The 114,623-nt window shown below is 57.8% G+C and carries 108 protein-coding genes, 1 tRNA gene and 3 pseudogenes (1 of these 112 running past the window's edge); 47 read left to right on the top strand and 65 right to left on the bottom strand.

Features of this window, described 5'->3' with window-relative positions; genetic code table 11:
- Window positions 1–91 precede the first annotated feature (91 nt).
- From GOW40_RS05930 to GOW40_RS05945, 4 genes are all read right to left on the bottom strand, one after another.
- Window positions 92–292 carry a helix-turn-helix transcriptional regulator gene (locus GOW40_RS05930; protein WP_371731819.1) on the bottom strand — a complete coding sequence of 67 codons (201 nt, stop codon included), beginning with the start codon at window positions 290–292 and terminating at the stop codon, window positions 92–94.
- Between the two features lie 169 nt (window positions 293–461).
- Window positions 462–1,397, bottom strand: a complete 936-nt coding sequence (locus GOW40_RS05935; protein ID WP_171132751.1) for a hypothetical protein — start codon at window positions 1,395–1,397, stop codon at window positions 462–464.
- Window positions 1,394–2,581, bottom strand: a complete 1,188-nt coding sequence (locus GOW40_RS05940; RefSeq protein ID WP_171136656.1) for a site-specific integrase — start codon at window positions 2,579–2,581, stop codon at window positions 1,394–1,396. Before GOW40_RS05940 ends, GOW40_RS05935 begins: the two co-directional genes overlap by 4 nt.
- A 203-nt stretch (window positions 2,582–2,784) precedes the next feature.
- Entirely contained in the window at window positions 2,785–3,402 is a 618-nt protein-coding gene (locus GOW40_RS05945; RefSeq protein WP_171101973.1) for a TetR/AcrR family transcriptional regulator, read from the bottom strand.
- A gap of 132 nt (window positions 3,403–3,534) precedes the next feature.
- Here GOW40_RS05945 and GOW40_RS05950 point away from each other — a divergent pair, with 132 nt between their 5' ends.
- The 5 genes from GOW40_RS05950 (at window position 3,535) to GOW40_RS05970 (ending at window position 8,379) form a co-directional block, all read left to right on the top strand.
- Window positions 3,535–4,464, top strand: a complete 930-nt coding sequence (locus GOW40_RS05950; protein ID WP_171101972.1) for an AEC family transporter — start codon at window positions 3,535–3,537, stop codon at window positions 4,462–4,464.
- 101 nt (window positions 4,465–4,565) lie between these two features.
- Window positions 4,566–5,399 (top strand): S-formylglutathione hydrolase, encoded by an 834-nt coding sequence (gene fghA / locus GOW40_RS05955; RefSeq protein WP_171132752.1) that lies wholly within the window; start codon window positions 4,566–4,568, stop codon window positions 5,397–5,399.
- A gap of 3 nt (window positions 5,400–5,402) precedes the next feature.
- Window positions 5,403–6,854 carry a Si-specific NAD(P)(+) transhydrogenase gene (gene sthA, locus GOW40_RS05960; RefSeq protein WP_171132753.1) on the top strand — a complete coding sequence of 484 codons (1,452 nt, stop codon included), beginning with the start codon at window positions 5,403–5,405 and terminating at the stop codon, window positions 6,852–6,854.
- Window positions 6,851–7,306 carry a YaiI/YqxD family protein gene (locus tag GOW40_RS05965; protein WP_171132754.1) on the top strand — a complete coding sequence of 152 codons (456 nt, stop codon included), beginning with the start codon at window positions 6,851–6,853 and terminating at the stop codon, window positions 7,304–7,306. The genes sthA and GOW40_RS05965 overlap by 4 nt, the downstream gene beginning before the upstream one ends.
- Before the next feature lie 164 nt (window positions 7,307–7,470).
- Window positions 7,471–8,379: an ornithine cyclodeaminase family protein gene (locus GOW40_RS05970; protein WP_171132905.1), complete on the top strand. Its 909-nt coding sequence runs from the start codon at window positions 7,471–7,473 to the stop codon at window positions 8,377–8,379.
- On the opposite strand, the gene GOW40_RS05975 is transcribed toward GOW40_RS05970, so the two are convergent.
- Window positions 8,380–9,621 carry an MFS transporter gene (locus GOW40_RS05975; RefSeq protein ID WP_171132755.1) on the bottom strand — a complete coding sequence of 414 codons (1,242 nt, stop codon included), beginning with the start codon at window positions 9,619–9,621 and terminating at the stop codon, window positions 8,380–8,382.
- Window positions 9,622–9,769: 148 nt separating this feature from the next.
- Here GOW40_RS05975 and zapE point away from each other — a divergent pair, with 148 nt between their 5' ends.
- Complete coding sequence (gene zapE / locus GOW40_RS05980) at window positions 9,770–10,828, top strand: cell division protein ZapE (protein WP_171132756.1); 1,059 nt, start codon at window positions 9,770–9,772, stop codon at window positions 10,826–10,828.
- Between the two features lie 33 nt (window positions 10,829–10,861).
- Here the strand turns inward: zapE and GOW40_RS05985 are convergent, their stop codons facing one another.
- From GOW40_RS05985 to GOW40_RS06000, 4 genes are read right to left on the bottom strand one after another with little or no spacing between them, the layout of a single operon-like run.
- The gene (locus GOW40_RS05985) at window positions 10,862–12,136 is read right to left on the bottom strand and encodes a folylpolyglutamate synthase/dihydrofolate synthase family protein (protein ID WP_171136657.1); all 1,275 of its coding nucleotides are present in this window, start codon (window positions 12,134–12,136) and stop codon (window positions 10,862–10,864) included.
- Window positions 12,133–13,065: an acetyl-CoA carboxylase, carboxyltransferase subunit beta gene (gene accD / locus GOW40_RS05990; RefSeq protein WP_171132758.1), complete on the bottom strand. Its 933-nt coding sequence runs from the start codon at window positions 13,063–13,065 to the stop codon at window positions 12,133–12,135. Before accD ends, GOW40_RS05985 begins: the two co-directional genes overlap by 4 nt.
- Window positions 13,066–13,123: 58 nt before the next feature.
- A complete protein-coding gene (locus GOW40_RS05995) occupies window positions 13,124–14,020 on the bottom strand; it encodes a CPBP family intramembrane glutamic endopeptidase (protein WP_171132759.1) in 897 nt (298 codons plus the stop codon).
- On the bottom strand, window positions 14,010–17,096 hold the full coding sequence (locus tag GOW40_RS06000; protein WP_171132760.1) for an ABC transporter transmembrane domain-containing protein: 3,087 nt from the start codon (window positions 17,094–17,096) through the stop codon (window positions 14,010–14,012). The genes GOW40_RS05995 and GOW40_RS06000 overlap by 11 nt, the downstream gene beginning before the upstream one ends.
- 222 nt (window positions 17,097–17,318) lie before the next feature.
- Here GOW40_RS06000 and GOW40_RS06005 point away from each other — a divergent pair, with 222 nt between their 5' ends.
- The 3 genes from GOW40_RS06005 (at window position 17,319) to GOW40_RS06015 (ending at window position 20,063) form a co-directional block, all read left to right on the top strand.
- On the top strand, window positions 17,319–18,080 hold the full coding sequence (locus GOW40_RS06005; protein ID WP_171132761.1) for a DUF6478 family protein: 762 nt from the start codon (window positions 17,319–17,321) through the stop codon (window positions 18,078–18,080).
- A 12-nt stretch (window positions 18,081–18,092) separates the two neighbouring features.
- Window positions 18,093–18,452: a hypothetical protein gene (locus tag GOW40_RS06010; protein WP_171132762.1), complete on the top strand. Its 360-nt coding sequence runs from the start codon at window positions 18,093–18,095 to the stop codon at window positions 18,450–18,452.
- Window positions 18,453–18,536: 84 nt separating this feature from the next.
- Complete coding sequence (locus GOW40_RS06015; protein ID WP_171136659.1) at window positions 18,537–20,063, top strand: MFS transporter; 1,527 nt, start codon at window positions 18,537–18,539, stop codon at window positions 20,061–20,063.
- Window positions 20,064–20,107: 44 nt separating this feature from the next.
- Here the strand turns inward: GOW40_RS06015 and GOW40_RS06020 are convergent, their stop codons facing one another.
- The 7 genes from GOW40_RS06020 to GOW40_RS06050 form a co-directional block, all read right to left on the bottom strand.
- Window positions 20,108–21,451, bottom strand: coding sequence for a S41 family peptidase (locus tag GOW40_RS06020; RefSeq protein WP_171101959.1), 1,344 nt, complete (start codon window positions 21,449–21,451; stop codon window positions 20,108–20,110).
- A gap of 6 nt (window positions 21,452–21,457) precedes the next feature.
- Window positions 21,458–22,591 (bottom strand): murein hydrolase activator EnvC, encoded by a 1,134-nt coding sequence (locus GOW40_RS06025; protein ID WP_171132764.1) that lies wholly within the window; start codon window positions 22,589–22,591, stop codon window positions 21,458–21,460.
- A complete protein-coding gene (gene gpmI / locus GOW40_RS06030; RefSeq protein WP_171132765.1) occupies window positions 22,588–24,105 on the bottom strand; it encodes a 2,3-bisphosphoglycerate-independent phosphoglycerate mutase in 1,518 nt (505 codons plus the stop codon). Before gpmI ends, GOW40_RS06025 begins: the two co-directional genes overlap by 4 nt.
- An 84-nt stretch (window positions 24,106–24,189) precedes the next feature.
- Window positions 24,190–25,866 (bottom strand): sulfatase-like hydrolase/transferase, encoded by a 1,677-nt coding sequence (locus GOW40_RS06035; protein WP_171132766.1) that lies wholly within the window; start codon window positions 25,864–25,866, stop codon window positions 24,190–24,192.
- 15 nt (window positions 25,867–25,881) lie between these two features.
- Window positions 25,882–26,112: a (Na+)-NQR maturation NqrM gene (gene nqrM, locus GOW40_RS06040; RefSeq protein ID WP_171101955.1), complete on the bottom strand. Its 231-nt coding sequence runs from the start codon at window positions 26,110–26,112 to the stop codon at window positions 25,882–25,884.
- Between the two features lie 15 nt (window positions 26,113–26,127).
- Window positions 26,128–27,153, bottom strand: a complete 1,026-nt coding sequence (locus tag GOW40_RS06045; protein ID WP_171132767.1) for an FAD:protein FMN transferase — start codon at window positions 27,151–27,153, stop codon at window positions 26,128–26,130.
- Window positions 27,154–27,218: 65 nt separating this feature from the next.
- Window positions 27,219–27,404, bottom strand: a complete 186-nt coding sequence (locus GOW40_RS06050; RefSeq protein WP_171101930.1) for a hypothetical protein — start codon at window positions 27,402–27,404, stop codon at window positions 27,219–27,221.
- Window positions 27,405–27,516: 112 nt separating this feature from the next.
- Between GOW40_RS06050 and GOW40_RS06055 the strand changes: the two genes are divergently transcribed.
- Complete coding sequence (locus GOW40_RS06055) at window positions 27,517–28,041, top strand: CBS domain-containing protein (RefSeq protein ID WP_171101953.1); 525 nt, start codon at window positions 27,517–27,519, stop codon at window positions 28,039–28,041.
- A 3-nt stretch (window positions 28,042–28,044) separates the two neighbouring features.
- Here the strand turns inward: GOW40_RS06055 and GOW40_RS06060 are convergent, their stop codons facing one another.
- The 3 genes from GOW40_RS06060 to GOW40_RS06070 form a co-directional block, all read right to left on the bottom strand.
- A complete protein-coding gene (locus GOW40_RS06060; RefSeq protein WP_171132768.1) occupies window positions 28,045–28,461 on the bottom strand; it encodes a hypothetical protein in 417 nt (138 codons plus the stop codon).
- 19 nt (window positions 28,462–28,480) lie between these two features.
- The gene (locus GOW40_RS06065) at window positions 28,481–28,984 is read right to left on the bottom strand and encodes a sugar transferase (protein WP_171132769.1); all 504 of its coding nucleotides are present in this window, start codon (window positions 28,982–28,984) and stop codon (window positions 28,481–28,483) included.
- A 181-nt stretch (window positions 28,985–29,165) separates the two neighbouring features.
- Entirely contained in the window at window positions 29,166–29,951 is a 786-nt protein-coding gene (locus GOW40_RS06070; RefSeq protein ID WP_254444330.1) for a metallophosphoesterase family protein, read from the bottom strand.
- A 112-nt stretch (window positions 29,952–30,063) separates the two neighbouring features.
- On the opposite strand from GOW40_RS06070, the gene GOW40_RS06075 reads away from it, so the two are divergent.
- Window positions 30,064–30,327, top strand: a complete 264-nt coding sequence (locus tag GOW40_RS06075; protein WP_171101949.1) for a hypothetical protein — start codon at window positions 30,064–30,066, stop codon at window positions 30,325–30,327.
- Window positions 30,328–30,333: 6 nt separating this feature from the next.
- Window positions 30,334–31,635, top strand: a complete 1,302-nt coding sequence (locus tag GOW40_RS06080) for a hypothetical protein (RefSeq protein ID WP_171132771.1) — start codon at window positions 30,334–30,336, stop codon at window positions 31,633–31,635.
- A gap of 8 nt (window positions 31,636–31,643) precedes the next feature.
- On the opposite strand, the gene GOW40_RS06085 is transcribed toward GOW40_RS06080, so the two are convergent.
- Complete coding sequence (locus tag GOW40_RS06085; RefSeq protein WP_171132772.1) at window positions 31,644–32,123, bottom strand: transcription termination/antitermination NusG family protein; 480 nt, start codon at window positions 32,121–32,123, stop codon at window positions 31,644–31,646.
- A gap of 23 nt (window positions 32,124–32,146) precedes the next feature.
- On the opposite strand from GOW40_RS06085, the gene GOW40_RS06090 reads away from it, so the two are divergent.
- From GOW40_RS06090 to GOW40_RS06125, 7 genes and pseudogenes are all read left to right on the top strand, one after another.
- Window positions 32,147–32,476 (top strand): hypothetical protein, encoded by a 330-nt coding sequence (locus tag GOW40_RS06090; protein WP_171132773.1) that lies wholly within the window; start codon window positions 32,147–32,149, stop codon window positions 32,474–32,476.
- 52 nt (window positions 32,477–32,528) lie between these two features.
- A pseudogene (locus GOW40_RS06100) lies at window positions 32,529–34,571 on the top strand (YjbH domain-containing protein).
- A complete protein-coding gene (locus tag GOW40_RS06105) occupies window positions 34,568–35,149 on the top strand; it encodes a YjbF family lipoprotein (protein ID WP_171132776.1) in 582 nt (193 codons plus the stop codon). Before GOW40_RS06100 ends, GOW40_RS06105 begins: the two are co-directional and overlap by 4 nt.
- A 22-nt stretch (window positions 35,150–35,171) precedes the next feature.
- Entirely contained in the window at window positions 35,172–36,524 is a 1,353-nt protein-coding gene (locus GOW40_RS06110) for a polysaccharide biosynthesis/export family protein (protein ID WP_174864543.1), read from the top strand.
- Window positions 36,525–36,597: 73 nt separating this feature from the next.
- The gene (locus GOW40_RS06115; protein WP_171132777.1) at window positions 36,598–37,611 is read left to right on the top strand and encodes a GDP-mannose 4,6-dehydratase; all 1,014 of its coding nucleotides are present in this window, start codon (window positions 36,598–36,600) and stop codon (window positions 37,609–37,611) included.
- Window positions 37,612–37,690: 79 nt separating this feature from the next.
- Complete coding sequence (locus tag GOW40_RS06120) at window positions 37,691–38,866, top strand: lipopolysaccharide biosynthesis protein (protein WP_171132778.1); 1,176 nt, start codon at window positions 37,691–37,693, stop codon at window positions 38,864–38,866.
- A 5-nt stretch (window positions 38,867–38,871) separates the two neighbouring features.
- Window positions 38,872–39,432, top strand: coding sequence for a hypothetical protein (locus GOW40_RS06125; protein WP_171132779.1), 561 nt, complete (start codon window positions 38,872–38,874; stop codon window positions 39,430–39,432).
- On the opposite strand, the gene nqrF is transcribed toward GOW40_RS06125, so the two are convergent.
- The 6 genes from nqrF to GOW40_RS06155 are packed head-to-tail and all read right to left on the bottom strand — an operon-like array spanning window position 39,407 to window position 45,266.
- Complete coding sequence (gene nqrF / locus GOW40_RS06130) at window positions 39,407–40,630, bottom strand: NADH:ubiquinone reductase (Na(+)-transporting) subunit F (protein ID WP_171101940.1); 1,224 nt, start codon at window positions 40,628–40,630, stop codon at window positions 39,407–39,409. The genes GOW40_RS06125 and nqrF overlap by 26 nt on opposite strands.
- A gap of 10 nt (window positions 40,631–40,640) precedes the next feature.
- Entirely contained in the window at window positions 40,641–41,249 is a 609-nt protein-coding gene (nqrE, locus tag GOW40_RS06135; protein ID WP_050603817.1) for an NADH:ubiquinone reductase (Na(+)-transporting) subunit E, read from the bottom strand.
- A complete protein-coding gene (locus tag GOW40_RS06140) occupies window positions 41,249–41,902 on the bottom strand; it encodes an NADH:ubiquinone reductase (Na(+)-transporting) subunit D (protein WP_170710614.1) in 654 nt (217 codons plus the stop codon). The genes nqrE and GOW40_RS06140 overlap by 1 nt, the downstream gene beginning before the upstream one ends.
- Window positions 41,902–42,717, bottom strand: coding sequence for a Na(+)-translocating NADH-quinone reductase subunit C (locus GOW40_RS06145; RefSeq protein ID WP_171132780.1), 816 nt, complete (start codon window positions 42,715–42,717; stop codon window positions 41,902–41,904). Before GOW40_RS06145 ends, GOW40_RS06140 begins: the two co-directional genes overlap by 1 nt.
- Window positions 42,710–43,918: an NADH:ubiquinone reductase (Na(+)-transporting) subunit B gene (locus tag GOW40_RS06150; protein WP_171101938.1), complete on the bottom strand. Its 1,209-nt coding sequence runs from the start codon at window positions 43,916–43,918 to the stop codon at window positions 42,710–42,712. The genes GOW40_RS06145 and GOW40_RS06150 overlap by 8 nt, the downstream gene beginning before the upstream one ends.
- A 4-nt stretch (window positions 43,919–43,922) precedes the next feature.
- The gene (locus GOW40_RS06155; protein WP_171132781.1) at window positions 43,923–45,266 is read right to left on the bottom strand and encodes a Na(+)-translocating NADH-quinone reductase subunit A; all 1,344 of its coding nucleotides are present in this window, start codon (window positions 45,264–45,266) and stop codon (window positions 43,923–43,925) included.
- A gap of 296 nt (window positions 45,267–45,562) precedes the next feature.
- Here GOW40_RS06155 and GOW40_RS06160 point away from each other — a divergent pair, with 296 nt between their 5' ends.
- A complete protein-coding gene (locus GOW40_RS06160; RefSeq protein WP_171132782.1) occupies window positions 45,563–46,678 on the top strand; it encodes a class I SAM-dependent RNA methyltransferase in 1,116 nt (371 codons plus the stop codon).
- Between the two features lie 55 nt (window positions 46,679–46,733).
- A tRNA-Pro gene (locus GOW40_RS06165) sits at window positions 46,734–46,810 on the top strand.
- Window positions 46,811–46,951: 141 nt separating this feature from the next.
- Here GOW40_RS06165 and GOW40_RS06170 read toward each other — a convergent pair.
- From GOW40_RS06170 to GOW40_RS06225, 12 genes are all read right to left on the bottom strand, one after another.
- Entirely contained in the window at window positions 46,952–47,962 is a 1,011-nt protein-coding gene (locus GOW40_RS06170; RefSeq protein WP_254444333.1) for a HupE/UreJ family protein, read from the bottom strand.
- A complete protein-coding gene (locus GOW40_RS06175) occupies window positions 47,959–48,804 on the bottom strand; it encodes a peptidyl-prolyl cis-trans isomerase (protein ID WP_171132783.1) in 846 nt (281 codons plus the stop codon). Before GOW40_RS06175 ends, GOW40_RS06170 begins: the two co-directional genes overlap by 4 nt.
- 346 nt (window positions 48,805–49,150) lie before the next feature.
- Window positions 49,151–50,566, bottom strand: a complete 1,416-nt coding sequence (locus GOW40_RS06180; protein WP_171132784.1) for a uracil-xanthine permease family protein — start codon at window positions 50,564–50,566, stop codon at window positions 49,151–49,153.
- 253 nt (window positions 50,567–50,819) lie between these two features.
- Complete coding sequence (gene ureG, locus GOW40_RS06185; RefSeq protein WP_171132785.1) at window positions 50,820–51,458, bottom strand: urease accessory protein UreG; 639 nt, start codon at window positions 51,456–51,458, stop codon at window positions 50,820–50,822.
- Complete coding sequence (locus GOW40_RS06190; protein WP_254444335.1) at window positions 51,455–52,126, bottom strand: urease accessory protein UreF; 672 nt, start codon at window positions 52,124–52,126, stop codon at window positions 51,455–51,457. Before GOW40_RS06190 ends, ureG begins: the two co-directional genes overlap by 4 nt.
- The gene (locus tag GOW40_RS06195; RefSeq protein ID WP_171132786.1) at window positions 52,092–52,544 is read right to left on the bottom strand and encodes an urease accessory protein UreE; all 453 of its coding nucleotides are present in this window, start codon (window positions 52,542–52,544) and stop codon (window positions 52,092–52,094) included. The genes GOW40_RS06190 and GOW40_RS06195 overlap by 35 nt, the downstream gene beginning before the upstream one ends.
- Window positions 52,545–52,572: 28 nt before the next feature.
- Window positions 52,573–52,797, bottom strand: a complete 225-nt coding sequence (locus tag GOW40_RS06200; protein WP_171132787.1) for a hypothetical protein — start codon at window positions 52,795–52,797, stop codon at window positions 52,573–52,575.
- Between the two features lie 130 nt (window positions 52,798–52,927).
- Complete coding sequence (gene ureC, locus GOW40_RS06205; protein ID WP_171132788.1) at window positions 52,928–54,688, bottom strand: urease subunit alpha; 1,761 nt, start codon at window positions 54,686–54,688, stop codon at window positions 52,928–52,930.
- Window positions 54,688–54,993, bottom strand: coding sequence for an urease subunit beta (locus GOW40_RS06210; RefSeq protein ID WP_171132789.1), 306 nt, complete (start codon window positions 54,991–54,993; stop codon window positions 54,688–54,690). The genes ureC and GOW40_RS06210 overlap by 1 nt, the downstream gene beginning before the upstream one ends.
- Complete coding sequence (locus tag GOW40_RS06215; RefSeq protein WP_171103090.1) at window positions 54,990–55,151, bottom strand: hypothetical protein; 162 nt, start codon at window positions 55,149–55,151, stop codon at window positions 54,990–54,992. Before GOW40_RS06215 ends, GOW40_RS06210 begins: the two co-directional genes overlap by 4 nt.
- Before the next feature lie 22 nt (window positions 55,152–55,173).
- On the bottom strand, window positions 55,174–55,476 hold the full coding sequence (locus GOW40_RS06220) for an urease subunit gamma (RefSeq protein ID WP_171103089.1): 303 nt from the start codon (window positions 55,474–55,476) through the stop codon (window positions 55,174–55,176).
- Between the two features lies 1 nt (window position 55,477).
- The gene (locus GOW40_RS06225; RefSeq protein WP_171132790.1) at window positions 55,478–56,251 is read right to left on the bottom strand and encodes an urease accessory protein UreD; all 774 of its coding nucleotides are present in this window, start codon (window positions 56,249–56,251) and stop codon (window positions 55,478–55,480) included.
- Window positions 56,252–56,815: 564 nt separating this feature from the next.
- Between GOW40_RS06225 and GOW40_RS06230 the strand changes: the two genes are divergently transcribed.
- Window positions 56,816–58,555, top strand: coding sequence for a type I secretion system permease/ATPase (locus tag GOW40_RS06230; RefSeq protein ID WP_371731820.1), 1,740 nt, complete (start codon window positions 56,816–56,818; stop codon window positions 58,553–58,555).
- The gene (locus tag GOW40_RS06235) at window positions 58,555–59,865 is read left to right on the top strand and encodes an HlyD family type I secretion periplasmic adaptor subunit (RefSeq protein WP_171132791.1); all 1,311 of its coding nucleotides are present in this window, start codon (window positions 58,555–58,557) and stop codon (window positions 59,863–59,865) included. The genes GOW40_RS06230 and GOW40_RS06235 overlap by 1 nt, the downstream gene beginning before the upstream one ends.
- A gap of 2 nt (window positions 59,866–59,867) precedes the next feature.
- Here the strand turns inward: GOW40_RS06235 and GOW40_RS06240 are convergent, their stop codons facing one another.
- Window positions 59,868–61,211 carry a hypothetical protein gene (locus GOW40_RS06240; protein ID WP_254444337.1) on the bottom strand — a complete coding sequence of 448 codons (1,344 nt, stop codon included), beginning with the start codon at window positions 61,209–61,211 and terminating at the stop codon, window positions 59,868–59,870.
- Window positions 61,208–61,912 (bottom strand): beta-propeller fold lactonase family protein, encoded by a 705-nt coding sequence (locus GOW40_RS22160; protein ID WP_254444339.1) that lies wholly within the window; start codon window positions 61,910–61,912, stop codon window positions 61,208–61,210. The genes GOW40_RS06240 and GOW40_RS22160 overlap by 4 nt, the downstream gene beginning before the upstream one ends.
- A gap of 224 nt (window positions 61,913–62,136) precedes the next feature.
- Here GOW40_RS22160 and GOW40_RS06245 point away from each other — a divergent pair, with 224 nt between their 5' ends.
- The 4 genes from GOW40_RS06245 (at window position 62,137) to GOW40_RS06255 (ending at window position 70,225) form a co-directional block, all read left to right on the top strand.
- Window positions 62,137–66,003: an adhesin gene (locus GOW40_RS06245; protein WP_171230903.1), complete on the top strand. Its 3,867-nt coding sequence runs from the start codon at window positions 62,137–62,139 to the stop codon at window positions 66,001–66,003.
- A 96-nt stretch (window positions 66,004–66,099) separates the two neighbouring features.
- Window positions 66,100–68,724, top strand: a complete 2,625-nt coding sequence (locus GOW40_RS06250) for a type I secretion system permease/ATPase (protein WP_256367840.1) — start codon at window positions 66,100–66,102, stop codon at window positions 68,722–68,724.
- Between the two features lie 51 nt (window positions 68,725–68,775).
- Entirely contained in the window at window positions 68,776–68,928 is a 153-nt protein-coding gene (locus tag GOW40_RS22165; RefSeq protein WP_254444341.1) for a hypothetical protein, read from the top strand.
- Window positions 68,912–70,225 carry an HlyD family type I secretion periplasmic adaptor subunit gene (locus GOW40_RS06255; RefSeq protein WP_171132793.1) on the top strand — a complete coding sequence of 438 codons (1,314 nt, stop codon included), beginning with the start codon at window positions 68,912–68,914 and terminating at the stop codon, window positions 70,223–70,225. Before GOW40_RS22165 ends, GOW40_RS06255 begins: the two co-directional genes overlap by 17 nt.
- Window positions 70,226–70,231: 6 nt before the next feature.
- Here the strand turns inward: GOW40_RS06255 and GOW40_RS06260 are convergent, their stop codons facing one another.
- From GOW40_RS06260 to GOW40_RS06270, 3 genes are all read right to left on the bottom strand, one after another.
- A complete protein-coding gene (locus GOW40_RS06260) occupies window positions 70,232–72,025 on the bottom strand; it encodes an ABC transporter ATP-binding protein (protein WP_171132794.1) in 1,794 nt (597 codons plus the stop codon).
- Window positions 72,026–72,206: 181 nt separating this feature from the next.
- On the bottom strand, window positions 72,207–72,908 hold the full coding sequence (locus tag GOW40_RS06265) for a response regulator transcription factor (RefSeq protein ID WP_171103077.1): 702 nt from the start codon (window positions 72,906–72,908) through the stop codon (window positions 72,207–72,209).
- On the bottom strand, window positions 72,908–74,773 hold the full coding sequence (locus GOW40_RS06270; protein WP_171132910.1) for a PAS-domain containing protein: 1,866 nt from the start codon (window positions 74,771–74,773) through the stop codon (window positions 72,908–72,910). Before GOW40_RS06270 ends, GOW40_RS06265 begins: the two co-directional genes overlap by 1 nt.
- 179 nt (window positions 74,774–74,952) lie before the next feature.
- On the opposite strand from GOW40_RS06270, the gene GOW40_RS06275 reads away from it, so the two are divergent.
- Genes GOW40_RS06275 through GOW40_RS06290 form a run of 4 tightly spaced genes read left to right on the top strand, consistent with a single transcriptional unit; the run spans window position 74,953 to window position 78,870 of the window.
- Window positions 74,953–76,077 carry an MlaE family lipid ABC transporter permease subunit gene (locus tag GOW40_RS06275; RefSeq protein WP_171132795.1) on the top strand — a complete coding sequence of 375 codons (1,125 nt, stop codon included), beginning with the start codon at window positions 74,953–74,955 and terminating at the stop codon, window positions 76,075–76,077.
- A gap of 1 nt (window position 76,078) precedes the next feature.
- Complete coding sequence (locus tag GOW40_RS06280) at window positions 76,079–76,894, top strand: ABC transporter ATP-binding protein (protein ID WP_171132796.1); 816 nt, start codon at window positions 76,079–76,081, stop codon at window positions 76,892–76,894.
- Between the two features lie 6 nt (window positions 76,895–76,900).
- On the top strand, window positions 76,901–78,217 hold the full coding sequence (locus GOW40_RS06285) for an MlaD family protein (protein WP_171103072.1): 1,317 nt from the start codon (window positions 76,901–76,903) through the stop codon (window positions 78,215–78,217).
- Window positions 78,214–78,870 carry an ABC-type transport auxiliary lipoprotein family protein gene (locus GOW40_RS06290; protein WP_171103071.1) on the top strand — a complete coding sequence of 219 codons (657 nt, stop codon included), beginning with the start codon at window positions 78,214–78,216 and terminating at the stop codon, window positions 78,868–78,870. The genes GOW40_RS06285 and GOW40_RS06290 overlap by 4 nt, the downstream gene beginning before the upstream one ends.
- Window positions 78,871–78,887: 17 nt before the next feature.
- On the opposite strand, the gene GOW40_RS06295 is transcribed toward GOW40_RS06290, so the two are convergent.
- Window positions 78,888–80,468: an FMN-binding glutamate synthase family protein gene (locus GOW40_RS06295; protein WP_171132797.1), complete on the bottom strand. Its 1,581-nt coding sequence runs from the start codon at window positions 80,466–80,468 to the stop codon at window positions 78,888–78,890.
- Between the two features lie 210 nt (window positions 80,469–80,678).
- On the opposite strand from GOW40_RS06295, the gene GOW40_RS06300 reads away from it, so the two are divergent.
- Both GOW40_RS06300 and crcB read left to right on the top strand, forming a co-directional pair.
- Window positions 80,679–81,074, top strand: a complete 396-nt coding sequence (locus GOW40_RS06300; protein WP_371731821.1) for a CrcB family protein — start codon at window positions 80,679–80,681, stop codon at window positions 81,072–81,074.
- Window positions 81,071–81,430 (top strand): fluoride efflux transporter CrcB, encoded by a 360-nt coding sequence (gene crcB, locus GOW40_RS06305; RefSeq protein ID WP_171132798.1) that lies wholly within the window; start codon window positions 81,071–81,073, stop codon window positions 81,428–81,430. Before GOW40_RS06300 ends, crcB begins: the two co-directional genes overlap by 4 nt.
- A 4-nt stretch (window positions 81,431–81,434) precedes the next feature.
- Here crcB and GOW40_RS06310 read toward each other — a convergent pair whose 3' ends face one another.
- Genes GOW40_RS06310 through GOW40_RS06325 form a run of 4 tightly spaced genes read right to left on the bottom strand, consistent with a single transcriptional unit; the run spans window position 81,435 to window position 85,321 of the window.
- A complete protein-coding gene (locus GOW40_RS06310) occupies window positions 81,435–81,761 on the bottom strand; it encodes a cytochrome o ubiquinol/quinol oxidase subunit IV (protein WP_254444342.1) in 327 nt (108 codons plus the stop codon).
- Window positions 81,754–82,386 (bottom strand): cytochrome c oxidase subunit 3, encoded by a 633-nt coding sequence (locus GOW40_RS06315; RefSeq protein ID WP_171132799.1) that lies wholly within the window; start codon window positions 82,384–82,386, stop codon window positions 81,754–81,756. Before GOW40_RS06315 ends, GOW40_RS06310 begins: the two co-directional genes overlap by 8 nt.
- Window positions 82,383–84,473, bottom strand: coding sequence for a cbb3-type cytochrome c oxidase subunit I (locus GOW40_RS06320; RefSeq protein ID WP_171132800.1), 2,091 nt, complete (start codon window positions 84,471–84,473; stop codon window positions 82,383–82,385). The genes GOW40_RS06315 and GOW40_RS06320 overlap by 4 nt, the downstream gene beginning before the upstream one ends.
- Window positions 84,470–85,321, bottom strand: coding sequence for a cytochrome ubiquinol oxidase subunit II (locus GOW40_RS06325; RefSeq protein ID WP_171132913.1), 852 nt, complete (start codon window positions 85,319–85,321; stop codon window positions 84,470–84,472). The genes GOW40_RS06320 and GOW40_RS06325 overlap by 4 nt, the downstream gene beginning before the upstream one ends.
- Between GOW40_RS06325 and GOW40_RS06330 the strand changes: the two genes are divergently transcribed.
- From GOW40_RS06330 to GOW40_RS06350, 5 genes are all read left to right on the top strand, one after another.
- On the top strand, window positions 85,320–85,625 hold the full coding sequence (locus GOW40_RS06330) for a hypothetical protein (RefSeq protein WP_171132749.1): 306 nt from the start codon (window positions 85,320–85,322) through the stop codon (window positions 85,623–85,625). The two genes, GOW40_RS06325 and GOW40_RS06330, sit on opposite strands and share 2 nt — an antisense overlap.
- On the top strand, window positions 85,549–86,781 hold the full coding sequence (locus GOW40_RS06335) for a lytic murein transglycosylase (protein ID WP_171132801.1): 1,233 nt from the start codon (window positions 85,549–85,551) through the stop codon (window positions 86,779–86,781). Before GOW40_RS06330 ends, GOW40_RS06335 begins: the two co-directional genes overlap by 77 nt.
- 575 nt (window positions 86,782–87,356) lie before the next feature.
- Window positions 87,357–88,250: a UTP--glucose-1-phosphate uridylyltransferase GalU gene (gene galU, locus GOW40_RS06340; protein ID WP_171132802.1), complete on the top strand. Its 894-nt coding sequence runs from the start codon at window positions 87,357–87,359 to the stop codon at window positions 88,248–88,250.
- Between the two features lie 72 nt (window positions 88,251–88,322).
- A complete protein-coding gene (locus GOW40_RS06345; protein WP_171132803.1) occupies window positions 88,323–89,759 on the top strand; it encodes a mannose-1-phosphate guanylyltransferase/mannose-6-phosphate isomerase in 1,437 nt (478 codons plus the stop codon).
- A 155-nt stretch (window positions 89,760–89,914) separates the two neighbouring features.
- Complete coding sequence (locus tag GOW40_RS06350) at window positions 89,915–90,991, top strand: DUF2793 domain-containing protein (protein ID WP_171132804.1); 1,077 nt, start codon at window positions 89,915–89,917, stop codon at window positions 90,989–90,991.
- 18 nt (window positions 90,992–91,009) lie between these two features.
- On the opposite strand, the gene GOW40_RS06355 is transcribed toward GOW40_RS06350, so the two are convergent.
- Window positions 91,010–91,987 (bottom strand): GDP-L-fucose synthase, encoded by a 978-nt coding sequence (locus tag GOW40_RS06355; protein WP_171132805.1) that lies wholly within the window; start codon window positions 91,985–91,987, stop codon window positions 91,010–91,012.
- 13 nt (window positions 91,988–92,000) lie between these two features.
- Window positions 92,001–93,125, bottom strand: coding sequence for a GDP-mannose 4,6-dehydratase (gmd, locus tag GOW40_RS06360; protein ID WP_171132806.1), 1,125 nt, complete (start codon window positions 93,123–93,125; stop codon window positions 92,001–92,003).
- Between the two features lie 160 nt (window positions 93,126–93,285).
- Between gmd and GOW40_RS06365 the strand changes: the two genes are divergently transcribed.
- Complete coding sequence (locus tag GOW40_RS06365; protein WP_171103050.1) at window positions 93,286–94,590, top strand: UDP-glucose/GDP-mannose dehydrogenase family protein; 1,305 nt, start codon at window positions 93,286–93,288, stop codon at window positions 94,588–94,590.
- A gap of 190 nt (window positions 94,591–94,780) precedes the next feature.
- Here the strand turns inward: GOW40_RS06365 and GOW40_RS06370 are convergent, their stop codons facing one another.
- From GOW40_RS06370 to GOW40_RS06385, 4 genes are all read right to left on the bottom strand, one after another.
- Window positions 94,781–95,059 carry an autotransporter domain-containing protein gene (locus GOW40_RS06370; RefSeq protein ID WP_171132807.1) on the bottom strand — a complete coding sequence of 93 codons (279 nt, stop codon included), beginning with the start codon at window positions 95,057–95,059 and terminating at the stop codon, window positions 94,781–94,783.
- 92 nt (window positions 95,060–95,151) lie between these two features.
- Complete coding sequence (locus GOW40_RS06375) at window positions 95,152–96,678, bottom strand: tripartite tricarboxylate transporter permease (protein WP_171132808.1); 1,527 nt, start codon at window positions 96,676–96,678, stop codon at window positions 95,152–95,154.
- Between the two features lie 32 nt (window positions 96,679–96,710).
- Window positions 96,711–97,238, bottom strand: a complete 528-nt coding sequence (locus GOW40_RS06380; RefSeq protein WP_171132809.1) for a tripartite tricarboxylate transporter TctB family protein — start codon at window positions 97,236–97,238, stop codon at window positions 96,711–96,713.
- Window positions 97,239–97,314: 76 nt separating this feature from the next.
- Entirely contained in the window at window positions 97,315–98,220 is a 906-nt protein-coding gene (locus GOW40_RS06385; RefSeq protein ID WP_217352258.1) for a tripartite tricarboxylate transporter substrate binding protein, read from the bottom strand.
- Window positions 98,221–98,560: 340 nt separating this feature from the next.
- Here GOW40_RS06385 and GOW40_RS06390 point away from each other — a divergent pair, with 340 nt between their 5' ends.
- The 5 genes from GOW40_RS06390 (at window position 98,561) to rraA (ending at window position 102,796) form a co-directional block, all read left to right on the top strand.
- Window positions 98,561–99,646 carry an isocitrate/isopropylmalate dehydrogenase family protein gene (locus tag GOW40_RS06390; protein ID WP_171132811.1) on the top strand — a complete coding sequence of 362 codons (1,086 nt, stop codon included), beginning with the start codon at window positions 98,561–98,563 and terminating at the stop codon, window positions 99,644–99,646.
- 84 nt (window positions 99,647–99,730) lie between these two features.
- Window positions 99,731–100,408 (top strand): aspartate/glutamate racemase family protein, encoded by a 678-nt coding sequence (locus GOW40_RS06395; RefSeq protein WP_171132812.1) that lies wholly within the window; start codon window positions 99,731–99,733, stop codon window positions 100,406–100,408.
- A gap of 1 nt (window position 100,409) precedes the next feature.
- Window positions 100,410–101,687, top strand: a complete 1,278-nt coding sequence (otnK, locus tag GOW40_RS06400) for a 3-oxo-tetronate kinase (protein WP_171132813.1) — start codon at window positions 100,410–100,412, stop codon at window positions 101,685–101,687.
- The gene (gene otnC / locus GOW40_RS06405) at window positions 101,684–102,319 is read left to right on the top strand and encodes a 3-oxo-tetronate 4-phosphate decarboxylase (RefSeq protein ID WP_171132814.1); all 636 of its coding nucleotides are present in this window, start codon (window positions 101,684–101,686) and stop codon (window positions 102,317–102,319) included. The genes otnK and otnC overlap by 4 nt, the downstream gene beginning before the upstream one ends.
- Window positions 102,320–102,322: 3 nt before the next feature.
- Complete coding sequence (rraA, locus tag GOW40_RS06410; RefSeq protein WP_171132815.1) at window positions 102,323–102,796, top strand: ribonuclease E activity regulator RraA; 474 nt, start codon at window positions 102,323–102,325, stop codon at window positions 102,794–102,796.
- Window positions 102,797–102,865: 69 nt separating this feature from the next.
- Here the strand turns inward: rraA and GOW40_RS06415 are convergent, their stop codons facing one another.
- Complete coding sequence (locus GOW40_RS06415; RefSeq protein ID WP_171230904.1) at window positions 102,866–103,027, bottom strand: hypothetical protein; 162 nt, start codon at window positions 103,025–103,027, stop codon at window positions 102,866–102,868.
- A 65-nt stretch (window positions 103,028–103,092) separates the two neighbouring features.
- Here GOW40_RS06415 and GOW40_RS06420 point away from each other — a divergent pair.
- Both GOW40_RS06420 and GOW40_RS06425 read left to right on the top strand, forming a co-directional pair.
- A pseudogene (locus tag GOW40_RS06420) lies at window positions 103,093–103,929 on the top strand (TRAP transporter substrate-binding protein); the annotation flags it as partial.
- Window positions 103,930–104,038: 109 nt separating this feature from the next.
- Window positions 104,039–104,191 carry an SDR family oxidoreductase gene (locus tag GOW40_RS06425; protein WP_171132817.1) on the top strand — a complete coding sequence of 51 codons (153 nt, stop codon included), beginning with the start codon at window positions 104,039–104,041 and terminating at the stop codon, window positions 104,189–104,191.
- Between the two features lie 76 nt (window positions 104,192–104,267).
- Here GOW40_RS06425 and GOW40_RS06430 read toward each other — a convergent pair whose 3' ends face one another.
- The 9 genes and pseudogenes from GOW40_RS06430 to GOW40_RS06470 all read right to left on the bottom strand — a co-directional run bounded on the left by GOW40_RS06430 (window position 104,268) and on the right by GOW40_RS06470 (window position 113,568).
- Complete coding sequence (locus tag GOW40_RS06430) at window positions 104,268–105,779, bottom strand: ABC-F family ATP-binding cassette domain-containing protein (protein WP_171230905.1); 1,512 nt, start codon at window positions 105,777–105,779, stop codon at window positions 104,268–104,270.
- Between the two features lie 275 nt (window positions 105,780–106,054).
- Window positions 106,055–106,476, bottom strand: a pseudogene (locus GOW40_RS06435) (DDE-type integrase/transposase/recombinase); the annotation flags it as partial.
- 267 nt (window positions 106,477–106,743) lie between these two features.
- Complete coding sequence (locus tag GOW40_RS06440; RefSeq protein WP_171230906.1) at window positions 106,744–107,712, bottom strand: LysR family transcriptional regulator; 969 nt, start codon at window positions 107,710–107,712, stop codon at window positions 106,744–106,746.
- A 124-nt stretch (window positions 107,713–107,836) separates the two neighbouring features.
- Window positions 107,837–109,111 carry an organoarsenical effux MFS transporter ArsJ gene (gene arsJ / locus GOW40_RS06445; protein WP_171132820.1) on the bottom strand — a complete coding sequence of 425 codons (1,275 nt, stop codon included), beginning with the start codon at window positions 109,109–109,111 and terminating at the stop codon, window positions 107,837–107,839.
- Entirely contained in the window at window positions 109,108–110,106 is a 999-nt protein-coding gene (locus tag GOW40_RS06450; RefSeq protein ID WP_171132821.1) for an ArsJ-associated glyceraldehyde-3-phosphate dehydrogenase, read from the bottom strand. Before GOW40_RS06450 ends, arsJ begins: the two co-directional genes overlap by 4 nt.
- Window positions 110,103–110,948: a helix-turn-helix domain-containing protein gene (locus tag GOW40_RS06455; protein WP_171136666.1), complete on the bottom strand. Its 846-nt coding sequence runs from the start codon at window positions 110,946–110,948 to the stop codon at window positions 110,103–110,105. Before GOW40_RS06455 ends, GOW40_RS06450 begins: the two co-directional genes overlap by 4 nt.
- 203 nt (window positions 110,949–111,151) lie before the next feature.
- A complete protein-coding gene (locus GOW40_RS06460; RefSeq protein WP_171132823.1) occupies window positions 111,152–112,225 on the bottom strand; it encodes a helix-turn-helix domain-containing protein in 1,074 nt (357 codons plus the stop codon).
- Between the two features lie 57 nt (window positions 112,226–112,282).
- Window positions 112,283–113,035 carry a hypothetical protein gene (locus GOW40_RS06465; protein WP_171132824.1) on the bottom strand — a complete coding sequence of 251 codons (753 nt, stop codon included), beginning with the start codon at window positions 113,033–113,035 and terminating at the stop codon, window positions 112,283–112,285.
- A complete protein-coding gene (locus GOW40_RS06470) occupies window positions 113,032–113,568 on the bottom strand; it encodes an RNA polymerase sigma factor (protein WP_171103022.1) in 537 nt (178 codons plus the stop codon). Before GOW40_RS06470 ends, GOW40_RS06465 begins: the two co-directional genes overlap by 4 nt.
- 97 nt (window positions 113,569–113,665) lie before the next feature.
- Between GOW40_RS06470 and GOW40_RS06475 the strand changes: the two genes are divergently transcribed.
- Entirely contained in the window at window positions 113,666–114,229 is a 564-nt protein-coding gene (locus GOW40_RS06475) for a YceI family protein (RefSeq protein WP_254444344.1), read from the top strand.
- Here the strand turns inward: GOW40_RS06475 and GOW40_RS06480 are convergent.
- Window positions 114,219–114,623, bottom strand: the 3' portion of a protein-coding gene (locus GOW40_RS06480) for a GntR family transcriptional regulator (RefSeq protein ID WP_171136667.1). The gene runs 279 nt beyond the window's last position; the window shows 405 of its 684 coding nt (coding positions 280–684); its start codon lies off the right edge, out of view; it ends in the stop codon at window positions 114,219–114,221. The genes GOW40_RS06475 and GOW40_RS06480 overlap by 11 nt on opposite strands.

The following is a 114,623-nucleotide window of genomic DNA, read 5'->3' on the forward strand; positions in this document are numbered from 1 at the left end:
GGGCATCCTGTGGCATCAACTGGACTTGCTAGGGTGGCAGTTGATGTCACTGGAAAAGCCCCATCTCCGCGCTTGGAGTTGGGGTTTTTCATCAGATGACCTCCGGACGGTTCTCTAGCCATCCACGAATCAAACTTTCAGGCCAACGCACAGCTTTGGTGGTTAGTCTAACGGGGCGAGGAAACTCTCCCCGGTTCATCATGTCGTAGATGGTGCTGCGGCTCAGGCCGGTGATTTCTTCAACTTCGGTGCGCCGGTAATGCTTTTCCAACATCTCGGTTACCTCCTGCATTAAGTGGAACATGCAGGAATGATCGGCTTTATCGAAATTAGGGAAAAGACTTCATGAAATCAATAATTTGGCGCCATATCGCGTAGGGGAACTCGTACCTTTGTAATCCAAATCACCAATTGCTTTTGTGCTTGGGCAATATTGTGCAGGGAATAGAGCAGTATTCGCGTCACGAATGATCCAAACTCGCTTTCCGGCCAGGTGCTGACAAACTTGGGTTGATTTGGCTGGCAGCCCACCAGTGTTTATCAAACTCTCTCATGCTCATATCTGGGAAAAGGCGGCCTTTTATTTCGCTTTTATTTGCCGGGTTTTCCTCAAATTCTACCAGAATTTGCTCGCTGGGTTGCATGTCTTCAATTGGGGTTTCTCGTTCCCCCTCGACACCTAGGTATTCTAAAGCTTCGTGACACTTTTCTTCACGAATCAATAAGGGAAAGCCATTGTATGGAGATAGCATATTCAAAATGCTGCCGGTTTCCCTGTCGGACCAAAAGAGAGGCGGAGCTTGTGCAGCACCTTTTTCAACAGTGACACCGGAAAGTCCCGCGATCCTGTTGCGAAGCTGTTCACGGACTGTATCCAATTCTTCTTTCAATGACTTAAATTGGCATGCCGACTCGAGCACACTTAAATCTAAGCAACCTGTAACGTAGTTTACCACCATCCCACGAGCTAACGAGGGCGCAAGCGCAGAAAGTTTGAGGAAATCCTTCTTGCACATCGCGCTTACAAGTTCGCCGTCCTCATACATTTTCAAAATATCCAAATGTATGGGGGCGGGTATTTCTTTATCTGTCGAGCGAACGAGTCGTACAGTTGGTCTTAAAAAAGCCGAAGAAATTTTTACTAGTTGGGCACGGTCATTAACTACAAATTCTAAGTCCAAGTTTGACGACAACGCAGCACCAGCAACGACCCAATTAGCTGCAACGGGTAACAAGTGGCCCCCTGGAAAAGCGAGTTCTCTTTCACTGTTATTTTCTATTTCGTCGAATTCCCTCCAGGAAGACACACCCAGAGTACTGAGAACCCGCCTGTTGATTTCGCTCCTCACCGCATTCCTAAAATATGCAAGGGAGTTAAATCCTTCTGGTGCAATCATCGACTAGTCCCCACAGTATCTGCCAATTTCGCTGTCACATAATTTGTCCACCGCTGTAAGAGAGTCCGACGCTGATCCAAATGATCGGTCCGCCTGTATGCGCGTTCAACAGTTCCGCCAACGACATGGCCCAAACACATTTCAGCAACTTCATGTGGTGTGTTTGTGGTCTCAGCGACCCAATCCCGGAAACTGGATCTGAACCCATGGGGTCGTGCCTCCATTTCCCGGCGTTCCATTAAACGGGACATTGTCGCGTCGGAGATGACACCCTTGCGGACACTTGGAAAAAGGAACCCGTCGCGTGATCGCTTCTTAGCTGCTTCAATGATGTCCAGCGCAGCATCCGACAGCGGAACTCGAAAGTCTTCTGTTGCATCCCTACGACCCTTAATGATTTCGGCGGGGATCGTCCAAACGTCACCGTTAAACTGATCCCGGTGCGCTTTACGTACTGGCCCAGAGCGAACCGCCGTCAATATCAACAGACGCAACGCGAGCTGTGTCGTCGTGCCGTCGTTAAGGCTGGCATAGAAACTTGGAACATCTAACCAAGGTAGTGCCGGGATGTTTTTGGGTTTATGGCGTTGCTTCCCCAATAGTGCCCGAGCTTTCATTGTGGCTTGCAGGTCCACATCCAATCCCAACGCAGCTGCGTGCTTCAGACAGATGCCAAGGCGTTCCATTGCTTTGTTAGCGGTTTCGGCTTTCTCGTGCCAAATCGGGGCCAGAGTGTCTCTTATATCGATCTGGTCAATATCGGCGACAGGAACCCTGCCCAGTTTTGGCAGGACGTGTAGCTCCAAGGGAGAATACCACCGCCCTGCCTTACCATCGCCCTTTAGCTCTGCCTTGCGGGATTCGAATGCATCAAGAGCAATGTCCTTCAGCAGGTTCATGTTCCGCTCTGCTTGCCTGCGCTCACGTTCTCGCTCCTTTATCGGGTCCAGGCTCTTGCGAACGACAGCCCGCCACTTCTCGGCTTCTTCGCGCGCCTCTTTCAATGATACGCTCGGATAGGCTCCGAGGCCCATTTCCCTACGGCGTCCTTGAACAGTGACCAACAGCACCCACTTGCCTTGTTTGATGTCCCGTTTATGCAGCCACAGCCCACAACCATCGCCGTATTTTCCGGCTAAGGCTGTCCTGATTTTTGCTCCACTGAGCTTGTTGTTCTGGCGCATGGCTAGACAAGTGCTCCTAGCAGTCCAACTTTCAGTCCCACTTCCATATGTTGTATATAATGGAGTATACAGGAACAACCAGGAACGAAAAACATCAACATTCATTGGTTTGAAGTAATTCTAGTGGACATGTCGGCATATACGAGAACACCTAAGAATGCCTGTTCAATGCCCTCCACCCGCACCAAAATTTTCGAAAAATATTAAACGCCGTAGCGCGACATGAACATATCGACCGCCTGCGTCGCGACGGCCTCGATTTCGTCCTGGGTGAAGGACACCTGAATGCCAAAGACCGACCGATTCCAAATCCGGACTTTGCAGAGCTCGGACAGCTGTTCAGCTGCCAAGTGGACATCGTCGATCTTCAACTCACCTTTGGCGACGGCCTTGTCCAAATAGGCTGCCATATGTTCCTGGCCGTTTTTTGGGCCAGCCTGGTAGAACGCTTTGCCAAGTTCGGGGAACCGGTCACGTTCGGCCACACAAATGCGAAAGACCTGCTGAGCAAATTCAGAAACCAGAAACCCGGTCAATTGCGTGGCAGCGATCATCAAGACTTCGCGCGCCGGTTTCGTTTCATCGATCATCGCGATCACCCTCTCAGCCATCCGGCTGCATTCGGTCTGGGCGACTTCGGAAAACAAAAGGCGTTTGTCTGGGAAATAGCTGTACAAGGTGGCCTTCGAGACCCCGGCGGCGCGGGCGATATCGTCTACGCTTGCGCCTTCGAACCCGTCTGCCATGAAAACCTCTCGCGCGCCGCGCAGCACCTGATCAAATTTGCGCCCGGTGCGTAGAATCGTGGCAGTTTGGGTCATGACACCTCCTTGAGTATCCGTCGAGAATATAAACCATTTAGTTTAGTATCAACGATTTTTGATAACCACGTGTCTCGTTTCAATGCGGTAAAGGCCCTTGCGGCACACGACAGCTGTGCTAGGGACACTTTCATGGTCGAGATTTTTTTGCGCACTCTGCCCTTCTTTGCGATCATCGGCCTGGGCTATTGGGCTGGGCGCACACGGTTTTTTCCGGCCGAGGCGACGGCCTATCTGACGAAGTTCGTTTTCTATTTCGCCCTGTCCGCCATGCTCTTCCGGTTTTCGGCTACGCTGCCCTTTGACGAAATATTCGATGTGAAACTGGTGATCGGGTACCTGGTTGGCACATTGGCGGTCTATAGCCTGGCAACGCTGGTGGCCTATTTGCGCGGGCTCGACATCCCTACCGGAGCGGTCGAGGCTCAATGCGCAGCCATTGGGAATGTGGGCTTTTTGGGCCTGCCGATGCTTGCGCTATTGTTCACCGAAGCCGCGATAGGCCCGGTCATGGTGGTTTTGACCGTGGATTTGGTGGTGTTTTCTTCGCTGATCGTCATCCTGATAAACGGAGGCCGGGACGGACGGCTGTCATGGCGCATGGTGCGGCAGATCGGGAAAGGGCTGCTGACAAACCCGATGATCCTGTCGATCTCGGCAGGTGTGGCATGGTCTGCACTAAAGTTCCCAGTTCCTGCACCTCTGACCGACTTTCTGACAATTCTGGGCGGAGCCGCTACCCCCGGTGCTTTGTTTGCCATTGGCGCGTCGTTGGCCGGGAAGTCCGCTGAACGCATCCAGGTTGCGGGTTGGCTGAGCTTTTGCAAGCTGGTGATCCACCCGCTTTGCGTCGCCATCATGTTGCTTTATGTGCTGCCAATTGCCCCGTTCTCGGCGGCTATAGCAATTTCTGCGGCCGCCCTGCCCGTGGCAGGTAACGTCTATATTCTGGCAGCGCATTATGGCATTGCGCCGCAACGGGCATCAGCTGCAATTTTGCTTTCAACAATGCTCAGCATTTTTACAGTCCCGGTCGTCATCGGCTGGATTAGCGCTCTCTGATCTTCACCAATGGTAAATTATGCGCGCTTTCTGCACCTGCACTTTACCTTGCGCTTGCAGGCCGTTAGCCATGTCCCAAACTCATTGCAAGGAAGAGCGTGATGGAAACCCTTTCGGAAAATGCATGCTTTGGTGGTGTACAAGGCGTCTATCGCCATGCGTCGTCAGCCTGCCAATGCGATATGACTTTCGGGCTATTCCTGCCCGCCGAAGCAAAAGACGGCCCTGTCCCGATTCTGTGGTATCTGTCTGGCCTGACCTGCACGCATGAAAACGCGATGACCAAAGCCGGGGCGCAGGCCTGGGCTGCGGAACAGGGGATCGCAATTGTCTTTCCCGACACGTCCCCACGTGGCGCGGGCGTCGCCGATCACGACGACTATGATCTGGGACAGGGTGCCGGGTTCTATGTGAACGCCACACAAGAACCCTGGGCCCCGCATTTTCAGATGTGGGACTACATCGCGACCGAGTTGCCCGAACTGTTGGTCGAAAACTTCGCCATAGACGCCGATCGCCAGGCCATCACCGGGCATTCGATGGGTGGGCACGGCGCCTTGACGCTGGCGACGAACTTGCCAGGTCGCTACCGTTCGGTCTCGGCTTTTGCACCGATCTGCAACCCGACCGGGGCCGATTGGGGCCGCAAGCAGTTGAGCGCGTATCTGGGGGATGACACAGCGGGCTGGAGCAAACATGACGCCTCGCTGTTGATGAAGGAAAAGGGGTTTGACGGGCCGGTGCTGATAGATACCGGTGCCGAAGACCAGTTCATGGATCTTTTGCGCCCGGAAACGTTGGCACTGGCCATTGTCGAACGTCGCCAGCAAGCCATTTACCGGCTTCAGCCGGGTTATGATCATTCCTATTTCTTTGTGTCCACCTTCATGGAAGACCACATCACCTTCCATGCCGAAGCGCTATACGGGGACTGAAGCATGAGCGATTTTGACTATGACCTGATTATCATTGGATCAGGCCCCTCTGGGCGTTCAGCAGCAATTCAGGCGGGGAAGCTACAACATCGGGTGCTGGTCATCGACCGCCATGACCGGTTGGGTGGCGTTTCCGTTCATACAGGAACAATACCGTCGAAAACCCTGCGGGAGACTGTTCTCAACCTGTCAGGCTGGCGCGAACGCAGCTTTTATGGGCGCTCGTACCGTGTGAAGGACCAGATCCGGGCAGAAGACCTTAAGGCACGGCTGCATATGACGTTGGATCATGAAGTCGATGTTTTGGAACACCAGTTCAACCGCAACCATGTGGACACGCTGAGCGGTCTGGCGAAATTCATCGGCCCGCACGAGGTTGAGGTTGCCACCGATTCCGGCGACACCACGCGCCTGACGGCGGCCAAGTTTCTGATTGCAACCGGCACCAAGACCTATCGCCCGAATTATGTGCCATTCAATGGCAAGACGGTTGTGGACGGGGATGATTTCCTAGAAATGGCGGAAATCCCACGCTCGCTGGTGGTGATTGGCGCAGGTGTGATCGGTGTGGAATATGCCACCATGTTCTCGGCGCTCGATGTACGCGTGACGCTGATCGAGCCGCGCGAGACCTTCCTTGATTTCATAGATACCCGATTGATCCACGAGTTCACCCATCAGATTCGCGAAAATGGCGTGGATCTGCGGCTGGGTTCGGCGGTCGAAAAGATCGAAGATGCAGGCAGCCATGTCGAGGTGACGTTGGAAAACGGGCGCCATGTGCGGGCCGAGATGCTGCTTTTTGCAGCCGGTCGCATGGGTGCCACTTCAGCGCTGAACCTGGAGGCTGTGGGGATCGAGACCGATCATCGCAACCGGATCAATGTCGACCGCAAGACCTATCAAACTTCGGTTCCGCATATCTATGCGACCGGGGACGTCATCGGTCATCCATCGCTGGCCTCGACCTCTTTGCAACAAGGCCGTGTGGCCGCTTGCCATGCGCTGGACACGCCAACCTTGCCGGAAAGCCCGTGGTACCCCTATGGCATCTATTCGGTACCCGAGATGTCGACCTGCGGCATGTCCGAAGAAGAGCTGCAGGAGCGTGGAATACCCTATGAGGTCGGCGTGGCACGGTTCCGTGAAACCTCACGCGGGCATATCATGGGGCTGGAACATGGCATGCTGAAGATGCTTTTCTCGCTCAAGACCCGCCGCGTCTTGGGGGTGCAGATCGTGGGCGAAGGGGCGACCGAGTTGATCCATATCGCCCAAGCAGTGCTGAACCTGAAAGGCACCGTCGACTATTTCGTGCAGAACACGTTCAACTATCCGACGCTGGCCGAGGCCTACAAGATCGCCGGTCTGGACGCCTTTAACCGGATGCCGATCCCGGACGAGTTCAAAGTGCGCAAGAAGCCCGCCGCAAAGAAAAAGGCCAAATCGGCGTGACAACACTTTATATCGACGGCGATGCCTGTCCGGTGAAAGCCGAGGCAGAGCGCGTGGCAACCCGCCACAAAGTGCCACTGGCCCTAGTTTCGAACGGAGGGCTGCGCCCGTCACCCAATCCGCTGGTGCAGGTTGTCATCGTGTCCGAGGGTGCCGACGAGGCGGATAAGTGGATCGCCGAGCGCTGCGGTGCGGGAGATGTGGTGGTGACATCCGACATTCCTCTGGCCGCCAAATGTGTCGAAGCCGGCGCACGGGTGTTGCGACCCAATGGCGAGGCCTTCACCGCCGCCAATATCGGCCAGCAATTGGCGATGCGTGATCTGATGGCCGATCTGCGTGCAGCCAACCCTCTGGGACAGGGAGGTGGTGGCAAACCCTTTGGCAAGGCGGACCGGTCGCGGTTCCTTGACGCTTTGGAGCGAGAGCTGCGAGCCGCCAAGCGAGGCTGACACTCCCGCCGGTCATCGACGCATCAAAGATGCGCCTTTTCCCGTTGGGCCCGGCAGCGCTGCGCGCTGCGGTCGGTGCTTGCATCCCAGGCTTAGGATTGGTTCAGTTCCGGGACCAATGGCATTCAGGCGCCAAGGCGCTGTCGGGCAGAAAGCGAGGCGAGATGAAGGTTCTGCAAATCCCGTTTGAAGAGGGACAAGCCAATCTGGATTGGCTGGAGCTGACACAGGCGTTGGCAGAGGGGCATACCCGCCCCAAGGCCGAGATTCAGGACAGCTTCCTCTATCGCGGCAAAGATACGCTGCTGTCTCGGGCGGCATGGATCGATGGGCTGGGGCTGGCCGTCAAATCCGCCACCGTGTTTCCAGGCAACGCCGAAAAGGGGCAGCCACCGATCAACGGGTCGGTCAGCCTGTTTGATGACAAGGACGGGCAATTCACGGCGCTTTTGGATTTCCACCTTGTGACCAAGTGGAAAACCGCCGGTGACAGCCTGTTGGGCGCGTTGCGGCTGGCCAACCCTGACAGCCAGTCGGTGCTGATTGTGGGTGCCGGGCCGGTTGCGGCCTCGCTATGTGAGGCGTTCTCGGCAGGTTTTCCGAAGGTGCAATTGTCCGTTTGGAACCGGACAACCGCCAAGGCCGAAGCGCTGGCGCACGAGATGGGGCATGTCGACGTGGCGTATGATCTGGCAGAGGCGGTACACCAAGCCGATATCGTCCTGACGGCCACTATGAGCACCGAACCCGTGATCAAAGGCGAATGGCTGCGCCCTGGGCAGCATTTGAACCTGATCGGCGCCTATCGTCCTGACATGCGCGAGGTCGACGACGCGGTGCTGAGGCGCTCGGCGATCTATGTGGACAGCTTTGAGTCGACCGTGGAGCATATTGGCGAGATCAAGACCCCAATTGCCGAGGGGGTGATCTCGCGCAGTGACCTGATCGCCGATTTCTACGGGCTGGATCAGTTCCACCCCGACCCTTCCACCGTGACGCTGTTCAAGAATGGCGGTGGGGCGCATCTGGACTTGATGACCAGCCACTATATCCAAAGCAAATTCGCCCCGTGATCACGCAGCGGCGGGGATCGACGGCCTGTTCTCGCGAATGGGAAGGTGGACAATGGCGCTGAACGCGCCGATGGCAACACCGATCCACCAGACCAGAGAATAGTCGCCGAACTGATCATACATGCGCCCGCCCAGCCAGACGCCCAAGAAGCTGCCGATCTGGTGGCTGAGGAAGATGATGCCATAAAGCGTACCCATATAGCGCACACCGTACAGATGCGCCACAAGGCCCGAGGTCAGCGGCACCGTGGCCAGCCAGAGCGAGCCCATCACCAGCGAAAACACGATGACCGACATGGGCGTGATCGGGAACAGGATGAACAAGGCGGCGGCAACGGTGCGGCCCGTGTAGACAGCGGCCAGCAGGTATTTCTTGGGGAAGTGATTGCCCGCCCAACCGGCCAATAGGGTGCCACCGATGTTGGCCAAACCAATCAACGATATCGCCACAGCGCCCAGAGCAGAGGTCGAGGTAATTCCCATAGAGTGCAGTACGCCGCCGGGTTGAATCGAGCCGCACATTTCGGTCACGAAGGCGGGGAAATGGGCGGTGATAAACCCCAATTGATAGCCACAGCTGAAAAAGCCAATGAAAATCAATGAATATGAGGGATCGCGGAAGGCGCGGACAAGGATTTGCCCCATGCTTTCTTGCAGTTCGGCCTTGTTGGCGGGCTGCGGCGCGCGCATCAGCGGCAGGGTCAGAACCAGCGCTAGAATGGCAACGGCAAAGACAATGAACACCTGCTGCCAAGGCATGAAGGTCAGCAACCACTCTGCTGTCGGCGCCCCGATGACCTGACCAAAACTGCCTGCGGCCGTGACAATGGCCAGCGACATTGAACGGTTCTCATCCGTTGCCGCCCGCCCGACCACCGCCAGCACAACCCCGAACCCGGTGCCTGCGATTCCGAAACCGACAAGCCAGGCGTACATCTGATGTTCAAACGGGGTGACAGACCACGCGGTCAGCACCATGCCCGCCGCATAGGTCAATGCCCCCAGCACAATGGCACGGCGGTCTCCGACTTTTTCGGCGATCGCTCCGAAAATCGGCTGTCCGATGCCCCAGGCCAGGTTCTGGATCGCAATCGCCATAGAGAATTCCGAACGTAGCCAGCCGAATTCTTCGGCGACCGGGATCTGAAACACACCAAACGAGGCCCGCACAGCAAAGCTGACGGTGATGATGATACAGCCGACGATCAGGATCGGGTTCAAGAGACGTACGGTGTGAGGCATGGTGTCCTGCGAATGAGTGGTTTGGCGAGCCTAAATGCTAGTTAGGCCGCGTCAAATCAGAATTTATGGGCGGTCAGATCAGAATTTCTGATGTCACGCGGAAAAGGCCGCTTTTCAAGGCTGGAACGGCGCGTTATGGCTCGGGTCCATGACCGATCTGATTTCGCTTTATGAAGCCCGTATCGCGGATGGCAGCCTGACGCGCGATGACGCGCAAGAGGCGGTTCTTCCGCATTTCGAGCGGATCAGGGCCGAGCTTGCGACCCCTGTTAAACGCGGTTTCTTCCGTAAAGCTCCTCCGCCCCCAAAGGGCCTGTACCTGTGGGGCGGTGTCGGGCGCGGCAAATCCATGTTGATGGACATGTTTGTTGAAACTCTGGGGGATATTCCTGCCCGCCGCGTGCATTTTCATGCCTTTATGCAAGAAATCCATTCAGGCCTGCACAAAGCCCGCGAAGACGGCGTTGAAGATGCGCTAGCCCCGGTGGCCGAGGCGGTCGTGAAGTCGGTTCGCCTGTTGGCATTTGACGAAATGCAGATCACCGATATCACCGATGCGATGATCGTCGGGCGACTGTTTGATCTGCTGCATTCGGGTGGGGTTGTGGTGGTCACCACATCGAACCGGCATCCTGATGATCTTTATAAGGATGGACTGAACCGTCAGCTGTTTTTGCCCTTTATCGCGCATATCAAAGAGCAATTGCAGGTCTGGGAGCTGGTCTCGCCCACCGACTATCGACAGAACCGCCTCGAAGGCTCGCCGGTGTATTTTTCCCCCATTGGCCCGGAGGCGCGCGACAAGATCAGGGCCGTCTGGGCCGATCTGTCCGGTGGACCGGCTGAACCGTTGGCGTTGCAGGTCAAAGGGCGCGAGGTTGTTCTGCCCGCATTTCGAAACGGGGTTGCGCGGGCCTCATTCTACGATCTGTGCGGTCGGATGCTGGGTCCGGGGGACTATCTGGCCATTGCTGAGGCCGTGAAGGTGCTGGTTCTGGAGGATATCCCGCGGCTGTCGCGCAACAATTTCAACGAGGCCAAACGGTTCGTTACGTTGATTGACGCGCTCTACGAGGCTCGGGTGCGGTTGATCTGTTCTGCGGCTGCGGAGCCAGAGATGCTCTATGTCGAAGGCGAAGGGACGTTTGAATTTGAGCGCACGGCCTCGCGGCTGCGGGAAATGCAGGATCAGAACTGGGGAACATAGGGGGCTCTGCACCTTCGCGCTGCTCGTATCCGCCTACCCGTTTTCGCGCAGGATATTGCCTGCCAGATAGAGCGAGCCGCAGATCAGCACGCGAGCTTGCGGATCGTTTTGCGTGATTGCGGTCAATGCTTCTGACACGGTTCCGGCGGTGGTTGCGGGCAGCTTGACTTTCTTGGCAGCCGCGGCGGTTTCATCCGCGCTGAGCGTTGCGGCCTCGCCCGGAATCGAGACGGCGGTAAGGCTTTGGGCCTGCGCGGCCAAAGGGCTGAGATAGCCGGTCACATCCTTGGTTTTCAGCATGCCGCAGATCATATGGGTCGGTTTTTTTGGCAGTTTCGCCAGCAGATCGGCCAATGCGCTGCCTGCGGCGGCGTTGTGGCCACCATCCAGCCACAGCTCGGCCTGCGGCGCCTGATCGACCAGTGGACCGGTTTTCAGGCGCTGCATGCGGGCAGGCCAATGAGATTTGGTCACTGCGGCCTCATAGGCGTCATCGCCCATGTTCAGGTGGCGCAACACAGCCAAAGCAGCACCCGCGTTCTGAAACTGATGCGCACCCAGAAGGTTGGGCAAGGGAAGATCGCGCAGCCCGGTTTCGTCCTGATAGATCAGACGTCCGTTTTCTTCGTGCACATGCCAGTGCTGGCCATGGACCAACAACGGCGCACCAAGGCGGGCGGCGGTGTATTCGATGACTTCAAGCGCTTCGTCTTCTTGCGGCCCCACGATACAGGGCACACCAGGCTTGATGATCCCGGCTTTTTCGGCAGCGATTTTGCCCAAAGTGTCACCAAGAAATTGCTCGTGATCAATTGAGACCGGAGTGATCACTGTCACCGCCGGCTGTTCGATCACATTGGTGGCGTCGAGACGCCCACCCAGTCCGACCTCTAGCAAGGTGTAATCCGCCTGGGTGCGGGCAAAAGCCAGCAAGGCGGCGCAGGTTGTGATTTCGAAATAGGTGATGTCCTGACCGCCATTTGCGGCATAGCATTCGTCCAGAACAGCCGTTAGCGCAGGTTCCGAGATCAGCTCTCCGGCCAGACGAATACGTTCGTGGAAACGTGCCAGATGAGGCGAGGTATAGGCATGAGTGCTGCGCCCTGCCCCTTCCAGCCCCGCGCGGATCATCGCCTGTGTTGATCCTTTGCCATTGGTTCCGGCAATATGGATCACCGGCGGCAGGTCAAGCTGCGGGTTGCCAAGCGCGGACAGAAGACGCCAGACGCGATCCAAGGTCAGGTCGATGATCTTGGGGTGCAAGGCCATCATCCGTTCGAGGATGACGTCAGATGTCTGTTGGGTCATGTCTGATCGGGCTCTGCCGCCTGTGGCTCGGGGGTGGTGTCTTCGGGTTTTGGCGCTGGCAGATCGCCCTTGATCGCAGGAGGCTGGTTCATCAGCATCCGGGTGATGGTGATCAGCTCTTCGCGCATCTCGGTGCGTTTGGTCACCCGGTCCAACATTCCGTGATCCAGCAGGTATTCGGCGCGTTGGAACCCTTCCGGCAGCTTCTCGCGTATGGTTTGTTCGATCACGCGCGGGCCTGCGAAACAGATCAGCGCGTTGGGTTCGGAAATATGAACATCGCCCAGCATGGCGTAAGACGCGGTTACACCGCCTGTGGTCGGGTGGGTCAGGACAACGATATAGGGCAGGTTTGCCTCTTTCAGCATCTCAACCGCAACAGTCGTACGCGGCATCTGCATCAGGCTCAGGATCCCCTCCTGCATACGCGCGCCACCTGCGGCGGAGAACAGGATCAACGGGCGCTTTAGCCTAACTGCCTCTTGTGCTGCAGCGATAATGGCATTGCCGACATACATGCCCATCGAGCCGCCCATGAACGAGAAATCCTGTGCGGCGGCCACAATCGGAGTGCGCCCGATCTCGCCAGTGGCGACCAGCATCGCTTCTTTCTCACCCGTTTTTTTCTGCGCAGCTTTCATACGGTCGGGGTATTTCTTTTGGTCCCGAAACTGCAGCGGATCGTCCTTGGGTGCGGGCACTTCGATTTCGGTGAAGATACCGCCATCGAACAGATGACCGAACCGGTCGCGTGGCGTGATAGCCATGTGGTGACCGCATTGGGTGCAGACATTCTGGTTCTCGGCCAATTCGCGATGGAACAACATCGTTCCGCATTCGCTGCACTTGTGCCAAAGGTTTTCGGGCACTTCGCGGCGCGAAAAGATCGAGTTGATCCGGGGGCGGACGTAGTTTGTGATCCAGTTCATGTCGGAACCTTGTTTTACGGTTTTGACGTCAAATAAGACCCTGGGGTCAGAAATGCAATCAACGCCTGATGGCAAGCCGGACGGTTAGCCAACTAACGATCATGATCGCGAAATCGACGTAAAGCCAGGGCCTGAGTCTTGCTGTATCAGCAGAGTCGAACGGCCAGTGGTACAGCGCCAAGCCACTGAGCATATCTGGCATCGAGGTGCCCAGGATGACCCAGCAGTTGTTGAAGAAATGCAAGGCTATCGCGGGCCCAAGTGTGCCGGCGCGTGCGGTTAGGTCCGCTGTGATCAGACCGAAGATCATGGCCCATACTGCGACGATCATCGCGTTTCCACCGGCCACGGAGGGCGTGTAATGGCCAAACCCGAACAGGACCGAAGGCACCAGCATCCAGATCCAGGGCGATCGGAACCGCGCCGCAAGGCTTTGCTGAAGATAGCCTCGAAACAGGATTTCTTCGGCACTGGTCTGGATCAGGATCGCTACCAGCCCCAGAGGCAGCAACAACACCCACTGACCAAAGGCCAGATTGGGCACCAAAGGTGCTCCGAACCCGTAGGGCGGCAGCAATAGCAGGATCACTTGCAGCGTCAGCAATGCCACAAGCACTTTTACGAATTGGCGCATTGCCCTTGAAGAAGGCCCGATGATCGACCGCAACGCTCGACGCTGCAACAGACGTGCGGCCAGAGCCACCCCCATGATAACGAACACAAAGCTCGCCAAAATCACGAGCACAGCGACAGGGAAAAGCCCGTTCAGAAAACCGTCAACCCAAGTCGGAGGGCCCTGATTTGCGACAACCGAAAACAAGGCGAAATTCGCCAGTATGGTAAAGGCACCCACCACCAACACGCCGACCACCAACCGCCATATTTGCGGATAGCGGCGCGCATCGGCGACCAATTCTTCATGAGCGACATAGGACTGAGGCCCTTCAACTCGCATTGTGTTGCTCGACTGTGTCTGGGTGTGGATGCAACAGAGCATTTGAATCTCGCAGCCGTTCTGCAACAGATGTCAAATGGCCTGCGACCCGTTCCAGCAACTGTACGGCAACAGTTGCGTCGCTTTCGATCACCGCGCGCAATTCCTCGGCTCCGATCCGCAGGAATACACATGGTTCGCTTGCGACAAGATCCAATTGTCGTGCATCGCCGGTTATGATTGCAAGATCTCCGATCAGCCGACCCGGTTCGATAACGGAAATCGCTTGCGGCGCACCGTCACGAGTGTCCATGTACAATGTCGCCTTGCCGGAAATACACAGATACGCGGCGTCCGGCGACTCTCCTCGCGCGAAAATCGTTTGGCCAGCGCTGGCCTCATACCATTGCGCCGAAAAGGCCAACAGTCGTTGGTTGCGACCGTCGAGTCGTGAAAACAGCTCGGTGGTGGATATGATCTTTAGCTTGCGGCTCAGATCATCGGACGGTCTGTCGTCGGACTCGGCCGACGTGCGAGACACACCGTCGATTCGACCATCTTTGATTTCGATAAACAGATCGTAAGCTTCGGGATGGGCAAAATGATCTTCCATAAAGATCATGATCGAATCCGGCAGCAATTCCCGCAGTTTCAAACGTGTCCGCAAACGGCTTTCGGAATCGTGACTGGCCAGCGCTTTGTCGAGGATCAAAATATCTGGGCGTTTGATACTGGCACGCGAAAAGGCCGCGCGTTCCTGGAATACGGTCGGCAGGTTGTTCCCACCAAGACCTGAGGGCAAATCAAAGATGATCGCTGCTGCCCGACGGCGCAATCCGGCTTCGTTCAATACCTCGGCCACGACGTCCTCGATTTCGTCTGCTCTGGCACCCGCGGTTAACGACACCCGCCCGTAAAGCGCGTTCTCCATCGCGGTCAGCCGCGGCAGATACACATCGGGAGAGACCGGAGTGAACATGTCTCCCAACGCTGCACGCAGCTGTTCCGCCTGGCTTTGGCGGATCGCAAGGATCTTGTCCTTGTATTCATCCGGAAAACTTGGGCCAACCTGTTCAGCGGTCAGCATGAACGGAACCGCAAGCAAAAGCGCCCGGTCTCTTTCACTGATCGCATCGGCGCCTTTCGAGATGCGTTCTTCCTCGATATCCAGCAAGCGATGGTACATATCCTTGGACAAGCCAAGACGCAGGAAGAGCGGGTGATCGGCACCATCACGTCCAAAGGTCTGGCGCAGCGTGTCCAGAACTGCTGTCGCGATCACCAAAGCATCATCGTCAAGGTCGTGATCCTTGAGCATCGACAGGAAACGGCCATCCTCAACAAGATTGTCAGCCGAAATTCGGCGCGACGGGGCCGAGAAGAGAAGGTTTCCGCCCAGGGGTACGGCCGGGTTGAACCGATCGGGATCAAACCGATAGACATATTCATCTAGGCCCTTTTCACGCAAACGATCTGCGACAACGTCCCTTAAATTGACGATTTCTTGGGCCAGAACCGGGTGCAGCTTGGGATCGAACTGCGACCGCAAAGTGCGGCGGAACATAAACTCGTCAATCCCCATCGCCTCGACCAGTTGGAACCACCAGTCGCGAATACCGTCAGTGTCGTCCAACCCCGCCAGTCCGGGGTCAATCCAATCGGTATCGAGCAGATCGGAAGAATTCCCCGACCGCACCGCTTCGATCTGTCGCTGCGATGGAACTGACAGTTCCTTCGAAGGATGCGGGTGGGTTCTGAGCGGCATCATCAAGTTGTCACCCAGCGTGCCGTCAAACAGATAAGGGCGGGAATAGGCATAGCCGATCCGCGCCGCGATGACTTTTTGGTGCATATCGTTCAGATCATGGCCTGCCATGATCACCTCTCCCTGCGCGGGCAAAACTTCTCGGGTCAGCAATTGCGCCAGGGCCGAGCGTTCCGAGGCATGGGTCGATTGGATCGCAACCCGCGCGCCTTGGGGAATCGTAAGGTCGATATCTTCAAGAATGGTCTTCCCGTCATCATCGCGCACGGTGACGTTCCGCAACTCGATATCGCCAGTCAGGCGTGGAATGGTTTCGGGCTCACCTTCAAAAAGCTCCTCGCGGATCATATTCGAAGGGGCAAACCGCTCGGTCACCACCTCCCAGCGCAGCGACATGTCCTGCACCTGGTTGTAGTAGGTCAGAAGGTCCTTCCAAGGACCGCTCAGATCTTTGTAAGCCCCTAGCGCCGCGACCAAAGCCCCGACCGTTACCTCACCCTTGATCGCCAGATAACCACCGACCGAATAGAACAGAAACGGCGTCATCTGAGTGATCAGATTGTTGAGGAACTTCATGAAGAACTTCTTGTTGTAGATCTTGAAGCGGATCTCGAACAAGGTGCCCAGCCTGTGGCTGAACTGCGCCAGACGGTAACGCCACCCGCCGTTGGTGCGCAGATCACTGATCCCCGCAGCGCTTTCGCCAATCTCGGAACTCAGATGGCGTACTTCCTGAATACGCTCTTTGTTCAAAAAGTTGATCTGGCGTTGCAATTTGGGGATCAACCAGGCCTGAAGCGGGATCAGCGCGATACTGGCCAGACCAAACCAGACGCTTTGCATGAACAGGAACGTCACAATGGTCATCATCTGACCGAACTGGAACACCGGCTGCGCAATGGCATCGCCCATCAGGCCGCCCATCGGCTCGGCCTCTGACGTAATCATCGAGACCAGCTCACCCTGGCTGGTCGATGCAAAATAGGATTTCGGGAAGCGCATGGACCGGCTGATCAGCGTATAGCGCAACCGCCGCAGCATCCGCTCGGCCAAGACGCCTTTCATCGTGTTGATACGCATCTTCATCAGGCCGCTGGCAATCACAGTGGCCAGGAAGGCAAAACACAGGATCAACAGGTACTGTACCTGCGAAACCGAATAGCCAAACAATGACACCTCGTTCGAGGGCGCGCCGATGGCGTCGTTGATGATTTGCTTGGGCAGTTCCAGCGAAGCGTAGAGAAACGGGAACGACAATACTGTCAGGACCAGCAGCACCAGCTGCTGTTTCTTGGAATATTTCCAGATGAACGAGAATAGGGTGGGTTCCATGCCCTGCCTTCTTATTGGAAAACGCTTGTATAGGAAATGATACACGCCGGACAGCGGAACTTAAGGCGCACCCCGCGCCTTTACAAGAACTGGAACAGACCCAGACCTCGATTTTCTCATGCCCCGCGAGAATTCAGGAAATTTTTACCACCTGACGCGCAGTCTCGGGCTACCCCTTTGCGTAAAAATAGCTAAACAGGGCTGAAAATTGGATCAGGCGCAATGGGAAAACTTCTGGATCGCTATCTTCACCGCAAAGCGCTGGCGCGCTGGACGCGTCTGGATCGCAATGCCGATCTGACACCCCTGCCCGACCTGCGGCGACAACGGGACGAAGCGCGCCAGATCAAAACTGCTGTTGAACGGCTGATCCGGAACGCAGACGGGCGGTTGGTTCAGCCCGAGATCGGATCGACGCGATTTTCCAAACCCTTGGGGTCGGATTGGTCATGGAGACCGGATCTTTGGCGATTGCCGCTGAATTCCCAGGGTATTGCTTCGGCCCCGCGCCGCGCACCAATCGATGGTCAGTCCACCCTGTTCCATGACTGTGAGCTGCGTGAGATCGCGCTGCGACAGATCCGGAACCGAAGTGACAAAGACCTTGCCCCGTTCAGCCTTGCAATCGAAGTTTTTGCCTTTGAAGGGTCGTTTCTGTCTCTTGCCGTTGAGTTGCCAGCCGAGGCCGCGAACCAGCTGACCCAACAGCATCTCATTCGATTGGACATGCTGACCGAAACCGAACGGCCTTGCTGTATCTTTGCCAGGCTCAATGTGCAGCACGGTCCCAATACCGACCATGTTCTGCGGGAACTTGATCTGTCCAAGACAGAAGCCTCAATCGACTTCGATCTGGCGCATCTGGATCTGAACGAACGGCGGATCGAAAAACTCTGGTTGGATATCATCCTGGAACACCCCGCCATGAATCGGGTGATCTTGCGCGATATGACCTTTTGCCGCCACCACCGAGCCGATTTGTAAGAGGGCCAAAGCATGACCCATCCCATTCTGACTCCAATCCGGCTGAATAACGGCGTTTGGGAAGGTCGTCTCACAAGCGATGCTCCCCCAGAAGTCGAAATTCTGTATTGCGGCAAAACCCTGACCGATTTCGAACTAACGCAAGACGGTGCCGAGTGGGTTTTGCAACTAACCGTGCCGACTGAAACGTTATCGGACGGGGTTCACACGATCCTTATCCAAAACGCGGCCACACATGAAAAGCTAGGCGACATCACCATCATCGCAGGCCAGCCCGCCGACGACAGCCTGCTGGCAGAGCTGTCCCTGCTGCGAGCCGAAGTGGATTTGCTGAAACGAGTGGTCCGCCGCCTGCACGTGTCCGGCAGCTGAATTACCGGCAAATCCGGGTTTTATATGTCTTATTGACACGTTTCCGTGCATCAATAGGACATCACGTTCAATCCGGGTGGACCTATGGAACGCAAAAGCATCGTAATGCTCATCGCCCTCATGGTGACGGGTTTTGGCATTGGCATCGACTTTACTGGCGCCTTGATGCTGGTTCCGGCGATTGAAAACAGTTTTGACTCGGACATCACGGGAACCCAGTGGGTTCTGAACATCTATGCCTTGTTCTTTGCCATGACGATGGTTGCCGGAGGACGGATGGGCGACATGTTCGGGCATCGGAAGATGATGATTATCGGACTGTCGATCTTTCTGTTCTCGTCGATCATGTGTTTTGTCGCGCCCGGTTTGGACTATCTGATTGTCGCGCGGGCCCTTCAGGGGATTGGTGCAGGCTGCGTTTGGCCTTGCACATTGGCGTTTGGGGCCACCAAAGTCTCGAAACCCGAACATCGGGCTCTGATCATGGGGATGATCCTGGCCGGGGTGACCACCGGGAACGTCTTTGGACCGATGATCAGTGGCGCGGCTGTCACCTTGGGCGAATGGCGGCTGTTCTTTCTGGCCAATGTTGTGTTTTCAGCGATCTCGATGGCCACCGCGATTTTCGTGATGGAAAAGGAAACCCAGCACAAACAAGGTGAGCGGATCGACTTTGCCGGAATGGCAATCCTGTCCTTCGCGGTCCTTCTGTTGCTCTATGGGCTCGACATCGGTGCAGATTGGGGGTGGACCTCGGTCCCATTGCTGCTGCTTTTCTTTGCCAGCGGCGTTCTCTTTTTCATGTTCCCAAGGATCGAAAAAAAGGTGCCCGAACCTCTACTTTTGCCGCAGCTGATGCAGAACCGGGAGTTTCTGATCACGCTGGGGCTGAACATGTTCAACGTGTCCGCGGCCTTCGTCGGCTTGCTGTATTTCCCGCAATACATGCAAAAGGTGCTGGGCTGGTCGACCTTTGAATCCGCTCTGGGATTGGCCCCTTTGACCGTGTTGCTGGCGGTCGGATCTGTGGTTTCGGGGACATTATACAACGATTTCGGTCCCAAACGGCTGTTGTTCTGGGGATATCTCAGCGCCACTTTGGGCTCGGCGAGTATTGTGTTGATGCCTGACGGCCTGGGCTATTTCCAAATCTTGCCGGGGATGGCTTTGATCGGCCTTGGGGCAACTCTGACCGTGGGTCCGTCAGGCACAGCGGCAGTATGTGCCGTTAAACCGGAACGCGCAGGCCTGGTTGGCGGGCTGAGTTTCATGACCCATCTGGTCTATGGCGCCATTTCCGTCGCCTGCGCCACAGCGGTCATGTATGTCAGCAGCTTGAACAGTCTTGGCAAGCAGCTCAAGGCATTTGGTATTGATCTGTCTCTTGCAGATCAAAAGGCGATCAATGGGGGCACTTTGACCACCGATACGGCCAAGGCGATCATGCAAAAACTCAGTTCTACTGAGGCCGAAAAAGTTCAGACCGCAATCGCTAACGCCTTTGACAGCGGAATGAACATGGCCTTTGTCTTCGCCACAGTCTCGGTGTCGTTCGGGCTTGTTCTGGCGCTGTTGCTGGATGAGAAGAAACTGCACAAGGTCGAAGGCTGACCGGCAGGGAAAAAGGGCCGCATCTGCTGCGGCCCTGATCTGGTTTACTGAGACGGCCCGTTTGGCCGGAAGGCGGACAAGCCTTTCAGGATATCGATGGCATAGGCCAGTTGATAATCCTCTTCGCGCAGCTCTGCCGTGGCTTCGGCCTTGGCGCGGTCCTCTTCGATTTGACGGATTTCGTCTTCGCTGAGACTGTCATTGTTCAGACTGCCGCGCAGATCGGCCTCTGACCGCGTGCGTGTGTTCGAGGCTTCCTCTTCTTCGGTTTCAGGTGCAGGACGCGGTTGTTCGACGATGATGTCCGGGCTGACACCCAGCGCCTGAATCGAGCGACCAGACGGCGTGTAGTAGCGCGACGTCGTCAGGCGCATCGCACCGTCACCCCGCAGCGGCATCACGGTCTGGACCGAGCCTTTGCCAAAGCTTTTTGTACCCACAACGATGGCCCGATTGTGGTCTTGCAGAGCACCGGCCACAATTTCCGACGCCGAGGCCGAACCGCCATTGATCAACACCACGATGGGTTTGCCATCTGCCAGATCGCCCAGCGTCGCGTTGAACCGCTCGCCTTCGGCGGGGTTGCGGCCACGGGTCGAGACGATCTCACCTTCGTCCAGGAACGCGTCCGACACTTTGATCGCCTGGGTCAACAAGCCGCCGGGGTTGTTGCGCAGATCCAGAACGATGCCGTTGATATTTTCGATACCACCGGCCTCTTCGATTTGCTTTTGCAACCCGGCTTCGAGGTTGGGATAGGTCTGGTCGTTGAATGTGGTCACCCGCAGCACAACGCTGGTGCCTTCGGTCCGGGCCCGCACAGCGGTCAGCTTGATGGTGTCGCGGATCAGCGTCACGTCAAACGGGTCTTGTTCGCCCTCGCGGACCACGGTGATCACAATCTCGGAGCCAACCGGGCCACGCATCAGATCAACGGCCTTGTCCAGCGTCAGGCCCAGAATGCTTTCGCCATCCACATGGGTGATGAAATCGCCCGCTTCGATCCCCGCCGCATCGGCTGGCGTATCGTCGATGGGCGACACAACTTTTACAAACCCCTCTTCCTGAGTGACCTCGATGCCAAGCCCGCCAAATTCGCCGCGGGTCTGCACCCGCATCTGTTCCGCGTCATCGGGCGAAAGATAGCTGGAATGCGGATCGAGCGACGTGAGCATCCCGTCAATCGCCGCTTCGATCAGGTCTTCGGTCTCGACCTCTTCCACATATTGCGCGCGAATGCGTTCGAAAATATCACCAAACAGATCCAGTTGCTCATAGACGCTGGCCTTGCTTTCGGCCTCTTGCGCCAACAGTGGGCCTGCGACCTGCGTTGTTGCGATCACACCTGCCACGGTTCCGGCCAATCCGGCCATCAGAAAATTCTTCATACTCGTTTATCCATCCTTGTTCGTCCGAAACCACGCTTCCGGATCCACGGGGCTGTTCTCTTGTCTTACCTCTATATAGAGCGTTTCTGAGCGATCAGTTCCAGTGCCTTCACCGCTTGTTGACATAATAGCGCCAATTTCAGGCGTTTCCCCCGGCATCAGTCCCACCGGAGTGCCCTCTGGAATGACCTGCCCGGGCTCGCCATAGACATCCTGCAAACCAGAAAAAACAAAGAGAAGACCGGGTTGCGGTTCGAGCATGATCAAGTTTCCCAGGTCGAGAAGCGGCCCGCGATAGCGGATCGTTGCAGCGGTGGGCGCTGTCACAAGCGCGCGGGGTCGTGTCCCCAGAACTAGACCGGGGCGGGTCACGCCAGCGGCATCCGTTTCACCGGCGCGGTGCAGAATCACCCCTTGGGCCGGCAGCTCAAGCCGCCCCTTGAGGTAAGAGATGTCGGCATTGCTGGCGATGATCTCACCATCCGAAATCTCGGACAGCCCGCTGGCGAAGCCGTCCAGCGTTTCGGTTGAAGAGATCAGGATCGCGGTACGCACTGGGTCTTCGACAAAGCGGCGCGGCAGGTCGGTGCGTTCGGCAATTGCCTCGCTCAGCTTGGTGCGGGCGTCCTGCACGCCGGTCAGACCCTCGGTCAGTGTCGCTTGCGCGTTTTCCTGCAACTTGCGCAGGGTCTGAACCTCTTGCAGATCAGCGGACAAGTCCTGCGCCCTTGCGTTCAACGCTGGGGTGACATCCGACAAGATCATACCCGTGCGCGCCGCGCCCAGGGGCCCCGACGGATGCAGCATCAGGATCGGTGGCGCTGTGGTCTCAATCGTTTGCAACACGCCTAGCAACTGCGCCACTTCGGCCTCACTGGCGCGCAGCTCGGCCACCAGTTGCGCCTCGCGCAGCGACGCCCCGCGCAACCCCTCGCGCATGGCCGCAAGACCGGCCTCATAGGCTTGCACAGTTTCCGTCAGCGCGCGAACACGGTCACGCGCCGTGTCGGCCTGAGACAAGGACACAGACGCCTTTTCCAACTGCTGCGCCGCCGCCAAAGCCGCATCCGCCGGGCTGGTTTGCGCCGACGCGGTCCCGGCGAGGACAGCACAGGCAACGACAAGCGTGACAAGCCTCATGACAAAAGGCTTTCTCCGGTCATTTCTGGCGGTTTGGGCAGTTCCATCAGATCCAGTAGCGTGGGCGCAAGATCAGACAACCGCCCCTGCCGCAATGTGGTGCCCTGAGGGCCGCCAACCAATGCCACCGGTACCGGGTTCAGCGTATGCGCTGTGTGCGGGCCGCCGGTTTCTGGATCAACCATTACCTCGCAATTGCCATGGTCTGCGGTAACAATCATCGCGCCGCCGACCTCTTCCAATGCGGCAACAACCTGCGCCAGCCCCTTATCCACCGCCTCACAGGCTTTTATCGCAGCCTGCAAATCACCCGTGTGACCGACCATATCTGGATTGGCATAGTTGGTGACGATCAGGTCATAGCCGCCCTTGATGGCTGCGACAAATTTCTCTGTCACCTCAGGAGCAGACATTTCCGGCTTTAGATCATAGGTTGCCACATTCGGCGATTTCGGCATGAAACGGTCCTCGCGCGGTTCGGGTGTTTCCTTGCCACCATTCAGGAAGAACGTGACATGGGGGTATTTCTCGGTCTCAGCCAGACGGAACTGGCGCAGGCCCTGCTTGGCCACCCATTCCCCCAAAGTGTTCACAATCGCGCGTTTTGGAAAAACGGTGGTCATATAGGCGTTATGACCATCCGAGTATTCGACCATGCCCAACAAAGCCGACAGGTTCGGGCGCGGGCCGGTGTCGAAATCGGCAAAACCCGGCTCGGCAATGGCTCGCAAAATCTCACGCGCCCGGTCGGCGCGGAAGTTCAGGCAAAAGAACCCATCGCCGTTTTTGACGCCGCCAAAGCCATCAAGGACGGTTGGAACGACAAATTCATCGGTTTCCGACTGGTCATAGGCCTGTTTGATCGCCGCCAAAGCTGTGGGCGCTGTACGCCCCTGCCCCTTGATCATCGCCTCATAGGCCTGAGACACCCGTTCCCAGCGATTGTCCCGATCCATCGCATAGTATCGCCCGCATACCGTCACAACACGAGCGCTTTCCGGCAGAAGCTTTTCCAGCTGGGCAATGAACCCATCAGCCGATTTAGGCGCCACATCCCGGCCGTCTGTCACCGCGTGCAGGGCCACGGGCACGCCAGCATCAGTAATGGCCTTTGCGGCAGCCACGATATGGGTCAGATGACCGTGCACCCCACCGTCCGAGACCAAACCCATCAGATGCGCCGTACCACCTGCGGCTTTCACCTTGGCAATGAAATCCTGCAAAGCCGCGTTGACAAAGAATGACCCGTCCTCGATTGCCAGATCGATCTGCCCCAGATCCATCGCCACCACACGACCCGCACCGATATTGGTGTGCCCAACTTCGGAATTGCCCATCTGACCGGTAGGCAGCCCAACATCCGGGCCATGGGTGATCAGCTGTGACGACGGCCCTTTTGCCATGATCGCGTCAAATGTAGGCGTTTTGGCCAGCGCCGGGGCGTTGGCTTGCGTGTCGTCAGACAATCCCCAACCATCGAGAATGCACAAGACTACGGGTTTGGGGGCGGTCATGAGGGTCTCCGTCTGCTGCTCTGCGCCGATCTTCTACCCTCTGGGTGACCAAGGGTGAACTGGCATTCAGGGTCTTGCCCTGATTTATTCTGTCTTGCCTCTGATTTCTTGGTACGGGCGCGCCTTTCGGTTGCGATATTTCACCGTCAGCTCAAGCGGCGTGTCGTTTTCATCATAGATACCGATCACCACACCTGTGCCACTGCTTTTGGTGCGCCGTTCCATAAGCTGCTCTGCAGATCTTGTTGTCCGCTGTGAAGGGCGGCGAGCCCAGGCGAACAGGTGATCATACATCTGTGCAATCACATCTGCATGCTCAGCACTATCGCCGAGATCGACCAGTTCATCGGGATCATTCTCAAGATCAAACAGCACGGGCCGATAGTCGCCTTCGCAATGGATCAGTTTCCAGCGTTTGTCGGCCACCATGAACATCACTGCATCGCGCACCGAAGCGTTCAGCATCGTCGCGATGGGCGAGGCCGAGTAGTCATATTCGCAGATCGCCACCTCACGCGGGGTTCCCTTGGCTTGCCCGCGCAAGATCGGCAGCAGAGAGTACCCTTCAAGAATATGGTCTGGAACCTGCGCACCGGCCACATCGACGAAGGTCGGCGCCAGATCGATGGATTCGACCAGCGCGTCACAGGTGGAGCCACGGGTTGCGTCCGCGTCCGGGGATGGGTCGTAAATGATCAGCGGAACTTTGGTGGATGTGTCGTGGAAAAAGGTCTTTTCGCCCATCCAGTGATCGCCCAAGAAATCCCCGTGATCCGAGGTCAGGACAATCATCGTGTCCTTCATCCGGCCGGTTTGCTCCATCCAGTCAAAAAGCCTGCCCATCTGGTCATCTGCCTGCTTGATCAGGCCCATATAGGCCGGAATCACCGCCTCTCGAACATCCTGACGCGAAAAGGTTTTGCCGATTTTCGTGTCCATGAAGGCGCGCAGAACGGGGTGGGCGTTCTCATGCTCGGCCTGTGACCGGACAACAGGCAACACGTGTTCTGGCCCATACATCGAGGCATAGGGTTCCGGCACGATATACGGCCAATGCGGTTTGATATAGCTCAGGTGACAGCACCACGGGCCGGACTGGCTTTCCATGAACTCCATGCCGCGGGTCGTGAGGTAGGGCGTTTCGCTGTCTTCCTCAGCGATATTGGCGGCCTCAGAGGAGTTCTTGAGAAACCAGCCCGACAGGACATTGCTGTCCTCATCCAGACCGGAATTCGCAAAATCGTGCCAGGGATTGTCACCCTCATAGCCTTTGTCGTTCAGATAGGCGTTGTAGATTTTGGCACCATTGGGGTCATAGAAACCATTGGGGCCTTCGGGGCGCATCCCGTCATCGCGCTCGAACACGTCAAACCCGCATTCCGCCACGCGCGCGCCGATCAGGCTGTCGGGCTCAAGCCCCAAACGTTCCATCCCCTCGGCATCCGCGACCATATGGGTCTTGCCCACCAGCCAACAGCCCATGCCCGCCTTGCGCAGGTGATCGCCCATCGTCATCTCGCCAACTTTCAGCGGAATGCCGTTCCAGGACGCCCCATGCGAATGCACATAGCGCCCGGTATAGGTGGACATGCGCGAGCTGCCGCAGATTGGCGATTGGATATAGGCGCGGGTAAAGCGCACGCCCATTGATGCCAGCCGGTCGATATTGGGGGTGTGAAGATGCGGGTGGCCGTTGCAACTGAGGTAGTCCCAGCGCAACTGATCGAACATGATGAAGAGAATATTCTTGGCTTTGCTCATGCCAAGAGGGTTATCCTAGCCTTCCATCCGTTGCAGCATCTTTTTGGCGCGCTTGCACTGCAACTGATCGCGCAGAGGGCTGTTCGGGTCGACGTCCTTCTGACACACAACGCATTTATCCGCGCCCGAGATTGCGTTCAGGCCACCGCAGCTGCCTTTGATGGTCTTGCCCATCAACATCACACCCAGCGCCATACCGACCATGACGATCAACAGCAGGAAGAAGGCGAGAATAAAGGTGCTCATAACGGCTCCTAGCGGTCAGTTGGTGTCCAGCACGTCTTTGAAAGCGCTGCTTTGGACGGTGATATAGGCATCTTCGCCATTTGTCACATCCCGCGAGATGAAAAACACGGCAAGTTTATGCTGCTCGGCCAGGTCCAGCCCCCGCTCCTGGCCCAGGGCCAACATGGTTGTCGCCCAGGCATCGGCCATCATCGCGTTTTCGGCCAGAACAGTGACCGAGGTCGTGTGATGGGTGATCGGACGCCCGGTGGTGGCGTCAATGATATGGGAATAGCGAATGCCATCCTGCACAAAGAAATTCTTGTAGTCGCCCGAGGTTGCCATGCCGAGATCATTCAAGGGCACAACCAGTTGGATCGCCTGTGTTCCGGTTTCCGGTTTCTCGACCCCGATACGCCAGCTTTCGCCCTTGTCGTTTTCGCCTTTGGCCACAAGGTCGCCGCCGATCTCAACCATATAATCCTCGATCCCCGCATCAGCCAACGTGGCCGCAACCGCATCGATCCCATAGCCCTTGGCGATGGCTGACAAGTTGATGCCGACGCCAGCAGCGGACTTGGCAAGTGTCCCGGCCTGACTGTCCAGGGTCAGCAGCCGATCTTGCCCGACCGCATCCAGCGCAGCTTGAATGTCGGCATCGCTGGGCACCGGGTCTTCGGGTTTGCGCGGGCCAAACCCCCAAAGCTCGATCAGTGGCCCCAAGGTAACATCAAAAGTGCCCCCGGATTTGCTGTGCACCTCATTCGCTGCAGCCAGCACAAGCGCGAATTCGTCCGAGACCTGCACAGGATCGGTGCTGCTTGAGGCCGAGAATGTCGAAACTTCGGAATTGGGATCCCAGTTCGACATCTTGCCATTGACCCGATCCAACGTGGCCTGCACATCAGCGGCCAATGCATCCTGATCCAGGTCTTCCCCGATTGCGACAATATTGAAGGTCGTCCCCATGGTTTCGCCAGACAGCCGAACAACGTCGGGTTCTTTGTCGAACCAGCAGCCGGTGACCAGAAAAACCCCAGCCAGTGCTGACAAGATACGCATGTTTGACCTCCTGCGGGACGTGGTGCCCGGCATATGCCAGCGGGCTTTGGCAGAGTCAAACGACCTCAGATCTTCATCGGCAGAAAGGCCAAGGCCATAAGGCCGATACCCGCCGGGACACCAAAGAGCCAAGCGCGCTTTTGCCAGCCTTCGGGCTGATGCTTCCACAGCATGCGAAAGTTGTGGCCGCAAATGACCACACCGATAAAGATCACAACAGCAAAGGTTGGGGTCAGATAGAGTTGGCTCACGTCTTCGCGTTTCCTTCTGATGCGCCACCTTGCAAGATTCTACCCTATACAGGGCCCATCTTCACGCTAAGGTAGAGGAACCCGCCATTTCCGGTAAAGGAGGAGACCGCCCATGGCCCCAAGCTCTTACCAGCCCCCGACACGCGGCGACAAGCCCGCTGCACCCACCCGCAGTCAGTCGGTTGAATCCAACCTGTCGCATTCCAATACGACAGTAGCCAAGTTGCTGGAAGGCAAAGGGGATGCGGTGTTTGCGGTACGGCCCAATGACACGATCCATTCGGTGGTGAACCTGCTGCGCGACAAACGTATCGGTGCTGTTGTTGTGACTGATCAGAACGGTGCGCTACAGGGCATCTTGTCCGAGCGTGACATCGTGCGTCGCATGGCCGATACGCCCGGTCAGACCCTGCCTCAGTCTGTCGAAGAACTGATGACCCGCGAGGTTCAGACCTGCGCGCCCGAAGACAGCCTGAATGCAGTTCTGAAAACCATGACCGAGGGACGCTTTCGCCATATGCCAGTGATGTCCGACGGACATCTGAAAGGCGTTATTACCATCGGAGATGTGGTGCAATTCCGTCTGAAAGAGCTGGAATACGAAGCGCTGCGGATGAAGCAAATGATTGTCGGCTAACGCTCAGACCGTATCGTAGTATTGACCATAGGTGCCATAGACCAGATCGGTTTTGGCACCTTTGGTCGCGCTGACACGCGACATTACCAACCCCGTCACCTGCAGGTTCACGCTTGAAAACTCACGCAGCGCGTTTTCGACCAGGGACCGGTTTGTGTCAGAGGCGGTAACGGTCAGCAGGATGGCGTCGGCAGATTGTCCGATGACGCGAGCGTCGGGCACCACCAGAACCGGTGGGCAATCGATGACGATATGATCATAGCGATGCCGCAGGTCTTCAAACAGCGCGTGGAATTCGGGCGATGAAAACAGATCAGCCGCGCTGTCGGCGCTGCGCTCGCCCATCAACACATCCAGGCCGGTTCGCGCATCGCGCTGGATCAGATCTTGCACAGGCACTCGATACGACAAGGCGGTCACCAATCCGCCTTTCGGATTCTCAGGGAAGTAATGCTGGAACGATAGGCGGCGGATATCCTGGCATGGTGCGGTTATAGTGTCGCGCATGCCCCACATAATCTGGGCGCGGACCGATCAGGCTCATCTCGCCTTTAATCACGTTGAGGACTTGCGGTAATTCATCCAACCGGCTGCGACGGATAAACCCCCCCAGCGCTGGAATGCGGTCCGCTTCCAGTGGATCAAACGGCCCGCGTGAAGCCCGCTGCCTGGGGCTCATCGATCGGAACTTGTACGCAAGAAACGGCCGACAGTGGCGCCCCATTCGGATTTGAACAAAAAATACCGGGCCAGAATTGAAAAACGGGTTCAGCAGCAGCAGCATGACCGAAGTAACGCAAAGCAAAGGCAATAACATCACCGAAAACCACAGGTCAAATCCGCGCTTTGCCACCAAGAATACAGGCGACGGCCCCGGCCGCAGCGGTCGATAGAAAGTAGCCTCTTGTCCGATACGCGTCGATGTGAGCTCGTAATCCAACATTCCTGTCCCCTTGCGTCCTTGTGCGCCGGAAAACAGCGCGAATCTTTGGGCAAGGGTCACGGGACATTGGTAAATTATTGGTTAACCTTAACAGTGGGTTACCCAAAAACATGCGATTTTTCTAATATTCGGAGAACGCGGACTCCTGCTATGATCGGAATTTTGTCACAAGCTCACGCGGTCAGCTGGTCGAAATGTAATGAACACCTTTGGACGAGATGTCTGCTGCTGTCAGGCGACCGGTAAAAACCGCGCCTGTGTCGATCGAAATCACCCCGTTTGACGCGTCGGGCTTATCAACGATTACATGGCCGCGCAGAACCCAGTGCCCGTCTTGCCGCACCGTTTTCGGAAACTCCGGGTGTCCCCAAAGACAGGTCTGGCGCTGTTGCCGGGTTACTGCGCGATTGGGATCAAGCGCGGCGTGGACAGCTGTGACATTGCCGCTTGTCCAGGTCAGAGGACGCGCCCGCAGCCAGTCCAGCAGCGCGTCGCCCATGGCTTCGCGCAACCGGGTTGCGGCACCTTCAGCATCTCGGCCGATGGCAGCCCCGTCCAGGTCTCCCAGGCCGAAGGATGCAATCGTCTGCAAGCCACCGTTCAGCATCCATAACTGCGCATTCCGTTTTGGCTCATCAACAAAACGCAGCAACATCTCTTCATGGTTCCCCAGCAAACACGTCACCGGACGATTGTCGTTCTGTTCAAGCTTATAGAGATGACGCAACACATGCGCGCTGTGGGGACCGCGATCAACGTAATCCCCCAGAAATACCAATGGGCAATCGGGGTCCACCCGGTCCAGCAACGACTGCAAAAGATCCATCCGACCATGGATATCACCAACCGCGATAAAGCGTTGATCCGGTGCAATTACGCCCGGCTCTGCTGCATTCGATGCAGGGCGCAAGATCAAGGTTTTGAGCCATCCGGGTATCATGGAACAGACCCCTATCTTGTCAGCCATTCAGGAGCAATCGGCAAAGATCGCAGCGCCTTAACACAAGGTTATTTTGCCGCGCGGGCAACGACGCGGGCTCTGCCCCTATGGTGGCGCGGTCTAACCACAGGAGTTTCCCATGCCATCAACTGCTTACAAGACCGCTGCAGGATGGATCGCATCCAACCGTCACACCGCGACCGCTGACGAAGACATATTGCTGAGCAATGTGGGCGGTGACACAATCCATTTTGAGATCACAACCGACGATGCTGTGCCCGCGCTTGACGTCTCGCAAGGCCATCCGGTTCAACCGGGCCGGTCGCAGGCCATGCAGATCAAATCGGGCGAGCGCCTGTGGATCGCGGGCAATGACGTCCCTGTAACGCTTTTGGTCGGGTGACATATGGTGACAGGATCACGGTTTCAAAGCGGACGGTTCGCGTTCAGCGGGCGCACCGCGCCGCTGCGTGACCCGTTTGCCGCGTATGGCGTCAACGGGATGGTGCCGGATGTCGTCGCGGATTTCTCATCCTCGGCCTATCGGGGTACCGGTGGGCCAGTTTCCTTTCACGATGCCTTTGACTTTGCGCGCGGCTCAACAGCGACCTATGTGAATTCCTCGGGCCTTTTAAGCCAGGCCGTACCCGGTGAACCTCGGTTTGACCATCGCCTGACGGGCGGAACCTGGCAGAGCGCCGGTCTTTTGTTGGAATCCGAGGCGCGCACAAATCTGCTGCTACACGCCTCGGGCTTTGATGCGCCGGTCTGGTCGCGATCACGCGCCTCGGTCACGCCCAATGATGCCCTAGCCCCTGATGGCACCGGCACTGCATCCCGGCTGACCAGTACAGCGGATACCTTTGATGGAGCCGTGCAGCAATCGGTTGCTTATCTGGATGGGGATGTCCTGACCTTTTCGGTCTACGCCAAAGCCGGTGACCGCGAATTCATCTTTCTGCGCGAACGCACGCATGGTTTTGCCAAAGACAGCTATTTCAACCTGAGCGCAGGGGTCACCGGAACGGTAAACTCGGTGCACACGGCCGCGATGGAGGCGCTTGGCAATGGTTGGTATCGCTGTGCCATCACGGTGCAGGCCACGCGCTCGGCGATTTCGGCGTTCGAAATCTACAACTCCGAGGAGGATCTGAACACATCCTCTGCACAGCCCGGATTTACCTATATCTGGGGTGCCCAGCTGGAACACGGCGGGGCACCGTCATCCTTTATCCCAACGCAGGCAAGTGCACAGACACGTGCGGCTGAAAGCATAACCCTGAAATCGGCGTCTCTACCCGATAGCGGCGTGTCACAAGCGGTGTCGATTGCGTTGGAAGGGGCGCTTGATCGGGCCGCGGTTCCGGGTCGCGCTGTGTTGCTCGACTGGTCTGATGGGCTCACCGAGGGGCTGGAATACGACGTGGCGGCAGACGGTCGGAAAGAGGTTTTGCATTTGGCTGGCGGCACCGGAACCACCGTAAGTTCCGCCCCCGGCAGTGTGGGTTTTTCCCACCACGAACCGTTTGTATTCGCGTCGCGCCACACCTCTTCAGAGGTCGCTCTGGCCGACGGGTCTTCAGCTGCGGTGAGTGGCATCCCGGTGCTTGGGTCGCAAGATCTGATCCTTGGGCCCGGGATGATGGGTCATGTGGAAAGGCTTCGTCTTTGGGCCAGCGACATCGGAAATATGGGTCTGCAAACCCTCTGAACGATGGATCAGGCGGGTTCCGGCCGCGAAACTCGCTCGACCACGTCTCGCGAAACCGTTGCGCGTACAGCGCGGCCCAGTATCTGGATCAGCACTTGCAATCTCTGGTGCTGATCCAGCTTTTCGATCCGGGACAGTTCCCCCGAAAACGGGCCCGAGAAAATCCGCACCGTGTCACCCGGAGCCAGCCCCTGATCGGGTTGCAAGACACCCTCTGCATCACAGCGTGCCCTTAACGCTGTCATGAAATCGGGAGGAATGGGCGCAGGGTTCAACCGTGCATCGGTTATCAGCCGATTGACGCCGCGCGTGTTGTTGATCACCTGCCAGCGCGCTGACTGCGGCGTAAAGCTGACAAAGAGGTAGCCTGGGAAAAGCGGTTGCGTCTTGGTTCTGAGCTTGCGACCGACCCGCGCCGTTTCCCAGCGTGTGGGGCAAAAAGTCTTGAACCCCTGTCGTGTCAGGTTGGCGCGCAGGACCGTTCTCACGCAGGCGTCTCAGCTGGGGTTGGATGCCACCGCACCCTACGCTTTACGTGCGCCGTAGTGTTATCGAACGCTTTGGCGCATATGACAGCGCGTACCGGATTGCCGGGGATTATGACGCGATGTTGCGCTGGATCGGGGCCGGCGAGATCAAACTGGGTTACGTGCCACGGGTCTTGGTCAAGATGCGCCATGGCGGTGTCAGTACCCATCTGGGCGCTGGACTGCTGACAAAGGCGCGCGAAGACTATCGTGCGTTGCGCGCCAACCAGGCTGGGGGCGCTGGCACATTGTTGGCAAAGAACCTGCGTAAACTGGGGCAATTTGCGCCGCTTCTTCGGAACCCGGGCCATTAGACGCAGCCGTCTTTTTGTCGGTCTTTTGGCATTGGTTGCACCGACCCTGACCATGGCAGAACCTCAGATCCAGACCACCTATAACACCTATGGTTATCCGGGGCTGGTCGAGCTTCCCTCGGCCCACAGCCGCCCGGACGCGGAACTGGCGCTGAACTTCAGCCATTTCAGAAACACCACGCGCACGACGTTGACTTTTCAGGTCACCCCGCGCCTGTCGGGAAGCCTGCGCTATTCGGCGCTGCGCGATGTGCGCGGCAATACACCAGGCGCCGCTGTGCAGGATGAGATCTTCGATCGCAGTTTCTCAATCCATTAAAGGTTTCTGGACGAGTCCAGCCGCCGCCCGGCCATGGCCATCGGGCTGAACGATTTTCTGGGCACCGGGATCTACCAGTCGGAATATATCGTAGCCTCAAAGACCATGCGCCCCAACCTGCGCCTGACAGGTGGCATTGGCTGGGGTCGACTCGCGGGGGTAGGGTCTTTTCAGAACCCGCTGTCTTATATCTTTGGCAGCCGGATGGACAACCGACCCGGCCGTGAAGGCGATGAGGGTGGCACGTTGCAATCGCAAAACTGGTTTCGCGGTCCGGCCGCCCTGTTTGGCGGGATCGAATGGCAGGTCGGCGACCGGTGGAAGCTGCAGGCCGAGTTCTCGCCCGATGCCTACCCGCAGGAGGACGGCACGGCGTTTGACCGCAAATCCTCGTTCAATTTTGCCGCGCAGTATCGCATTCGTCCCGACATTCATCTGTCGCTGACCTATCTCTATGGCTCGGAAGTCGGCGTGAACCTGAGTTTTGCGTTGAACCCCAAAGACCCACCCGCCGCAGGGCTGCGCGGTAATGCACCGCCACCAGTCTTGGTGCGCGGGGTCAACCAAATGCCCTCAGGCACCCCTGCCGACAGTCGGCGTCGTTTGGCAGCGGCGTTGCAGCAAGAAGGGCTGCGGCTGCAAAGCCTTGAAACGCAGGGCGACATCGCGGCGGTCGGCGTACAGGGCACCTCGCGCACCCGGACGGGGCAGGACATCGGGCGCACCGCCCGGGCGATGAGCCGCACCCTGCCTGCCCATATCGAACAGTTCGAAATTGCACTGGTTGTCAAGGGCCTGACCCCGACCAAGGTCACAATCCAACGGCGGGATATGGAACAGCTGGAACATGAGCTGGACAACAGCTGGTCCAGCTATGCGCGCGCGCGCATCGAAGAGCAGGATCAGGCCATTGCCGGACCGCGCGCTGCCTACCCGGTGTGGGACAACCGCATCTCACCCTATATCCAACCGGCCCTCTTCGATCCTGACGAGCCGGTGCGGGCAGATTTCGGCGTTCAGGCCTCGACCCGGGTCGAACCGGCCCGTGGCGTGATCCTGCGCGGCATCCTGCGCCAGCCCTTGCTGGGCAATCTGGACGATTCTGACAGGCCTTCGGATTCGACCCTACCGCGCGTGCGCAGCGATGGGGCGCTCTATGATGCCGAAGGCAGCCCCGCGATCACCGAGCTTACGGGTGCCTATTATTATCAGCCAGCTGGCGATCTGTTCGGTCGGATCACGGGCGGTTATCTGGAGCCGATGTTCGGCGGCCTTTCCGCAGAGTTGCTGTGGTTTCCGCTGAAGTCGCGGTTTGCGGTGGGGGCCGAGTTGAACTATGTGCGCCAGCGCGATTTCAACCAGTTGTTCGGCTTTCAGGATTACAGTGTCGCCACCGGTCATCTGTCGGGCTATTGGCAGATGCAGAACGGGTTTCACACGCAGATCGACGCGGGCCGATATCTTGCCGGTGATTGGGGCGCCACCTTCACCCTGCATCGCGAGTTCAAGAACGGCTGGCGCATCGGGGCCTTTGCCACGCTTACCAATGTCTCGGCCGAGGATTTTGGCGAAGGGTCGTTTGACAAGGGCATCATTGTAACGATCCCGATTGATTGGCTTTCGGGTTCCCCCACCCGCGATGACTTCACCACCGTGCTGCGCCCCGTCCAACGCGATGGCGGCGCGCGTCTGGATGTGGCCGGGCGGCTTTACGACACTGTACGCGGGGTGCGTGGGCATGACCTTCAGGTCAATTGGGGGCGGTTCTGGCGGTGATCCGTCTGATCGGTTTGCTGGCCTTGATGGGGTGCGCGGCGCAACCTGTAGACCCGCGGGATGTGCTCAGCCGCACGCAACTGGACGCGCTTGGACGTCCCACCTTGCTTGCTGAACTGCCCGAGTTGAAAGTTGCAGCAACACTTGAGCCATCCGCGCAGAATACGGGCGTGCGCACCTGGTCGTCGGGCGATCAGGCCTCGCTGTCGTTCCAGAGCGGGCTTCTGGTGGCCAGCCGTGGATTGGGGCGCGACCTGATGACAGCAGATATATCCGGGACACTGTCGATGCTGCGGGGTGACCAAACTGGATATTACCTGAAGCTGCACAGCTATCTGGACGGTGAATTTCAGACGGAATTTCAAAGCTTTCAGTGCCAGCGCACCGGCAATACCCCAGAACGCATCACCATCTTCGACCGCACCCATGACACGGTTCGTATCGAAGAAACCTGCATCACGCCCGGCCTGACCGTAACCAACCTCTATTGGCTGGGCCCTGACGGGTTCATCTGGAAATCCCGCCAATGGGTCAGCGCCAGTGCCGGGTACCTATGGGCTGAACATCTGGTCCGCTGAAACGACAGTTCAGGAGAATGACATGACGCCGATCCTCCGTTTTCTTTCGCTTGTTTTGCTGGTGCTGCCGCTTACGGCTTGTGGGATCACCTATACCAGCCCGCGCGTGTCGAACCAGTTGGACAGCGTTGCGGTGCGAGAGGTGGATTTGACAGCTCAGACGGTCCTGTTGGCCAATCGGTCTACCCCCTACACGCCGCGTAGGCTGCCCGCTTCCTTCTATGACACGGCCGGAACAGGCGCGCCGGTGCAGCGTCTGGCCACGCTGCCGGACCGCCCTGAAGTGCCGCACTTAACCCCTCAAGCGCTGGAACTGCGCGCGCCACCTCCCGTCAAGCCGCCACCCTATCGTCTGGGCGTGGGCGACGAACTTGCCCTGGTCCGCGCCGGTCCAAGCACGTTGGGCGCGCAATCGGCGCCGCAGCGTGAGACCTATACAATCCGAGCGGACGGCACCATTTCGGTACCTGATATTGGCGCTGTTCGAGTGTCGGGCCTCAGCCTGCAAGATGCCGAGGCCGCCCTGTTTGACGCTTTCGTCGACCGCCAGATCGACCCGTCTTTTGCACTTGAACAGACCGGCTATAATTCCAAACGCGTGGCCATTGGCGGGTTGGTCGCCGCACCTCAGAATATCGCGGTCAAACCCGTGCCCCTGACCCTCAGCCAGGCGATTGCCGCCGCCGGGGGGCTCAGCACGCGGGATCGCGACTATGGCACCATTCGGATCTATCGCACGGGCGACCTCTATCAGATCCCGCTCAAGGACTATTTCGCGCGGCCTGATCTGCAACGGTTGAACCTGCTGAATGGTGACGCGGTCTATGTGGATACCAGCTATGATCTGGACCGCGCGCTTGGGTTCTACCGAGATCAGGTCGATGTGATCAGCCTCAACCGTCAGGCCCGCGCTGATGCGCTGGCCAAGCTGGACTTGGCGGTGGGGCTACAACGCGACGAACTGATCGAATCTCGCAGCAATTTCACCGCCCGCACCGAATTGGGGGCCGAAGCCCGCGATTATGTCTATCTGGGTGGCGAGTTCCGCAGCAACGCCCGTATGCCCCTGCCCTATGGGCAGCACCTGAATCTGGCGGATGCGCTGTTCGGGCAAGGCGGGTTCAGCACGCGCACCGCTGATGCGTCCCATATCTATGTGCTGCGCGCCTCCCCCAACCCGGCCGAGTTCGGTGCGGTGACCGCGTGGCATCTGGATGCGCGCAACCCTGCGGCCCTGTCGGTGGCCTCGCGCATGCAATTGCGCCCCAATGATATCGTGTTCATTCAGGAACAACCGATCACCACATGGGGCCGCGCGCTGGATCAATTCCTGCCCTCTTTGGTCAATGCGGGGTTGGACGCAGCGGGTGGCTGACAAAATCTCCTTGACCTTCGCAGGTGGAAAGGGTCCCTGATGGCGCGACGTCAAGACTATGATTGAGGGTGATATGAAGCGGGTTCTGGTCACAGGTACAGCTGGGTTTATCGGGTTCCATCTGGCGCGGCTTTTGCTGGCCGAGGGGTTCCGTGTACACGGCTATGACGGGATGACCGACTATTACGACGTGGCCCTGAAACATCGCCGCCATCAGATGTTGCTGCAAAACCCGGGCTTTGCCGCGACCGAAGGCATGTTGGAAGATTATGACACCCTGGTCCGTGTCGCCGATGCGTTTCAGCCGGATGTGATCGTTCACCTCGCCGCGCAAGCCGGTGTGCGATACAGCCTGGAGGAACCGCGCAGCTATATCCAATCCAATGTCGTGGGTACGTTCAACGTGATGGAGATCGCGCGGCAGCACAAGGTCGAGCATTTGCTGATGGCCTCGACCTCATCCGTTTACGGCGCCAATACCGAAATGCCCTTCACCGAGGTGGAAAAAGCCGACACCCAACTGACGATCTATTCCGCGACCAAAAAGGCCAATGAATCGATGGGCCATTCCTATGCCCATCTGTGGGATCTGCCGACCACCATGTTCCGCTTTTTCACGGTCTATGGCACCTGGGGGCGACCTGATCTGGCGCTTTATAAATTCGTCGATGCCATTCTGGATGGCCGCCCGATCGACATTTACAATCACGGCGACATGTATCGCGACTTTACCAATGTCGAAGACCTTGTGCGCGGGATCCGTTTGCTGATCGACACGCCTCCGGTCCGGCCCTCCAGCCCTGACGAGATCATCGAGGGCGATAGCCTGTCGCCCGTCGCGCCCTATCGGGTGGTGAATATCGGCAATGGTGAGAAGATACGCCTGCTGGATTTCATCGAAGCCATCGAAGAGGCGCTGGGTCAGAAGGCGATCCGTAATTACATGCCGATGCAGATGGGCGATGTTCCGGCCACCTGGGCAGATGCGGATCTGTTGCAGCGCCTGACCGGGTATCGCCCACAGACCGACTTCAAAGACGGGATAGCCCGTTTCGTCGAATGGTTCCGGGATTACCACGGCAAATGACGCCGGGGCCGCTCTGACCTCACGGTCCGAGGCGATTTGGGTCGGGCTCGGCCAGCTGTTTCTGCTGGTCGGAGGGCTGGTGCTGTTGCGGTTACAGACCGAGATGCTGGAACCGCAGACCTATGCGCAGCTTGCGCTGGCGATGACACTGTTCAGCTTTGGGCAGGTCTGCATCTACGGCGCGCTCAACCATGGGATTTTGCGATTTTTTGCGCTTGCCCCGCGCTTTGGCGGGTACGGCGCCTATCGCCGATATATCACCAGCCAGTTGATCCGGGTTTCGCTGCTATGGACCGGAGCGGTTCTGGCATTGGCTGCGTTTATGCAGAGTTTGGGACAGACAGGAACCACTATGTTGATCATGATAGTCCTACCCTATTCGGTGCTCAATGGCGGCCTCAGCGCACTGATAGCCTATGGCAATGCGTCCCGTGCGCGTCGGGCCGTTGCGCTGCATCAGGGGCTGGATACCGGGCTCAAGATCACGGTGCTTGTGCTACTGACCGTGCCATTCACAGCGTCAGTGCCTCTGATTTTTGCAGCCTATGCGACCGCGAGTCTTCTAACGCTTGGCTCTCTGATCCTCTGGTTGAAACCATGGCGGTTGGATGCGCCGTCAGCGCCGGGTCAGATCGCACCCGTGTTTCGACAGTTTTCCGGGCCCATCTACCTGCTGGCCCCGTTCACCTGGGGGCTCTTGGTGGCGGATCGCTGGGCCTTGCAGAGCTTTGCTGATCCCGCTGCATTGGCGCTCTATGCCGTTGCTGCGCAAATGACGCTTGGCCCCGCCCGCGTCGGCATGTCAGCCGTTCTGCGGTTTCTGGCCCCGCGCCTGTTCGACCAGATGGAATCCGACAAGTCCGCGGCGTTGCGCGATGTGCACAAGCTGACCCGGCTTGCCTTACTGCTGACGCTGTTGGGATGGGCAGCAACGATGATTTTGCAAACCCCAATATCGCACCTGCTGCTGGCCCCCGCCTATTGGGACGCCTCGACCCTGCTGCCCTGGCTGGTTCTGGTCGCTGGCCTGACGGCAAGCGCCGAGTTGGTGGTGCTGCGCCTGTTCGGGACGCTTGACAGCGCAGCCCTAATGCGGCCCCGGATCCCGACGGCTGTCTTGGGCATCACGCTGGTGTTCTGGGGCGCTTGGCAATTCGGGGTTACTGGCGTGATCGCAGCCCAGATCACACAATCCGGCATCTATCTTGTCTGGGCCATGGCCCGCGCCGGGTTTTGGAGCGCACAGCCCGCGTGATCACCATGCCCCTATACCAACTGCCGCTGATCGCCTTGTTGGCGGTCTTCACACTGCGCAACGGCCTGAAACGTCGATTGGTTTCGGCGGCCATGTTGGGGACGTTGCTGGCCTATGCCAGCTATCTTCTGGCCATCGATGTGACGGGGCAGATCGAACAGGTACGGGTGTTCACCACCCTGCCACCCGAATTTGTCACCGCAAACTGTGCCATACTGGCCGCGTTCGCGACGGCCTTTCTAACGGGTGGTGCTGTGATCAATGCAATCGCGCAAAAGGCCCCCGCAATGCCTGCCCCAGCAAGGGGCGTTCTGGTCCCGCTGTTCACCGGTTTGGCACTGGTGATGATCTCGGCGGATGGCTGGTGGCTTTTTGCACCCTATCCCCAGAACAAGGGACAGTTTCAACTCGTTCCGCTGGGCGGAGCCAGCGCCATGTGCGCGCCCACAGTTGCGACCCACCGGCTGCGATCAAAGAGGTTCTGGGTATCGACGCCACCCAAAACTGAAAACCGGCGCTCAGGGCGCCGGTTTCTTTGTCTTAGCCGCCGAAATCATCCAGCATGATGTCTTCGCGGTCCACGCCCAGTTCCAGCAGCATGTTGATGACCGACTGGTTCATGATCGGCGGGCCACACATGTAATATTCGCAATCTTCGGGAGCGGGGTGGTTCTTGAGGTATTCTTCGAACAACACGTTATGGATAAAGCCGGTATAGCCTTTCCAGTCATCCTCGGGCTGAGCATCGGACAAGGCCACATGCCATTCGAAATTGTCGAACTCTTTCGCCAGAGTGTCGAAATCTTCGACAAAGAACATCTCTTTCTTGGACCGCGCACCGTACCAGAAGCTGATCTTGCGGTTTCGGTTTTCAAGCCGTTTGAGTTGATCAAAGATGTGGCTGCGCATGGGTGCCATACCGGCACCGCCACCGATGAACACCATCTCTTTCTCGGTCTCGCGGGCGAAAAACTCACCAAACGGACCCGAGATCGTAACCTTGTCACCCGGTTTCAGGTTGAAGATATAGGATGACATCTGACCCGGAGGGATGCCTTCGGCCCCCGGAGGTGGAGAGGCCACGCGGACGTTCAGCATGATCATGCCTTTTTCGTCCGGGTAGTTTGCCATGGAATAGGCGCGCTCAATCGGTTCGCTCACGACCGATTCATATTGCCACAGATTGAAGCGATCCCAATCTTCGCGATATTCTTCCTCGACGTCGAAATCGGTGTATTTCAGCGCATGCGCGGGGGCTTCGATCTGGATATAGCCACCGGCGCGGAAATTCACATCCTCGCCCTCGGGCAGATCCAGCGTCAGAGCCTTGATGAAGGTCGCGACGTTCTCGTTCGAACGCACTGTGCATTCCCACTTCTTGACGCCAAAGACCTCTTCCGGGACTTCGATATCCATATCCTGCTTGACCGCCACCTGACAGGACAGTCGGTCACCGCAGGCGGCTTCACGCTTGGTGATGTGGCTTTCCTCGGTCGGCAGGATCGAGCCGCCACCGGAATGCACCCGCACCCGGCATTGTGCGCAGGTCCCGCCACCACCGCAAGCGGACGGCACGAACAGTTTTTCGGCCGCCAGGGTTTGCAACAGCTTGCCACCGGCGGGAACAGAGACCGTTTTCTCACCATTGATGGTGATGTTGACATTCCCGGTCGACACCAGCCGCGACCGTGCCGCCATGATGATGGCGACAAGGCCCAGAACGATGACGGTGAAAAGGGCTACACCTAAGCCAAAGGTTTCCATTCCGCCCTCCTTACAGTTTCACGCCCGAGAAGGACATGAAGGCCATCGCCATCAGCCCAGCGGTGATGAAAGTGATACCCAAGCCTTGCAGACCGTCTGGAATGTCCGAATATTTCAGCTTTTCGCGCACACCTGCCATTGCAGTGATCGCCAGCGCCCAGCCAAAGCCCGACGACAGACCATAGGTCGCCGCCTCGGCAAAGTTATAGTCGCGTTCCACCATGAACAGCGAGCCACCCAGAATGGCGCAGTTTACCGTGATCAGTGGCAGGAAAATCCCCAGCGCGTTGTAAAGCGGCGGGAAGTATTTATCCAAGACCATCTCAAGGATCTGCACCATTGCCGCGATCACACCGATATACGAGATCAGACCAAGGAAGGTCAGGTCCACATCCGGGAAGCCCGCCCAGGCCAGCGCGCCCGGTTTCAGCAGATAGTTCAGCAGCAGGTTATTGGCAGGCACGGTGATGGCCTGCACGACCATGACCGAAATGCCCAGACCCAGCGCGGTGGAAATCTTTTTGGATACGGCGATGAAAGTACACATCCCCAGAAAGAAGCTGAGCGCTAGGTTTTCGACAAAGATGGCCTTTACGGCCAGTGAAATCAGACCTTCCATCAGTGGGCCTCTACCTGCTGGATTTTGTATTCACGTTCTTCGACCTGGTTTGGCTTCCATGTGCGGAAGGCCCAGATGATAAGACCGATGATAAAGAACGCCGAAGGTGGCAGCAGCAGCATGCCGTTGGGCACATACCAGCCGCCATTGTTCACGGTTTGCAGGATGGTGACGCCAAACAGCGACCCCGCGCCGAACAGTTCACGGATGAACCCGACCAGCAGCAGGATCAGGCCATAACCCATCCCGTTGCCCATGCCGTCGATGAAAGACGCGACCGGAGGGTTCTTCATCGCAAACGCCTCGGCCCGGCCCATCACGATACAGTTGGTGATGATCAGGCCCACAAAGACCGACAGGGTTTTCGAGATCTCGAAGGCATAAGCCTTGAGGATCTGATCCACCAGGATCACCAGCGAGGCGATGATCACCATCTGCACGATGATCCGGATTGAGCCGGGGATCTGGTTGCGCAGGCATGAGATGAAGAAGGACGAGAACGAGGTCACGAAGATCACCGCCAGCGCCATCACCATCGACACTTGCAGCGACGAGGTCACCGCCAGCGCCGAGCAGATGCCCAGGACCTGCAAGGTGATCGGGTTGTTGTCGACAAGCGGGTCGACCAGCATCTCTTTCTTGGTCTGGGACATCAGATCTCTCCTGCTTGCAGCTTGGCCAGGAACGGAGCATAGCCCGCGTCACCCATCCAGAATTTCACCAGGTTGTCGACACCGACCGAGGTCAGGGTCGCCCCGGCCAGCGCGTCGATGTAAAAGTCGGGGCCTGCGGCAGGCTGCGATTTCGCCACGGTGATCTGAAGATCACCCGCGTCGTCGCGCAGCTTTTTGCCGTTCCACAGCGCTTTCCAGCGCGGGTTGTCCACCTCGGCTCCAAGACCGGGGGTTTCGCCGTGCTGATAGAATTGCAGCCCAAAGATATCGTTGCCGTTGTTTTCCAGCGCAATAAAGCCATAGAGCGTGGACCACAGCCCATAACCATGCAGCGGCAGGATCACCTTATCCAGCCCGCCCGCATCGTCGCGCAGCAGATAGATCACGCGGTATTTGGCCTTGCGGCCGATACCGGCCGGATCATCCTCCAGCGCGACGCTGAGGTCAGGATCGCTGGCGGCAGCGATGTCGTCAAACGTGGCCGGGTCGAACTGATCGTCGACGAAGCTGCCGGTGGCCAGATCCAGCACATGCGGTTCGAACGCAGCGAAAGCCTCGGTCACGTCGATGCCGGGCTCGTAGATGCCAGCCACCTGCAACACATTGACCTGCTTGTCCTTCAGGGCGTTGGCCTCTTGCACCGGGCGCAGGCTGACGGCGGCGGCAGATACGACCATCGAAGCCACAAGGCAGACGGCCACAGCGATGACGATCGTTTTGCCAACGGAATCCGGCGAGGCCGCCAGAAACTTGGCAAAGGCGCCTTTGGGTTCTTGAGGTTGCGGATCAGACATGGCGACGCGCCCTCCGTTTGATATTGGCCTGAACAACAAAATAGTCGATCAGCGGTGCAAATACGTTCCCGAACAGAATTGCCAGCATCATGCCTTCGGGGAAAGCCGGATTGATCACCCGGATCATCACAACCATGACACCGATCAGCGCGCCATAAATATAGCGGCCCAGATTGGTGTGGCTGGCCGAGACCGGCTCGGTCACCATAAAGGCCAGACCAAAGGCATAGCCGCCAATCACGATGTGCCAGTACCACGGCATGGCAAACATCGGGTTTGTGTCGGACCCGATCAGGTTCAGCAGCAGGGTAAAGCCGATTGTTCCACCCAAACAGCCCAGGATCAGGCGATAATTCGCAATCCGCGTGGTCAGCAAGAAGGCCAGGCCGATCATGCAAGCCAACGTCGATGTCTCACCAAAGCTGCCCTGAATGGTGCCAAAGAAGGCGTTCCACCAGGTGATGCCATCCGCGGCCAGCGCCTGATAGCCTTGCGAGGCCGACACTGACAGGGCGGTCGCGCCCGAGAAGCCATCCACCGGTGTCCAGACGGTGTCGCCCGACATGCTGGCAGGATAGGCGAAATACAAGAAAGCCCGCCCAACAAGTGCCGGGTTGAGGAAGTTCTTGCCGGTACCACCAAACACTTCTTTGCCAATGACCACACCAAAGATGATCCCCAGCGCCACCTGCCATAGCGGGGCCGAAGCGGGCATAATGAGGGTGTAAAGCATCGAAGTAACAAGAAAGCCCTCGTTCACTTCGTGCCCACGCACGGTGGCAAAGATGACCTCGAATATGCCGCCCGCGACCAAAGTGACGATGTAAATCGGCAGGAAATACATCATCCCGTGCATCACGTTGGCAAAGATGCTGTCGGGGTTCAGTGAAATGCCGAATGCTTGCAGGATGGCGATCCGCCAGCCGGTGGCCGCGTCCGCGCCCAGCATGGCAATGGCCGAGTTCGCCTGATAGCCGGTATTGTACATCCCCCACAAAATACATGGGATCGTCGCGATCACGACATAGGTCATGATGCGTTTCATATCGATATACGACCGCGCATGTGGCGCAACGGTGGTGACGGTTTTCGGCGTGTAGATAAAGCTTTCGACCATCTCGTAGATGGGGAAATACTTCTCGTACTTGCCGCCCTTGGTAAAGTTCGGCTCGATCCGATCAAAGAAGCTGCGCAAACCCATCGGCTCAGCCCTCCTTTTCAATCTTGTTCAGACAGTCGCGCAGCGCCAGCCCGTATTCATATTTCGCCGGGCAGGCAAAGCCTACAAGGCCCAGATCTTCTTCATCCAGCTCCAGCGCACCCAGCGCCTGCGCCGTATCGGTGTCCATCACCAGGAGCGCGCGCAGCAGCTGGGTCGGCAGGTAATCCTGCGGCATCAGCTCTTCGAACACGCCAGTCGGAACCATGGCGCGCCGTCCACCGTTCAAATTCGATGTCAAAGCATAGAGCTTTTTCGAAAACGCCGAGCCCAGCACCGGCTGGAATGAGAACTTTGACGGCATCGGACGGATCCAGCCCATCGGGATCTGGTCATGATCCTCACGGATGATGGTTACCTGTCGGGCAAACCGACCCAAAAAGGCTGTTGGCCCCTCAGCATGCTGGCCTGACAGGATCGAGCCCGAGATGATCCGGGCGGTGCCGTCGATATTGACCTCATCGCGGGTCAGATCGTCGGTCGAAGCTCCCATAACAGTTCGGATCAGGCGCGGCTGGCGCGCACCGGGCCCGGACAGGGCGATCACGATATTGGGGTCCAGATGGCCCGTCAGCATCAGCCGACCGATGGCGATGACATCCTGGTATCCTATCGTCCAGACCTGCTTGTCACCGATCAGGGGTTCGAGAAAATGAATATGCGTTCCGGCCAGGCCCGAAGGGTGTGGGCCAGAGAATGCCGCAAGCTCTACCCCGGCCACGTCAGCGCCCGGCACGGTATCTCCATCCTTGTGGCAGACATAGGTCACGCCTTCGGTCAGCTTGGCAACCGCCGCAAGACCCGCCGCAAAGGCTTCTGTCACCTCGGAGATGATCAAGCCCGCATCCGGTGCCAGCGGGTCGCTGTCCATGGCGGTAACAAAGATCGCTGCAGGCGCAGTTCCCGGTTGCGGCATTTTGGAATAGGGGCGCGTACGAAACGACGTCCACAGACCCGCCGCGCAGAGTTTGGTTGTCACGCCTTTGGCCGTATCGGCATCACCGACGTCCGAAAAATCTATGCCGGTGTCATTGGCGTCAGACACTTCGATGACCACGCTTTGCAACACACGTCGCGCACCGCGGTTGATGGCAACCACCTTGCCACCAAGCGGGGCCACCATCATAGCCTCAGGAACGTCCTTATGACAAAAGAGCGGCGCGCCCCGCTGCACGATGTCACCTTCCTGCACCAGCATCTTGGGCTTCAGACCGATATAGTCCCCCCCCAGAACCGCAACACGGCTGTATTCCGGCCCCGGTTGGATCTTTTGGTCCGGGGCGCCTTCGACCGGCAGGTCCAGCCCCTTTTTCAGATTGAAAGTTTGCATCTTGCTACGGTCTTCCAAGCCTTTTCTCTGCGCCAGCTTAGCCTACACCCAATCGGGATTTTGCGTCAGCGCGGATACTCTGGGTTCGCTTTGCAATCGCATCGTAAACACTCCAGAATCCGCAGGCGTATTTCTGATCATGGACCCTTTACGCGCGGTTGGTCACAAACGCAAACCCGTTACCGCGAAAAGTCATGGCTCAAACCCGCAATCAAGGTAATTTTGGCGTTTCATTCATCAGATTTTCCTCAAATTAGCCGGTCGCGCCCCTGTTGCATCCAGTGTAAGCAACCAAAATGACAAAACACACGAAATTCGAGATTTTTTTGGTCGCCACCCCAGGGCTTGAATCGCCCCTTTGTGCCGAAGCGCAGAAAAACGGATTCGCAGACGCGAGAAAAGTTCCGGGCGGTGTCGTCTGCCAGGGATCATGGCCCGAGGTCTGGCGCGCCAATCTCTGCCTGCGGGGGGCCAACAAGGTTTTGGCGCGTATCGGCAGTTTCCCGGCAGTGCATCTGGCGCAACTCGACAAACGGTGCCGCAAATTTCCTTGGGCTGACTTTCTGCGCCCGGATATCCCTGTCAGGGTTGAGGCCACCAGCCGCAAGTCACGCATCTATCACGCAGGTGCCGCGCGGCAGAGGGTCGAACGCGCGATCAACGAAACGCTTGGCGCACCCATCTCGTCCGAGGCCGACTTGCGCGTGCTGCTGCGCATCGAAAAAGACCTCTGCACCTTTTCGATCGACAGTTCCGGAGAGCTTTTGCACAAGCGCGGGCACAAGGAAGCCATCGCCAAGGCCCCGATGCGAGAGACCATGGCCGCGATGTTCCTGCGCGCGTGTGGTTTCGACGGGTCAGAGCCCGTTATGGACCCAATGTGCGGATCGGGCACATTCGTCATCGAGGCCGCAGAGATCGCTAGGGGCCTGCTGCCCGGTCGGTCGCGATCGTTTGCATTCGAGCAACTGGCTGGTTTTGACGCAGATGCCTGGTCTCAGATGCGGTCTTCGTACACACCGACCCATAGCAAATTGATCCATTTCGGATCTGATCGCAATTCCGGTGCGGTTGAGGCAGCAGGCGCAAATGCCGCGCGCGCAGGCGTGGCGGACAACACCCGGTTCAGCCAGCGCGCCGTCAGCGATATCAAACCCCCGCCGGGTCCGACTGGGTTGGTGATCGTCAATCCCCCCTATGGCGCGCGTATTGGCGACGAAAAACGCCTGCGGTCACTCTACGGAAGCCTGGGCAAAACGCTTATGTCCAGATTTCAATGCTGGCGCATAGGCATTGTAACGAGCGCACCCGCGCTGGCCCGCGCAACGCGCCTGCCTCTGCTGGCCCCCGGCCCGGTCGTGGATCATGGCGGCACCAAGGTGCGCCTCTACCAAACCGACCCGCTGCCTTAGCCTCAGAATCCCCCTTGCGCATCCCGCCCCCCTTCTGTAGATCACCCGCCACGGTCGGAGCGTAGCTCAGCCTGGTAGAGCACTGTCTTCGGGAGGCAGGGGCCGGAGGTTCGAATCCTCTCGCTCCGACCAAAAATCTAAACATCAACAAACGCTTAGAGTATTCTCGCCACGTCAAGCACTTGTCGCTTTCAATTTGGGTGACCTCGGTTATCGAGAGTATTGAAAATCCTAAGCGCGATAAGTTCAGAAGATATTTTACGACACCAGAGCTCAAAATCCAGCTAGGCGTTCGGCCAGCCAAAATGTGGCGATGCATCCGATTGGGTAGCCAAGAAACCGTCGCCATGTGCCTTGCACCAGCGACCAGCCCCAAATCGTCTGGACGATCTTCTGCAACGTCAAAAACACACTCAAAACGGCGAAAATAAAGGTAAGTTGTCCCGCCTCGACACCGAGATTGAAGGCCAACAGAGCGGCCGGGATATCTTGCTCTGGCAAGCCGATCTCGTTCAGCGCGCCGGCAAACCCCAATCCATGCAGTAGACCAAAACCAAAAGAGATCACCCAGGGGAATCGGCTGGTGAGCGTCTTCTGCCTCTTGTTCGAGCGCAGCACCTCGGTTGCCAGAAAGACAATCGAAAGCGCAATGACCGCCTCAACCGGAGGACCGGGTACGTTCAACACACCAAAGGTCGCAAGGCCCAGTGTGATCGAATGAGCGAGGGTGAAGGCTGTCACGGCCCAGATCAATTGGCGCAGGTTTCGGATCAGCACAAGCAGAGCAAATACAAACAGGAGGTGATCCCAACCCTCCAGAATATGTTCGAACCCTAACACTCCATATTGCCACAGCGTCTGCAGCAGGCCCTGTTGCGCGGGCAGCGTTACGGCAGGTGCGTCCGGGGTCAGACGAAACGTGGCTGTCGTCTGGGCGCCAAGATATCCGACCCTGAATAAAACATCTGTTCTTTGCTCGTCGAGGCCGTCGATCAGAATGGTATTGCCCCGCAGATCCTCGGCGCAGGTTATCCGCCAAGCCTGAGTCCAGGCGCGTCCGTCAAATACCGGCGCGTCGAGGGTCGGTGACTGACAGTTCGCCGGAAGCTTGACGTGTATGTCCATCGGTGCGCCTCGGACGTCGGGCTTGCGCCAGAAAACGTACCAATCTGCTTCGGTCTCTTGCGATATCTCAAGATAGCCAGGCTCCAATGCGTGCGCATTTACTGTCACCGGAAACAAAAGCGCCGATAGCATCGATATGAGTACCAGAAGGTGTCTCATTGGTCATCCGAGTGCGAGTCGACGGCTTGAGGTTCCCGTATCGTATATGCTGATCTTTGGGCGTCGAGGTATCTTTGCGTGGCAAGCTCGGCCTGACTGGCTTGCCATTCGGCCAGTACTTTGTCACGCACATCATCCAATGAGGGCAGTACCGCCTCGGAACGCGCACCCAATCTCACCAAATGGTTCCCGAAGGATGATCGAACCGGGCCGCTCCATTGCTCAAGCGGTAGCGTGTCCAGCTGATCGAAAAAGCCGTTTCCGAAACTTCCGTCGATCGCTGTTCTGACACTCAGACCAAAATCAGACGGAAGAAGGGACGCTTGACCAAGCTGACTGTGATCAGCTCCGCTCTTCAACTCTTCCAAGGTTTGTTCAACATAATCCTCGCTGGGGTTTTGACCCAAATGGACGAGACTGGCAGCGACTTGAACAGGGATCGTAAAGCGTTCGGAATTCTCGGAAAGATACGTTGTGAGAACTTCATCCGTGGGCCGCAATGCCCGCGCCTCTGAGACCAGCAAGAAATTCATCTTCTGCACCAGCCGATTGCGGATGATCTCGTCATTGCCATCCAACCCCAGCGCCAGTGCCTCGCGGTACAGAATTTCGCGATTTAGCCAATCTTCTTTGAGGTTGTACAATTCCTCTTCGCTCGGAGGACGACGCCAAGTTTCTTCGAATTGAAGCGCAAGCAAGTCGAGCTGGCGCTGATCCAGCACAATCACACGCGACTCGGGATCTACGGTCCACTCGTCGGTTTGAACAAGATTGAACCAAAAGAAAATCAGAACACCAAGAACCGCAAATTGAAAAAAGGGTTCGGTTAAAACGCGTCGCATCGTACTTTTTTGCGAGGGAACACTCATGCAATATCTATCCAGTTTCGCGGCCTGCCCTTTGGGACAGTCAACTTAACATCTATGCGAACCCTGCCTATTGGCAAAATGGAGTCGTCGAAAAGTTGTGCTCGTGGGACACAGCCGATTGCCTTGCTGGCCCGCCACCGCTGACCCACGATGAGGCTTTGGGCCAAGCGGCCGAGGTCTTGGATCACTGGTACATCCAGTATGAATGCCTTTGATCTGAGGCAAAAAGAGGCACCTCGCACCGATCAGTGTTTGCGGCGGGCCGAGAGACATAAGGTCTGCCCGACCCGGCCCTGAGGTGGCGAATACCCGACAGTGGTCAGATATTGGTGTCAGCGTGCGCCATCCCACCGGAAATCTCTTCGGTAGCTTCGGGACCCAAGGGGTTTGGCAGGATCAGGTTCAAGACAATGGCGATAAGCGCGGCAGGCAGCAATCCGGATGTCACCAGAATACGCGGGGTGTCCGGCAGATGCTGTACCGCCCCGGGTTCCAACTGCAATCCCAAGCCAACCGAAAGAGCGATGGCAAAGATCACCATGTTGCGCTTGTTCCAATCGACATCCGACAGCATCGACACACCGGCGGCGACCACCATTCCGAACATGACGATAACACCACCGCCCAATACCTCGATGGGAACAGTTCGGATCACTGCACCGACCTTGGGGACCAGACCGCAGAGGATCAGAAACAGCGCCCCAATCGTCACAACATGACGGCTCATCACGCCGGTCATCGCAATAAGTCCAACGTTCTGGCTGAAGGATGTGTTGGGCATACCCCCAAAGATACCCGCAATGGCGCTTCCGACCCCATCTGCATAGGTTGCACCGGTGATTTCCTGTTCGCTGGCTTCCCGCCCGGCCCCACCGCGCGTAATCCCGGACACATCACCGACGGTTTCGACCGCCGAGACGAAGGCCATCAGACAAAACCCGATGATGGCGGCTGCTGAGAACTCGAACCCGTATTTGAAAGGTTGAGGCAGCGCGAATGCGGCTGCGTTGTTCCACGAACCGGAGATCGCGCCAAATGACAGCATTCCTGTTGCCAGGGCAAAGACATAGCCCGCAAGAATGCCGATCAGGACCGCAGAAACCGATAGCATCCCGTGGGTGTAGAACTTTAGCCCGAGCGTGACAAAAATCACGACCAATGCGGCAGCCCAATTGTGCAGGCTTCCATAGTCCGGAGTGCCGATCGCGGGCACGCCACCCGCCGCATATTGGATGCCCACCTTAACCAAGGCCAAACCGATCATCGTGACCACAAGCCCAGTGACCAAAGGGGGCAAAGCAAACCGGATCTTGCCAATAACGGTGCCAAGCGCTGCATGAAAAAGCCCGCCAATCAGGACCCCACCAAACAGCGCCGCAAGACCATCCACGCCTTTGCCCGCAACAAGCGGGATCATGATGGGAATAAAGGCAAAGCTGGTGCCTTGCACGATGGGCAAGCGTGCACCAACGGGCCCAACTCCGATTGACTGGAAAAGCGTTGCGATGCCCGCGAACAACATGGACATCTGAATCATGTAGAGCAGTTCCGGAAAATCCGGTGAGTTCGACCCGAACCCAAAACCTGCGGCCCCGGCAACAATGATCGCAGGTGTGACATTCGACACGAACATCGCAAGGACATGTTGTATTCCCAGAGGAACTGCCTTGACAAATGGCGGTTTATAGTTCGGGTCGCGAAGTTGTTCGGCCGAGCCGATCGAGTCCATGTTCATATCAGTGTCCCGTGTTTTCTCTTTTGATATCATACTGAGATCTAGACAGGGCGCGCGCAAGCCTGTGGCAGCGCGACAGCAAAATCATCCGAAACTGCCGCATTCCACAGCGAGGGACACGTCAGATGCTCAAGATTTGGCGTTCTTTAGAAAGCCCGTCGGGGCACCAGCGGCAGGGGTCACTTGATAACGATGCGGGCGACAAAGCCAATAATCGTTTGCGCCGATGGCTACAATCAGAATGAGATTGAAATCACTGGGACATTTCAGGTGATGCCAGTTTCAACCCGCCGATCTGGACAAGGTGATCGACAATCGCGTCGACGCCTTTTCGCTGACGCAGTGATGTAAACACAAAGGGGCGTCCGCTGCGCATGCGGGTTGCGTCGCGCTCCATCACCTCTAGTGACGCGCCGACATAGGGCGCAAGATCGGTCTTGTTGATGATCAGCACGTCCGATTTCGTGATTGCCGGACCACCCTTGCGCGGGATTTCTTCGCCTGCAGCAACGTCGATCACGTAAAGCGTCACATCTGCCAACTCCGGGCTGAAGGTGGCCGACAGGTTGTCTCCGCCGCTTTCGATCAGCACCAGATCAAGATCGGGATGACGCGTGCGCATCTCGGCAACGGCGGCCAGATTGATCGAGGCATCTTCGCGGATCGCCGTATGAGGGCAGCCGCCTGTCTCGACCCCGATGATCCGATCTTGCGGCAGGATTTGCAGCCGCATCAGCGCTTCGGCATCTTCCTGCGTGTAGATGTCATTGGTAATCACACCCAGCGAACAGCGGTCGCGCAACGCCTCGGACAGGGCGGCGGTCAGCGTTGTCTTGCCCGCGCCCACCGGGCCACCGATACCAACGCGCAGGGGTCCGTTCATCGTGCTCATGTGCGGAAGATCCTTGAATATTGGGTTTCATGCTGCATCGACGCAATATCGGACAAAAAACCGGTCGATGCCAGATCTTCCAACCCGGCCTGCTGCGCGGCTTGTGCGATACGCGAACAAAGCGGTGTCAGGTCTCGGATGATCTTTTGCGCATCGGTCTGGCCCAAGGGCACCAACCGTGTCGCACAGGCGACAAGGTTCGACAGGAACGCTTGCAGGAACATCTGGGTCGTCAGAGGTAATGGCAGCGCCTGTAGCCGCGCCGCGCGCCCTACGGCAACCGGATAGCTTAGCCCGCTCAGATCCGCGCCCCAGACATCCGAAGTAATCTCACCAAAGGCCTGACCCAGAAGATCGGTTTCTTTCAACCGCTCGGAGGAGGCACAAAAAGCCCGCGCCGCCGCATCGGTGGCCGCCAGTTGTTCAGGATCATCGGCCTTATACCCCGCCACCAGAAACACCGCATCATTCCAACCGGAGCCGAACTCCAGCACATCCGCGATCCAGGCCTGGGTGTCAGTCGCAGTATTGATCCGACCTGCCTCGATCGCTGCCTCAAGCCCGTGCGAATAGGCAAATCCACCCACCGGATAGGCAGGCGAGAGCCATTGGGTCAGTGTCAGGATATCGGCGTCAGTGGGAATGGCCATGGGTCCTGCCGTGGCCATAGGCACCGCCTTCGGGCGTAAAGGGTTCGTGCACTTCGCGCACTGTTGCGCCGATCTTCAAGAGCATGTCGCGGATGACATGGTCGATCTGGATCAGCAAGCGACCCGGTTCGATCTGACATGGGGTGTGGCGATTGCCGATATGCCAAGCGATGCGGGTCAGATCCGGTGCGGTGACCTCCAGCAAAGCCTCGGGCGCCGCAAGGACTTCGACTTCCCGCCCATCGTCAAGGATCAGGGCACCGCCGTGGTCCAACGAGGTGGTTTGCGCCAGATCGATCAGGATCTGTTCACCGCTTTCGCAGGTCAGCACCTTGCGACGCAGAAACCTGTCCTCGTAGGTCAGCGACAGGTTATCAGCGGGATCGCCATGGGTATGGTTTGCGTATTTACGCGCGGTGCAGAAGAGGGCGTTCATGAGCGCCCCCCATCTGCAATGGTTTTGCTTAGCGCCAGATGGACCCGGCAAAGACGTGCTGCACGATCCCATCGCGTGTCAGGCCACGCTTTTTCAGCTCTTCGTCGCTGAGCGAGGCGTAGAAGTTCAGCTGCCGGCTGCGCGACCGCGCTTCGCCCATTGCGCAAAGACCGGCAAACAGGCTTTCGCCGACGGTGCGGAACAGTCCGGAAAGAGAAATGCCGGAGCGGGTGTTGAGTGTTGTATCTGCCATCAGGACCCCCAGAATCATGGGTTAAGTTGGTCCTCCCCTGGCGTTGAGTTTTTGTCATTTCAACCTCGATGAGTAGAGGGTTAATTGTCATGGCCGGATTGCACATGCTGCAATGCAGCACAAAATTTGGTCAGAATAAAAAGTAGCGTTGCGCCATGGGTAGGACTTCGGCGGGCTGACAGGTCAGCAGCTCACCATCGGCGCGTACCTCATAGGTTTCAGGATTGACCTCGATCACCGGGGTTGCATCGTTGAGTTTAAGATCGCGCTTGCCAATGCTGCGAGTGTTCTGGACTGCGACCGTCTGCTTTGCCAGGCCCAACTGGCCCGCAATTCCATCGGCCTGAGCGGCCTCGGAAACGAAGGTGACAGCCGAGTGTTCAACCGAGCGCCCGTAGGCACCAAACATCGGGCGGCTATAGACCGGTTGCGGCGTCGGGATCGAAGCGTTCGGGTCGCCCATCTGCGCACAGGCAATGGTGCCACCCAGCAAAACCATTTCCGGTTTCACCCCGAAAAAGGCCGGGTTCCACAGCACCAAATCGGCGCGTTTGCCTTCTTCGATACTGCCAATCTCATGGCTCAGGCCATGGGCGATGGCCGGGTTGATGGTGTATTTGGCGATATAGCGGCGGACGCGCAGGTTGTCATTTTCGCCCGTTTCCTCGGCCAAACGGCCCCGCTGTTTCTTCATCTTGTCTGCGGTCTGCCAGGTGCGGATCAGAACCTCTCCGACCCGGCCCATGGCCTGACTGTCCGACGCAATGATCGAAAACGCGCCCATGTCGTGCAGAATATCCTCGGCCGCGATAGTTTCGCGCCGGATGCGGCTTTCGGCAAAAGCCACGTCCTCGGGGATAGATTTATCCAGGTGGTGGCAGACCATGAGCATGTCCAGATGCTCCTCGACCGTGTTCACCGTGAAGGGCCGCGTCGGGTTGGTGGATGAGGGCAGAACGTTGTTTTCACCGCAGATCTTGATGATATCGGGGGCATGCCCGCCCCCCGCGCCTTCGGTGTGGAAAGCATGGATCGTCCGGCCTTTCATCGACCCCACGGTGTTTTCCACGAAACCGGATTCGTTCAGCGTATCGGTGTGGATCATCACCTGCACATCCATCGCATCCGCCACCGTCAGGCAGCAATCGATGGCAGCAGGCGTGGTGCCCCAATCCTCGTGCAGTTTCAGCGCGCAAGCGCCTGCTTTGACCTGTTCCTCCAACGCCGCAGGCAGCGACGCGTTGCCCTTGCCCGCGAAGGCCAGGTTCATCGGAAAGGCGTCCGCCGCCTGCATCATCCGCCCGATATGCCAGGGGCCGGGCGTGCAGGTGGTGGCCAGCGTACCATGGGCCGGGCCCGTGCCGCCGCCCAGCATGGTGGTCAGCCCCGAATGCAGCGCGTCTTCGATCTGTTGCGGGCAGATAAAGTGGATATGGCTGTCAAACCCGCCAGCGGTCAGGACGCGCCCTTCGCCCGCAATGGCCTCGGTGCCCGGACCAACGATGATGTCCACACCCGGCTGCGTGTCGGGGTTTCCGGCCTTGCCGATCTTGGCGATGCGCCCGTCTTTCAAACCCACGTCAGCCTTGTAAATCCCTGAGTGATCCACGATCAGAGCATTGGTGATCACCGTATCCACCGCTCCGTCCGCGCGGGTGACCTGAGATTGCCCCATCCCGTCGCGGATCACCTTGCCACCCCCGAACTTGACCTCTTCGCCATAGTGCAGAGCGTTCGTACCGCTACCGCCTGTCGCATCAGCTCCGGCGCGTTCGGCGGTCAGATCACGCTCAACCTCGATGATTAGATCGGTATCGGCCAAGCGCAGCTTGTCACCGATGGTGGGGCCGAACATAGCGGCATAGTCAGAGCGGTTAATAGTTGCTGGCATCAAAGCGCCCCCATGACCTTTTGATTGAACCCATACACGCACCGTGCGCCACCGATGGGAATCAGCGAGACCTCGCGGCTTTGACCGGGCTCGAACCGCACCGCTGTTCCCGGCGCGATGTCGAGGCGCAGGCCGTGGGCCGCCGCGCGGTCAAACTCCAGTGCCGGGTTGGTCTCGGCGAAATGATAGTGGGATCCGACCTGAACCGGGCGGTCACCCGAGTTGGCCACCATCAGGGTGGTCACCTCGGCGCCGGGGTTGAGGGTGATCTCACCTTCGGCTGGGAAGAGCTCTCCGGGGATCATTTGTTCTGTCTGATCATCACGATCACAGCAGCCGCTGCGACAAGGACCAACCCAACACCCAACGCAGCATAGTCGGTGCCATGCGCATGGATATGCGTATCAGTATGTGCTGCGGCAGGGCCGGCAAGGATCAGTGCGGGAAACAACATGCGCGTCATTTTTGGGCTCCGTTCATTTGGGTTATCGAATGGGGTTGTGGACGGTCACAAGCTTGGTGCCGTCAGGAAAGGTGGCTTCGACCTGTACCTCGTGGATCATCTCGGCCACGCCTTCCATGCATTGGTCGCGGGTGATGACCTCGGCCCCCGCCTGCATCATGTCGGCCACCGAGCGCCCGTCACGCGCGCCTTCGACCACCGCATCGGTAATCAGGGCAATCGCCTCAGGGTGGTTCAGTTTGACGCCGCGCGCCAGTCGTTTGCGCGCAACCTCGGCGGCCATGGCGACCAGCAATTTGTCTTTTTCACGCGGTGTCAGGTTCATATCAGATCGTCCAGCATCGAGGGAGAGTGTCAGAGTTCAGCTGCCGCAGGATCGGCAGTAATGAGCTGCGCAGCGCAAAGCTGTTTTCGGCCAGCAGTCGAACGGTCAGCAGATCATCGCGGATCAGACTGGCCCCTGCGGTTTCGGGCAGCAGATCGCGGATCGTTGTCAGATGAGCCGCCGCGGTATCTGCAGCAAACACAACCAGCGCCATGGCCCCTGCCCCATCGGCAATCGCGGGTCGCGCCAGATGGTCGTGCAGGTTGCCGTCAAACGCCATGGCATCCAGAAACGCGGGTTTTTGGTCGCGCCGGATCTCGATCCGATCTCTCAAGCGCACATCGGTCAGCCGCTCGCCCATCGCGGGGCGACCAAAGACGAAAGGCTCGACCATCAGCGCCGACGCACCGAGGGCCAGATCAATCTCCAACCGGCGGTCCAAAGCGCAGCCATCGAACAAGATCGTCTCTTGCGGCAACCAGTTGAGCCGTGCCCCTGCCTCGACCTGCACTCTGTTGCGGATCTTTCCTGTCTGCTCGGGCTGCGCGCGGTAAGCGCGCTCGCAGGCTTGGGTGGTCACGGTCAGAGTGGTGCCCACCGCGACCTCACCTGCGAACCGAAACTGATCTCCGCCTGTGACGCCCCCGGCTGTGTTGAGTAAAACCGCATCCAGATGTACGGCATTCTGCCTTGGAAACAGACACTTGAACGAGCCTGACTGCCGAAACCGGTCAATCACGCTGCGATTGCCCAAAGGTTTCGTCTGCAAGACCACCTGCCCCTCAGCCCGCGGCTGCCGAAGCTTCTGTGCAGGAGCTATGGGAAAATGTTGGGTGATGCCGTCCACCTTCGGATCCTTGATACCGAAAGTGTTGTCGCCACTTTGCCCGGGAATCTCTATTGCGGCGCGGCCTGGCAATGCCGACAGGGTTCTTTCTGCCTATTTCTTGGGCGATTATTCACACCCGTGATGAAAAAGTAGTCTGACTGCGCCTCCAACCAACAACGCCTTCACAAGGCGTACGCGGCGGCCCTGACAACAGCTCATGATTTGGCAAAAGGCTCTGAGCCCGTGTCGGGAATCAAAATCAGAACAAAGGTTTTATTCACCTTGGCCAGACTTTTTCTTTACGCAAAGGAAAATAGGCCCGGATATGTAAAGTTTAACTTTGCGTATTTGGAAATTCGCAATAATTTAAATCTACTACGGCAAGGCATCGGGTGTGGGTGGGGTTTTTCGCCAATTTGCAAATCTTCCGTTTTCACCAGTGTTGCGAAACATTAGGATGCGCGGCGCGAGCAGTCGCCCTCAAAAACAGAACAGCCAAAGGCGAGCATAGTGAATTCGATTTCTCCTCCTTCTGCCCCCGCTCGGCATGAATTGGAAAAAGTACGCAATCAGGGCATCACGTTTCTGGCCATTGCCTTTTTGTTCAGCGTATTCGTCAACCTGTTGATGCTGACGGGCCCTTTGTTCATGCTGCAGGTCTATGACCGGGTGTTGGGCTCTCGTGCAGTTGAGACGTTGACGGCTTTGTTCTTGCTCGTTGCACTGCTTTACGGCCTCATGGCGTTGCTGGACTATGCGCGTGGGCGGATTGTGGCGCGATTTGGTGCGCGGTTCCAGTCACAGCTGGATGAACGCGTGTTTGACGCCACGATGCAACATGCGCTGCATCCCAAGATGCGAGCTGCCCCGGCAACGGCCCTGCGGGATCTGGAAACCATTCAAAACCTGTGTTCTTCGCCCATCCTGTTGGCAGTCATGGATATACCTTGGACGCCTGTCTTTCTGGCTGCGATCTTCCTGTTCCATCCGCTGCTTGGCTGGCTCGCGGTTGCAGGCGGGACGCTCTTGGTCGTGATCGCGATTGTGAACCAGGCGCTGACACGTCGCCGTGTGGCTGGTGCACAGATCGCATCGGCCAAGGCCAACGCGTTTTCCGAGCAGGCCCGCCAAGCGGCTGAGGTCGTCCGCTCGCAAGGGATGCAAGAGGACGTGACCCGCCGCTGGTTGCAACAACGTACTGATGCGCTGGCGCAGACGATCAAAGCCAGCGACTGGACGGGCAGCTTTACCTCATTGACAAAATCTCTGCGTCTGTTTCTGCAATCGGCCATGCTGGCCCTTGGCGCCTGGCTGGTTTTGCGCAACGAACTCACGGCGGGTGCAATGATTGCGGGTTCCATCTTGTTGGGTCGAGCGCTGGCGCCGATCGAACAGTCAATCGGGCAATGGGGCACAATCGAACGGGCGCGCGCGGGCTGGTATTCGCTTAACCGGTTTCTGGACAATACCCCGCCCGAAGCACCACGCACAAAACTCCCCACACCACCGGCTGAACTGGTGGCCAAGGGCATCACTGTCATCCCGCCGGGCGCAACCTCGCCGACACTGCGCGGTGCGTCTCTGACACTGGGCCCGGGCAAGGCGTTGGGCGTAATCGGCAAAAGCGGATCGGGCAAAACAACATTGGCCAAAGCCTTGCTGGGCCTGTGGCAGCCTGCGGTCGGCGAAATCCGACTTGGTGGCGCGACGCTGGATCAATATGACCCCGATGATCTGGGCCAGCATATCGGTTACCTTCCGCAACAGGTGACGCTGTTCAACGGCTCTGTAGCCGAAAACATCGCCCGTATGTCTCAAAACCCCAACCCTGATGCTGTGGTGGCGGCTGCCAAAAAGGCCAATGCGCATGAGCTGATCTTGTCGCTGGAAAAAGGTTACGACACGTTTCTTGAGGGCAATGACAGCCAGCTTTCCGGGGGTCAAAAACAACGCATCGCTTTGGCTCGGGCGCTTTACGGCAACCCTGTGCTGCTGATCCTGGATGAACCGAACTCGGCCCTCGACGCGGATGGAACTGAAGCGCTGAACGCCGCGATCCGCGAGCTCAAGGCCGATGGCAAATCCGCTATCGTCATGACGCACCGGCCGCAGGCGATCTCGGAATGTGATGATCTGGCAGTGGTCGAGCGCGGCCAAATCGTCAAGTCCGGCAGCCGTGACGAGGTTTTGGGCGCGATCGTTCAAAACGCGGGGGCCATCAAGCGCAACTTTTCCAAGGTGGGTCGGTAATGGCAAAACACGTTAACAACCGCCCGGCCTGGAACATCACCTTCCCCGCGACTGTCGGCTTTGTCGCTTTGGCCATACTGGTCGGGGGATTGGGGGTCTGGAGCATCAAGACCCGGCTGGCTGGCGCTATCATCTCACAAGGTGTGGTCGAAGTACAAAGCAACCGTCTTGTGGTAGAGCATCCCGATGGTGGCGTTGTTGGAGAGATATTCGTCCGCGACGGAGACCAGGTCGAGCGCGGCGATATGCTGTTGCGGTTGGATGACACGTTCCTGATCTCGGAAATGAAGATTGTCGAATCGCAGTTGTTCGAATTGCTGGCCCGCAAGATTCGCCTTGAAACCGAGCGCGATGAGCTGAGCGCCGATGTGCTGGCTGAACGTTTCGCTGCGCTAACCGCGCAAGAGGATATCGACCCCGAGCTGCTGGCGGGTCAGGAACGCCTGTTCACAGCCCGTCTGGCGACTCTGGCACAGCAAACCGAGCAGTTGGGCGAGCAAAAGAAACAGATCCTCAGTGAAATCGGCGGGACCGAGGCGCAATTGCAGTCGCTGCAGCGTCAGATCGCCCTGATCCGCGAGGAACTGGAAGATCAACAGAGCCTTCTGGGCCGCGGCCTGACCCAGGCCAGCCGCGTTTCGGCCTTGCAGCGCGAAGAAGTGTCGATGGACGGGGAAATCGGCAGCCTTGAGGCCACAATCGCGCGTTTGCGCGGCCAGATCGCGACCACTGAAATCCAGATCGTCGAACTGTCGGCCACCCGCCGAGAAGAGGCGATCACGCAGCTGCGCGACGCAGAAGCAAGCATTGCTGAACTGTCCGAACGGCGATTGTCGCTTTCTGAACGCCTGTCCAGGCTCGACATACGCTCACCGGCGACGGGTACGGTCTATGACAGCCAGGTCTTTGCCCTCCAATCGGTGATCCAACCCGCCGAACCGATGATGTATGTGGTTCCGCAAGATGCCCCCTTGCTGGTCGCAGCCCGGGTGGATTCGTTGCATGTGGATCAGGTACACCGGGGTCAGCCCGTTGCCCTGCGCTTTCCTGCGTTCAATCAGCGCGAAACGCCCGAGATCGAGGGACAGGTTTTCAACGTCTCAGCCGACGCCTTCACCGATGAGCAGACGGGTTTCAGCTTTTACCGTGCTGAGATTATTCCCAACGAAGGTCAGACCGATCGCCTGAATGGCCAGGTTTTGCTGCCTGGGATGCCGGTGGAGACACTGATCAAAACAGATGAACGCACCCCTCTGTCTTATCTGGTCAAACCCATGGCAGACTATTTCAACCGGGCTTTCCGGGAATAGGCTCAGATCGCCTCGACATTGCCCAGCAGGATCGAAGTCATGTCAGCGGTGACGACATTGTCGATCACGGTCACCTGAACACCGGTGTCGTAATCTACGTTCGTCGGGGTGATGCCGGACAGGTCGGTACTGGCGTCCAGAAAGACCCATTTGGCGTCATGGGCCGGGGTCTGACCCACTGCCACCTTTAGGATCGACAGCGCATCCAGAGCGTTGATCGCACCGTCCTGAGTGATGTCGGACGCGATCAGCGCCTCAGGCGTGGCCGGGCCCCAGGTCGGGTCCAGACCGACCGAGATGCGCAGCACCTGCAACGCGTCCAGAGCTGTGATCTCACCCCCAGCGGTCGAATAGTATTTCTCGGCATCCAGATGCCCCGTATAGGTGCCATCCGGCAGATCCAGGTCAAACACGCCCTGATCATCAGCTTGTGCTGTTACCTTTGGCCCTGCCTCCAAGGTCAGTTGGATCTCGGCATCAGTCAGCACCGGATTCGGTCCAGTCGAATCCACTGAAACAGGGCCTGCAATCCCGGACGATGTATTTGTGTCGGGCCCGGTGAACAAATCCACGGGGATATGGTCCGCACCATCGAACCCGGCACCAAAGATATCCACACTGGTCAGCGGTCCGCCCGAGGCGGATTGCACCTCGATCATCTCGTCCCGGTAATGGATTTCGGCCCCCTGTGCGGTTGGCGTTACCGTTAGCTGCGCGGGCGACCGCAGGAAGGGGAAGGCTGTCAGGTCCAGCTGATCCACCCCCGGTTCAAAGTCGGTGATGACTGTGTTGCCGACCCCACTGCGCATGGCGAAGATGTCGGCCCCTGCCCCTCCGGTCATAATGGTCTCGCCCATTCCCGCAATCAGAATATCATCGCCTGCGCCACCCAAGAGGGTGCTATCCCAGAACCCGCCAGCCAGCATGTCGTCCTGCGCGGTGCCATTTACCGTGCCAAAATCTTCGATCACAACGCCCAGATCGGCCACCGAAACTCTCAGTTGGGTCAGCCCCGCATCCTCTTGCGCCCCGACAAAGATCTGCAACTCGTCGCAAACATGGGCGACAGACAGGGTTTCGACATTTTGCAACCCGCTGCTGAGCGTGTCGGCAAAACTGTCCAGATGGATCAGCTTGCCATCTGTTGTCAGAGTGAACAACGCGACGCCGTCGTCGCCCCCTCCCGCCACCACAAAGACGCGGTCATCAACCTCAACCACCGCCATATCCTGAACCACGCCGAATCGCGTATGCAACGTGTCCAGCGCATGATCTGTGGGTGACAGGCTGCCATCGGTGGACAGACGCAGCACGCTCAGCGAATTGCTGGCCGAACCTGCGATCACGATCCAACTTTCCCATAAGCCTCGATGGTTTCAACCGCGGTGTGCGTACCGATGCCCAGAACATCAATCGCGTATGACGTATCGATCTGGTTAAGCGCGCCCGAGGTCTGGTCGACGGAATAGATCGCAACGGTACTGGAGGCCGCGTCGGTGCCGATCAGAAACGGGTTCCCCCCAGACTGCACAACCTGCATCGAATCGACCTGTGCCGAGACAAAACCAACACTGCTGAGCGACCCGTCAGGATCGATATCGTAGGTGCCGATTTGTCCAGTATCTTCATGGGCCAGCAGAAGTATATCTCCTCCGGTGATGCTCAGCTGCGCCAGTGCCGAGATATCGCCGCCACCAACCAGAGTACCGGTTTCCTGAAGGGCTCCGATCGTTCCATCATTGTTGAGGCCATAGCCCACCAAGCCCGTGGCGGTATTGACATCAAGGATCAATTGTTCGGACCCGCCAAGGGTGACGGGCATTCCGTCGCGATCGATCTGATAGGTGATGGTCGGGCTAAAAAGCTGCTGATCGATCAGCGTCGGGCCTGTGCCTTCCGACAGTCTCCAAGACGCAAACCCACCCCCAAAGCCGGTGACGCTGTAGAGATACACGTCACCGTTAAACGTTTTTAAAGCCGTATCGCCGATACCTGAATCGAGCGCCGCGGTCCCCGTTGCGACCACTCTTTCGAACTGAAGCTTCATTGCCGTTTACCCCCAAAGCCACCTCTGGCGTTGAACACAGGATGACCGGCAGCCCAGACCGAAAGCAAAGCAGGAATGTGGTCAAAACGAGGAGTTCGGCTTGAGTTTGATTCAATTTCTTCCGGTCCGACCGCAGTGGGCACCGGGCAGTAAGACGGCTGAACAGATCCTTACCTCTTTAAGGAGCCGTCCGGGTGCATGTGGTCACGAAAAGTGAGGGTATGATGAGCAAAGAACCCCTGTCCAACAACATTTCGACCAGCGGTGACGCATCTGAGGTAAGCCGCGCCCGTTTCATTCGAAAATGGATCGATGGCAAGCTGCAACGCTGGGCGGGGCTCGGTGTGGCAGGCGGGCTAGGATCTACCGTTTTGGCACTCCCGGCTTTGGCACAGGCCACGGATGCTCAGCTTGAAGCGTTCCAGTTTGCTGAGACGATACCGGGCGTGCGGTCCGTCAAACTGTTGGCAAATGGTGACCTGCAATTGAAAATGGCGGATGGTCGAACGGTGATCATCGACGCGGAGAACGTCCAGGTTCTGGATAACGGCGCGATCATGGCCGCCGATGCTGTGGTTGATGACGTCAGCCAATTCAGCGCCGCCGCAGAAACCGCTGGTGCGACTGCCGTCGCAGGGGGCGGGCTCGGTGGCATGGGTGCGGTCTTGGGAGGGCTGGGTCTTGCTGGCGCCGCTGCTGCCGCAGCAGGCGGTGGCGGCGGGGGTAGCGATGACGATACTCCGCCCCCCAGTGTGACACCAACACCGCCTCAACCGCCAGCACCGCCAGAACCGGCCCTACCAATTCTGAACCTTGCGGATGTGCAGGGTTCGGCGATAAACCAAGCGATCCTGGACACGCCAATCCCTGCTGAGACGGCGACTGTTGAAGTGACAATCGGATCGGTGGTCACCACCGCGACACCTGCTCTGGACGGCAGTTGGAGTGTCTCGCTGACACCGATCGAAGCGGCCTCTTTGCCGCAGGGTGATACTTTTGTGACCGTGCGTACGCTTGACGCCTTGGGAGAAGAGCTCTCGGTCGACACCATCGAATATACCGTTGATACGATCTCACCGACCGTGACGATCACAAATTTCTCGGACGGCGCGGTGATGAATGCCGAAGAACAAGGCACACCGCTGACCATTTCGGGAACCACAGATGCAGAAAACGGGCAAACCGTCACTGTTTCGGTGGACGGTCAGACGTTGACCGGCACGGTCTCGGGCGGGAATTGGTCGGTTCAGGTTCCGGCTGCGGATTTGGCGGGGCTTGCCGATGCGTCGACCATCGCGGTGACTGCGGATGTCTCTGACTTTGCGGGCAACCCGGCCCCTCAGGCGACCAACAGTTTTGATACCGATTTCACTGGACCAACCCTCAGCCTGAATCCGGTGGGTGGCGGATCGATCGACCTGATCGATGTCAGCGGCGATCTGGTTCTGACCGGAACAACGTCTGCCGAAGACGGCCAGACCGTTACCGTCTCATTCGAGGGCAAGACCTATACCGGAACCGCGTCCGGCGGCAGTTGGAGCGTGACGGTCCCCAACGCGGGTCTTTCGGGACTGACGACCGGAACTCCGGCAGCCGTCAGCGTCTGGGTCAGCGATGTGTCGGGCAACCCGGCACCCACCGTTACCGTATCTATTCCAGTCGATTTGACCGGGCCCTCCATCAACATCAACCCGCTGTCGGTCGGCTCGGTTCTGAACGCCGTCGAGGTGGGCAGCGATCTGACCATTTCAGGTGCAACCGGCAAAGTCACTGACGGCCAGACCGTCACCGTCACGCTCGACGGTGAAACCTATACCGGCACCGTCACCGGCGGAGCCTGGAGCGTCACAGTCCCCGCAAGCGATCTGGGCCCATTGGCCGATGGCGGCAGCTTCTCGGTCACCGCAGATGTCTCGGACACCGATGGCCTAGCCGCACCGCAAGCCAGCGTGGGGCTGTCCAAGGATGTCACGGCGCCGACCATCAGCATCGACAGCTTTTCCCATGGCGCGGTGTTGAATGCGGCCGAGCAAGGCTCTGACCTGACACTCACCGGCTCGACCAGTGCCGAGGACGGCCAGACGGTCACGCTGCAGATGAACGGTGAAACCTATACCGCCACCGCCACTAGCGGCGCCTGGAGCGTCACCGTCCCGACGGCTGACTTGGGTGCGCTCACCGATGGCGCAACGATCACCGCAACCGCCGATGTCTCGGACAGCGCCGGCAACCCGGCGGTGCAGGGCTCGGCCAGTTTCGATACGGATTTCAGCGCCCCTAGCCTGAGCATCTCGACCCTGTCTGATGGCGCCGTAATGAACGCAGCCGAACAGGGAACCGACCTTCTGGTCAGCGGCACATCGGATGCTGTTGACGGCACCGTTGTCACCGTCCAAATCCAGCGCCCGGATAGCACCGTGGATATCAGTGGAACGGCCACGGTGTCAGGTGGCAACTGGACCTATACCGCCACATCTGGCGATCTGGCGGCGCTGCAAGACGGCACAACCTACGACGTCAACGCCTCTGTCGCCGATGCCGCAGGCAACAGCGCTGCGGCCACCACCAGCTTTGACACCGACTTCGCTGCACCCAGCCTCTCGATAGACCCATTGTCAGTCGGGCCGGTGCTCGACATCATCGAACAAGGGTCGGACCTGACCGTGTCAGGCACGACAAATGCGCAGGACGGGCAGATTGTCACCGTTGATCTTGATGGCGAAAGCTATTCCGCAACGGTCAGCGGCGGTGTGTGGAGCACCTCGGTGCCATCCTCGGACCTAGCCGCCCTGGCCGATGCCACGGGCTTTACGCTCACGGCTTCAGTTGCAGACAGCTCGGGGAATCCGGCCAGCGCAACAACCAGCCTGACCACCGATTTCCAACCGATCCTGCGAATGGATGCAGTGGGGTCCAATGATGCGGTGCCGCTTGCAGATGCGCAGGCTTCGGGTCTGACGGTCAGCGGCACCTCGTTTGGACTAACCCCTGGGCAATCTTTCGACGTGACGCTGAACACAACCCCGGTCGGAACAGCCACGGTTGCACCGGACGGCACATGGTCTCTGGCTGTCAATGCGTCGGAGTTTGCCGGGTTCACTGCTACAGACACGCTTGATTTTTCGGCGACTACGCTGATTTCCGGCGCCCCGGCCAGCCTCACGGCAACGGATCAGGCGATTGCCCATGTTCCTGCAGCTTATGTCATCACCGAAGCCGGGCGCAGCGGCTCGACCGTGACATTCGAGATCCATGCCGATCCCGACCGGGATATATCAAGTGGCTTTGCGATCACCGCCGACATGGCTTTTGATCCCAGTGTCGTGACCTTCGACGCAGGCTCTGACACCGAAAACAGCGACTTCGATCTGTTCCTTGTGAACCCGGGATCAGGTATCGTCAGCTTCGCCGGTGCCGCCACCAGCTATAGCGATCTGTCGCAACCCGTCGTGACCTTCACGATGACGGTGCAAGACCCCAACAGCCCGATCGAACTGACGCTGACAACCCCGGATGGAGGTCCGTCACAGCTGCATCTTGGAACAGCTGCCAATGACACACTGACAGGCACTGGTCAGGATGATTTTATCCGCGGCGCGGATGGAGATGACACCATCGATCTATCTGGCGCGGGTCGTGACATTGTCGTGTTTGAGGCGGATCCCGCAAAAAACGGTGTCGATACGATCACGGGCTTCACGCTTGGCGCCGCCGATGAAGTCTCGGACGCGTTCATCTTTGCGGATCTGGTCCCGGCCACATTACGCGGGGATGGCACCGGTATTGAAACGCTCAGCACTGGTGATGCATTGGGAGCCGATACGGGCATTGTCAGCCTCGACACCCAACTGTCGGATCTGAGCAATGGCACTATCGCCGCCGCAGCCGAAAGCCTGACCGGGGCGCAGGCCGGAGATGAAATCTATCTTCTGGCGAGTGATGGAACCGACAGCGTTCTTGTCAAGGTTGACTATGACGCCCCGGCTTCGGTGTCGCTGGAAACGGTGGCGCAGTTTGATGGGTTGGCGGATCTCAGCAACTTTCATCCTGACAACATCTTGCACACCGATCCGACCGGTGCCTCAGCTTGAGGCACGGTCGAACTCCGGGCGATGTGAGGTCTCGCATCGCCCAAATCCCCGAACAGTGAGTATGTAAATGGCAGAGATGGCCTTCACCCCGTCAGCCTGAAACGACACAAGACCCGGTTCTGGCGGCGGTTCACCTCGATGGATTTCGCCCGCCACATGCAGCTTTGCTCCGTGGTCGCCACCAAAATTCTGCCCGTCGCCGCCGCGTTTCCGATCCTCTTTCAAAAAACTGGCCAGAGGTTCGAACCCGTTGCGTTGTTCTCGCTAGACGCTGAAGCACAAACTCCCTTTGTGGATGAGGCCGGAAAGTGGCGCGCCCAATACCTGCCTTCGGCGTTGCGCTGCCATCCGTTTCAGGCGCAACCCTTGCCCGGCGATGACCCGAACAAAGCGCAGCTTTTCGTCGATGAGGGGACCGGGCTGGTCACCGACAACCCAACGGATGAGCCGTTTTACGATCAAAACGGTGCCTTGACCCCTGAGCTCAAAAAAGTGCTTGGCTTTTTTCAGGATCGCGAAGCTGCAGTAAGGGACATCCGGCACCAATGCGCCGGGATCAAAGATATGTTTGTTCCCCTCAGATCTCATTCGGGCATCACGCTGCCACCCGAGCTTTTTGCCATAGATACCAAACGGTTCGACGCAATGGATTTGGGGAAAATTCAGCGAAATGCCGCAGCTGTCCTGCGGCTGTTTCACGCCCATGAGATATCTCTGTCCCATCTGCAATGGTTGCAGCGCGCGCAGCGAGCGATCCGCAAGGCTGAACCTGAACAATCAAGAGGTGCCTTGGTGACACGCGCTGCAACACAACTGACCACCTTGGAATCCTGCCTGTTGAACGTTGCCGATACGCTTGAACGCCCGATGACGCAGGCTGCTGTCCTCGCATCACGCTCGGGCCCTGGCGGAGAGCTGACGGTGCGCGATGCCATAAACGCTGCGTGCAATGCCGGAATGCAAGCGGGCTTTGGCAAACGATCGCTGGCGCGCTTTGACAGCACGCTTGTCCCTGCGATCCTGTTGCTGAACGATGAGCGCGCAGTGGTTTATCACGGGCGTTCGGCGGACGGGCATCTTTTGGTCTTTGACCCCGAACTGGGGGACGGCTTGGGTGAGATCTCCGAAAGCGACCTTGACGCCGCTTATACCGGATATGCACTGCTCCTGCGGCGCGACCCGGGGCGCGGTGACATAGTGGCCAGTTCGGGGCGTTCGGGCCACTGGTTCTGGTCGGCGCTGGCGGCCAACCGGTGGACCTATGTTCAAGTGGCTCTGGCCGCGGCACTTGCCAATATCCTGGGGCTTGCAACGTCGGTTTTCATCATGATCGTTTACGATCGGGTTCTGCCCAGCGAAGCCACCGAGTCGCTGATTGCCCTGACCGCTGGCGTGGGCCTGGCGCTTTTGTTCGACTTCATCCTGAAACTGCTCCGCGCCGGATTCATCGACCGGGCGGGCCAAAATGCGGACAGGGCCATGGGGCTTGGGGTGTTCGACCAGTTGATAAACCTGCGCATGGCGTCACGAACGGGATCGACCGGGGCAATTGCCAGCACCGTGCGCGAGTTCGAGACACTGCGTGAGTTCTTTACATCGGCCACGCTTGTGGCCTTGGTCGACCTGCCCTTTATCGCCGTATTCATATTTGCCATCTACGCCGTGGGCGGATCCCTCGCGCTTATCCCAGCCCTTGCCGTCCCGGTTGTCTTTTTGACAGGGCTTGCGATCCAACCGGTCCTGGGCCGTTTGGCCGAGAAAAGCTTTGCGGACGGTCAATCCAAGCAATCTGTGCTGGTGGAAACCGTTTCGGGGCTTGAGACGATCAAAACCACCGGCGCGGGCCAGCATCTGCGGGGGCGGTGGGAACAGGCGATTGAACGGCAATCCAATCACGGCAACCGTAGCCGCGCGGTGACGCAGTTTGCGCTGAACCTCACGGGGTTCACACAACAGGCAGCGCAGGTTCTGATTGTGTTTTACGGCGTGTTTCTGATTACCGACGGGCAGACAAGCATGGGGGCGCTGATTGCGTCGGTGATGCTGACGGGCCGTGCGCTTGCCCCCTTGGGTCAGCTTGCGCAGACGCTCAGCCGGGTCAATCAAGCGCGCAGTGCCTATCGCAATCTGAACGCGCTGATGACCGCCGAAAGCGAACGCCCTTTTGGCCGAAACTGGATAAACCGGCCGGGATTTGCCGGGCGGGTCACCTTCAACAATGTGCATTTTTCCTATCCCGATCAGACCGAAGAGGCTCTGAAGGGTGTAAGCTTCGATATCCAGCCGGGTGAGAAGGTTGCGATCCTGGGGCAGATCGGATCCGGCAAAAGTACCATCGCGCGGCTTTTGCTGGGTCTCTATCAACCGCGTGTGGGCGCGGTGATGATGGACGGGTTGGACATCCGCCAAATCGATCCAGCTGATCTGCGCCGCAATATCGGCTCGGTCTTGCAGGATGTGTGGCTGTTCTCGGGCACCATACGCAGCAACATTGCCAGCGGTGCGATCCGGCCGCGCGACAACGACATCGTCGAGGCTGGACGTATCGCAGGGATCGAGGCATTTCTGGCTCAGCATCCGTCGGGCTATGACCTGCCTTTGGGCGAGCGTGGCGAAGGGATTTCGGGTGGGCAGCGGCAAGCCGTTGCGCTGGCCCGGGCGTTGATCGGAAACCCCCCGGTCCTGCTGATGGATGAGCCGACCAGCGCCATGGATGTCTAAAGCGAAGCTGAGGTGATCGCGCGGCTAAAAACATCAACACAAGACAAGACGATGATTGTGGTGACCCACCGCACCAGCCTGCTGGAACTGGTTGATCGTGTGATCGTAATCGAAGACGGAAAGGTCGGCGCCGACGGACCCAAGAGCCTGCTCACCCGGCACGCACCAAAATCCAGGAGGCATCTGAATGTCGCGGCATCATGATCTGGATCAGCTGGCACGCGAAATGCAAGGTCATGCGCCTTTGCGTGGATCGGCTTTGCTGTTCGTCATTCTGGGGGTTCTGGTATCGGCGGTTTTTTGGGCTCATCTGACCGAGTTGGACAATGTCGTGCGAGTTGATGGCCGAATTGTGCCCTCGCGCGATCTTCAGCGCATCGAGGCCACGGAAACCGCTGTGCTTAAGGCTGTCCATGTGCACGAAGGTCAGGTGGTTGAGGAAGGAACGCTGTTGATGGAGTTCGACGCAGCCCAAGCCAGCGGAGAGCTGATGCAGGAGCAGCAACGCGCCTTGGGTCTTATGGCTCGGATGCAGCGCCTGCGCGCTGAAATTGAAGGGGGCGATCTGAGTTTTGACCCAGCGTTGATACAAGACGCGCCCGAAGTGGTGCGGTCGGAAACCGCGCTCTACCGTGGTCGTCAGGCCGAACTTGCCGCGGAAATCGCCATACTCGAAAGGCAGCGGCAGCAACGGCAACAACAATTCGAAGAGGGGTTGGTGGATCAGGTCACCGCTGTCGAAACGCTGAGCGTTCTGGCCGAAGAAAGGGCGATGATGGCTCCCTTGGTCGAAAAACAGATGGAGCCGATGACGACCTTGCTGGCGCTCAGACGCAGTGAGGCAGAATGGAAGGGCCGCCAGGTTCGTGCCGATGCGGTGGTCAACAGATTGCGCGCGAGTCTGGATGAGGTAGACGACCAGATCGCCGCCACGCGCAGCCGGTTTCGCAGCGCCGCTCTGACAGATCTTGCCCTCGTAACCGCCGAATTGGCCGCGCTCGAACCAGCTTTACCTGCGCTTGAAACCCGAACCGAACGCGCCCAGATCCGGGCACCGGTTCGGGGTGTTGTCAACCGACTGCACCGCAGCACAATCGGTGGTCTGGCCCGCGGCGGGGAAGAGCTGATCGAAATTGTTCCGCTGGATGACACGCTTTTGGTTGAAGCCTATGTCAAACCTGATGACATCGGGTTTCTGCATCCTGGCCAAAACGTAAAGGTTAAGCTGACCGCATATGACTTTGCCCGTTATGGCGGGCTTGAGGGCCAAATCCAAAGGATAGGTGCGGATACCGTAACCCGCTCGGAACGCAGTGATGAAGAAGTGTTTGTCGTTGAAATCCGCACCGAGAACACGATGCTGGATGGAGGGGGTGTAACGGTAGAAATCATCCCCGGCATGGTTGCCGAGGTCGATATACTCTCAGGGCGCAAAACCGTTCTGGATTACGTGATACAGCCCGTCCTGAAGGTAAAAGACCGTGCGCTGCGCGAGCAATGACCTCAGTTAAGGCATGTTTTCAGCGGTTTCTTTTTTCTTCTGCGGGTTTTTGAATTGTTGGTCAAACAACCGACGGAACGCTCCGTTTTGTTCGATCAACTGGTCCAGAGTTCCGCGCTCGATGACCTCACCATCCTGAAGGACCATGATGGTATCCGCTTGCAGCACCGTTGAAAGACGGTGCGCAATGACGATGGTTGTGACATCCTTGGTCAACCGGTCCAACGCCTCTTTCACCAAGGCCTCTGACTCGGCGTCCAGGGCGCTTGTCGCCTCGTCCAACAACAGTATTTCTGCCTTGCGCAAAATCGCCCGCGCGATTGCCAATCGTTGTTTTTGACCACCAGAGAGGAAGGCACCGTTCTCGCCAACTTCGGTGTCATAACCGTCTTTGAGGCCAGTTATGAAATCATGCGCATGAGCGGCACGGGCGGCTTCGATGATTTCTTCATCTGTCGCATCCGGCGACGCATAACGCAGGTTTTCCATAATAGTGGTCGAGAACAGGAACGTGTCTTGGCCCACATAAGAGATCTTGCGTCTGAGCGACGCAAAGCTGACATCCTGCAAGTTCTGGCCATCGATTTCCACAGTACCCGAGTCCGGGTCGTAAAAACGCATGATCAAACCAAATACGGTTGATTTGCCTCCGCCAGACTGACCGACCAAGGCTGTTGTCTTGCCCGGCTCAAATGTCAAATCCATATCTTCGATGATCTTCATCGACCCGCTATAGCCAAACGACACTTTGTTAAAACGGATCTTGCCAGGGCCAGAGCGCAATTCGACCGGATTGACGCTTTCTTGCATGGTGTCTTCTTCATCAAGCAACTGAAGCATCATGCGCACAGGTACCATCGCGGTTTCGATCACCACGCGCATCCTAGAAAGGCGTTTGGCAGGTTCATAGGCCATCAAAAGCGCGGTAATGAACGACATCAACTGCCCGGCGGTTGGCGGTTCGCTTCCAGCCAAACCCATGGTTGAGACGATCAAGACACCAGCAACCGCGACACCAGCCAGAAACTCCATAAGCGGGCTGGCAATGGATTGCAGTCTTGCGATGTCGTTGGCCCGCTTTTCAACAGCTCTGATCGCGCCGTCCATACGCTCGGCCATATGGCTTTCAAGCGCAAATACCTTGATGACCCGTATGCCACCCGAGGTTTCCTGCAACACGCGGATAATCTCGGACATCGCCTTTAGTTCGCCTTGCATGATGGAACGCACGCCACGCAGCAGCTTACGAACGGCAAACATCGCAACCGGACCCAAGACGAAAAACATCACCGAAAGAACAGGCTGCTGGTAGACCATCACAAAGACAAGCCCGACCAGGGTAAACGCGTCGCGCACAAAACTTGTGACGATGACATCGACCAAGCGTCTTGCGCCCTGCGCCCCTTGAGTGACCCGCATCAACAGGTTCGAGGATTCAGTGTTCGAAAAGAAATCGAGGCCCCTCTGCAATAGCTTGTCGTAGAGGATCTCTTGCTGAACCGCGACAATCCGGTTGCCAGCACGCGCCAGGAAAACTGCCTGGACGTAACTTGCGACGGCCTTGGTCAAGAACAACAGCACGACACCGCCGGCTATGAACAAGACCTGTGATCGCATTTCCGGGGTTGTCATCACATTGATGATGTTTTCCATCATCCACGCGGTTCCGGCCGTGGTAACGGCAACCACGATCATCGCGATAATGGCAATACCATAGAGCCATCCCTGAGAACGCAAGCTGTCGCCCACGATACGCCCCAGAGGTGTCGCCCGCCATTTCGTCCAGGCCTTCGTGATCATTCAGATCTCCAGTATTGTCCACTCAGCCGGTTGAGTGGTGGCCGGAAAACCGACCGTCTTGCCTTCGACATCCGTTCGCCAAGTGAACGGTTGCGTCTAGTTATGCTGGTGACACGCAATATTCCAGTGCTTAGATTTTGATACGTTGCGCAAGCAACACATTCCTGAGCACGAATTCGCTTCATTGCCAACTGACATCGCCCAGGAAAATATAACCCGCACCGTATATCGTTTTGATAAGGCGCGGGTTTTTGGGATCTTCGCCCAATTTCGTGCGCAAACGCGAGATCCTGACATCCATCGCCCGATCAAAGCTGTCGCCAGCACCGCCACCCAGCATTTCCTGCATTCTGGCGCGGCTGATCAGGCGTTTGGGGCTTTCCAGAAACAAACGCAGAACTTCGCCTTCGGCATGGCTGAACGGAGTCTCGATGCCTTGCGCATCAATCAGGACATATCGGTCGAAATATGCACTCCAACCGTTAAAAGTGGCGATGTCCGAGTTTTGCACCGCCGGTCGCGCCGAACGCAGGCGTGCTCGGATGCGGGCAACCACTTCGGTGGGATCAAAAGGTTTGGTTATATAGTCATCCGCCCCCAGCTCCAGCCCGGTGACCCGGTCCTGAACCTGCGCGCGGCCGGAAATGATGATGACCGCGGCCCCCTGTTCCAACGCAAGCCGATGCACCAGCGCAAGCCCGTCGGTATCGGGCAAGGACAGATCGACAAGGCAAACATCCGGCGTCACACGTTTCAGCGAGGCTTCGAACTCGCGCGCCCGGGAAAAGCTTTGGGTGCGGAACCCAGCCTCTTCCAGGGCCTCGGTCAGAATGCGCCTTATCTCGGGCTCATCATCCAGAATCGTTACCAGCGGTTGCGTCATCAATGGCCCTCGGTTCGGATCAGCGCTGACAATTGCTCAGCCGCAAAAGGTTTCTGCAGAACGGGCGCCATGGCAAGCGCACGCTGGTGGAGCGGGTCGGAATAAGGCAGCGATGTCATCAGAATGCAAGGCAAACGTCCCCCCATCTGTTCGACAAGATCAAGCCCGGTGCCCGCCCCTTCCAGCCTGATATCCGACAGGATCAACGAGATGTCTTCGATATCAGTGGTCAGGGCCATCGCCTCCTCGACCGTGGTCGCCTCGATCACCGAGCAACCGATCTCAACCAGCATATCGCGAAACTGGTGGCGTAGCTCGTCTTGGTCTTCGACCAGTAGCACCAGACCAGAGGTTGCGGGCATGGCTGGACGATAGGGCAAGCGGATGACAACCGACGCGCCGGAAGGCGTGTTGCGCAAATGCAGATCACCGCCCGCCAGTTTGACCGTGTCATAGACCATAGGCAGCCCCAATCCTGATCCATCACTGCCTTTGGTGGTGAAAAACGGGTTCAGCGCCTGGTCCAAGGCGTCGGCAGAAAAGCCGGGGCCGGTATCCGAGACAGTGATCTCGGCCCAGATGTCCCCAACCGCATGGGCGCTGACAGTGATCTGACCCGAAGGTCCACAAGCATCTTTGGCGTTCAGCACCAGGTTCAGCAGTGCATCCTGCACCATGCCGGGATCCAGCATCAAAGGCCGGTCGGGCAAGGTGTTGACCACCGACAACCCCACCCCGCGCGGCAGCGAAGGTGAGGCGAGCACGCGCAGGTCCTCTAGCAGCGCACCCATATCGGTGGCTTTGGGATCCGGGGTGCGGTTGCCGGTCATATCCGCGATCCGGTTCAGCAGCTGGCCACCACGGCGGGCTGTGGCCTGCGTGGCGGCGACCAGTTGACCAGCCTCGTCCGGAAGCCCCATCTTGGCCAGCTTGGATTGCATCCCCAGAATGATGGTGAGCAGGTTGGAAAAGTCATGTGCCATGCCGCTGGTCATCTGGGCCGCCAATGCCCGGCGGCGGGTTTGCTGCAAGGCAACGCGGGCCTGGGTTTCTTCGGTAATATCCACCGACATGATATAGACGCCACCCTCTCCGTCCGGGCTGAACGACACCCGTAAACGGCGTGAGTTCTGCGCTTCGGTGAACTCGAAAACCGAGGTTTCGCCTTCATAGGCCTGTTGCAGATGCGGCAAGACGCGTTGGTAGGCGTCCGTGCCCAAGGCCTGTGAGATATGCAGCCCGACAATGTCCGAAGGCCGCCCGGGCATGACCGAGCTAAGCCGCCGGTTGGAATAGTCGTAGCGGCCTTCGGCATCCAGATGCGCGATATGGGCTGGCATCATCTCGGTCGTCATGCGTGTGCGCGCTTCGATCTCGGTCAATTGCCGCTTGGCTTCTTCCAGCGCTTTGTTGGTGGCAGCCAGTTTGCGGTTGCTGGCCGAAAGCTCTTCGGCACGGGTCAACAATTGGCCCGAGAGCACTTCGGATCTGGCGCGCAAGAGATCTTCAGCCTGTTTGGTGCGGGTGATATCGGTATAAACCGCCACCCAACCCCCCGTGGGCAGCGGTGCGCCCTCGATGGAAATCACCTGACCGTTGCGGCGCGTCCGTTCCATGTAATGCGGCTCGAAGGCAAGCGCTTGCTGCACCCGGTGCGTCACAAGCTCTTCGACATTCTGGTCGTTCCCGTATTCTCCACGCGTCGCCAGATAGTGGATCGTATCGCGAAACAGCGCACCGGGTTGGACCAGATGGTCCGGCAGATCGAACATTTCCTGAAACCGCAGGTTGCACAGAACCAATCGCAGCTTGCTGTCATAGATTGACAGGGCCTGCCCAATCAGGTTCAGACCCGCGCTTGTCATGGCTTTGACGCGTTGTTCGGATATCCGCACGGCACCCCCCTCTTGGTTTATGCCTAACACCAGTTTTGCGACAGGTGTAGGGGCACACCTGTCACACCAGTGCCCCAACCCGGGTTTGAATTCAGGGCAACCCGGACAAAGCCGTTGCAGTTCAAGGGGGTTTTCCCTCAGATGGCACCATGACACGGCCTTCAATAACCACGGAAACGGACGCATCCGGCCCCTTGGTGCGGATCGCAGGAGATCTGCTGACGCAGTCGCTGGATGCGGTCGAAGGTGCGTTCCGGTCGATCAAGGCCGATGGACCCCAAATGCGGTTGGATTTCTCCGAGGTACAGGCACTGGACACCGGTGGTGCCTGGTTGGTGGCGGATCTGTCCCGGCGCGCACGGGCTGCGGGCACACAGGTGGAGTATCTGGGGTTACAACCGGCCCATGCCTCATTGATCGAAACGGTCTCCAAAAACATCCCGGAAGAGGCCGGGGTTCAAGCTCCGCCACGCGGGTTCATACCGTGGGTAGCGCGGATCGGCGAACGGACTGTCGGCGGCTGGCATGACACGCTGTCAATCCTTGGGTTTCTTGGCCTGACCCTGCACCGATTGGTCCGCACGCTGATCATGCCGTGGCGCCTGCGCCGCGCGGCTTTGTTCACGCAGATGGAGCAGACCGGGTTCAAGGCCTTGCCCATTGTGACCCTGATGGGGTTTCTGATCGGGGTCGTGCTGGCCTTTCAGGGCGCCACGCAGCTCAAACAATTCGGTGCCGAGATTTTTGTGGTTGAACTGATCTCGATCTCGGTTCTGCGGGAATTGGGCGTCTTGCTGACCGCTATCATCGTGGCAGGCCGATCCGGTTCGGCCTTCACCGCGTCAATCGGGTCGATGAAGGTTCAGGAAGAGATTGACGCCATGCGCACGCTGGGACTGGACCCGGTCGAGGTGCTGGTCGTGCCACGCGTGCTGGCCTTGCTGATCATGCTGCCGATCCTTGGCTTTGTGGCTGATATGGCGGGCCTTATCGGCGGCGCATTGATGAGCTGGATTGACCTGGGGGTCAGCCCCGGCATGTTCCTGACGCGGCTTAAGGAAAACACCGGAGTGGCCCAATTGGCAGTTGGGTTGATCAAAGCCCCCTTCTTTGCGCTTGTGATTGGCGTGATTGCCTGCTGGCAGGCAATGCAGGTGCAGGGGTCATCAGAAAGCGTCGGGCAGCGCACCACCGCCTCGGTTGTGCAGTCGATCTTTATGGTGATCGCGCTGGACGCGCTGTTCTCGATCTTCTTCTCCGAGATTGGGCTGTGACATGGACGGGACCGTGATTCAAACCAGCCACAAATCCAGTGCGCAGCGCGAGGCCGTGATCAAGGTCCGCAACCTGACCAACCGGTTTGGCGAGCAGGTGGTGCATGACAATTTGAACCTGGATGTCTGGCGCGGCGAAGTGCTGGGCGTCGTGGGGGGGTCCGGTACGGGCAAATCGGTGCTGTTGCGCACGATTGTGGGGCTGAACAAGCCCGCGGCTGGCAGTATCGAAGTGTTGGGCGTCGATGTTTTGAACGGCCCGGAATCCGAGCGGCAACGGATCGAGAAAAGCTGGGGCGTCGCCTTTCAGGATGGCGCGCTGTTTTCGTCGTTGACCGTATTGCAAAACGTCATGGCCCCGCTGCGCGAACACACCCGCCTTAGCGAAAGTCTGATGGAATCGCTGGGCGGGCTCAAGATCAGCCTTGTTGGTCTGCCGCAGTTCAGCTGCAGCAAGTTTCCGTCGGAGTTGTCGGGCGGCATGCGCAAGCGCGCAGCATTGGCCCGGGCCTTGTCTCTGGACCCCGAGATCGTGTTTCTGGACGAACCCACCGCTGGTTTGGATCCGATCGGTGCTGCCGCCTATGACGACCTGATCGGCGAGTTGCAAGAGGCACTGGGGCTGACCGTTTTCATGGTAACCCATGATCTGGACAGTCTTTATGCGATTTGCGACCGCATCGCGGTGCTTGCGGAAAAACGCGTTTTGGTTGAGGGTCCGATTGAAGATATGACCAAAGTCGATCACCCTTGGGTGCAAGAATATTTCACCGGCCCCCGCGCCCGTGCGGCGCAGGAAAAGGGTCAGGACAGGTAAGAGGCAATGGAAACCCGAGCAAACTATATCCTGATCGGCGCCTTTACACTTGGGGGTATTCTGGCCGCGTTTGGCTTTTTCCTGTGGCTCGCCAAATTCGAAGTGACCCGCCAATATGCCTATTATGACGTGCTGTTCGACAATGTCTCGGGCCTGTCTGCGGCAGGCGGCGTGAACTATAACGGCCTGCCTGTTGGTCAGGTCATCGCGTTGAACCTTGATCAGGACGACCCGTCGAAGGTGCGCGTTCGGATCGAGATAGATGCCGAGATTCCAGTAAAAGAAGACACCATAGCGCAGTTGCAATCTCTGGGTGTAACCGGCGTTGCATATGTTGAGTTGTCCGGGGGCTCTCCATCAGCCGAACGCTTGCCGCAAAATAGTGTGATCAAAAGCAAACGCAGCACCATTCAATCCCTGTTTGAAGGTGCGCCCAAGGTGCTGGATGAGGCGATTACGCTTCTCGAGAACTTGAATTCCATCGTAGATGACAAGAACCGCAAATCGGTCTCGGACATTCTCGACAATATCGCTTCGGCCTCGGGGCGTTTGGACAAGACCTTGTCAGATTTCGAAACCCTATCAGGAGATTTGGGCAACGCCGCGCGCGAGATCGGGGATTTCACCAAACGCCTAGACAGTCTAGTTGAGAAGGCCGAAACCACCTTGACCACCGGGACCGATACGCTGAACAGCATCAAGGATGCCACCGACACCGCAAAAACGACGCTCGAAACAGCCACTGGCACGCTTGAGACAACCGAACGGGTCATCGAGCAGGACATTCGCCCCTTCATCGCACGGGCCTCGACCCTGGCAGAAAGTCTGACCACGCTGTCTGACGAGGGCCAGGTGGCCCTGGGCGTCGCGACCGAGACCATTGCCAATGCCAATACGACCTTGGGGTCGATCAATCTGGCGATGGACAGCGCGCAAGGTACGCTGGACTCTGCCAAACGCGCGTTTGACTCGGCCAACCGAGTGTTGGACGAAGACATTTCCGAAGTTGCTGCAGACATTCGCAACGCGGCAAATCAGGTCGCAGAAACCGTCACCAATGTCACAAGCAAGATCGACGAAATTTCCGACGATATCCTGAGCGCATCGCAATCGGCGTCCGAATTGCTGGGTACGATTGACGGAATTGTTCAGGACAATCGCCGCCAAGTGTCAGATTTCCTGCGTGTCGGCCTACCGCAATTCGTCCGGTTTATCGAAGAGTCCCAGCGCCTGGTCATCAGCCTCGACCGATTGGTGGACAGGGTCGAAAGCGACCCCGCACGCTTCTTGCTGGGCACACAAGCATCGGAGTTCCGTCAATGATCCGGCCTCTTATTGTCACTCTGGTTTTGGCGTCGCTGGCCGGATGTACCGGCTTGGATACGTTGCGACAGGCGTCCAAGCCCAATGATCTGTATCTTTTGACACCCAAAAGCACGTTTTCATCATCGCTGCCGCGGGTTCAAAAGCAGATTGTCGTGGCCGAACCAACAGCCACGGCTGCCGTGAACACCGATCAGATCGCAATTCAACCTACCCCGCTTCAGGTCCAATACCTGCCGCAGGCGCGATGGGCTGATCGCGCGCCCGCCATTGTGCAATCGCTGTTGGTGGAGAGCTTTGAAAACTCCAAAAAAGTGTCTGCCGTAGGGCGGTCGACAGTTGGGTTGCGGGCGGACTATGTCGTCTCGCCCGATTTGCGCGAGTTTCAGGGCCATGTTCTGACCAACCCCGATGGCAGCACCTATATCCAGATCAAAGTACGCTTGAATATCAAGATTATCGACGAGTACGAAGACAAGATTATCGCATCCGCCTCGTTCGAAGAGAATGTAACATCAGCCAGCGACCAGACCCCGGATCTTGTCCTTGCCTATGACCAAGCATTGGGCGGTACAATGCGCGATGCTGTGGAATGGAGTATCCGCAGGATCAATACTCATGCGGCCAACAACCCGCGCGGGGTCGAAAGCTGACCCCACGGGCTTTTGACCTAGAAATGCCCCGGCGACGCTTGCTCCCACGCGGCAGCATATGTGGCTGAGACATCGCCGTTCAGCAGCGCGCCGTCCTCCAACAATTCATACATCTCGGCATAGCTCTGTTCGCCCTCATCCGCCATGCGGCGACGGATATCGGACGGGTGCAGCTCGTCCACCGTGGCTTTGCCCATTGCCCCCAGGATCTCGCGGAAGCTTTCCAGCGTTGCATCGTGATAGCGCTGCACGCGTTGGCGTTTCTGCGGTACATTGACCGCCTGCCCCCGGATCGGGTCTTGCGTGGCCACGCCAGAGGGGCAGCGATTGGTGTTGCAATGCAGGGCCTGAATGCAGCCGATAGCAAACATCATGGCACGGGCCGAGTTGCACATATCGGCCCCCAGCGCGAATTTCTCGACCATGTCAAAGCCCGTCGCCACCTTGCCCGAGCAGATGATCCGCACCTTGTCGCGCACGCCGATCCCACGCAGGCAGTTGTTGACGAATACCAGCCCTTCGTTCAACGGCATACCTAGACGGTTGGTAAACTCGACCGGCGCCGCGCCCGTGCCGCCCTCGGCCCCGTCAACGGTGATGAAATCGGGCAGGATCCCGGTGTCCAGCATCGCCTTGCAAATCGCCATGAACTCGGACGGCTTGCCGATGCACAGCTTGAATCCCACGGGTTTACCGCCCGACATCTCACGTAGATGCTGCACAAATTCCATCAGGCCAGTCGGACCATCGAAAGCCGAGTGGATGGGCGGCGAGATCACGTCCTGATGCATCGGCACGCCCCGAATTTCGGCGATCTCCTCATCGACCTTGGCGGCGGGCAACACGCCGCCATGGGAGGGTTTGGCACCTTGCGACAGCTTGATCTCGATCGCTTTGACCACATCCTTTTGCGCCTTTTCAGCAAACTTGTCCTTGTCAAAGCCTCCTTCAGGCGTTCGACATCCGAAATAGCCGGTTCCGATTTGCCAGATGATATCGCCACCTTCGGCCAAGTGATGCGGTGATAGGCCGCCCTCGCCCGTGTTGTGGGCAAAACCACCATCCTTGGCACCCCCGTTCAGCGCCTTGATTGCATTGGCGCTGAGCGCGCCAAAGCTCATGGCGGACACGTTCAGACGCGAGGCATTATAGGGCTTGTCGCATTGCGGTCCGCCCAGAAGCACACGTTCTTCGCTTTCATCCACATGTTTGGGTGCCAGCGAGTGGTTCGCACGGTGATAGCCCACATCAAGAATGTCATATTGGGTGCCAAAGGCCTGCGTATCCACCTGCCCCTTGGCCCGTGCGTAAACCAGCCCGCGCACGATCCGGTTGAACGGGCGGCCGCTTTCATTGGTTTCAACGAAATACTGGCGGATTTCGGGACTGACAAATTCCAGCATGTACCGGAAGTGACCCAGCACCGGATAGTTATTCAGCACGTTATGTTTGGTGGTCAGGATGTCATAGGCCCCGATCACCACATAAGGCAGGATCAACACCAGCAGCCACAGGATCGGCGCCCAGAGCAGGCCCAGCAGCAGGGTTATCGGCAAGGCCAGAAAAGCCACAGCAAAGTAAATTCGACGAACGATCATCCCAATCCTCCTGGGGTATGGCGAGGACCGCATCCCCGAACGTTTACGGCCTTTCAATACGGCAAGGCCCTGACCAGAGGGTGAACAGTTTCCTGTGACAAGGCAAGGGTTTGTCGGGGTTCAGCCGCAGAAACCAGTGTGCGCTTTGATTGATCCGGCCCAAGACACGCGTTATGCCAGCTTGGGCGTGGATCACAGCAGGGACAAGCCGTGGCAACCATCGGGCCGAAACTTGGGATGTACTCAGCCGTCTTTGTCGGAGGCGCGGCCGGATCGCTGCTGCGCGAACTTTTTTCGCTGCAAATCCCCGGAGCGCCGTTTCTGACCGCCACGTTCGGGATCAATATCGTAGCCTGTTTCATTCTAGGCTGGCTGTTTGCCATTCGCCACAAGGTCCACGCTCATGTCCTGCATCTGGGTGCGGGCGGATTTTGCGGAGGATTGTCCACCTTCTCGTCCTTTGTGGCCGAACTGGCGCGGCTGGCCGAGATCGGCCCAAGCCCGGTTCTGATCGCCATACTGGCCGAAATTGCCTTGGGTCTGGGGGCCGCCGCGGTCGGAGAGCGCCTTGGCCGTAGCTTTCACAGCAAAGGCGATGTTGGATGAGCGCGCTCTATCTGCATGCGATCTTTGCGATCGGCGGTGGGCTTGGCGCTGTTCTGCGTCATTGGCTGGCCCAGCAGATTACAAGTGATTTGCCCATTGCAACGTTGATCGTGAATGTTTTGGGCAGCCTTATCCTGGGTCTTTGGGTCGGCTATCAGGGCGGTGCACAGGGCATCAGCCCCGAAGAAAGCCGCCTGATCTTTGGCTTTTGCGGCGGGTTCACGACCTTTTCCAGCTTTGCCTATCAAACGCTGGATCTGCATCAAAACCGCACCTTTGCCCATGCGGCGGGCAACATCCTGCTAAGCCTTTTGCTGTGCTGGGGCGCGTTGTGGCTTGGCTTGGTTCTGACCTGAGCGATCACATCACGTGCATATGCATCCGCACGGCCAGATTGCCCAGAATCCAAACTGTTCCCCCGATGATGATCAGCAGAACAAGGGTTGAGAACAGGATCAGATCCAGATCCTCGCGGCTGCTGCGGCGGCGGTCGATATGCAGGAAATAGACCAGCTGAACCACCAGTTGCGCCAGCCCCAGAAGCCCTATGGTCAGATACACACCGCGTTTTTCGATTCCAAACAAGTAGGCGATCCCGAAAACCACAAGTGTAAGGAGCAACGATCCGCCATAGCCGATCACATAGCGGCGGCGCTCGCGGCGGTGCATTTCCGAGCTGTTATCCATAAGCCAGACCTCCGAAATACACGATGGTGATGATGCCGATCCAGATCAGATCGAGGAAGTGCCAGAACAGGGCCAGCCGCACCATGCGCGACATCAGCAAATCGGTCAGGCCCATCATGCGCAGTTGAATGCCCAGCACGATCAACCAGATACACCCCGCCGCCACATGCAGCCCGTGCAAGGGCACCAGCCCATAGAACGCCGACAAAAAGCCGCTGCGTTGGGGGATACCACCCTGCGCAGCCATGTTGACGAAATCGCGGATCTCAAGAACCAGAAAGCTGATCCCCAGCACCAGCGTCACCCCGAACCACAACACGATACGCGGGCGCGGCAGGTTGTATTTCAACGCCAGCATCGCCAGCCCAACCGTCAGGCTGGAGGTCAGCAGGATCATGGTCTGCGCAAAGATGCTTTTCAGATCGAACAGCTCATGCGGGCCAGGCCCACCAGCCTGCGCGTCGATCATGGTGATATAGACGCCGAACATCAGGCCGAAATAGACCAGATCGCTCATCAAAAAGACCCAGAAACCGAAGGTGACCACCTCGGTTGCCTTGTCGGCACTGGCATGGTTTTCGCCCAGGTTGATCCCCGGATAGCTGTGTGAAGGCGCGCGCTTCATGTCACGGCCTCCATATCCGGTCGGGCGAGGCCCTGGTTTTCCGGGGCTGTTTCATGGTCGCGATCCACCGCTTGCGCGCTGTGCACCAGCGCCAACCAGGCCTCATGATCTTTGCGGACTTCTTCGGCGGGGATGATCTCTTCGGTGTTGGTGTCAAAGCTCCAAAGGATAACGGCCAGCAGCATCGTAAGCGTCATCAGCGCGGCCAGCCACCAGATCCACCAGACCAGGGCAAACATCCAGACACCACTGAACACACACAGCAGGAACCCGATGCCGGTATTGCGCCGCATCTCGATATCTTCGTAAGCGTCGGGCGTTGGGTAAGCCTGCCCGCGTTCCTTGGCAGCTGCGAAATCGTCCCGATCCGTGACCTGTGGGATGATCGCAAAGTTATATTCGGGCGGAGGGGACGGGATCGACCATTCCAGCGTGCGCCCATCCCAGGGGTCGCCCACAGGAACGCGCGTGCTGTCACGGTCGCGGATGCTGACCCAAAGCTGCACCAGGATCGACAGCAGCGCCCCCAGAATGACCAGAGCGCCAATGACCGCCACGATCATATAGGGGTGGAAACTGGGATCCTCCCAACTGAAAGAGCGGCGCGGCATCCCCATCAGGCCCACGAAATAAAGCGGCAGGAAGGTCAGCATGAAGCCAACCGTCCAAAGCGCCACGCTGATGCGCCCCCAGCTTTCGTTCAATCGGAAGCCAAAGGCCTTGGGGAACCAGTAATTGTAGGCCGCAAGCAGCCCAAACAACACGCCGGGAAGCAACACATTGTGGAAATGGGCCACCAAAAACAGGGTGTTGTGCACCTGATAATCAACGGTCGGATTGGCAAGGATCACACCGCTGAGCCCGCCGATCACAAACAGCATCAGGAAGGCCAGACCATAGAGCATGGGTACCGAGAACCGGATCCGCCCGCGCCAGAGCGTGGCCATCCAGTCATAGACCTTTACCCCGGTCGGAATGGCAATCAGCATCGTTGCGATGCCAAACACCGCATTGATCAGGGCGCTTTGGCCCATGGTAAAGAAATGGTGCAGCCAGACGGTAAAGGACAGGATCGCAATCGACATGGTGGCAATCACCAGCGAGTTATATCCATAGAGCCGTTTGGCCGAGAAGGTGGCGAAAATCTCGGAATAGATCCCATAGGCGGGCAGCACCAGCAGATAGACCTCGGGGTGGCCGAACAGCCAGAACAGGTTGGCATAATTCATCATGTTGCCGCCCAGATCATTGGTGAAAAAGTGGAAATCCAGATACCTGTCTGCCGCCAGCAACAACGCGGCAACCCCCAAAGGCGGCATCGCAAAGATGATCAGGATCGAGCTGCAAATAATCGTCCAGCAATACATCGGCAGACGCGTGAACTTCATCCCCGGTGCACGCAGCTTATAGATCGTTACGGCAAAATTGATCCCCGTCAGGGTGGTGCCTATCCCTGAGACGACAATGGCCCAGATCCAGTAATCAGGCCCCACACCCGGATTAAACGCAGCACCGGTGAAGGGCGGATAGGCTGTCCACCCGCCGGTCGAGAACTCGCCCACCACCAAAGACACCATCAGCATCATGCCCGCCGAAACCGTCAGGCCCAGCCCGATCTGGTTCATCACCGGAAAGGCCACATCACGCGCGCCGATCATCAACGGCACAACATAGTTCGCCACCCCAAAGACAAAGGGCACGGCAACAAAGAAGACCATGATGGTGCCATGGGTGCTGAAGAGCTCGGCGAAATGTTCCGCCTCAAGGAATCCGTCGCCGGGCCCTGCGGCCTGTTGCGCGCGCATCACCACGCCTTCCAGCACACCGCGCGCCAGCATCACGATGGCAAAGACGATATACATGATGCCGATCTTCTTGTGATCCACACTGGTCAGCCAATCGCGCCACAATGGACCCCAGAGGCGGAACCAGGACAAAAGCCCAACGACAGCCACCACTCCGACAACAACAATTGCAGCGGCGGCGTTGGCGACGATCTCATTGGCGCCGGGGTTCTGGATCAGACCAGCGATGGGAAAGGCATCCCAGGTTAGCCGCCCAAAGAAACCACTGTCGGTAGAGGTCATTGGCCAAACTCCGTCGTGCCCGGTTGGTCGGCGACCGCCAAAGGCTCACCGCTGTGATACCGGCGCAGAATGCTGTGAAACAGATCGCCTTCTTCTAAGGTGAAATACAGCGCGTTCAGTGGCATCTGTGCAGTGCCCAATGCTTTTTGTGCCTCATCCCGGTCCGTCCGCATGGCCAGAGTGCGATAGGTCTGATCGGTCAGCGGAATGCCATTTGCGCGCACACTTTCGACCCATGCGTTGAAATCCTCGGGCTGCATGGCCTGGGTTAGAAACTTCTGCTTGGTAAAGCCGCGCCCGGTATATTGCGTGTTTTCACCTTGCATGGTCTTGGGCGTATCAGCCACCAAATGCAGTTGCGTGGACATGCCCGGCATTGCATAGATCTGACCGGCAAGGGCTGGGATCATAAAGGATTGCATGACCGTATCGGTGGTGAGTGTCATCGCCACCTGTTGTTTGATCGGGATGCCCAGCTCTCCCACACTGGCGATGCCCAGATCGGGATAGATGAACAGCCATTTCCAATCGAGGCCAACCACCTGCACCCTCAGCGCAGGTTCTTCTCCGAACGACGCGCTGTAGGGGTCCAGCCGATGGGTTGCCTTCCACAGGTAAAAGGACAAGATCGCCACGATCACCACCGGCACGCCCCACATCAGGAATTCCAGCCGCGCCGAGAAATCCCATTCTGGCCGATAGGCAGCCGCGCTGTTTTTCCGGCGACGGTACCGCAACGCAATCAGAGGCACGAAAACCAGAACAGGTATAACGGCGATCAGGATCAGCGCTGTGGCACGGAGCAGATGGGTTTTCTGGACAGCAGCAATCGGGCCTTGCGGGTCCATGAAACTGTCGCTGGCCAAAGCCAATTGCACCGAAGCGAAGACGATAAGTAGGCTCGCGGCAAGCACCCCAAAGGCAGGACTTTTCCGGAAATACACCACGCCTGCGCGCCTCCCTTACCTTCTCAAAATCACTGCAACTATCGGCAGAGTTTCGGATTTTCTCAAGGCTTTTCGCGCCGGGCCCGGATGTGTTGACATCACATTCGATGTAACCGCATTTTTCTTGTATGCGTTTGGGCCTTTTCTTTTTGTCTTTGATCTTGTGGGCAAGCTGCGCTGCCGCTCAGGATCGCGCGGCGATTGAGCGTCAGTTTCAAACCTGGCTGCAAGAGGAGGTGTGGCCCCGCGCAAAGGCAAAAGGCGTGTCGCGGCGCACCATGGAGCAAGCCTTTGACGGGGTGACGTTGAACTGGAAACTGCCGGATCTGGTTCCACCCGGCACGCAAGCCAGACCCTCTGAACAGTCGCAGGCCGAGTTCGGCTCGCCCGGGCGCTATTTCAATGCCAACACGGTGCAAGGCACGACTGCGGTGGGGCGGAAGATGACGAAGCGTCATGCATCCGTTCTGGCGCGTGTCGAGGCGGACACCGGCGTGCCCGCGCGTATCCTGTTGGCGATCTGGGGCCGTGAAAGCGGATATGGGCAAGTGTCGATCCCTCATGACGCCTTTCGCGTGCTGGGCACCAAAGGGTTCATGAGTACGCGGGCCGCGTATTTCACTACCGAATTGATTGCAGCCCTTCAAATCGCCGAAGCAGGGCATGTGGACCCGCGCAACATGAAAAGCAGTTGGGCGGGTGCTTTGGGACAGCCACAGTTCATGCCGTCGAATGTGCTGGCTTATGCGGTGGACGGCAATGGCGATCGTCGCGCCGATATCTGGGGCTCGGCCGAGGATACACTCGCCTCGATTGGAAATTACCTGAAACAACACGGCTGGGTTACCGGGCGCGACTGGGGGTTCGAAGTTGTCGTGCCCGCCTCCCTGTCTTGTGCGCTGGAAGGGCCGGATCAGGGGCGGAGCATTCAGGAATGGGTCGATCTGGGCGTCACACGCATCTCGGGCCGCCCGTTTCCGGCGCATGAGTTGCGGGGGGAGGGATTCTTGATGATGCCTGCCGGTCGCAATGGACCTGCATTTGTGGTCACCCCGAACTTCTACGTTCTCAAAGACTATAATTTCAGCGACCTCTATGCGCTGTTTGTGGGCCATGTCGGGGATCGGATTCAATATGGCATTGGTGATTTCAAAGCCGGTTGGGCGGCTGTTGGGGGGCTCGACCGGTCCGATGTTGCGGCAATGCAGTTGGCTCTAGAGCAGATGGGCCATGACGTTGGCGGTGTCGACGGCCTGGCGGGTTACAAAACGCGCCGTTCGATCGGGCGCTGGCAAGAGGCAGTGGGCGAACAGCCTACATGTTTTCCCGAAGCTGAAATGAAGAGAAAGCTAAAGCCTTGAAGCAACCCGCCAGTGGGTAGAATCAAGCCGGGACCGAAGGGTTTTTCGGGAAAACCAAGGCAACAATTCCATTGAACCCAAAGAACGGTGCGCAAATCAGCCGCGCATCGTTCTCATTTCGGAAACAGTATTCCATTCTGCCTTACGCATAGGGAAAGGAACGAGTGTATTTGAAGGGGGGAAACTGGTCTCTTTGTTCACCGTAAACGACCCTTCTTTGACAGGCTGCCAAGCCACTCACCAGAGGGACGGCCCGAGATCAAAGCGGGGCAAAGCGGTGAAATTTTTGGCAAAACACTGCGTCAAAACCGCTCGGTAAGGGCGAGCCTAAGCGAATACCGATCGATCTCGGGGGGGCACAGGCTCTGCATGATACGCCCAAAATCGCGTTTTCATCCTTCGCAGATCAAAGGCGTCGCGGGTCTACAGGTTTTGACTCTTTGTGCCCCGGATGGCAGGATTCGACCACTTGAAGCCTTGGCAGGTCAATCGGATTGAATGCCAAACCTGGCAAGACTAAGAGAACACACCGGCGCACCACATTTTCCGGTTACGAGTGAAATTTGAGAGGTCACATGACACGTAAAGTCACGAAAGCTATTTTCCCCGTTGCCGGGCTAGGAACACGGTTCCTTCCTGCGACAAAGTCGGTGCCAAAAGAGATTATGACACTGGTCGACCGACCGCTGGTTCAATATGCAATTGATGAGGCGCGGGCCGCTGGCATCAAGGAATTCATTTTTGTCACGTCACGCGGCAAGTCCGCGCTTGAAGATTATTTCGATCACAATCTGGTGTTGGAACAAGAGCTGCGCAATAAAGGCAAGGAAGCGTTGCTGGACACTTTGGCAGCAACCAATATGGAAAGCGGTGCCATTGCCTATATCCGTCAGCACAAAGCGCTGGGTCTAGGCCATGCGGTCTGGTGCGCCCGTCGCCTGATCGGAAACGAGCCTTTTGCGGTTATGCTGCCGGATGACGTAATCGCAGCGGACAAGCCTTGTCTGCAGCAAATGGTCGAAGCTTATCAAGAGACCGGTGGCAACATGGTGGCAACCATGGAAGTCGCACCCGAAAAGACGAGCGCTTATGGCGTTCTTGATGTCCAAGAGGACATGGGCGCCGTTGTGACCGCCCGCGGCATGGTTGAAAAACCCGCGCCCGAAAAGGCGCCATCTAATCTGGCCGTGATCGGACGGTACATCCTGGCACCTTCCGTTCTGGACAACCTCAATGAAATGAAGGTCGGCAGCGGTGGCGAGATTCAGTTGACCGACGCGATTGCACAGGACATCAAGAATGATGTCTCGGTCTTTGGGTATAGGTTCAAAGGTCAGCGTTTTGATTGCGGCTCAAAATCCGGGTTCCTGCAGGCCACTGTGGCCTTTGCGCTGGCACGGGACGATTTGCGCGAAGACCTGAACAACTATCTGCATGACATCATTGCCGCAGATCGGGCTGCTCAGTAACGATAGCCTCTTCACCTTTGTTGCAATCATTGCGATATGCTGGTGCCAAAGTCATACAAAGGCAGCAGCATTATGAATAAAGTCTATCCTGTGATCCTGTGCGGTGGCTCTGGCACGCGTTTGTGGCCCCTGTCGCGAAAAAGCTATCCCAAGCAGTTCGTCCCTTTGATCGGAGAGACGAGCCTGCTTCAGGACTGCGCTGACCGGTTACAGGGGCCGACTGAAACGCCGTATGCCAAGCCATTGATCCTGACCAACGAAGCGTTTCGCTTTGTGGTGCCGGAACAATTGGCTTCTGTGGGTATTGATCCCGGTCCGGTCCTGATCGAACCGGACGGGCGCAACACGGCACCCGCCGTCCTGGCTGCGGCACTGCACCTGGCGGCAAGCGACCCGGATGGCGTGATGATCGTAGCACCCTCGGATCATGTTGTGCCCGACAAAGCGGCCTTTCATGCGGCCGTGGAAAAGGGTCTGACGGCAATCACCGAGCGCAAGGATCTGGTGACCTTCGGGATCACACCGGATCGCCCGGAAACCGGCTATGGTTATCTGAAACTCAGCCAGAAACCGGATCAATCGGGCCTGCCTGTCGCTTTGGAACAGTTTGTGGAAAAACCGGATTTGGCCACAGCAGAGGCAATGGTGGCCGATGGCAGTTTCTTGTGGAATTCGGGCATCTTCCTGTTTGCCGTGCGCGACATTATCGCAGCGTTCGAAACGCACGCACCGGAACTGATGCAGCCGGTGCGCCAAGCGGTCGAAAAGGCGCAAAGCGATCTGGGCTTTTTGCGCCTGGATCCAGAGGCCTGGAACGCGGTTCAGGACATCTCGATCGACTATGCGGTTATGGAGAAAGCCGGCAACCTCAGCGTTGTACCCTACGCGTCAGGCTGGTCCGATGTGGGCAGTTGGTCTGCGGTGCAAGAGCTTAGCAATCCCGACGCAAACGGCGTGGCTACAACCGGTGAGGTCACGACAATCGACTGTCAGAACGTCCTCGTCCGCTCGGAATCTCCGGCGCAAGAGGTTGTTGCGATGGGGCTTGAGAACGTGATCACCGTCGCCATGCCCGATGCGGTGCTGGTGGCCAGCATGGACAAGGCGCAGGATGTTAAACAGGCGGTCGCCGCGCTGAAAGCCAAAGGCGCCAAACAGGCCGAACAATTGCCGGTGGATCACCGACCCTGGGGCTGGTTCGAAAGCCTGGTGATCGGTGACCGGTTTCAGGTCAAACGCATTCATGTGCATCCCGGTGCCGCGCTGAGCCTGCAATCGCATCACCACCGTTCTGAACATTGGATCGTGGTGGAAGGCACAGCAAAGGTCACCATTGATGAAGAGGTCAAGCTGGTCTCGGAAAACCAGTCGGTTTATATCCCGCTGGGCGCGGTTCACCGGATGGAGAACCCAGGCAAAGTGCCAATGGTACTGATCGAGGTTCAGACCGGTGCCTATCTGGGCGAAGATGATATCGTCCGCTACGAAGACATCTACGCACGCAGTTAACACGCGGGCAGGAGCCTTGGCCCCTGCCCCAAACAGCGGCTCAAACCTTTCCAAATCCTAATCCGGGCGTTCGGCCTGGTCAGGCGGGATTCATGCGCGTCACGGCAGTGTGGCGCGCAATCAGCGCCGGACCGACAGCCACAGGAGGATGCCCGATGTCGCAAAACTCACCCCGTTTGAAACTGCCGTTTCTTCAACCGTCACAGGCCCAGAAACACGTCACCCATAACGAGGCCCTGCGCGAGCTGGATCTGGTGGTGCAGTTGAGCTTAGTCACGATGAACGCAGCAACGCCCCCTGCGGTGCCGTCCCAGGGCGACATTCATGCCTTGGGCGCGGCACCCTCAGCGGAATGGGCCGATCACGGTGGCGAGCTTGCCGCGTGGTTGGACAATGCCTGGCATTTTGTAACGCCCGCCCAAGGCTGGCGCGCCTGGGATCAATCCGCGGGTCAGTTGAAGGTTTGGGATGGCAGCGCGTGGAACGATCCGCCGCTTTCGACGCAAAACTTGCCCGGTGTTGGGATCGCGACCACTTCGGACAGCACCAACCGCCTGTCGGTGCGTGGCCCGGCCACATTGCTGAGCCATGATGGGGCAGGACATCAGCTGAAGATCAACAAGGCAGGCGCAGGCGATACCGCATCGCTGTTGTTTCAATCGAACTGGACCGGCCATGCCGAAATGGGTCTGGCGGGCAATACCGGGTTTTCGATCAAAGTGTCTGCTGATGGCAGCACCTGGAATGATGCGCTGGCGTTCGACCCGGCGACGGGCGTTGCCAGCGGGACGGCGGTGCAAAGCAGCGCCGACGACACCACTACAGGGCGTCTGATGCGGGCCGATTACGGCTATGGTCCCGGCAATCTTTTGGGCACGGTCTCGGAAAGCGGCGGCACGCCCACAGGCGCGGTGATTGAGCGCGGGTCGAACGCCAACGGAGACTATGTGCGTTTTGCCGATGGAACGCAGATCTGCACGGTGACGCTTTCGGCGGTTGACTGCACCAATGCCACCGGCGCGCTGTTTGCCAGCGCCGTGTTCACCTGGGATTTCCCGATGGGTTTCGCCACAAGCGCCACCCCTGCCGTCAGCGGTGCGGCTGGTGCAGCGAGCCGTTTTCTGGGCCTCGACGCGCCATCTGGCACGCAAGCCAGCGGTCAAGTCCTGTCGGCGGTATCAGACCCAACCCAGCTGGCCCCCACTCTGGTGGCCATTGGTCGCTGGGTCTGAAGCTGGTTTTTCAGGCGGTTACTTGGACCGGATCTCGGTATCCGCCTGATCCAGGAACCAGGCATAGGTTTCGCGAATACCGTCCTCAAGGCCAATACCTGCGCGCCAGCCCATATCGGCCAGGCGCGATACGTCCATCAGCTTGCGCAGGGTGCCGTCGGGCTTGCTGACATCCTGCGTGATACGGCCCGTAAATCCGGTGGTCTTCGCCACCATCGCCGCTAGCTCTGCGATTGAGACATCCTGACCGCAACCCACGTTGATATGGCTCAGCATCGGTTCGGTATTGGCCTCGTAAACATCACGCGGCAGATCCAGCACGAACAAAGACGCCTCGGCCATGTCGTCCACATGCAGGAACTCGCGCCGGGGTTTGCCAGTGCCCCAGATCACCACCTCATCCAGCCCGTCACGCTGCGCTTCGTGGAAACGGCGTATCAGAGCGGGCAGAACATGGCTGTTTTCGGGGTGGAAGTTATCGCCTGGGCCATAAAGGTTGGTCGGCATGACCGAGCGGTAGTCGACCCCGTGCTGCCGGTTATAGCTTTCACACAGTTTGATCCCGGCGATTTTCGCGACTGCATAGGGCTCATTCGTGGGCTCCAGCACACCGGTCAACAGCGCATCTTCGCGCATCGGCTGTGGCACCGCACGCGGATAAATGCACGAGCTGCCCAGTTGCAGCAGATGTTTGACCCCAGCGTCAAAGGCCTGATGGATCACGTTACATTCGATCATCAGGTTGTCGTAGATGAAATCCGCAGGATAGGTGTTGTTGGCATGAATGCCGCCCACCTTGGCAGCCGCCAGTATGACCACATCGGGGTGTTCCGCCTGCATGAAGTCGCGCACCTGCGCCTGGCTGGTCAGATCCAGCTCGGCATGGGTGCGTGTGATCAGCTCCAACGCCTCACCTTCGGCCTGACATGCTTGCAAACGACGCAAGATCGCGCCACCCACCATGCCGCGATGGCCTGCTACATAGATCTTGCGCATCGCAAACCCCTCCTCAGCCGTTTTCCAGGCTGACCGGCAGGTCGAACCCGTGCTCTTTCAGCAGCGCGTGGCGTTTGGCGGTTTTCAGATCTTCGACCACCATCTCGGCGCACATCTCTTGCACGGTCAGTTCCGGAACCCAGCCCAGCTTGGCCTTGGCGTTGCTGGGATCACCCAGAAGCGTCTCAACTTCGGCAGGGCGGAAATACTGGGGGTCGATGCGCATGACCACGTCGCCCACCTTCAGCGCCGGAGCATTGTCGCCCTCAATCGCGGTCACGGTGGCGATTTCATCAACGCCGGAACCGGAGAATTCCAGCGTCACGCCCAGTTCGGCTGCGGACCATTCAATGAACTGACGCACGGAGTATTGCACTCCAGTCGCGATGACAAAATCTTCGGGTGTGTCCTGCTGCAGCATCATCCACTGCATCCGCACATAATCCTTGGCATGGCCCCAATCGCGCAGGCTGTCGATATTGCCCATATAAAGACAACTCTCAAGCCCCTGGGCGATATTGGCCAAGCCACGCGTGATCTTGCGGGTTACGAAGGTTTCCCCCCGACGCGGGCTTTCGTGGTTAAACAGGATGCCGTTGCAGGCATACATGCCATAGGCCTCGCGGTAGTTCACCGTGATCCAATAGGAATAGAGCTTGGCCACAGCATAAGGCGAGCGCGGGTGAAACGGTGTGGTTTCCCGCTGCGGGGTTTCCTGTACAAGACCATAAAGCTCGGACGTTGAGGCCTGATAGAAACGGGTCTTTTTCTCAAGCCCGAGAAACCGGATCGCTTCCAGCAAACGCAGGGTCCCGATGGCATCAACGTCGGCGGTGTATTCGGGCGATTCAAAGCTGACCGCCACATGCGATTGCGCGCCAAGGTTATAAACCTCGTCGGGCTGAACCTCCTGAATGATGCGCGTCAGGTTCGACGTATCGCTCAGATCACCATAATGCAGACGCAGCTTTGGGTTTGGCTCGTGCGGATCCTGATAGATATGGTCGATCCGTTGCGTGTTGAACGAAGACGCTCGCCGTTTGATCCCGTGCACCTCATATCCCTTGGCCAGCAGAAATTCGGCGAGATACGAGCCGTCCTGACCGGTAATGCCGGTGATCAATGCTGTCTTGGTCATAGATGTGTCCTATTCGATGCTAAATCCGTCTTTGTCGCCCAAAAACAGGATCATTGCGCCGAATGCAACCCAACCTGAGCGTCAGGCATTGAATCCGGCGGAACTTTCCCCGAGTGTGTGCGCGCCAGCATCGGTATTGAGTAACAAAGGATATTAACGAATGCGTATTGCGATGATTGGCACCGGTTATGTCGGCCTGGTGTCGGGAGTGTGTTTTTCAGATTTTGGCCATGACGTCATTTGTGTCGACAAGGCCGCCAGCAAGATCGAGATGCTGCAATCCGGTGAGGTTCCGATTTTTGAACCGGGACTGGATGTGTTGATGGCCAAGAACGTGGCTGCGGGTCGGCTCAGCTTTACAACAGATCTGGCCGCTGCGGTGGATGGGGCCGACGCGGTGTTCATCGCGGTCGGAACGCCCACGCGGCGCGGGGATGGTCATGCAGATCTGACCTATGTGATGGCAGCCGCCGAGGAAATTGCACATGCGCTGACCGACTACACTGTTGTCGTGACCAAATCGACGGTTCCGGTGGGTACCAACCGTCAAGTGCATCAGGTGATCTCGGCAGCTAATCCCAATGCCGCTTTTGATGTGGCCTCTAACCCGGAATTTCTGCGTGAAGGCGCGGCGATTGACGATTTCATGCGCCCCGACCGTGTCGTTGTCGGGGTCGAAAACGACCGGGCCGCAGATGTCATGGCCGAGATCTACCGCCCGCTCTACCTGCGCGACTTCCCGATCCTCACTACCGATCTGGAAAGCGCTGAGATGATCAAATACGCGGCCAACGCCTTTCTGGCGACCAAGATCACCTTCATCAACGAAATCGCTGGGCTCTGCGAACGGGTTGGTGCCGATGTGAAAGAGGTGTCACGCGGGATGGGCCTGGACGGGCGGATCGGCAACAAGTTCCTGCATGCCGGCCCCGGCTATGGTGGGTCGTGTTTCCCCAAGGACACCGCTGCTTTGGCCCGGATCGGGCAGGATCATGCGCACCCGATGCAGATCACCGAAACCGTCATGCGGGTGAATGACGAAGTCAAAAAGCGGATGATCGAAAAGATCCGCGAGGCTTGCAACGACAGTTTCAACGGCAAGACCATCACCATTCTGGGTGTGACCTTCAAACCCAATACCGATGACATGCGCGAGGCGCCATCGCTGTCGATCGTCCCTGCCCTGATCGGTGGCGGCGCGCAGGTCCGCGTGGTTGATCCGCAAGGCCGCGCCGAAGGCGAAGAGCTGTTGCCGGGCGTACACTGGGCCGATGATCCCTATCAAGCGGCCAAGGATGCCGACGCTGTGGTATTGCTCACCGAATGGAACGAATTCCGCGCGCTCAACCTTGCCGATCTGGCACAGGCAATGAAAACCCCCCGCATGGTCGATTTGCGCAACATCTACTCGAAACGTTCAGCGCTGAAATCCGGGTTCGAGACTTATGTAGGTGTTGGGCGGTGATGTCGAACCTGGCCGCAGGCCGCTAAAGCCATTCATTTGAGGATTGGTCATCACAACGGAGCCAATGTCGTTGTTGTTCCCGCGTGCGAAAAAGCCAGGTCAGGTCAAACCACGGTTCGCGCGATCTTTAGTGGCAGAATGAATTACGGCCCGCCATCACTACGGCGGGCCGCGATGCTTCGTAGGACCTTCAGAAACGGAACTCGATTCCGATGTTTCCACCAAAGGTATAGTCGCCTGAACTGCTGCCGAATCCGGTTTCTCCGGTGACCTCGGCAAACAGACTAGTTCTGGACGATACGGCCACATTGCCGCCCAGGGTCAGACCAGCCGTGTTCGCCCCGCGCTCGGTCAGGACCGTATTCTGCCCGAAGGCAACAGACGTTTCATTTTCGAAAGCATGGTAATAGTCGGCCTGACCAAACAGAACCGCATCGCCAGCCAATGTGTGTTCGGCGCGCAGACCCATCGCAAACGACCATCCTGCGCGCGGCTACATCATCTACCGGTCCGCTTGCGCAACGCAAACCGACCGGTAGGAATTTTGAAAACACCAGACGATCAGGCGTTGCCGACGTTGGCGCGGTCTTTTTTCTTCAAGAGGGTCATCGCAATCGGGACGATGATGATCGTGAGAAGAATGATGGACAGAACCAAAGACACCGGACGCTGCCAGAAGAGGTTCATGGTTCCCTGCGAAATGATGTAGGTTTGCAGGAAAGTTTCTTCTGCCATTGAGCCCAACACCAGAGCCAAGACGGTCGCTGCAGGTGAATAGCCATAGCTTTTCATCGCAAAGCCGACCAAGCCACTGAGCACAAGAATCCAGGTCTCGATGATGCTCGCGTTGATCGCATAGGCACCGATGATACACAGCAATACGATGACGGGCACCACGTTGACATAAGGAATGTCCAAGAACTTTACGAAAAGCGGGATGGCGAAAATGCTCATCGCGATCAGGATCATATTGCCCAGATACATGCTGGCAATCAGTCCCCAGACGAATTCCGGGTCGTTGACGATCAGCAACGGACCGGGCTGCAAGCCCCACATCAGGAACGCGCCAAGCAGAACCGCGGTCGCGCCAGAGCCGGGAATACCCAGCGACAGCAGTGGAACCATAGCGCCAGCAGACGCCGCGTTGTTTGCAGCTTCAGGCGCAACCAGCCCACGCATTTCACCTTTGCCGAATTTCTCGGGATCTTTGGCGACTTTCTTTTCGACCGAATACCCGATGATCGACCCAAGCGTAGCGCCCGATCCCGGCAGCACGCCAGCGATGAAACCGATGGCCGATCCACGCCAGAATGTCCAACGCGACTCGTAGTAGTCTTGTTTGTTGGGCCAAAACTCCTTGTCACGAAAGCTGACCCGAAGCCGTTTTGCAGGTTGCCGGTGCTGGCCATTGAGGATGCAATGCAGCAACTCGCCAATACCGAAAAGGCCAATGGCAACGGCGACAAAATAGACACCGCCAATCAGCTCTGCTGAACCAAAGGTATAGCGTTGCTGGCCGCTCATGACGTCAACGCCAACTGTACCGATGGCAAAACCGATCAGGGCCGAGATAAAGCCTTTGAACTTGTTGTCCCCCATCATGGTGGTCAGCATGAGCAAACCGACCGCGATGATCAGAAAATATTCGGATGGACCAAAAGAGGCAGCAAAATTGGCAAGCGAAGGCGCCAACGCTGTGATGAGGATAACGCCGATGGTTCCACCAAAGAACGATGCAATGGCCTGCATTACCAGCGCGGGCCCCGCGCGGCCCTTTTGGGCGAGTGGATAGCCATCAATCGTTGATGCAACGGTCGCCGATTCACCGGGTGTATTGATCAGGATCGACGTAATCGTGCCCCCGTACATCGAGCCATAGTAGATACCCGCGAGCATGATGATCGCGATAGTGGGCGTCAGCCCGAACGTCATTGGAATAAGCACCGCGATCCCAGCGGCCGGACCGAAGCCCGGAAAGAGACCGACGATCATTCCAAGGAACGCGCCGATGACAAGAAAAAGAAAGCCCTCTGGCGAAGCAGCAACGCTTAATCCAAGCGAGAGGTTTGCAGCGATTTCAGCAAGCATGTGATTGGTCCTCTGTCATTCGTTGTGGCGCGTCAGAAGCCAAACGGACTTGTGGGCAACGAGGCGTTCAACAGGATCTTGAACAGCCCGTACAAAAACGCAGGCAGAGCGATGCTGTAGATCACATTGCTGATGACCTGTTTGCGGTTGAACGTGAAAAGGAAGACAAGCATGAAGATGACCATTGCAAGGAACGCACCAACAGGCTTCATGATCGCGACCATTGCGCAGATGTATATGAAGACAATGAACACATCGCGGCCAAATGCTTGACCACCATCGATGCCATGGGCATCCACACCCAGCGCGTCGGCCTTGGCCTCGGTTTCAGGATCAGCTTGATGCGAAGGAACAACGCCCGAGCGCACTTGCTCTTGCTCCTCGCGCCAGTCTCCCCACAGGTTGATTGCGCAGGAAATGACCATCAACACGCCAATTACGAGAGGGAAGAACCCTGCGGCGGGCCTGCCGGATGAGGTCAAAAGCGTTAATGTGTTGATGCCGTAGAGTGTATAGCCGACAGCCAAAACAAGCAGTCCAGCGGCGAACCACTTTTTCATCGGATCTCCCCCCTTTCCGATTGGAGTTAGACAGCAAACGGGCGCCCCCGAGGGAGCGCCCGCGATTGTACATTGATTATTCCTGGATTGCGCCGATTTCGACCAGAGTCGCGCGGTACTTGGTGCTGGTGTCTTCCAGGTAGGCTGCGAACTCGTCGCCCCAGATCGGGTTGCCGGACATACCGTTCTTGACCAGGTACTCTTCCCATTCAGGTGTATCGATCACTTTTTTCAGCGTTTCGATCCACCAGTCCTGAACAGCCGGGTCCAGATCGTTGGGCATAACAACGCCGCGCGGCAGCGAGAAACTGAAATCGTAGCCCAGTTCCATAAAGGTCGGAACGTCGGGGTTGTTGGTGCTGCGGGCTGTGTCTGAAAACGCCAGCGCCTTCAAAGTTCCGGCTTCAAGTTGCCCTGAAACTTCGGACGGGTTGGCGACAACCGCGTCAACACTGCCGGACGTCAGCGCGGTAACAAGTTCACCGCCCGAGCCGATCGGGACATACTCAAATTCGATACCAGCTGCATTTGCGAAAAGCGCGGCGGTTACACGCTCGGGTCCGGCCGAGCCGCTGCCCGCGATGGTCACGCGACCTGCCTTTGCCGCGTCGACAAATGCGCCAACGTCACCGAAATCCGAGTCGGAGCGGACAACCAGCAGCATTGCGTCACTTGCAAGCAGGCCGATTGGCGTGAAGTCAGCAAAGGTCCAATCGGTGTCGGCCACCAAAGGTGTTCCGATAAAGTTGCCGCTGGTGGACGTCAGGCGATACGGATCACCTGCTTTGCCTGCGACATAGCTAAAGCCAACGGCACCACTGCCACCTTCGCGGTTTTCGACAACGATGTTGTTATCGAACAGCTCGTATTTGCGCAGAATGTCGACAACGGTGCGCGACATACGGTCGTTACCGCCGCCCGGACCAAATGCAATTGTATAGGTAAGACGCTCGGACGGATAGTCCTCCGCAACCGCCGGCATCGCAAAAACGGCCGATGCGGCAGCTGCTGCAAGCATAGTAAAAGTTCTTCGCATGATCATATGGTGTCCTCCCTTTGACCACATTGCTTTTTACGATCTGATAGTGCAATATTCACATGGATTGCACGTTGTCAAATAGAAAAGCATAAATCTTAGAGGTCAGTCTTGTTATATTAAGACCAGTGAACTAGTAATATGCTGTAATATATAACTTAAATTAAAAGACTGCCTGCTCAACAAGATACAAAATAGTTTTTTATTATTGTAATATGCAAAAAATCTAAGTAAGAGCTGGCCAACAACCGTTTATCGAAGCGAATAGCCCTCGGGAGGAAGAGAAATGAAGATTATGACCTTGCCATGCGACGGGATTGGCCCAGAAATCATGGCCGCGACCTTGGAAGTTGTTGAAGCTGCCAACAACCGCTTCGGCTTGGGTCTGACATTTCACGAGGAAGAATCGGGCTTTGTCAGTCTGAAAAAGCACGGCATCACGCTGCGAGAAGAGGTATTGGACCGGGCGCGGACCGAGTTTGACGGCGTGATTCTCGGCACCCAGTCCCACATGGACTATCCGCCAGTGGTCGAGGGCGGGCGCAACGTGTCCGCTGGCTTTCGAATTGGGTTGGACCTGTATGCAAACGTCCGCCCGGCGCGCAGCCGCGACTTCTTGCCGAACAAGGCCGAAGGCATGGATCTGGTCATCATGCGCGAAGCGACGGAAGGGTTCTATCCGGACCGCAACATGTACAAAGGCGTCGGCGAGATGATGCCGGACCCGGACATGGCTCTTTCGGTGCGCAAAATCACACGTCACGGATCAATGCGGATTTGCCGCGAAGCCTTTAAGCTGGCGATGCAGCGCGACAAAAAAGTCGCGGCGATTCACAAAGCAAACTCGTTCCTGATGACCGATGGTCTGTTCCTTGAATGCTTCCGCGAGGTTGCAAAGGATTATCCCGAGGTTGAAACGGAAGAGCTGATTGTTGACGCGTTTGCCGCGCTGTTGGTCCGCCAGCCGCAGAAATACGACGTCGTTGTCGCAACCAATTTCTACGGTGACATCCTGTCCGACCTGGCTTCCGAGCTTTCCGGCTCGCTTGGGCTTGCAGGGTCCATCAACGCGAACGCGGAAACCGGTCTTTGCTGTGCGCAGGCGCAACATGGTTCGGCGCCTGATATTGCCGGGCAGAATGTCGCAAACCCCACATCACTTATTCTGTCCGCTGCCATGATGTTGATCTGGCTGGGCGAGCAGCGCGGCGTTCAAAAGCTGATGGATGCAGGGCAGGCAATTGCTGACGCGGTTGACGTAGTCATCGACGATCCTGCCAAACGCACCCGAGATCTTGGTGGAACGGTGAACACCGACGCATTCGGAACGCTCGTCGCTCAGGAAGTCGCCAAGGTTGCCGTAGCGGCTTGATTACTCCCTCCCAGCAGGGCATTGCCCTATACGTCTGGTGGCGTCGTCCCGTGACGGCGTCACCTCTCTTTAAGTGAGGTTGCGATGAAACAGATGCCTCGATTGGCGTTGATACACGCCACCCGCGTCGCGATAGACCCAATCGAAACCGCTGCTCGGGACCTGTGGCCAGAGGCCGAAACGGTCACGATTCTGGAAGAAGGCCTGTCTGCTGATCGCCAGAAAAGTGACGAGCTTTCCCTGGATCTTTGGGACAGGATCGTCGGCCTTGCGCAATACGCGGAAAACCTGGGCGCTAGCGGAATCCTGTTCACCTGTTCGGCGTTTGGCCAGGCGATTGAAGATGCTGCAGATGGCGCAAGAGTTCCGGTCATGAAGCCTAACGAAGCGATGTTTGATGCGGCCTTTGCCCATGGTGACAACATCGCGATGATATACACTTTCGAGCCCGCAGCACCCGGCATGAAAGAAGAATTCAAAGAAGCGGCGGCGGCGCGTGGCAGCTCAGCGCGTCTTTCCAGCCACTTCGCCGAAGGTGCGCTGGACGCCAAACGAGCAGGCGACGACGCGACACATAACCGTCTGATTGCAAAGACGGCACAAAAGATCACCGGTGCCGATGCCATACTGCTGGCTCAGTTTTCGATGGCCGGCGCAGCCGACGCAGTGCGCGACGTGACCGATGTGCCGGTTTTGACAAGCCCCGAGGCCGCGATTGCCGAAATAAAACGGCGGGTCGAAACTCAAAAAGGCGAGGCATAAAATGCTGGTAGGCGTGATTGCAGATGATTTCACCGGAGCCAGTGATATCGCGAACACTCTGGCACAGGGGGTCGCCCCAGAGGGCGGATTGTATACGGCACAGTTTTCGGGCGTGCCAACTGGCCCTGCACCGAAACATGTCGAAGCAGGTGTAATCTCGCTGAAAAGCCGCACCGCGCCGATATCCGAAGCCGTAAGCGATAGCCTTGCGGCATTGCGCTGGTTGCGTGACCAGGGATGCCGCCAGTTCATCTTCAAATACTGTTCGACATTCGACTCGACAAAAGAAGGTAATATCGGCCCGGTCGCAGAGGCGTTGGCGGACGAACTGGACGCAAAAGGTGTTGTGTTCTGCCCGGCTTTTCCCACAGCTGGGCGCACGATCTATCAGGGTCATCTGTTTGTGAATGACCGTCTGTTGCATGAGTCTGGTTTGGAAAATCATCCGCTCACCCCGATGACGGATGCCAATATTCGCCGTTGGCTGGGGCATCAAACCAGCGAAAAAGTCGGCTTGGTTCCAATGTCAGTTGTTCGTCAGGGGCCAAACGCGGTAAGAACCGCCATCGAAGATGCCGAAGAACGGTTTCTGATTGCAGACGCCATATCAGACGAAGACCTGTTGGCTCTGGGCGAAGCTTTGCGTGACGCTCCCTTTATCACCGGGGGGTCGGGAATTGCTTTGGGTCTGCCAAGAAACTTTGACCGGGCATCCGCCAGAGAGGGACAACCATCTGGGTTCCAAGGCGTTTCGGGCCCCGAGGCTATTTTGGCCGGCTCCTGTTCTGGTGCCACTCGTGGTCAGGTTGATCTGCACGCCAAATCGCACCCGTCCCTGGCCATTGATGTCCCTGCGGTAATGGCCGGTGAAGTGACGCGCAAAACGCTGGTCGATTTCTATCAAGAGAATGCCGGGCAAAAGCCGCTGGCCTATTCGTCGGGCACGCCTGACGAAGTCCGCGCGCTGCAAGCGCGGTTCGGTCGCGAAAAGGTTGCCTCCAAATTGGATGCCTTGTTTGCGGATACGGCGCGGGATCTGGTTGAATTGGGCTATCGCAGGATCGTTGTCGCGGGCGGCGAAACTTCGGGAGCCGTTGCGCAATCGGTTACAAACGCGCTGCAAGCACCTGCAATGACTATTGGGCCAGAAATTGATCCAGGCGTTCCTGTCCTGACATTGGGCCAGGACACGCCATTGGCGCTGGCGTTGAAATCCGGCAATTTCGGAGCACCGGATTTCTTTTCCAAGGCCCTGCGCGTTATGGAGACAGGTTCATGACCGAAGCAGACCTTCGTCAACAAATGTCCGATCTTTGCCGTTCGCTTTATGAACGGGGCTTTTCGGTTGGAACGGCGGGAAATGTTTCCGCCAAACTGCCGGACGGCATTCTGATGACACCGACCAATGCCACTTTGGGCAGCATCGAGCCTGAGCGGATCGCCAAAATTGACCTAAATGGCGTCCATGTCGATGGCGACAAACCCACCAAAGAAGTGTTTTTACATCAGGCCTTTTATGAAACGCGCCCCGACGCAGGTGCCGTTGTGCATCTACATTCTACCTGGGCCACTGCTTTGTCCTGCTTGTCGGACACCGATCCGGACGACTGTATCCCACCGCTGACACCTTACGTGGTGATGCGTGTTGGGCCCGTCAAAATGGTTCCCTATGTCAAACCAGGGGATCCTAGATCGGGAGATCTGATCCGCGACCTGGAGGGCCGATATGGCGCGGTTCTCTTGGCAAATCACGGTCCGGTCGTTTCAGGCAAAGACCTGTTTTCTGCGGTTTGCGCCGCTGAAGAACTGGAAGAGACAGCAAAGCTTCTTGTGGCGCTGCGTGGGTTGCCCACACGGTTCCTGTCAGAAGCTGACGTGAGCGAATTAAAACAAACGTTTGGAAGGATCTGACCCATGAAAACCGCTGATCTGATTGATCGCCACGCCGCAGACCTGACGTTGGTGCATTTGCCGTTCCGTCAGTTTGGAACAAAGCCGTTCTTTGCCGCTCAGGTGCAGACGGTCAAATGCTTCGAGGACAACACCGAAGTGCGCGCGCAGCTTGAACAACCGGGTGAAGGTCGTGTGCTGGTGGTCGATGGCGGAGGCTCTACCCGCATCGCCTTGCTGGGGGACATTCTGGCAGAACTGGCAATCGAAAATGGCTGGGCGGGTTTGATCCTGAATGCTTCAATCCGCGATAGCGCCGAGGTCAATCAGATGGACACGTTGGTCTTTGCGTTGGCGACCAGCCCGGTGAAAAGCGCCAAAGCCGGATGGGGCAAGGTCGGCGATCCTGTCTCATTCGGGGGGGTCAAATTCACGCCTGGAGATTGGGTTTATGGCGATGCAGACGGTGTTTTGCACAGCCACAAAAAACTGATCTGACCGTTGCCGGAACAGGCCCAACGAACGGTGACAATCGGACCGCGCAAGCTGCGTGTGCTCGATCTCAGTTCATTGCTTGGCGATATGCTGCCGCGATTGCCGTATGTGCTGCGCTTGTTGGCCGAAAACCATCTGCGTGCAGGTGGCTCTTTGCCTGAGTTGCTGCGCGCGATGCGGGAACGACAGCCGGATTTCGAGTTCACGTTCCAGCCCAATCGCCTGCTGATGCATGACACAACATGCACGCCAGCACTCGCGGATGTGGCAGGGTTGCGTGACGCTTTGAAGGGCGTCTTGGGGACAAGATCAATGTCGAGATGCACCATTCCGGCACGCTTTTCGATCAGCAAAGCCAGATCCAGGGGCTCCAATTGGGTGGCACGCATATCATTTCGCCCACCGCAGGCATCTACAGCACGGTCGAGCCCAAGGTCGCGGCGTTGCAGCTGCCTTTCATGCTGAACACACCCGAAAAGATCCAGGCGGCCGTTGCTGATCCGGTGATCCGTGACGCGATCATGCCCGGTCTGAACAACCAAAACATCGAGATCGTCGCTGTTTGGATGAACGGCCCGCGTGACCTTGGCTATAAGGGTCAGGATCCGATTTTGCTGCCACAGGATGCGGAAGGGTTGAAAGTTCGTGTTCAGTCAGCTCCGATCTTTGTGAAAACTTGGGAGGCCGTCGGCGCAAATCCGGTTGGCATCAACTGGTCAGAAGCTCCGACCGCGCTTCAGCAGGGCGTTATCGATGCGGGCGAAGTCACCCCAAACTCATGGCGCGGATCGTCGACCTATCAGTTTGTTGACCATATCACAATGACAGACCACCAGTACTCGTTCTACCTGGTCGGGGCCAACAAACAGTGGTGGGATAGCATGCCCGATGACGTGAAGTCCGAGGTTCAGGCAGCACTGGCCGACGCAACAACCTGGAACATGGCGAAGAACACCGAAATCAACGGATCCGCTGCGGAGTATATTGCCGGTGAAGGCGTTGGTGTTCATTACCTGAACGATGAACAGCGTGCTGCATGGGCTGAGGCGATGAAACCAGTGTGGGACGAGCTTGGAACAGAGCTGGTCGGTGAAGAAGTCATGGTTCGCCTGAAGGAAATCGCTGGCGTGAGCTGAGCCGCAAAGATCCAGAGAACTCCCCAAAGGCCGCGTATTAACGAGCGCCTTACCTGGCAACGAGAGCGCCGTGCTTTCGTTGCCATTTTGCGTGCGGAGCCGGGCAGCGATGGGCGCGACTTCGACGCGACGCCCGAATGAAGCTCGGGATGTTGCCGCCACGGCCTTGTTCCTTGCAGGATCAGATGCGCGCCAGATCACCGGTCATATTCTGCCCGTCGACGGCGGTGCCACTTCTGCATTTCTTTCCTTGCGGCAATAGCGGGAATCGATCGCAACAAGATCTCGGCAAATCCACAACCGGTCCGGGCGAAAGCACAAGGCCAGAGGGATCACAGTCAAAGCATTTCGCTTGCCAAAAACGGCTCGGGGCTGTCGGTTTCTTCCAGGCTCTTATTGGTGATCACCCAGAACCGATTGCCCACATTGCGCACAAAGCTGCGGTCGTGACTGACAAGCAAACATGATGCGCCATGTGTGATCAATTCATCCTCAAGAGCCTCTTGTCCTTCAATGTCGAGATGGTTTGTCGGCTCATCAAGCAGATAGAAATTCGGGTTCTTGAGCCGCAGCATCAACATCGCCAGGCGCGCCTTTTGCCCCCCGGACAGCGCACCGATTTTGGTGTCTTGCATCTGTATGTTGACACCCGCACCCGCCAGAACGCTGCGTGCGCGTTGGTCACCAATGTCAAATTGCCCTGTAACAGCAGCCATCGGTGTGTCGCTGTCTGAAAGCTGGCTCAATTGCTGATCTGAATAGGCTGGCACGACGGACGGTGCAGATTTGATTACCTCGCTGTTCCCCGAAAACACACTTTGCAGAATCTTCACCAAACGGGTTTTGCCAGTGCCATTGGCGCCCAAAAGCACGATACGGTCTCCGGGCAGGATCCATTTCTGCCCGGTCTTGTACAACAAACGACCGTCCGGCGTTTCAACCCGCACGTCACCCAAAGTAACCAAAGCCTTGGCATGGGTTCCGCTGTTTACCAGTTTGATATCACCTGTACTGCGCTCTCGGTGGGCGGGCTTGGCGCCTGCTTCGATCTGCGCCGCGCGATCATTGAGCTGTTTGGTCTTGGTCACCAAAAGGTCAGATCCGGAGTTGATACCGATATTCTTAAGCTTCGCAGCCTGTTTGCGCAGCTGCTGCGCTTTGTTCAGATCATTCACAAACCGCCGTTGGTCAGCAGCATCAGCTTCGTCGAGCGCGGCCCGCGCCGCCGTATATGGGAGCGAAAATACGCGAGACCGGTTTGCCCTCAGAAACAATGTTCGGTTGGTTGTCTCATCAAGAAAGGCCCGATCATGTGACGTCACGACGAAGGGCAGATCTCGTGGCAAATCGGATAGCCAGTTTTGGAGCAAACCAATACGATGCAAATCCAAATGGTTTGTCGGCTCATCCAGCAAAAGTAGATCGGGTTCCTGAACCCATGCAGCCGCCAGCAGCGCGGTCCTTTGCCACCCTCCGCTTAACTCACTGAGCGGGCGGTGCTGAAACTCATAAGGAACGTTCAAGTCCCCAAGCACAACATCCACACGCCAGCTTTCATATTCTGCCAGCTCGTGAGGAAGGGACCCCAGCACCCAATCGTATAAGGTTCTGGCATGGGCATGATCTGGAACGTATTGGGTTACATATCCCACCCTCAAACCACGCGCCCGGACGATGTTTCCGCTGGTTGGGTCGGATTGATCAACCATGCATTCCAAAAGCGTTGTCTTGCCACGCCCATTTGCGGCAACCAATCCAATACGATCACCTTTGGAAATCGTGAAATTGAGGTCATCGAATAGGACGTCGCCACGGATTACGCTTAAAGCGTTGATATTCATAACAGTCATCGGAGTCTCTGCTCATAGAAAAAATTGCCGCTGTGCGGCTTTGGGCAGACCGATTGGAACGTTGTTACTCGGACCCGCCCTGCAAACGCATTTACAGGGCGAAACGGGGACCATGCTGAAGTCGGCGGATGATACGCATGTTCAGCTTGTGCCCTCCTGTTGTTGAATGTGACTGTCTGCCTGGACCTTAGAAAACAACATACAACTCAGCAAGTGTTTCGACGAGCCAAGTTGTCGGTGCCGTGTAGGCGAAAACGTAGCTTTGAGCCGATGGGTTAGGCTACCAGCTCTGTGTACTGGCGAAACGGAAAGAGCCTACCTTTGCGGATCATGTGCGCCACTTCGATTCCGTCCAGTGTAGCCGCCGGTGAAGCAAAGGCTTTGAACCCTAGCATCGGTCGTGGGCGTCTCTTGATGAAGCGATGGTCCTGTTCCACCATGTTGTTCTAATACTCGGCCTGACCACCTCAATCGGGATCGGGAATCCAAATCCTTTCGACATCCGCGCGAAGAACTTGGTGGCAGCGTGTATGTTTCGACGATGCGAAAGCACGAAATCTAGTGTCTTGTCGTGCTTGTTGACAGCTCGATAGAGACAAACCCGCGCTCTTTTCACCTTGATGCAAGTCTCGTCCTTTCTCACGTAACGGCCGCACTATCCCTTTCGCCTGCGCGCAATACCGGCAACTGCACCAGCCAAACATCACCCATGCTCTCTACGAAACGACCTGATTGGTCTGTTATCGTTGCGGTGACGATGTCGCTTTTCAGGTGATCAGGCATTAGAATTGTGGATTGCTCATCCTTGTGCCTAAGCGCCGAATACCCAACGACATCCCCGGCTAGTATTGCCGCCAACCCTCGCTGCAACTTTTGTCCTTGGCCGACATGCGTTCGACGACAGAAATGATGCTCTCCGCTTTTGGCATCAGCGTCAGTACGCGGTCCAATGCGGGGATAACCATTACTTGTAGATTGCCGCATAGCGAGGTGCGAAGAACTTAACGAAGGCTCTAACCTCGGGCCGGCGATAAGCTTCCGGCGAAATGAGCATCAGATGCGGCACCGCAAGTTCGGGGATTTCGTCGAAGCACCGGATAAAGGAGTCGTCTGGTTCAACCAGTTTCACATTGCTGATCCCAAGGCCTTGCCCTGATCTGATCGCTGCATGCATCAGCTCGAGTTCAGTGAAAGACATGACGATCTGGTCCGGCTCCACGTGATTGGTCAACCATTCGTGGAATACATTCGGTACATCGTCCCGCTGAAAGGTAACAAACCGATGCCCGGCCAGATCATCGGTTGACTCTGGCAAGCCAAAATTGTCCGCGTAGTTTCTGCTGCCGAACAAAGACCAGCGGGCCGTGCTGATCTTACGACAGATCAGTTCAGGATCGGGATCGGTTCTTGCAAGGCGCAACGCAATGTCGGCCTCGCCCGCCATCAGGTCCAGCGCCCGAACGCTGGACAAGAACTCGAATGCGACATCCTGATTGTCGGCAGAGAACTCGTTTACGATCTCAATCATGCGCGCAGAGAAGTTTGCCGAATAAGCTGTAATCCGGATGGGCTGTGTCGACGTCAATTCCTTCGCGCAATCGTCAAATTCGCTGACTGAAGCCTCGATTGCTTCGGCGAAGGGAGCGAGGCGAAGGGCTTCCGGGGTCGGCTTGAAGCCGTGCGTACCGCGCTCAAACAGCGTCAAACCTGTTTCTCTTTCGAGAACATCAATGCGTCGGGCAACCGTTGGTTGGGAGACCTTCAGCTTTCGGGAAGCCGCAAGCGTCGATCCTTCTCTGAAGACAGAGAGGAATACACGAATGTCCGACCATTTTCGGAACCCGTTCTTCATTTTTGTAGAACAGCACAATTTTGTGCCGGATAGGTTCGCTAAATATTCCTGATAGACGCTGGCTCTGATCTGCAACCCCACTGGCCTCTTTGGCGCTCAAAGCAACAGTTCGCTGCAGATCCCGGCCGCGAACTCACAGACCGCAAGTCAAATCGCGATCTCGCTGAAATTGCTCTACGGTCCGCTCCAATCCAAATGACCTGCCTTAGACTGCGGGGTCGGGCGCGTCGCCCCGCAGCCGCCCCGCGGCGAGCGCTGCGCCTGCCACCATAACCGTTGCAGTCCCCAGCATCAGCGGCAGACCTCCAAGCTGATATGTGACGCCAGACAGGACCGTTCCCGCCAGCCGCCCTCCTGCGTTGGCCATGTAATAAAAGCCCACATCCATAGTAACACGCTCCGCTTTCGTGAATGCGAGGATGAGGTAGGAATGGAGCGCTGAGTTGATCGCAAATATCCCTCCGAAGATGAGCAAGCCCGCAACTAAGGAAACTGTCAGCCAAGTCTGCGGCCCATCTGACGCAAGGGCTGCTATGGTCAGAGCGGCAGGGACCGCAGCGAGGCCCCATGCCCACCACTTTGCGGCGCGCACCAACTCGCCCTCTGGTTTTGATGACGCGTGCAGAATGCGCGGAGCAGAAGCCTGGATAAAACCGTAGAGGATCACCCAAACCGCCATAAAGGTTCCGATCATGAAGAAGGCGGCTCGGTTTCCGGCCACGGTTCCGTCGGACAACACCGCATAAAAGTAGATCGGGATGCCAACCACGAACCAGACGTCGCGCGCCCCGAAAAGAAATAAACGTGCCACCGAGAGCCAGTCTACATTCGTTGACTTGGAAAAGACCTCTGAGAACTTCGCCCCTTTCCGACCCTTCGGCAGACCCGGAGGCATCGCGATCAATACGGCGACAAAGATGACGGCGAGGACTGCTGCCATCCCGAGGACGGCCCAGACAAAGCCGAGCGTCGCCAGCAGTGCGGCACCCAACAAAAAGCCAAGGCCCTTCACCGCATTCTTGGAACCGGTGAGCAGCGCCACCCAACGGAACAGCCCGCCATCCTCGGAAGGGGCCAAAAGCTTGACGGCGGATTTGGACGACATCTTCGCAAGGTCTTTGGCCACACCACTCGCACCTTGCACGACCATCACATAGGCCACCGAAACGCCAATCGCCCAGGTCGGGTCGAGCTGTGCCAAAGCCAACAAAGCCAAGACCTGAATGCCAAGGCCCGCATAAAGCGTAGAGGTCAAACCAAACCGTGCGGCAATCCACCCCGCACAGAGGTTGGTCACCATGCCTGCGATCTCGTACAACACAAAGAGGTAGGCAAGCTGGACAGGGCTAAAGCCCAACGAATGAAAGTGCAGCAGCACCAGCATTCGAAGCGCGCCATCGGTCAGCATAAAGGCCCAGTACGCCGCCGTGACTGCGACGTAAGCCGAAAGCCCCTCTGGCCGCGCGGAGGTGTCGGTCACACTGACGCTCCAACCATCAGCGCAACATCGACAAGACGATGCGCATAGCCCATTTCGTTGTCGTACCAGGCGTAGACCTTCAGCTGCGTCCCATTGATGACCATCGTTGATGGCGCATCCACGATGCTAGAGCGTTCGTCATTGGTATAATCGGTCGAAACAAGCGGTCTTTCCTCGTAGCCCAGAATTCCCTTCAGTTCACCCTCGGACGCGGCTTTGAAGAGGGCATTGACCTCCTCAGCTGTGGTTTCGCGTTCCACCTCAAAAACACAGTCTGTTAGCGAGGCGTTCAAGAGCGGGACGCGCACCGCGTGGCCATTCAGCCGTCCTGTCAGTTCCGGATAGATGAGCGTGATCGCGGTCGCGCTGCCTGTCGTGGTCGGGATCAGGGAATTCAGAGCCGAGCGCGCACGGCGTAAATCCTTGGCCGGTCTGTCCACAATGGTTTGGGTGTTCGTCACATCGTGGATTGTGGTGATCGAGCCGTGCTTGATGCCAAGATTCTCATGAATGACCTTCACGACCGGCGCGAGGCAGTTTGTCGTACAGCTCGCCGCCGTGACAATGCGATGTCTGCCCGCGTCGTAGATGTCATGGTTCACGCCATAGACAATGTTGGCTGCATCGACGTCTTTCACGGGCGCGGAAATAACAACTTTCTTCACACCCGCTTCGAAGTAAGGCGCAAGCTTGGCCTCGGACTTGAAGACCCCAGTGCAGTCGATGACGACATCTACCCCTTCCAACGGAAGGTCGGCGATGTTTTTGGTCCCGATGAATGGGAGACGCGTGCCGTCTATGGTCACGCTGTCCGCGTCATGAGAAAAGTCTGCCTTCCACCGGCCATGGACGGTGTCGAACTCTAAAAGATGGGCGTGCATCTCTGGGTCGCCCACGGCGTCGTTGATCCAAGCAATCTTGGCCCCGCGTTCCAGCAAAGGCTTTAGGGCAAGTTTACCGATGCGGCCAAGGCCGTTGAGGGCGTAGGTGGTCACGCAGAGGCTCCTTCATTTGATTGTGCGATGTCGTCGACAGCCTTCTGCAAAGCGATCCGGTCAAGAGATGCAATCGGCAGAGCGGTAAAGGCTTTGATCCGGCTCAGAAGCGCGCCATAAGACTGCTGAAAGGCCAGGCTCTTCTCGGCGTGGGAACCTTCGACCTTCACCGGGTCCGGCATACCCCAATGGGCACTTACCGGCTGACCGGTCCAAGCCGGGCATTCTTCATTTGCTGCCTGATTGCAAACCGTAAAGACGAAATCGAAGTCTGGTGCATCGTCAACTTGGAAGACCGACACGTTCTTTGACTCCAGAACAGAAATATCGTGACCTTTCTGCGCCAGAACTTCGAGCGCGAACGGGTTCAACTCTGAGCGCGGCTTGGTGCCCGCCGAGTAGGCCACGAACCTGTCCCCGGCCTCTTTGCGCAGAATCGATTCAGCAAAAATCGAGCGCGCGGAATTGCCGGTGCAGATGAATAGGACATTGAACTTACGATCAGTCATGAGACTGTCTCCGTCGAAGTCAAAAGTGGTGAGGGGTGAGCAGATTTCGGGGCGACCGCGGCAACAATCGCGCAGCAGATAGTCAAAGGTCTCGCGTGCCGCGTCCATATGGATCGCATAGCGCAATGAGGTGCCAATGCGCTCTTGCGTGACCAGACCCACCTGCATCAAGGCGCTCACGTAGGTCGAGAGTGTGTTGGGTTTCAGCGCAAGTGCTTGTGCCAGCTCGGTCGCAGGCACGCGATCTGGGTACCGACGCATGAGAAGGCGGAACAGGGCCAAGCGCTGCGGATGGCCAAGAGTCGAGAGGCGATGAGGAATTAGTTCTTCCATATTTCGTGAATTATTGAATTACTGAGTTTATTGCAACTCTTACTTGCCACCACACTTCATCATGGAAGCGTTAGGAACTGAGCTCTTCGAGAAGCGGACAGGTGCACTGCCCTTGCGAGCGATTGGCGATCAGCTCCGACAAGGCGTTTTCCAACTGCTGCAACTCAGCGATCTTCGACTGAACCCTCACATGATCTGGCCCGTCACAAAGCCGCCGTCCATACCCTGTATCGTCCCTGACCGGTGACCTCCCGGATCAGGCCGCGTTCGGTGAAGAGGATCAGGTTACGTTGCACGGCTGCGCGTGAGGCTTCGGTCAGCCGCTCCGCCAAGGGGGCCGAGACCATGGGCCACGCGGTCAGAACTTCGATCAACCGCGGTGGGGTGCGGCCGCTCAGATCTGTCGTAGCGCCCCGCGCGCGGGTGTCCCACGCGCTGACGCGGTCCAGATGCAGCAAGGCGGCCAGAGCGGACTGCCCTGCCCCACGCAACCAGGCACCCAGTTTTTCATGCGGGTCGCCGACACCGCGCAGCGCACCGGGACCGGACAGGGCCAGCGGCATGAACAGCGCGCCAGCCCGGCCCATGCTGGCGGCATGGCGGGCGGCGATGATGGCCGCCTCGGTATCCTGACCGATACCTTGCGACAGGGCCCGCCAGGCATGAAAGGCAATCGCGGATTGGGTCGCCGGATGCAGGCTCTGCGCATTGTGCAATACCTCGGCCAGATCGGCCACCGCCTCGGGCACCGCGTCCAGCCCTTGTGCCATGCGATCCAGAAACGCGGTCAACCCTTGCTCCCACCCACCATCCGCAGGTGGCGCGCCCGAAGTCAGGCGGCGCACGGCCCAGCCGGCGCGGTACAGCGCCTGCACATCATCCGAGGTGGCTCCGATCCGCAGCTCGGTCCAGAGCGCCAGCCGATCAACGCTGATCCGGTCGCCGGTCCACCAGCCCAGATCCGACACGTCCATCAGGGCCAGCCGATGGCCCCAACCCTTGGGGCCCGCGCGCAAGCGCTCATCCAGCGCTCCGAAGGTCAGACACAGATCGGCAAGCTCGGCGGACAAATCGTTCTGCGCCGCCTGCCAGTCGCGGGGATCAAACAGCAGACCCTGTTCCGCGCGCGGTCCGGGTGGCAGGAAATCCTCATCGGCCACTTCCTCTTCGGGTGGCAAGAACCACAGGTCATCCTCATCCACCGGATCGGAATCATAGATGCTGCGCGGCCCGAGTTCTTCCTCGTCCGGATCAGGTATGGCGGATTTGGGCTTCATACCGCCCATTCTTCGAAGATTTTCACCTGTTCTCAAGCTCTTTTCGCGGTGCGCGGCTCAGCTTGCAAAACTGGTGGTCAGAATATCCAGATTCCCTTCAAGCGGGCTGTCGGCATCGCTGCCCATGAGGATATAGCCATAGCCATCCTGCGCCCAGGTCGCGGTTGCCAAACCGCTGAGAACGGCGTGTTCAACATTCTTTGCAGGTGCGCCAGGCCCCTGGCGTATGACACAGAATGCAAGTGGCTGCCCTTGTGCGTCTGCAAATACCACCTGAATAAGCGGTTTGCCCTTAAACGAGAGAATTTGCGCACGCTTCAGATCAAGCCCCGGAAGGGTTTCAAGGACATCGCGGTTCAAAGATCGACCAAGCTGTTCTTCGGCCTGCGCAAATTGCGCATCCAAAGCCTCGGGTGACGGGTCAAGCGCGGCAACCGTTTCTGGCGCGTAAAGCGACTGATAAATCGCCGCCTGCTCGGCCCATCCCATCGGTTCGGGGCGGGTAGCCCAAAAGGTGGCCGAGACCGCAATGACCGAGACCGAAGCCGCCACAGCCAACAAACGCCCAATTCCCATCGCCGGTGAGGGGCCTGCAATGGGTGCCGGTTCTGGTTCGGGCAGATCGATAACGGGTGCTTTGGCGGGCACGTTTTCAAACGCGGTTTGAACCATGGGCGCTATCGGGTCGAGCGCCATCAGGCGCGACTCGAGCTCGGCATGTTCGGCAACAGCGTCTTCGATGGCGCTGGCCGTGTCGCGATCCAGATCGCCTTCCAGATACGCCAACAGCGTCTCGTCGGAAAACTTCATTTGCCACTCCGTCGATCAGACCCAGCCTCATCAGGCTGAATCGCAGACTTCAGTTTCTGCCGGGCATTGGACAGCCGGCTCATGATCGTGCCAATCGGAACGCCCAGAATATCCGCCGCCTCGCGGTAGCTGTATCCTTCTACAAACACAAGCATCACCGTCTCACGCTGCGCTTCGGGCAGTTCCATCACTTTCGTAAACACTTCAGCCGCAAAAATATTCGTTTCTGCGTCGGCATCTTGTGAAATCAATTCGACTTCGGGTGTCACAGACAAGGCCTGCGCCTTGCGGACCGAGCGGGACCGTATTTCATTCAGCCAGATCGAGCGGCAGATCGTCATCAGCCAACTGTCCAACCGGGCCGTTGATGTCACCTGGTGGTGGCGTTCCAGCGCGCGAAGGCAAGTTGCTTGCAGCAGATCATCAGCGATATCCGACGCCCCCGACAGCGACAAAGCAAACCGCCATACCCTTTTCGAATGCGTCTGGATCGCGCCGCGCACGGCTTGTTCCGAGTTAAGATCGACATCCATCGAATAAACCGCGACCTGTGTGTGTTTATGTCAGAGACGGGCCAGAACCCCCTGCCCTGAGTGACATATTACGGCGAGGAAAGAAATGAAACTCCTGATGAAAACAATCACGATTGCGTCGGTCCTGATGGCCAGCCCGGCCCTGGCGGCAGATTGGACGCTGGACCCGGACACCTCGCATCTGGCCTATGGCACGATCAAGCTTGAGGATCTGGGCGAGGTGAATTCCTTCACCAACCTGTCAGGGCATGTCGGCGATGATGGTCAGGTCGAGATTGAGATCGACCTGTCCTCGGTCGAGACCAATATCGATATTCGCAACGAACGGATGATCGAACATGTGTTTCGCAAAGCCCCAACCGCCAAACTGACTGCGCAGATCGACATGGATGCGGTTTCGGGGATGGGCGTTGGTGAAGCATCGGTGATCGAGGTGGAGGCCACCCTGTCGCTGGCAAGCGCCGATGTCGAATTCTACACCGATATGTTCATCCTGCGGGTGGCCGAAGACCGGGTCATGGTTTCAACCAATGACATGGTTTTCATCAGCACCGAAGACGCAAATGTCTCGTCCGGGGTCGACAAGTTGATGGAGCTGGCGCAGCTGCCCAGCATTACCCGCACGATACCCGTAACCGCGCGGTTGATGTTCACACAGTAGTCTCTGGGTCATTTCGCGCGGCCATCAGTGCCAAAAGCGCCTCTTTCGTGCGTCCGATATGATGTGACAGTAAGGTGCAGGCCGCGTCGACCTGACCGGACTGGGCCAGCTGCAACAATTGGCGATGCTCTTTGCGTGCCGGTTCGCGTTGTTCCATCACGCTCAGATGCATCCGCACATAGCGGTCCGATTGCAGCGCCACCCGGTGTAGCAGATCGTTGGTCAGCCCGCGATCCGCCGCCGCATAAAGTGCGGTGTGAAACTTGTGATTCAGCGCCCCCCAGGCGCTGACATCATTGGCGTCATAAGACTGTTCCATCTGCTCAAGGATCTTGGCGCAGGCCGCGAACTCTGCCGTCGTCATGGCCGGAATGGCGCGCCGGTACAGATCAAC

This window comes from Ruegeria sp. HKCCA6707 (assembly GCF_013033515.1).
Classification (GTDB): Bacteria; Pseudomonadota; Alphaproteobacteria; order Rhodobacterales; family Rhodobacteraceae; genus Ruegeria.

Bases quoted from the DNA above. Each gene is read 5' to 3' on its own strand.
- GOW40_RS06280 (WP_171132796.1), top strand. From the start codon at position 76,079: ATGGACGGGACCGTGATTCAAACCAGCCACAAATCCAGTGCGCAGCGC.
- crcB (WP_171132798.1), top strand. From the start codon at position 81,071: ATGAGCGCGCTCTATCTGCATGCGATCTTTGCGATCGGCGGTGGGCTT.
- GOW40_RS06255 (WP_171132793.1), top strand. From the start codon at position 68,912: ATGTCGCGGCATCATGATCTGGATCAGCTGGCACGCGAAATGCAAGGT.
- GOW40_RS06200 (WP_171132787.1), bottom strand. From the start codon at position 52,797: ATGGCAGATACAACACTCAACACCCGCTCCGGCATTTCTCTTTCCGGA.
- GOW40_RS06190 (WP_254444335.1), bottom strand. From the start codon at position 52,126: ATGGCCACGGCAGGACCCATGGCCATTCCCACTGACGCCGATATCCTG.
- galU (WP_171132802.1), top strand. From the start codon at position 87,357: ATGACACGTAAAGTCACGAAAGCTATTTTCCCCGTTGCCGGGCTAGGA.
- GOW40_RS06145 (WP_171132780.1), bottom strand. From the start codon at position 42,717: ATGTCTGATCCGCAACCTCAAGAACCCAAAGGCGCCTTTGCCAAGTTT.
- GOW40_RS05985 (WP_171136657.1), bottom strand. From the start codon at position 12,136: ATGACCCAACAGACATCTGACGTCATCCTCGAACGGATGATGGCCTTG.
- GOW40_RS06195 (WP_171132786.1), bottom strand. From the start codon at position 52,544: ATGAACGCCCTCTTCTGCACCGCGCGTAAATACGCAAACCATACCCAT.
- GOW40_RS06310 (WP_254444342.1), bottom strand. From the start codon at position 81,761: ATGGATAACAGCTCGGAAATGCACCGCCGCGAGCGCCGCCGCTATGTG.
- GOW40_RS05970 (WP_171132905.1), top strand. From the start codon at position 7,471: ATGAAGGTTCTGCAAATCCCGTTTGAAGAGGGACAAGCCAATCTGGAT.
- GOW40_RS06010 (WP_171132762.1), top strand. From the start codon at position 18,093: ATGACCCATCCCATTCTGACTCCAATCCGGCTGAATAACGGCGTTTGG.
- GOW40_RS06335 (WP_171132801.1), top strand. From the start codon at position 85,549: ATGCGTTTGGGCCTTTTCTTTTTGTCTTTGATCTTGTGGGCAAGCTGC.
- nqrF (WP_171101940.1), bottom strand. From the start codon at position 40,630: ATGGAAACCTTTGGCTTAGGTGTAGCCCTTTTCACCGTCATCGTTCTG.
- nqrE (WP_050603817.1), bottom strand. From the start codon at position 41,249: ATGGAAGGTCTGATTTCACTGGCCGTAAAGGCCATCTTTGTCGAAAAC.
- GOW40_RS06350 (WP_171132804.1), top strand. From the start codon at position 89,915: ATGTCGCAAAACTCACCCCGTTTGAAACTGCCGTTTCTTCAACCGTCA.
- GOW40_RS06075 (WP_171101949.1), top strand. From the start codon at position 30,064: ATGCCATCAACTGCTTACAAGACCGCTGCAGGATGGATCGCATCCAAC.
- nqrM (WP_171101955.1), bottom strand. From the start codon at position 26,112: ATGAGCACCTTTATTCTCGCCTTCTTCCTGCTGTTGATCGTCATGGTC.
- GOW40_RS05945 (WP_171101973.1), bottom strand. From the start codon at position 3,402: ATGACCCAAACTGCCACGATTCTACGCACCGGGCGCAAATTTGATCAG.
- GOW40_RS06390 (WP_171132811.1), top strand. From the start codon at position 98,561: ATGAAGATTATGACCTTGCCATGCGACGGGATTGGCCCAGAAATCATG.
- GOW40_RS06470 (WP_171103022.1), bottom strand. From the start codon at position 113,568: ATGGATGTCGATCTTAACTCGGAACAAGCCGTGCGCGGCGCGATCCAG.
- GOW40_RS06475 (WP_254444344.1), top strand. From the start codon at position 113,666: ATGAAAACAATCACGATTGCGTCGGTCCTGATGGCCAGCCCGGCCCTG.
- gpmI (WP_171132765.1), bottom strand. From the start codon at position 24,105: ATGACCGCCCCCAAACCCGTAGTCTTGTGCATTCTCGATGGTTGGGGA.
- GOW40_RS06150 (WP_171101938.1), bottom strand. From the start codon at position 43,918: ATGGGTTTGCGCAGCTTCTTTGATCGGATCGAGCCGAACTTTACCAAG.
- GOW40_RS06140 (WP_170710614.1), bottom strand. From the start codon at position 41,902: ATGTCCCAGACCAAGAAAGAGATGCTGGTCGACCCGCTTGTCGACAAC.
- GOW40_RS06110 (WP_174864543.1), top strand. From the start codon at position 35,172: ATGACGCCGATCCTCCGTTTTCTTTCGCTTGTTTTGCTGGTGCTGCCG.
- GOW40_RS06055 (WP_171101953.1), top strand. From the start codon at position 27,517: ATGGCCCCAAGCTCTTACCAGCCCCCGACACGCGGCGACAAGCCCGCT.
- GOW40_RS06385 (WP_217352258.1), bottom strand. From the start codon at position 98,220: ATGCCGGCGGTTGCGGAGGACTATCCGTCCGAGCGTCTTACCTATACA.
- GOW40_RS06210 (WP_171132789.1), bottom strand. From the start codon at position 54,993: ATGATCCCCGGAGAGCTCTTCCCAGCCGAAGGTGAGATCACCCTCAAC.
- GOW40_RS06355 (WP_171132805.1), bottom strand. From the start codon at position 91,987: ATGCGCAAGATCTATGTAGCAGGCCATCGCGGCATGGTGGGTGGCGCG.
- GOW40_RS06290 (WP_171103071.1), top strand. From the start codon at position 78,214: ATGATCCGGCCTCTTATTGTCACTCTGGTTTTGGCGTCGCTGGCCGGA.
- otnK (WP_171132813.1), top strand. From the start codon at position 100,410: ATGCTGGTAGGCGTGATTGCAGATGATTTCACCGGAGCCAGTGATATC.
- accD (WP_171132758.1), bottom strand. From the start codon at position 13,065: ATGAACTGGATCACAAACTACGTCCGCCCCCGGATCAACTCGATCTTT.
- GOW40_RS05940 (WP_171136656.1), bottom strand. From the start codon at position 2,581: ATGCGCCAGAACAACAAGCTCAGTGGAGCAAAAATCAGGACAGCCTTA.
- GOW40_RS05995 (WP_171132759.1), bottom strand. From the start codon at position 14,020: ATGCGAGTTGAAGGGCCTCAGTCCTATGTCGCTCATGAAGAATTGGTC.
- ureC (WP_171132788.1), bottom strand. From the start codon at position 54,688: ATGCCAGCAACTATTAACCGCTCTGACTATGCCGCTATGTTCGGCCCC.
- sthA (WP_171132753.1), top strand. From the start codon at position 5,403: ATGAGCGATTTTGACTATGACCTGATTATCATTGGATCAGGCCCCTCT.
- ureG (WP_171132785.1), bottom strand. From the start codon at position 51,458: ATGAGCACGATGAACGGACCCCTGCGCGTTGGTATCGGTGGCCCGGTG.
- GOW40_RS06365 (WP_171103050.1), top strand. From the start codon at position 93,286: ATGCGTATTGCGATGATTGGCACCGGTTATGTCGGCCTGGTGTCGGGA.
- GOW40_RS06465 (WP_171132824.1), bottom strand. From the start codon at position 113,035: ATGAAGTTTTCCGACGAGACGCTGTTGGCGTATCTGGAAGGCGATCTG.
- GOW40_RS06325 (WP_171132913.1), bottom strand. From the start codon at position 85,321: ATGGACCCGCAAGGCCCGATTGCTGCTGTCCAGAAAACCCATCTGCTC.
- GOW40_RS22165 (WP_254444341.1), top strand. From the start codon at position 68,776: ATGATTGTGGTGACCCACCGCACCAGCCTGCTGGAACTGGTTGATCGT.
- GOW40_RS06425 (WP_171132817.1), top strand. From the start codon at position 104,039: ATGGGCGCGACTTCGACGCGACGCCCGAATGAAGCTCGGGATGTTGCC.
- GOW40_RS06260 (WP_171132794.1), bottom strand. From the start codon at position 72,025: ATGATCACGAAGGCCTGGACGAAATGGCGGGCGACACCTCTGGGGCGT.
- GOW40_RS06170 (WP_254444333.1), bottom strand. From the start codon at position 47,962: ATGAGACACCTTCTGGTACTCATATCGATGCTATCGGCGCTTTTGTTT.
- fghA (WP_171132752.1), top strand. From the start codon at position 4,566: ATGGAAACCCTTTCGGAAAATGCATGCTTTGGTGGTGTACAAGGCGTC.
- GOW40_RS06320 (WP_171132800.1), bottom strand. From the start codon at position 84,473: ATGACCTCTACCGACAGTGGTTTCTTTGGGCGGCTAACCTGGGATGCC.
- GOW40_RS06295 (WP_171132797.1), bottom strand. From the start codon at position 80,468: ATGATCGTTCGTCGAATTTACTTTGCTGTGGCTTTTCTGGCCTTGCCG.
- GOW40_RS06025 (WP_171132764.1), bottom strand. From the start codon at position 22,591: ATGAGGCTTGTCACGCTTGTCGTTGCCTGTGCTGTCCTCGCCGGGACC.
- rraA (WP_171132815.1), top strand. From the start codon at position 102,323: ATGAAAACCGCTGATCTGATTGATCGCCACGCCGCAGACCTGACGTTG.
- GOW40_RS06345 (WP_171132803.1), top strand. From the start codon at position 88,323: ATGAATAAAGTCTATCCTGTGATCCTGTGCGGTGGCTCTGGCACGCGT.
- GOW40_RS06460 (WP_171132823.1), bottom strand. From the start codon at position 112,225: ATGAAGCCCAAATCCGCCATACCTGATCCGGACGAGGAAGAACTCGGG.
- GOW40_RS06070 (WP_254444330.1), bottom strand. From the start codon at position 29,951: ATGGCTGACAAGATAGGGGTCTGTTCCATGATACCCGGATGGCTCAAA.
- GOW40_RS06160 (WP_171132782.1), top strand. From the start codon at position 45,563: ATGACAAAACACACGAAATTCGAGATTTTTTTGGTCGCCACCCCAGGG.
- GOW40_RS06430 (WP_171230905.1), bottom strand. From the start codon at position 105,779: ATGACTGTTATGAATATCAACGCTTTAAGCGTAATCCGTGGCGACGTC.
- GOW40_RS06015 (WP_171136659.1), top strand. From the start codon at position 18,537: ATGGAACGCAAAAGCATCGTAATGCTCATCGCCCTCATGGTGACGGGT.
- GOW40_RS06215 (WP_171103090.1), bottom strand. From the start codon at position 55,151: ATGACGCGCATGTTGTTTCCCGCACTGATCCTTGCCGGCCCTGCCGCA.
- GOW40_RS06380 (WP_171132809.1), bottom strand. From the start codon at position 97,238: ATGAAAAAGTGGTTCGCCGCTGGACTGCTTGTTTTGGCTGTCGGCTAT.
- GOW40_RS06020 (WP_171101959.1), bottom strand. From the start codon at position 21,451: ATGAAGAATTTTCTGATGGCCGGATTGGCCGGAACCGTGGCAGGTGTG.
- zapE (WP_171132756.1), top strand. From the start codon at position 9,770: ATGACCGATCTGATTTCGCTTTATGAAGCCCGTATCGCGGATGGCAGC.
- GOW40_RS05950 (WP_171101972.1), top strand. From the start codon at position 3,535: ATGGTCGAGATTTTTTTGCGCACTCTGCCCTTCTTTGCGATCATCGGC.
- GOW40_RS06375 (WP_171132808.1), bottom strand. From the start codon at position 96,678: ATGCTTGCTGAAATCGCTGCAAACCTCTCGCTTGGATTAAGCGTTGCT.
- GOW40_RS06005 (WP_171132761.1), top strand. From the start codon at position 17,319: ATGGGAAAACTTCTGGATCGCTATCTTCACCGCAAAGCGCTGGCGCGC.
- GOW40_RS06315 (WP_171132799.1), bottom strand. From the start codon at position 82,386: ATGAAGCGCGCGCCTTCACACAGCTATCCGGGGATCAACCTGGGCGAA.
- GOW40_RS06175 (WP_171132783.1), bottom strand. From the start codon at position 48,804: ATGCGACGCGTTTTAACCGAACCCTTTTTTCAATTTGCGGTTCTTGGT.
- GOW40_RS06065 (WP_171132769.1), bottom strand. From the start codon at position 28,984: ATGTTGGATTACGAGCTCACATCGACGCGTATCGGACAAGAGGCTACT.
- GOW40_RS05975 (WP_171132755.1), bottom strand. From the start codon at position 9,621: ATGCCTCACACCGTACGTCTCTTGAACCCGATCCTGATCGTCGGCTGT.
- GOW40_RS05935 (WP_171132751.1), bottom strand. From the start codon at position 1,397: ATGATTGCACCAGAAGGATTTAACTCCCTTGCATATTTTAGGAATGCG.
- GOW40_RS06330 (WP_171132749.1), top strand. From the start codon at position 85,320: ATGAAACTGTCGCTGGCCAAAGCCAATTGCACCGAAGCGAAGACGATA.
- GOW40_RS06125 (WP_171132779.1), top strand. From the start codon at position 38,872: ATGCCCCTATACCAACTGCCGCTGATCGCCTTGTTGGCGGTCTTCACA.
- GOW40_RS06000 (WP_171132760.1), bottom strand. From the start codon at position 17,096: ATGGAACCCACCCTATTCTCGTTCATCTGGAAATATTCCAAGAAACAG.
- GOW40_RS06285 (WP_171103072.1), top strand. From the start codon at position 76,901: ATGGAAACCCGAGCAAACTATATCCTGATCGGCGCCTTTACACTTGGG.
- gmd (WP_171132806.1), bottom strand. From the start codon at position 93,125: ATGACCAAGACAGCATTGATCACCGGCATTACCGGTCAGGACGGCTCG.
- GOW40_RS06045 (WP_171132767.1), bottom strand. From the start codon at position 27,153: ATGCGTATCTTGTCAGCACTGGCTGGGGTTTTTCTGGTCACCGGCTGC.
- GOW40_RS05930 (WP_371731819.1), bottom strand. From the start codon at position 292: ATGCAGGAGGTAACCGAGATGTTGGAAAAGCATTACCGGCGCACCGAA.
- GOW40_RS06265 (WP_171103077.1), bottom strand. From the start codon at position 72,908: ATGACGCAACCGCTGGTAACGATTCTGGATGATGAGCCCGAGATAAGG.
- GOW40_RS06155 (WP_171132781.1), bottom strand. From the start codon at position 45,266: ATGCAAACTTTCAATCTGAAAAAGGGGCTGGACCTGCCGGTCGAAGGC.
- GOW40_RS06115 (WP_171132777.1), top strand. From the start codon at position 36,598: ATGAAGCGGGTTCTGGTCACAGGTACAGCTGGGTTTATCGGGTTCCAT.
- GOW40_RS06275 (WP_171132795.1), top strand. From the start codon at position 74,953: ATGACACGGCCTTCAATAACCACGGAAACGGACGCATCCGGCCCCTTG.
- GOW40_RS06455 (WP_171136666.1), bottom strand. From the start codon at position 110,948: ATGGAAGAACTAATTCCTCATCGCCTCTCGACTCTTGGCCATCCGCAG.
- GOW40_RS06370 (WP_171132807.1), bottom strand. From the start codon at position 95,059: ATGGGTCTGCGCGCCGAACACACATTGGCTGGCGATGCGGTTCTGTTT.
- GOW40_RS06245 (WP_171230903.1), top strand. From the start codon at position 62,137: ATGAGCAAAGAACCCCTGTCCAACAACATTTCGACCAGCGGTGACGCA.
- GOW40_RS06180 (WP_171132784.1), bottom strand. From the start codon at position 50,566: ATGAACATGGACTCGATCGGCTCGGCCGAACAACTTCGCGACCCGAAC.
- otnC (WP_171132814.1), top strand. From the start codon at position 101,684: ATGACCGAAGCAGACCTTCGTCAACAAATGTCCGATCTTTGCCGTTCG.
- GOW40_RS06415 (WP_171230904.1), bottom strand. From the start codon at position 103,027: ATGCATCAGCAGGCGATTGGGCTGGAACGTGAACTCGAAATCCGGCTG.
- GOW40_RS06270 (WP_171132910.1), bottom strand. From the start codon at position 74,773: ATGACAAGCGCGGGTCTGAACCTGATTGGGCAGGCCCTGTCAATCTAT.
- GOW40_RS06395 (WP_171132812.1), top strand. From the start codon at position 99,731: ATGAAACAGATGCCTCGATTGGCGTTGATACACGCCACCCGCGTCGCG.
- GOW40_RS06235 (WP_171132791.1), top strand. From the start codon at position 58,555: ATGGCAAAACACGTTAACAACCGCCCGGCCTGGAACATCACCTTCCCC.
- GOW40_RS06220 (WP_171103089.1), bottom strand. From the start codon at position 55,476: ATGAACCTGACACCGCGTGAAAAAGACAAATTGCTGGTCGCCATGGCC.
- GOW40_RS06035 (WP_171132766.1), bottom strand. From the start codon at position 25,866: ATGAGCAAAGCCAAGAATATTCTCTTCATCATGTTCGATCAGTTGCGC.
- GOW40_RS22160 (WP_254444339.1), bottom strand. From the start codon at position 61,912: ATGAAGCTTCAGTTCGAAAGAGTGGTCGCAACGGGGACCGCGGCGCTC.
- GOW40_RS06090 (WP_171132773.1), top strand. From the start codon at position 32,147: ATGCCACCGCACCCTACGCTTTACGTGCGCCGTAGTGTTATCGAACGC.